General features: G+C 59.3%; 112 protein-coding genes and 1 tRNA gene (2 of these 113 only partly in view). 65 read left to right on the top strand and 48 right to left on the bottom strand.

Going from position 1 to position 114,229, the window contains the following annotated elements; genetic code table 11:
* Positions 1 to 1,296, bottom strand: the 5' portion of a protein-coding gene (locus L2D14_11645) for a hypothetical protein (GenBank protein ID WNJ98522.1). The gene continues 1,257 nt to the left of window position 1, outside the view; the window shows 1,296 of its 2,553 coding nt (coding positions 1-1,296); the start codon lies at positions 1,294 to 1,296; its stop codon lies beyond the left edge, outside the window.
* Between the two features lie 381 nt (positions 1,297 to 1,677).
* Here L2D14_11645 and secG point away from each other — a divergent pair, with 381 nt between their 5' ends.
* The 4 genes from secG (at position 1,678) to eno (ending at position 5,963) form a co-directional block, all read left to right on the top strand.
* Positions 1,678 to 2,022: a preprotein translocase subunit SecG gene (gene secG / locus L2D14_11650; protein ID WNJ98523.1), complete on the top strand. Its 345-nt coding sequence runs from the start codon at positions 1,678 to 1,680 to the stop codon at positions 2,020 to 2,022.
* A 109-nt stretch (positions 2,023 to 2,131) separates the two neighbouring features.
* Complete coding sequence (locus L2D14_11655) at positions 2,132 to 3,757, top strand: CTP synthase (GenBank protein WNJ98524.1); 1,626 nt, start codon at positions 2,132 to 2,134, stop codon at positions 3,755 to 3,757.
* Positions 3,758 to 3,805: 48 nt separating this feature from the next.
* Positions 3,806 to 4,669 carry a 3-deoxy-8-phosphooctulonate synthase gene (kdsA, locus tag L2D14_11660; GenBank protein WNJ98525.1) on the top strand — a complete coding sequence of 288 codons (864 nt, stop codon included), beginning with the start codon at positions 3,806 to 3,808 and terminating at the stop codon, positions 4,667 to 4,669.
* A gap of 19 nt (positions 4,670 to 4,688) precedes the next feature.
* Positions 4,689 to 5,963: a phosphopyruvate hydratase gene (eno, locus tag L2D14_11665; GenBank protein ID WNJ98526.1), complete on the top strand. Its 1,275-nt coding sequence runs from the start codon at positions 4,689 to 4,691 to the stop codon at positions 5,961 to 5,963.
* 193 nt (positions 5,964 to 6,156) lie between these two features.
* Here eno and rpmB read toward each other — a convergent pair whose 3' ends face one another.
* Complete coding sequence (rpmB, locus tag L2D14_11670; GenBank protein WNJ98527.1) at positions 6,157 to 6,453, bottom strand: 50S ribosomal protein L28; 297 nt, start codon at positions 6,451 to 6,453, stop codon at positions 6,157 to 6,159.
* A gap of 182 nt (positions 6,454 to 6,635) precedes the next feature.
* Positions 6,636 to 8,528 (bottom strand): adenylate/guanylate cyclase domain-containing protein, encoded by a 1,893-nt coding sequence (locus tag L2D14_11675; protein WNJ98528.1) that lies wholly within the window; start codon positions 8,526 to 8,528, stop codon positions 6,636 to 6,638.
* A 164-nt stretch (positions 8,529 to 8,692) separates the two neighbouring features.
* Here L2D14_11675 and L2D14_11680 point away from each other — a divergent pair, with 164 nt between their 5' ends.
* The 3 genes from L2D14_11680 (at position 8,693) to cobT (ending at position 12,362) form a co-directional block, all read left to right on the top strand.
* Complete coding sequence (locus L2D14_11680) at positions 8,693 to 9,286, top strand: DnaJ domain-containing protein (GenBank protein ID WNJ98529.1); 594 nt, start codon at positions 8,693 to 8,695, stop codon at positions 9,284 to 9,286.
* 210 nt (positions 9,287 to 9,496) lie between these two features.
* On the top strand, positions 9,497 to 10,492 hold the full coding sequence (gene cobS, locus L2D14_11685; protein ID WNJ98530.1) for a cobaltochelatase subunit CobS: 996 nt from the start codon (positions 9,497 to 9,499) through the stop codon (positions 10,490 to 10,492).
* 10 nt (positions 10,493 to 10,502) lie between these two features.
* On the top strand, positions 10,503 to 12,362 hold the full coding sequence (gene cobT, locus L2D14_11690; GenBank protein WNJ98531.1) for a cobaltochelatase subunit CobT: 1,860 nt from the start codon (positions 10,503 to 10,505) through the stop codon (positions 12,360 to 12,362).
* A 5-nt stretch (positions 12,363 to 12,367) separates the two neighbouring features.
* Here cobT and L2D14_11695 read toward each other — a convergent pair whose 3' ends face one another.
* The 6 genes from L2D14_11695 to L2D14_11720 all read right to left on the bottom strand — a co-directional run bounded on the left by L2D14_11695 (position 12,368) and on the right by L2D14_11720 (position 17,252).
* On the bottom strand, positions 12,368 to 13,192 hold the full coding sequence (locus tag L2D14_11695) for a hypothetical protein (protein WNJ98532.1): 825 nt from the start codon (positions 13,190 to 13,192) through the stop codon (positions 12,368 to 12,370).
* 178 nt (positions 13,193 to 13,370) lie between these two features.
* Positions 13,371 to 14,288, bottom strand: coding sequence for a VOC family protein (locus tag L2D14_11700; protein ID WNJ98533.1), 918 nt, complete (start codon positions 14,286 to 14,288; stop codon positions 13,371 to 13,373).
* Positions 14,289 to 14,321: 33 nt separating this feature from the next.
* The gene (locus L2D14_11705; protein WNJ98534.1) at positions 14,322 to 14,633 is read right to left on the bottom strand and encodes a DUF4387 domain-containing protein; all 312 of its coding nucleotides are present in this window, start codon (positions 14,631 to 14,633) and stop codon (positions 14,322 to 14,324) included.
* Complete coding sequence (locus L2D14_11710) at positions 14,633 to 16,009, bottom strand: acyclic terpene utilization AtuA family protein (GenBank protein ID WNJ98535.1); 1,377 nt, start codon at positions 16,007 to 16,009, stop codon at positions 14,633 to 14,635. Before L2D14_11710 ends, L2D14_11705 begins: the two co-directional genes overlap by 1 nt.
* 89 nt (positions 16,010 to 16,098) lie before the next feature.
* Entirely contained in the window at positions 16,099 to 16,371 is a 273-nt protein-coding gene (locus tag L2D14_11715) for a hypothetical protein (protein ID WNJ98536.1), read from the bottom strand.
* Positions 16,372 to 16,451: 80 nt separating this feature from the next.
* Complete coding sequence (locus L2D14_11720) at positions 16,452 to 17,252, bottom strand: phosphodiesterase (protein ID WNJ98537.1); 801 nt, start codon at positions 17,250 to 17,252, stop codon at positions 16,452 to 16,454.
* A 117-nt stretch (positions 17,253 to 17,369) separates the two neighbouring features.
* Here L2D14_11720 and L2D14_11725 point away from each other — a divergent pair, with 117 nt between their 5' ends.
* From L2D14_11725 to L2D14_11755, 7 genes are all read left to right on the top strand, one after another.
* A complete protein-coding gene (locus L2D14_11725; protein WNJ98538.1) occupies positions 17,370 to 18,335 on the top strand; it encodes an esterase-like activity of phytase family protein in 966 nt (321 codons plus the stop codon).
* Positions 18,336 to 18,359: 24 nt separating this feature from the next.
* Positions 18,360 to 19,565 carry a tetratricopeptide repeat protein gene (locus L2D14_11730; GenBank protein ID WNJ98539.1) on the top strand — a complete coding sequence of 402 codons (1,206 nt, stop codon included), beginning with the start codon at positions 18,360 to 18,362 and terminating at the stop codon, positions 19,563 to 19,565.
* 1 nt (position 19,566) lies between these two features.
* Positions 19,567 to 20,259: a TIGR02281 family clan AA aspartic protease gene (locus L2D14_11735; GenBank protein ID WNJ98540.1), complete on the top strand. Its 693-nt coding sequence runs from the start codon at positions 19,567 to 19,569 to the stop codon at positions 20,257 to 20,259.
* A 96-nt stretch (positions 20,260 to 20,355) separates the two neighbouring features.
* Positions 20,356 to 20,931, top strand: a complete 576-nt coding sequence (locus L2D14_11740) for a DUF2062 domain-containing protein (GenBank protein WNJ98541.1) — start codon at positions 20,356 to 20,358, stop codon at positions 20,929 to 20,931.
* A complete protein-coding gene (locus tag L2D14_11745) occupies positions 20,928 to 21,683 on the top strand; it encodes a pyridoxine 5'-phosphate synthase (protein WNJ98542.1) in 756 nt (251 codons plus the stop codon). Before L2D14_11740 ends, L2D14_11745 begins: the two co-directional genes overlap by 4 nt.
* A complete protein-coding gene (acpS, locus tag L2D14_11750) occupies positions 21,680 to 22,081 on the top strand; it encodes a holo-ACP synthase (protein WNJ98543.1) in 402 nt (133 codons plus the stop codon). Before L2D14_11745 ends, acpS begins: the two co-directional genes overlap by 4 nt.
* Positions 22,078 to 22,464, top strand: coding sequence for a cupin domain-containing protein (locus tag L2D14_11755; protein ID WNJ98544.1), 387 nt, complete (start codon positions 22,078 to 22,080; stop codon positions 22,462 to 22,464). The genes acpS and L2D14_11755 overlap by 4 nt, the downstream gene beginning before the upstream one ends.
* 13 nt (positions 22,465 to 22,477) lie before the next feature.
* On the opposite strand, the gene L2D14_11760 is transcribed toward L2D14_11755, so the two are convergent.
* Complete coding sequence (locus L2D14_11760; GenBank protein WNJ98545.1) at positions 22,478 to 23,602, bottom strand: PLP-dependent transferase; 1,125 nt, start codon at positions 23,600 to 23,602, stop codon at positions 22,478 to 22,480.
* 143 nt (positions 23,603 to 23,745) lie between these two features.
* Between L2D14_11760 and recO the strand changes: the two genes are divergently transcribed.
* The 3 genes from recO to L2D14_11775 all read left to right on the top strand — a co-directional run bounded on the left by recO (position 23,746) and on the right by L2D14_11775 (position 26,608).
* A complete protein-coding gene (gene recO / locus L2D14_11765; protein WNK01680.1) occupies positions 23,746 to 24,456 on the top strand; it encodes a DNA repair protein RecO in 711 nt (236 codons plus the stop codon).
* 77 nt (positions 24,457 to 24,533) lie between these two features.
* On the top strand, positions 24,534 to 25,748 hold the full coding sequence (locus tag L2D14_11770; GenBank protein ID WNJ98546.1) for a CaiB/BaiF CoA-transferase family protein: 1,215 nt from the start codon (positions 24,534 to 24,536) through the stop codon (positions 25,746 to 25,748).
* A gap of 2 nt (positions 25,749 to 25,750) precedes the next feature.
* Positions 25,751 to 26,608 (top strand): alpha/beta hydrolase, encoded by an 858-nt coding sequence (locus L2D14_11775; GenBank protein ID WNJ98547.1) that lies wholly within the window; start codon positions 25,751 to 25,753, stop codon positions 26,606 to 26,608.
* Between the two features lie 15 nt (positions 26,609 to 26,623).
* On the opposite strand, the gene L2D14_11780 is transcribed toward L2D14_11775, so the two are convergent.
* Both L2D14_11780 and hemB read right to left on the bottom strand, forming a co-directional pair.
* A complete protein-coding gene (locus L2D14_11780; protein WNJ98548.1) occupies positions 26,624 to 27,868 on the bottom strand; it encodes an MFS transporter in 1,245 nt (414 codons plus the stop codon).
* A gap of 103 nt (positions 27,869 to 27,971) precedes the next feature.
* Complete coding sequence (gene hemB, locus L2D14_11785; GenBank protein WNJ98549.1) at positions 27,972 to 28,964, bottom strand: porphobilinogen synthase; 993 nt, start codon at positions 28,962 to 28,964, stop codon at positions 27,972 to 27,974.
* A 111-nt stretch (positions 28,965 to 29,075) separates the two neighbouring features.
* On the opposite strand from hemB, the gene L2D14_11790 reads away from it, so the two are divergent.
* The 4 genes from L2D14_11790 (at position 29,076) to era (ending at position 32,127) form a co-directional block, all read left to right on the top strand.
* Complete coding sequence (locus L2D14_11790; protein WNJ98550.1) at positions 29,076 to 29,702, top strand: DsbA family protein; 627 nt, start codon at positions 29,076 to 29,078, stop codon at positions 29,700 to 29,702.
* Between the two features lie 105 nt (positions 29,703 to 29,807).
* Positions 29,808 to 30,521, top strand: coding sequence for a signal peptidase I (gene lepB, locus L2D14_11795; protein WNJ98551.1), 714 nt, complete (start codon positions 29,808 to 29,810; stop codon positions 30,519 to 30,521).
* A complete protein-coding gene (gene rnc / locus L2D14_11800) occupies positions 30,518 to 31,201 on the top strand; it encodes a ribonuclease III (protein ID WNJ98552.1) in 684 nt (227 codons plus the stop codon). The genes lepB and rnc overlap by 4 nt, the downstream gene beginning before the upstream one ends.
* A complete protein-coding gene (era, locus tag L2D14_11805; protein ID WNJ98553.1) occupies positions 31,198 to 32,127 on the top strand; it encodes a GTPase Era in 930 nt (309 codons plus the stop codon). The genes rnc and era overlap by 4 nt, the downstream gene beginning before the upstream one ends.
* 30 nt (positions 32,128 to 32,157) lie before the next feature.
* On the opposite strand, the gene L2D14_11810 is transcribed toward era, so the two are convergent.
* From L2D14_11810 to L2D14_11825, 4 genes are all read right to left on the bottom strand, one after another.
* Positions 32,158 to 32,439, bottom strand: coding sequence for a hypothetical protein (locus tag L2D14_11810; protein WNJ98554.1), 282 nt, complete (start codon positions 32,437 to 32,439; stop codon positions 32,158 to 32,160).
* 160 nt (positions 32,440 to 32,599) lie between these two features.
* Positions 32,600 to 33,889 (bottom strand): PLP-dependent transferase, encoded by a 1,290-nt coding sequence (locus L2D14_11815; protein ID WNJ98555.1) that lies wholly within the window; start codon positions 33,887 to 33,889, stop codon positions 32,600 to 32,602.
* Between the two features lie 99 nt (positions 33,890 to 33,988).
* Positions 33,989 to 35,056, bottom strand: a complete 1,068-nt coding sequence (locus tag L2D14_11820) for a D-cysteine desulfhydrase family protein (protein WNJ98556.1) — start codon at positions 35,054 to 35,056, stop codon at positions 33,989 to 33,991.
* 109 nt (positions 35,057 to 35,165) lie between these two features.
* Positions 35,166 to 36,143: a TAXI family TRAP transporter solute-binding subunit gene (locus tag L2D14_11825; protein ID WNJ98557.1), complete on the bottom strand. Its 978-nt coding sequence runs from the start codon at positions 36,141 to 36,143 to the stop codon at positions 35,166 to 35,168.
* 204 nt (positions 36,144 to 36,347) lie between these two features.
* Between L2D14_11825 and L2D14_11830 the strand changes: the two genes are divergently transcribed.
* On the top strand, positions 36,348 to 37,259 hold the full coding sequence (locus tag L2D14_11830) for a LysR substrate-binding domain-containing protein (GenBank protein ID WNJ98558.1): 912 nt from the start codon (positions 36,348 to 36,350) through the stop codon (positions 37,257 to 37,259).
* An 82-nt stretch (positions 37,260 to 37,341) separates the two neighbouring features.
* Here L2D14_11830 and L2D14_11835 read toward each other — a convergent pair whose 3' ends face one another.
* Positions 37,342 to 39,249, bottom strand: coding sequence for a methyltransferase domain-containing protein (locus L2D14_11835; protein WNJ98559.1), 1,908 nt, complete (start codon positions 39,247 to 39,249; stop codon positions 37,342 to 37,344).
* 413 nt (positions 39,250 to 39,662) lie between these two features.
* On the opposite strand from L2D14_11835, the gene L2D14_11840 reads away from it, so the two are divergent.
* Positions 39,663 to 42,947 (top strand): methylmalonyl-CoA mutase family protein, encoded by a 3,285-nt coding sequence (locus L2D14_11840; GenBank protein WNJ98560.1) that lies wholly within the window; start codon positions 39,663 to 39,665, stop codon positions 42,945 to 42,947.
* Positions 42,948 to 42,954: 7 nt separating this feature from the next.
* Here L2D14_11840 and L2D14_11845 read toward each other — a convergent pair whose 3' ends face one another.
* The gene (locus L2D14_11845; GenBank protein ID WNJ98561.1) at positions 42,955 to 44,007 is read right to left on the bottom strand and encodes an endonuclease/exonuclease/phosphatase family protein; all 1,053 of its coding nucleotides are present in this window, start codon (positions 44,005 to 44,007) and stop codon (positions 42,955 to 42,957) included.
* A gap of 201 nt (positions 44,008 to 44,208) precedes the next feature.
* Between L2D14_11845 and L2D14_11850 the strand changes: the two genes are divergently transcribed.
* The gene (locus L2D14_11850) at positions 44,209 to 44,433 is read left to right on the top strand and encodes a hypothetical protein (protein ID WNJ98562.1); all 225 of its coding nucleotides are present in this window, start codon (positions 44,209 to 44,211) and stop codon (positions 44,431 to 44,433) included.
* Between the two features lie 29 nt (positions 44,434 to 44,462).
* Positions 44,463 to 45,599, top strand: a complete 1,137-nt coding sequence (locus L2D14_11855) for an alcohol dehydrogenase catalytic domain-containing protein (GenBank protein ID WNJ98563.1) — start codon at positions 44,463 to 44,465, stop codon at positions 45,597 to 45,599.
* A gap of 54 nt (positions 45,600 to 45,653) precedes the next feature.
* Here L2D14_11855 and L2D14_11860 read toward each other — a convergent pair whose 3' ends face one another.
* Complete coding sequence (locus L2D14_11860; protein ID WNJ98564.1) at positions 45,654 to 46,598, bottom strand: DUF1849 family protein; 945 nt, start codon at positions 46,596 to 46,598, stop codon at positions 45,654 to 45,656.
* A 299-nt stretch (positions 46,599 to 46,897) separates the two neighbouring features.
* On the opposite strand from L2D14_11860, the gene L2D14_11865 reads away from it, so the two are divergent.
* The 12 genes from L2D14_11865 to L2D14_11920 all read left to right on the top strand — a co-directional run bounded on the left by L2D14_11865 (position 46,898) and on the right by L2D14_11920 (position 57,821).
* A complete protein-coding gene (locus tag L2D14_11865; GenBank protein WNJ98565.1) occupies positions 46,898 to 47,467 on the top strand; it encodes a hypothetical protein in 570 nt (189 codons plus the stop codon).
* Positions 47,468 to 47,623: 156 nt separating this feature from the next.
* Positions 47,624 to 48,070, top strand: a complete 447-nt coding sequence (gene rpiB, locus L2D14_11870) for a ribose 5-phosphate isomerase B (protein ID WNJ98566.1) — start codon at positions 47,624 to 47,626, stop codon at positions 48,068 to 48,070.
* Positions 48,071 to 48,097: 27 nt separating this feature from the next.
* Positions 48,098 to 49,411, top strand: coding sequence for a serine hydroxymethyltransferase (glyA, locus tag L2D14_11875; GenBank protein WNJ98567.1), 1,314 nt, complete (start codon positions 48,098 to 48,100; stop codon positions 49,409 to 49,411).
* Positions 49,412 to 49,441: 30 nt separating this feature from the next.
* The gene (gene nrdR, locus L2D14_11880; GenBank protein WNJ98568.1) at positions 49,442 to 49,903 is read left to right on the top strand and encodes a transcriptional regulator NrdR; all 462 of its coding nucleotides are present in this window, start codon (positions 49,442 to 49,444) and stop codon (positions 49,901 to 49,903) included.
* Entirely contained in the window at positions 49,869 to 51,044 is a 1,176-nt protein-coding gene (gene ribD / locus L2D14_11885; GenBank protein ID WNJ98569.1) for a bifunctional diaminohydroxyphosphoribosylaminopyrimidine deaminase/5-amino-6-(5-phosphoribosylamino)uracil reductase RibD, read from the top strand. Before nrdR ends, ribD begins: the two co-directional genes overlap by 35 nt.
* A gap of 6 nt (positions 51,045 to 51,050) precedes the next feature.
* Positions 51,051 to 51,641: a riboflavin synthase gene (locus L2D14_11890; GenBank protein ID WNJ98570.1), complete on the top strand. Its 591-nt coding sequence runs from the start codon at positions 51,051 to 51,053 to the stop codon at positions 51,639 to 51,641.
* 28 nt (positions 51,642 to 51,669) lie between these two features.
* On the top strand, positions 51,670 to 52,821 hold the full coding sequence (gene ribB / locus L2D14_11895) for a 3,4-dihydroxy-2-butanone-4-phosphate synthase (protein WNK01681.1): 1,152 nt from the start codon (positions 51,670 to 51,672) through the stop codon (positions 52,819 to 52,821).
* A 4-nt stretch (positions 52,822 to 52,825) separates the two neighbouring features.
* A complete protein-coding gene (gene ribH / locus L2D14_11900; protein ID WNJ98571.1) occupies positions 52,826 to 53,299 on the top strand; it encodes a 6,7-dimethyl-8-ribityllumazine synthase in 474 nt (157 codons plus the stop codon).
* Positions 53,289 to 53,783: a transcription antitermination factor NusB gene (locus tag L2D14_11905; protein ID WNJ98572.1), complete on the top strand. Its 495-nt coding sequence runs from the start codon at positions 53,289 to 53,291 to the stop codon at positions 53,781 to 53,783. The genes ribH and L2D14_11905 overlap by 11 nt, the downstream gene beginning before the upstream one ends.
* Positions 53,784 to 53,906: 123 nt before the next feature.
* Positions 53,907 to 54,881, top strand: a complete 975-nt coding sequence (gene thiL, locus L2D14_11910) for a thiamine-phosphate kinase (GenBank protein ID WNJ98573.1) — start codon at positions 53,907 to 53,909, stop codon at positions 54,879 to 54,881.
* A gap of 147 nt (positions 54,882 to 55,028) precedes the next feature.
* Positions 55,029 to 55,496 carry a hypothetical protein gene (locus L2D14_11915; GenBank protein WNJ98574.1) on the top strand — a complete coding sequence of 156 codons (468 nt, stop codon included), beginning with the start codon at positions 55,029 to 55,031 and terminating at the stop codon, positions 55,494 to 55,496.
* A 231-nt stretch (positions 55,497 to 55,727) separates the two neighbouring features.
* Positions 55,728 to 57,821, top strand: a complete 2,094-nt coding sequence (locus tag L2D14_11920; GenBank protein ID WNJ98575.1) for a sodium-translocating pyrophosphatase — start codon at positions 55,728 to 55,730, stop codon at positions 57,819 to 57,821.
* A 93-nt stretch (positions 57,822 to 57,914) separates the two neighbouring features.
* Here the strand turns inward: L2D14_11920 and bamE are convergent, their stop codons facing one another.
* Positions 57,915 to 58,376, bottom strand: coding sequence for an outer membrane protein assembly factor BamE (gene bamE, locus L2D14_11925; GenBank protein ID WNJ98576.1), 462 nt, complete (start codon positions 58,374 to 58,376; stop codon positions 57,915 to 57,917).
* A gap of 114 nt (positions 58,377 to 58,490) precedes the next feature.
* On the opposite strand from bamE, the gene L2D14_11930 reads away from it, so the two are divergent.
* The 9 genes from L2D14_11930 (at position 58,491) to L2D14_11970 (ending at position 65,172) form a co-directional block, all read left to right on the top strand.
* Positions 58,491 to 59,054 (top strand): ubiquinol-cytochrome C chaperone family protein, encoded by a 564-nt coding sequence (locus L2D14_11930; GenBank protein ID WNJ98577.1) that lies wholly within the window; start codon positions 58,491 to 58,493, stop codon positions 59,052 to 59,054.
* Positions 59,051 to 59,605: a DUF177 domain-containing protein gene (locus L2D14_11935; GenBank protein ID WNJ98578.1), complete on the top strand. Its 555-nt coding sequence runs from the start codon at positions 59,051 to 59,053 to the stop codon at positions 59,603 to 59,605. The genes L2D14_11930 and L2D14_11935 overlap by 4 nt, the downstream gene beginning before the upstream one ends.
* Before the next feature lie 121 nt (positions 59,606 to 59,726).
* Positions 59,727 to 59,912: a 50S ribosomal protein L32 gene (rpmF, locus tag L2D14_11940; GenBank protein WNJ98579.1), complete on the top strand. Its 186-nt coding sequence runs from the start codon at positions 59,727 to 59,729 to the stop codon at positions 59,910 to 59,912.
* 79 nt (positions 59,913 to 59,991) lie between these two features.
* Positions 59,992 to 61,074, top strand: coding sequence for a phosphate acyltransferase PlsX (gene plsX / locus L2D14_11945; GenBank protein ID WNJ98580.1), 1,083 nt, complete (start codon positions 59,992 to 59,994; stop codon positions 61,072 to 61,074).
* Between the two features lies 1 nt (position 61,075).
* Positions 61,076 to 62,074, top strand: coding sequence for a beta-ketoacyl-ACP synthase III (locus L2D14_11950; protein ID WNJ98581.1), 999 nt, complete (start codon positions 61,076 to 61,078; stop codon positions 62,072 to 62,074).
* Positions 62,075 to 62,255: 181 nt separating this feature from the next.
* A complete protein-coding gene (locus tag L2D14_11955) occupies positions 62,256 to 62,576 on the top strand; it encodes an integration host factor subunit alpha (GenBank protein WNJ98582.1) in 321 nt (106 codons plus the stop codon).
* Between the two features lie 11 nt (positions 62,577 to 62,587).
* Positions 62,588 to 63,070: a MerR family transcriptional regulator gene (locus L2D14_11960; GenBank protein WNJ98583.1), complete on the top strand. Its 483-nt coding sequence runs from the start codon at positions 62,588 to 62,590 to the stop codon at positions 63,068 to 63,070.
* Positions 63,071 to 63,173: 103 nt separating this feature from the next.
* Positions 63,174 to 63,250, top strand: a tRNA-Pro gene (locus tag L2D14_11965).
* 182 nt (positions 63,251 to 63,432) lie between these two features.
* A complete protein-coding gene (locus tag L2D14_11970) occupies positions 63,433 to 65,172 on the top strand; it encodes a calcium-binding protein (protein ID WNJ98584.1) in 1,740 nt (579 codons plus the stop codon).
* 21 nt (positions 65,173 to 65,193) lie between these two features.
* Here the strand turns inward: L2D14_11970 and L2D14_11975 are convergent, their stop codons facing one another.
* The 3 genes from L2D14_11975 to L2D14_11985 form a co-directional block, all read right to left on the bottom strand.
* Positions 65,194 to 65,718, bottom strand: a complete 525-nt coding sequence (locus L2D14_11975; GenBank protein WNJ98585.1) for a hypothetical protein — start codon at positions 65,716 to 65,718, stop codon at positions 65,194 to 65,196.
* 291 nt (positions 65,719 to 66,009) lie between these two features.
* The gene (locus L2D14_11980) at positions 66,010 to 66,351 is read right to left on the bottom strand and encodes a (2Fe-2S) ferredoxin domain-containing protein (protein ID WNJ98586.1); all 342 of its coding nucleotides are present in this window, start codon (positions 66,349 to 66,351) and stop codon (positions 66,010 to 66,012) included.
* Positions 66,352 to 66,371: 20 nt separating this feature from the next.
* Positions 66,372 to 66,695, bottom strand: a complete 324-nt coding sequence (locus tag L2D14_11985; protein ID WNJ98587.1) for a hypothetical protein — start codon at positions 66,693 to 66,695, stop codon at positions 66,372 to 66,374.
* A gap of 131 nt (positions 66,696 to 66,826) precedes the next feature.
* Between L2D14_11985 and cutA the strand changes: the two genes are divergently transcribed.
* On the top strand, positions 66,827 to 67,168 hold the full coding sequence (gene cutA, locus L2D14_11990) for a divalent-cation tolerance protein CutA (GenBank protein ID WNJ98588.1): 342 nt from the start codon (positions 66,827 to 66,829) through the stop codon (positions 67,166 to 67,168).
* Between the two features lie 14 nt (positions 67,169 to 67,182).
* Here cutA and L2D14_11995 read toward each other — a convergent pair whose 3' ends face one another.
* Both L2D14_11995 and L2D14_12000 read right to left on the bottom strand, forming a co-directional pair.
* The gene (locus tag L2D14_11995; protein WNJ98589.1) at positions 67,183 to 68,112 is read right to left on the bottom strand and encodes a response regulator; all 930 of its coding nucleotides are present in this window, start codon (positions 68,110 to 68,112) and stop codon (positions 67,183 to 67,185) included.
* Positions 68,113 to 68,214: 102 nt separating this feature from the next.
* Positions 68,215 to 69,396, bottom strand: a complete 1,182-nt coding sequence (locus L2D14_12000; protein WNJ98590.1) for a bifunctional 2-C-methyl-D-erythritol 4-phosphate cytidylyltransferase/2-C-methyl-D-erythritol 2,4-cyclodiphosphate synthase — start codon at positions 69,394 to 69,396, stop codon at positions 68,215 to 68,217.
* A 148-nt stretch (positions 69,397 to 69,544) separates the two neighbouring features.
* Between L2D14_12000 and ccsA the strand changes: the two genes are divergently transcribed.
* The 12 genes from ccsA (at position 69,545) to L2D14_12060 (ending at position 82,707) form a co-directional block, all read left to right on the top strand.
* On the top strand, positions 69,545 to 70,345 hold the full coding sequence (ccsA, locus tag L2D14_12005; protein WNJ98591.1) for a cytochrome c biogenesis protein CcsA: 801 nt from the start codon (positions 69,545 to 69,547) through the stop codon (positions 70,343 to 70,345).
* 72 nt (positions 70,346 to 70,417) lie between these two features.
* A complete protein-coding gene (dusB, locus tag L2D14_12010) occupies positions 70,418 to 71,416 on the top strand; it encodes a tRNA dihydrouridine synthase DusB (protein WNJ98592.1) in 999 nt (332 codons plus the stop codon).
* A gap of 1 nt (position 71,417) precedes the next feature.
* Positions 71,418 to 72,551 carry an ATP-binding protein gene (locus L2D14_12015; GenBank protein ID WNJ98593.1) on the top strand — a complete coding sequence of 378 codons (1,134 nt, stop codon included), beginning with the start codon at positions 71,418 to 71,420 and terminating at the stop codon, positions 72,549 to 72,551.
* Complete coding sequence (gene ntrC / locus L2D14_12020; GenBank protein WNJ98594.1) at positions 72,544 to 73,998, top strand: nitrogen regulation protein NR(I); 1,455 nt, start codon at positions 72,544 to 72,546, stop codon at positions 73,996 to 73,998. The genes L2D14_12015 and ntrC overlap by 8 nt, the downstream gene beginning before the upstream one ends.
* Positions 73,995 to 76,241, top strand: a complete 2,247-nt coding sequence (locus tag L2D14_12025; GenBank protein WNJ98595.1) for a PAS domain-containing sensor histidine kinase — start codon at positions 73,995 to 73,997, stop codon at positions 76,239 to 76,241. The genes ntrC and L2D14_12025 overlap by 4 nt, the downstream gene beginning before the upstream one ends.
* Before the next feature lie 33 nt (positions 76,242 to 76,274).
* Positions 76,275 to 77,654: a sigma-54 dependent transcriptional regulator gene (locus tag L2D14_12030; GenBank protein WNJ98596.1), complete on the top strand. Its 1,380-nt coding sequence runs from the start codon at positions 76,275 to 76,277 to the stop codon at positions 77,652 to 77,654.
* Positions 77,655 to 77,719: 65 nt separating this feature from the next.
* Positions 77,720 to 79,096, top strand: coding sequence for a Trk system potassium transporter TrkA (gene trkA / locus L2D14_12035; protein ID WNJ98597.1), 1,377 nt, complete (start codon positions 77,720 to 77,722; stop codon positions 79,094 to 79,096).
* Between the two features lie 16 nt (positions 79,097 to 79,112).
* Positions 79,113 to 79,763: an HAD family hydrolase gene (locus L2D14_12040; protein ID WNJ98598.1), complete on the top strand. Its 651-nt coding sequence runs from the start codon at positions 79,113 to 79,115 to the stop codon at positions 79,761 to 79,763.
* A 94-nt stretch (positions 79,764 to 79,857) separates the two neighbouring features.
* A complete protein-coding gene (gene hfq, locus L2D14_12045) occupies positions 79,858 to 80,115 on the top strand; it encodes an RNA chaperone Hfq (protein ID WNJ98599.1) in 258 nt (85 codons plus the stop codon).
* Between the two features lie 53 nt (positions 80,116 to 80,168).
* Positions 80,169 to 81,491: a GTPase HflX gene (hflX, locus tag L2D14_12050; protein WNK01682.1), complete on the top strand. Its 1,323-nt coding sequence runs from the start codon at positions 80,169 to 80,171 to the stop codon at positions 81,489 to 81,491.
* A 95-nt stretch (positions 81,492 to 81,586) separates the two neighbouring features.
* On the top strand, positions 81,587 to 81,856 hold the full coding sequence (locus L2D14_12055; protein ID WNJ98600.1) for a hypothetical protein: 270 nt from the start codon (positions 81,587 to 81,589) through the stop codon (positions 81,854 to 81,856).
* Positions 81,856 to 82,707, top strand: coding sequence for an inositol monophosphatase (locus L2D14_12060; GenBank protein WNJ98601.1), 852 nt, complete (start codon positions 81,856 to 81,858; stop codon positions 82,705 to 82,707). The genes L2D14_12055 and L2D14_12060 overlap by 1 nt, the downstream gene beginning before the upstream one ends.
* Here the strand turns inward: L2D14_12060 and L2D14_12065 are convergent.
* From L2D14_12065 to L2D14_12105, 9 genes are all read right to left on the bottom strand, one after another.
* Positions 82,704 to 83,660, bottom strand: coding sequence for a glycosyltransferase family 2 protein (locus tag L2D14_12065; GenBank protein WNJ98602.1), 957 nt, complete (start codon positions 83,658 to 83,660; stop codon positions 82,704 to 82,706). The genes L2D14_12060 and L2D14_12065 overlap by 4 nt on opposite strands.
* Before the next feature lie 72 nt (positions 83,661 to 83,732).
* Complete coding sequence (locus L2D14_12070) at positions 83,733 to 84,737, bottom strand: kinase (GenBank protein ID WNJ98603.1); 1,005 nt, start codon at positions 84,735 to 84,737, stop codon at positions 83,733 to 83,735.
* A complete protein-coding gene (locus L2D14_12075) occupies positions 84,734 to 85,474 on the bottom strand; it encodes a nucleotidyltransferase family protein (GenBank protein WNJ98604.1) in 741 nt (246 codons plus the stop codon). The genes L2D14_12070 and L2D14_12075 overlap by 4 nt, the downstream gene beginning before the upstream one ends.
* Positions 85,475 to 85,628: 154 nt before the next feature.
* The gene (locus tag L2D14_12080) at positions 85,629 to 87,131 is read right to left on the bottom strand and encodes a radical SAM protein (protein WNJ98605.1); all 1,503 of its coding nucleotides are present in this window, start codon (positions 87,129 to 87,131) and stop codon (positions 85,629 to 85,631) included.
* Between the two features lie 133 nt (positions 87,132 to 87,264).
* Complete coding sequence (locus L2D14_12085; GenBank protein WNJ98606.1) at positions 87,265 to 88,209, bottom strand: NAD(P)-dependent oxidoreductase; 945 nt, start codon at positions 88,207 to 88,209, stop codon at positions 87,265 to 87,267.
* 137 nt (positions 88,210 to 88,346) lie between these two features.
* Positions 88,347 to 89,522: a DegT/DnrJ/EryC1/StrS family aminotransferase gene (locus tag L2D14_12090; protein ID WNJ98607.1), complete on the bottom strand. Its 1,176-nt coding sequence runs from the start codon at positions 89,520 to 89,522 to the stop codon at positions 88,347 to 88,349.
* An 8-nt stretch (positions 89,523 to 89,530) separates the two neighbouring features.
* The gene (locus L2D14_12095; protein ID WNJ98608.1) at positions 89,531 to 91,420 is read right to left on the bottom strand and encodes a thiamine pyrophosphate-binding protein; all 1,890 of its coding nucleotides are present in this window, start codon (positions 91,418 to 91,420) and stop codon (positions 89,531 to 89,533) included.
* A 185-nt stretch (positions 91,421 to 91,605) separates the two neighbouring features.
* The gene (locus L2D14_12100; GenBank protein ID WNJ98609.1) at positions 91,606 to 93,084 is read right to left on the bottom strand and encodes a hypothetical protein; all 1,479 of its coding nucleotides are present in this window, start codon (positions 93,082 to 93,084) and stop codon (positions 91,606 to 91,608) included.
* A 4-nt stretch (positions 93,085 to 93,088) separates the two neighbouring features.
* A complete protein-coding gene (locus L2D14_12105) occupies positions 93,089 to 94,141 on the bottom strand; it encodes an FkbM family methyltransferase (protein WNJ98610.1) in 1,053 nt (350 codons plus the stop codon).
* A 162-nt stretch (positions 94,142 to 94,303) separates the two neighbouring features.
* Here L2D14_12105 and L2D14_12110 point away from each other — a divergent pair, with 162 nt between their 5' ends.
* Positions 94,304 to 94,987 (top strand): class I SAM-dependent methyltransferase, encoded by a 684-nt coding sequence (locus tag L2D14_12110; GenBank protein ID WNJ98611.1) that lies wholly within the window; start codon positions 94,304 to 94,306, stop codon positions 94,985 to 94,987.
* Positions 94,988 to 95,095: 108 nt separating this feature from the next.
* Complete coding sequence (locus L2D14_12115) at positions 95,096 to 95,962, top strand: NAD(P)-dependent oxidoreductase (protein ID WNJ98612.1); 867 nt, start codon at positions 95,096 to 95,098, stop codon at positions 95,960 to 95,962.
* A 59-nt stretch (positions 95,963 to 96,021) separates the two neighbouring features.
* Here L2D14_12115 and L2D14_12120 read toward each other — a convergent pair whose 3' ends face one another.
* The 3 genes from L2D14_12120 to L2D14_12130 all read right to left on the bottom strand — a co-directional run bounded on the left by L2D14_12120 (position 96,022) and on the right by L2D14_12130 (position 99,103).
* On the bottom strand, positions 96,022 to 96,729 hold the full coding sequence (locus L2D14_12120; protein WNJ98613.1) for a hypothetical protein: 708 nt from the start codon (positions 96,727 to 96,729) through the stop codon (positions 96,022 to 96,024).
* An 87-nt stretch (positions 96,730 to 96,816) separates the two neighbouring features.
* Complete coding sequence (locus L2D14_12125) at positions 96,817 to 98,232, bottom strand: multicopper oxidase family protein (GenBank protein ID WNJ98614.1); 1,416 nt, start codon at positions 98,230 to 98,232, stop codon at positions 96,817 to 96,819.
* A 166-nt stretch (positions 98,233 to 98,398) separates the two neighbouring features.
* Positions 98,399 to 99,103: an NAD(P)H-dependent oxidoreductase gene (locus L2D14_12130; protein ID WNJ98615.1), complete on the bottom strand. Its 705-nt coding sequence runs from the start codon at positions 99,101 to 99,103 to the stop codon at positions 98,399 to 98,401.
* Positions 99,104 to 99,226: 123 nt separating this feature from the next.
* Here L2D14_12130 and L2D14_12135 point away from each other — a divergent pair, with 123 nt between their 5' ends.
* From L2D14_12135 to L2D14_12145, 3 genes are read left to right on the top strand one after another with little or no spacing between them, the layout of a single operon-like run.
* On the top strand, positions 99,227 to 100,429 hold the full coding sequence (locus L2D14_12135) for a CoA transferase (GenBank protein WNJ98616.1): 1,203 nt from the start codon (positions 99,227 to 99,229) through the stop codon (positions 100,427 to 100,429).
* Between the two features lie 16 nt (positions 100,430 to 100,445).
* Positions 100,446 to 101,330, top strand: coding sequence for a CoA ester lyase (locus L2D14_12140; GenBank protein ID WNJ98617.1), 885 nt, complete (start codon positions 100,446 to 100,448; stop codon positions 101,328 to 101,330).
* Between the two features lie 13 nt (positions 101,331 to 101,343).
* Positions 101,344 to 102,897 carry a 4-hydroxyphenylacetate 3-hydroxylase N-terminal domain-containing protein gene (locus L2D14_12145; protein WNJ98618.1) on the top strand — a complete coding sequence of 518 codons (1,554 nt, stop codon included), beginning with the start codon at positions 101,344 to 101,346 and terminating at the stop codon, positions 102,895 to 102,897.
* A gap of 125 nt (positions 102,898 to 103,022) precedes the next feature.
* On the opposite strand, the gene tmpT is transcribed toward L2D14_12145, so the two are convergent.
* A complete protein-coding gene (gene tmpT, locus L2D14_12150) occupies positions 103,023 to 103,661 on the bottom strand; it encodes a thiopurine S-methyltransferase (protein ID WNJ98619.1) in 639 nt (212 codons plus the stop codon).
* A gap of 35 nt (positions 103,662 to 103,696) precedes the next feature.
* Positions 103,697 to 104,089: a cupin domain-containing protein gene (locus L2D14_12155; protein WNJ98620.1), complete on the bottom strand. Its 393-nt coding sequence runs from the start codon at positions 104,087 to 104,089 to the stop codon at positions 103,697 to 103,699.
* A 93-nt stretch (positions 104,090 to 104,182) separates the two neighbouring features.
* On the opposite strand from L2D14_12155, the gene L2D14_12160 reads away from it, so the two are divergent.
* Entirely contained in the window at positions 104,183 to 105,196 is a 1,014-nt protein-coding gene (locus tag L2D14_12160) for a serine protease (GenBank protein WNJ98621.1), read from the top strand.
* On the opposite strand, the gene L2D14_12165 is transcribed toward L2D14_12160, so the two are convergent.
* The 9 genes from L2D14_12165 to L2D14_12205 form a co-directional block, all read right to left on the bottom strand.
* Positions 105,141 to 106,016 carry an IS1595 family transposase gene (locus tag L2D14_12165; GenBank protein WNJ98622.1) on the bottom strand — a complete coding sequence of 292 codons (876 nt, stop codon included), beginning with the start codon at positions 106,014 to 106,016 and terminating at the stop codon, positions 105,141 to 105,143. The genes L2D14_12160 and L2D14_12165 overlap by 56 nt on opposite strands.
* A gap of 101 nt (positions 106,017 to 106,117) precedes the next feature.
* Positions 106,118 to 106,984 (bottom strand): nucleoside triphosphate pyrophosphohydrolase, encoded by an 867-nt coding sequence (mazG, locus tag L2D14_12170; protein ID WNJ98623.1) that lies wholly within the window; start codon positions 106,982 to 106,984, stop codon positions 106,118 to 106,120.
* A gap of 162 nt (positions 106,985 to 107,146) precedes the next feature.
* Positions 107,147 to 107,971, bottom strand: a complete 825-nt coding sequence (locus L2D14_12175; GenBank protein ID WNJ98624.1) for an MBL fold metallo-hydrolase — start codon at positions 107,969 to 107,971, stop codon at positions 107,147 to 107,149.
* Positions 107,972 to 107,975: 4 nt separating this feature from the next.
* Complete coding sequence (locus tag L2D14_12180) at positions 107,976 to 108,809, bottom strand: TatD family hydrolase (protein ID WNJ98625.1); 834 nt, start codon at positions 108,807 to 108,809, stop codon at positions 107,976 to 107,978.
* A 186-nt stretch (positions 108,810 to 108,995) separates the two neighbouring features.
* Complete coding sequence (gene metG, locus L2D14_12185) at positions 108,996 to 110,543, bottom strand: methionine--tRNA ligase (GenBank protein ID WNJ98626.1); 1,548 nt, start codon at positions 110,541 to 110,543, stop codon at positions 108,996 to 108,998.
* Positions 110,544 to 110,740: 197 nt separating this feature from the next.
* The gene (locus L2D14_12190; GenBank protein ID WNJ98627.1) at positions 110,741 to 111,862 is read right to left on the bottom strand and encodes a DNA polymerase III subunit delta'; all 1,122 of its coding nucleotides are present in this window, start codon (positions 111,860 to 111,862) and stop codon (positions 110,741 to 110,743) included.
* 17 nt (positions 111,863 to 111,879) lie between these two features.
* Positions 111,880 to 112,530, bottom strand: a complete 651-nt coding sequence (tmk, locus tag L2D14_12195; GenBank protein WNJ98628.1) for a dTMP kinase — start codon at positions 112,528 to 112,530, stop codon at positions 111,880 to 111,882.
* A 10-nt stretch (positions 112,531 to 112,540) separates the two neighbouring features.
* Positions 112,541 to 113,725, bottom strand: a complete 1,185-nt coding sequence (locus tag L2D14_12200; GenBank protein WNJ98629.1) for a D-alanyl-D-alanine carboxypeptidase family protein — start codon at positions 113,723 to 113,725, stop codon at positions 112,541 to 112,543.
* Positions 113,726 to 113,767: 42 nt separating this feature from the next.
* Positions 113,768 to 114,229, bottom strand: the end of a protein-coding gene (locus L2D14_12205) for a septal ring lytic transglycosylase RlpA family protein (protein WNJ98630.1). 507 nt of this gene lie beyond the right edge of the window; 462 of the gene's 969 nt are visible here — the last part of the coding sequence; the start codon falls outside the window, past its right edge — the gene reads right to left on this strand; the stop codon is at positions 113,768 to 113,770.

The following is a 114,229-nucleotide window of genomic DNA, read 5'->3' on the forward strand; positions in this document are numbered from 1 at the left end:
CAGCAAATCACGCTGTACATCGCCGGGCTTTTCCTGACCGGGACGGTGCAGCATGTCCCGCCGTGCGTCGTCGGGATTGTCCAGGTCTTCAAGCCGCAACACTTTCGTGCGACGGTCAGGGAGTGACCCGTCCATCGGCTGACCGGGCAGGCGGTCGGGCGGAAACTCGGAAATGACGCCGCCCCGGAGCAGCTCTTCGAGGCGGGTGCGGTCCTCGGCCCCGATGCCCTGGGCGGTGCGGCCGAACAGCTCTTGCGCCTGTTCGGGATCGCTCGCGTGCACCTGTTCGATCATGTCGGCGACCTCGTGCACCGCTTTCGTCCCATCCGTGTTGATCGCGTCCACGGTGAAGCGGGGGAGATCGCCGACCGTGGTGCGGCGTTTCAGCGCATCCGCCGTGCGCCGGTTGGCGGCAATGGCCGCGTCGGAGAGTGTGATGGTTTTTCCATCCGCTACGGCACCGTCATTCCGGCGAAAGCCGGGGTCCAGAGCATCCGGTGAAACTGGATTCCGGCCGGAGCCTGTCCCGGGCGCAGACCCGGGGCCGGAATGACGTGAAGAGGAATTCAACGCCTCGTCCAGCATCTTACCCGCCTGATGGACGATCTTGGTCAGGCCCGTGCTCACGGCCTGTCTGGCCTCGATGGCCTGTTTGCGTGCGTCGGTGCTGGCTTTTTGTTGCGCGGCGGCTTGCTGCTCGCGTTGGCGGCGGCGTTGCTCGGCTTCCTCGTGCCGGGCGCGGGCCTGGGCGCGTTCGGCGTCTTCGCGGGCCTTGTCCAGCCGATGACGGTCCTGCGCCTTGCGATAATCGGAGCGGGTCTCGTCGCTCAGGTCCGCTTTCACCCGGGCCTCGGCGGCGGCGACGGCATTCTGCTTGGCATCGGCACGAAGTTCGGCGTTCAGGACCGCGTCTCCGGTAGCCGGTCGCGCGGGCGTCGCGGGCTGCGCCGGTGCGGGCTTCACGAAGCCCTGACCGGCAAGACGCGAGAACGTCTGCTCCGTCGGTCCGCCCGGATTGACCAGTCCGTCGCGCTTGAGGGTGCCGTCCATGCGTTCCTGCGCACCGATGATCCCCTTGAAGAGGGTGGCGTCGGCGTGCGATTGCGGCGCTTCCATCAGGCCGTTGGCGGTCAGCGCGCTTGAGACCTTCATGACGTCGCCGGGCGCATTGGCGGCGCCCATGCCGACAGAGCCGATAAGATCGGACGTGACGGACTTGGTGGCGGATTTAGCCGTGGATTTAGATTGCAGGTTCTGCGTCGCTGCCTGCACAGCGGCATTGTCGGTGGTTCCCATCTGGAAACTCCTCTGATCAAAGTTGCTGAAATGAAAAAGGCCGCCCGGAAGGGGCGGCCTGGATCGGAAAGAGCGGACTTCGCAGTGTCCGGACAGATCCCGGACCGGGTCCGGGACGTACCCGAAGCGAGGCCCGGGATACAAAAAAGCCCCGGATTGCGGACACACTTGCCCCCGGGACTTGAATCACTTTTTAAATTAAACTTATCCGCGAGTCAACATGACAAATTCGTGCACATGGGCCATTTATGCACGACCAGGACCGTGTCGCCGGAACATTGCGGGAAGGGCCGAACGGACCCATATGAAATCCGGGCTGGTCAAAACCCGCTGGAGCCGTTAGAACACGCCCCGTTCAAAGGTTCAGGAGACGAACGCACTATGGAAACGGTTGTTCTCGTCATTCATCTGATTCTCGCCATCGCATTGGTGGCGGTGATCTTGATGCAACGCTCCGAAGGCGGCGCGCTCGGCATGGGCGGCAGCGGCGGAGGCGGCGGCGGTGGCTTCATGAGCGGCCGTGCGGCAGCGGATGTCCTGACCCGAACCACCGCCATCCTGGCGACCTGTTTCATCATCACCAGCATCACTTTGGCGATCATGGCGAGCCAGGGCCGCGAATCGGGATCGATTTTGGATCAGACTCCGCCCGCATCGTCGACCCCGGTGGCACCTTCGTCGACGCCGACGGTACCGCAGCCGACCGCACCGACACCGCAAAACTAATGCAAAATCAAAGCCTCAGACCCTCCGGCCCAGTTGAGCCGGGGGTGCCCCCATGCGCGTGTAATTTGAACGGTTGGCAGAGCGGCTTCTTGATGTATGGTGTCCGCCCATGACGCGATTCATTTTTATCACAGGCGGCGTGGTCTCCTCCCTCGGAAAAGGTCTAGCCTCCGCAGCCCTCGGCGCGCTTCTTCAAGCGCGTGGGTTCAAAGTCAGGCTCCGCAAACTGGATCCTTATCTCAACGTCGATCCGGGCACCATGAGCCCGTATCAGCATGGCGAGGTGTACGTCACCGATGACGGGGCGGAAACCGACCTCGACCTCGGCCATTACGAACGCTTCACCGGTGTCGGCGCGAAAAAGTCCGACAACGTGACGACCGGGCGCATCTATTCCGACGTCATCGCCAAGGAACGCCGCGGCGATTACCTGGGTGCGACGATCCAGGTCATTCCGCACGTCACCGACGCCATCAAGAATTTCGTGATCTCGGATCTCGAGGACGAGGATTTCATCCTCTGCGAGATCGGCGGCACGGTCGGCGATATCGAGGGACTACCGTTCCTCGAAGCGATCCGCCAGCTCGGCAACGATCTGGGGCGCGAACGGGCGATGTATCTGCACCTGACGCTGATCCCGTATATCGCCGCGGCCGGTGAGCTGAAGACCAAGCCGACGCAGCACTCGGTCAAGGAACTGCTGTCTTTGGGCATTCAGCCGGACATGCTGCTGTGCCGCTCCGAGCATGAACTGCCCGAAGGTGAAAAGCGCAAGATCGCGCTGTTCTGCAACGTCCGCGAGGATGCGGTCATTCAGGGCCTCGACGCCAAGAGCATTTACGAAGTGCCGATCCGCTACCACGAGGAAGGCATGGACGACGTTGTCTGCCGGCATTTCGGCATCAAGGCACCGCAGCCGGATCTCACCATCTGGAAAGACATCCATGTCCGCAAGACCAAGCCGGAAGGCGAGGTCTCGATAGCCGTCGTCGGCAAGTACACCGGCCTGCTGGACGCCTATAAATCGTTGTCGGAAGCGCTCGATCACGGCGGCATCGCCAACAATGTGAAGGTCAATTTCAACTGGATCGACAGCCAGATTTTCGAGGGCGACACGCCGCTTGAATACCTGGAAGACACGCACGGCATTCTGGTGCCGGGCGGCTTCGGCGAACGCGGCGCGGAAGGTAAGATCCTCGCCGCCAAGTTCGCGCGCGAGCGGGGCATTCCGTATTTCGGCATCTGCTTCGGCATGCAGATGGCGGTGATCGAAGCGGCCCGCAATCTCGCCGGGATTCCGAACGCCAGCTCAACCGAATTCGGCGCGACGGACGAGCCGGTGGTCGGTTTGATGACCGAATGGCTGAAGGGCAATGCTTTGGAAAAGCGCCAAAGCGACGGCGATCTCGGCGGCACCATGCGGCTCGGCGCCTATGCCTGCGAACTGGCGGAAAACAGCCGGGTTCGGAGCATTTACGGCAGCGAAATGATCTCCGAGCGGCACCGCCACCGCTATGAAGTGAACACCGATTACCGCGAACGGCTGGAAGCGGCCGGACTGCGCTTCTCGGGCATGTCGCCGGACGGCATTCTGCCGGAAATCGTCGAGTATCCGGACCATCCGTGGTTTATCGGCGTGCAGTTCCACCCGGAACTGAAATCCAAGCCGTTCGACGCGCACCCGCTGTTCACGTCATTCATTCGCGCCTCGGTCAATCAGTCCAGGCTGGTTTAGAGCAGCAAAACCCTTTCCCCAAGCGGCGTTAGGCGCTATCAGAAGCGCATGAGCGAACAACGTACCGTTAACGTCGGGCCCGTGAGCCTCAGCAATCAAAAGCCGCTCGGCATCATCGCCGGGCCGTGCCAGCTGGAAACGCGCGAGCACGCGCTTGAAATATCCAGCCAGCTCAAGACTTTAGGCGAAAAGCTCGGCATCGGCATCATCTACAAGACGTCCTATGACAAGGCCAACCGCACCAGCCTCAAGGGTCAGCGCGGCATCGGGCTTGAGGATGCACTGCCGATCTTCAGGGAAATCCGCGAGGTGACGGGATTGCCGGTGCTGACCGACGTGCACGAACCGGCGCACTGCGCCGCCGTCGCCGATGCCGTCGACATCCTGCAAATTCCTGCATTTTTATGCAGGCAGACCGATCTTTTGCTGGCCGCCGGTATCACAAATAAGCCGATTAACGTCAAAAAGGGGCAGTTCCTGGCACCTTGGGACATGAAGAACGTGGTCGACAAGATTCTCACCACCGGCAACGAGCAGGTCACCGTGACCGAGCGCGGCGCCAGCTTCGGCTACAACACCCTGGTTACCGATTTCCGCGGCCTCCCGACGATGAAGAACGACACCGGCTGCCCGGTGGTGTTCGACGCCACCCATTCGGTGCAGCAGCCGGGCGGGCAGGGATCGAGCAGCGGTGGACAGCGGGAATTCGCCCCGGTGCTGGCACGCTGCGCCGTATCGCTCGGCATCGCGGCGGTGTTCATGGAGACTCACCAGGATCCGGACAACGCCCCCTCCGATGGCCCGAACATGATTCCGATCAACCGCTTAGAGGGCGTTCTTAAGGATTTGATGGCATTCGATGCGCTGGCGAAATCAAGCCCGGCACCGGAAAGCCTCGCCAACAACGACTGATACACACAAAGGAAAAGACATGACTGCGATTATCGACATCACCGGCCGTGAAATTCTCGATTCCCGGGGCAACCCGACGGTCGAGGTCGACGTGCTTCTGGAAACCGGTGTCATGGGCCGTGCCGCCGTGCCGTCGGGCGCCTCGACCGGCAAGCACGAAGCCGTGGAACTGCGTGACGGCGACAAGAAGCGCTATGGCGGCAAGGGCGTGCTGAATGCGGTCGCCGCCGTCAACAACGACATTTTCGAAGCACTGGTCGGTGTCGACGTCGAGGAACAGGTGTTCATCGACAATGTGATGATCGAGCTGGACGGCACGGCGAACAAGAAACGCCTCGGCGCCAATTCGATCCTCGGTGTCTCGCTGGCCTGCGCCAAGGCCGCCGCCGAGGAATCCGGCCTGCCGCTGTACCGATCGATTGGCGGGGTTTACGCACACGTCCTGCCGGTGCCGATGATGAACATCGTCAACGGCGGTGCGCATGCCGACAATCCCATCGATATTCAGGAATTCATGATCATGCCGGTCGGTGCCGATACCTGCGCCGATGCCATCCGCATGGGCTCGGAAATCTTCCAGCGCCTGAAAAAGGACCTGGCGGACGCCGGTCATAACACCAATGTCGGCGACGAAGGCGGTTTCGCGCCGTCGCTGAAGTCGACCACCGAAGCGCTGGACTTCGTCATGAAGGCGATCAAGGGCGCGAAATACAAAGTCGGCGACGATGTCGTACTGGCCATCGACGCGGCCTCGACGGAATTCTACAAGAAGGGCAAATACGTCCTCGAAGGCGAGGGCAAGACGCTCGACGCCGCCGGGATGGTCAAATACTGGGCCGATCTGGTGAAGAAGTACCCGATTGCCTCGCTCGAAGACCCGATGGCCGAGGATGACTGGGCCGGCTGGAAGCTTTTGACCGATGAAATCGGCGACAAGGTACAGCTCGTCGGCGACGATCTGTTCGTCACCAATCCGCTGCGCCTGTCGGACGGTATCGAGCAGGGCGTCGCCAACTCGATCCTCATCAAGGTCAACCAGATCGGCACCCTGACGGAAACCCTGGAAGCCGTGACCATGGCGCACCGCGCCGGGTACACGACGGTGATCTCGCACCGCTCGGGCGAGACCGAGGACGCGACCATCGCCGATATCGCAGTGGCCACCAACGCCGGCCAGATCAAGACCGGCTCGCTCAGCCGCTCCGACCGGCTGGCGAAATACAATCAGTTGATCCGCATCGAAGAAGAACTCGGCCCGGTGTCAGTCTATCCGGGCGCCAACGCGCTTTATTAAAAACCGACAGCACACGTTTTGGCCGTCATCCCAAACTTGATTTGGGATCCATGATTAAACAAGAAAAACCCGGTCCTGCCGGGTTTTTTTGTGGGTCCTGAATCAAGTTCAGGACGACGAAAGGGTTACCCCCACAACGAAAAAAGCCCGCTCGTAAGCGGGCCTCTTCCATCAGGTTCTTTTCGCCGAAGCGTTAAGCGGCAGCGGCTTTCGCCTGCGCCTGCTTGATGCGGCGCTTTGCACGAACGGCTTTCGTGCTCAGCTTCTCATCGGCGGTTTTCAGAAGGTAGGCGTCAAGTCCGCCACCATGTTCAACCGTGCGGATACCATAGGCGGTGATACGGAAGCGAAGGTTTTCACCAAGCGTTTCCGACCACAGCGAAGTGGTCTGCAAGTTCGGCAGGAAACGGCGACGCGTCTTGTTCATCGCGTGGCTCACGTTGTTGCCGGTTTGAACGGTACGACCGGTCAGTTCACAGGTCTTGGACATTGTCTCGGTCCTCAATCTCGGGCGACTTGCGCCAAATTCGTCTAAATCAAAAAATTTGGACCGCCCCATGTAGTGCACCGGCACGATCCATTGGACGGTCTTTTAGGGGCTTCACCCCATGCCGTCAAGCGTTCCTTACAGCTTTCAGGGCCTGAAAAAGCACCGGAAACCGACAATCAGGCTTAATCCACAATGCGCCACGAGCCGCGCCACTCCTGCGGCGGCAGCCAGGTATCGCCCGACAGCCGTTTGGTGAGTGAATTCGCGGTTTCCTCGGTCACATCCTCGGGCACACGTTCGCGCAGGTGCGACACCGCTTTCTGCCAGAACGAATTAATGTCCTCGATACGTTTGATCAGGGTTTCCGTCGCCGCATCCGGGTCTTCGTCCGCATCGTTCAGTACCTTCCGGCCCACCAGCAGCGCTTCGCGTGCCTTGCTCCAATCCCCATCCAGATAAGCCTTAACCCCCTTGTCGAAGGCCATCAGGAAGGCCACCGGCATGGGCTGGATGTCGACCGTGTACAGGTTAAGCGGTTCCTTATGGCCAGGCATCAGAATACGGTCGATGCGGCGGCACAGAACTCTGCGATCGGCGCTCAGGCAATCGTAAAAAGCATCACTGACAAGAATTTGCGTGCCGTACATCGCATTCAGCGATTCCAGCCGGGACGCCAGATTGACGTTGTCCCCGATCAGCGTGGAATCAGCACGATCGTCGTCGCCGACCGGCCCGGCCACGACCAACCCCCAGTGCAGGCCGAAACGGGTGTCGAATCGCTTCCTGTTTTCCCAGCCGTCCTTGCCTTCGAAAAACTCTTCCCATACGCCGCCGGCGACTTCCAGCGCCTCGGAAAGCTTGCGCATCTCGACAGCGGCATCGAAAGCGGCGTTAGCGCTGGTGCGCGGATTCTCGTTGTTGTGAAAGTAGGCGAAGATGCCCTCGCCGAGAAACTTGTCGATATCGCCGCCGTGCCGGCTGACACCCCGGTTCATCTCGCCCAGATAAGTCTTGAGCACCGGCAGGATGTCTTTTTCCAGTTCATGCGTCATGGCCTGGAACCCGGCCACATCGGTGAACATCAATGCCACCGGCGAACGGGTAGGGATCACGCGCTCGCCCTTGGCTTCGAGAAACGCGCGACGGCTGATGAAGCGGCGCAGGTTGGAAATGATCATGCTGATGGCTTCGATCAGTGTATCGATTTCGTTCAGCTTGCGGCCTTCGCTTTCTGCTTCCTCGGCGCGGCGCTGGATGACCGCATCGGCGTCCTCGAGCCCCGGAATTTCGCGCATCTTGGCGAGTATGACCTGATTGGCCTCGTGCAGGCGGTCCATGAATATCTTGCCGACGCGCTCGACGTTGCGTTCCGCTTTCCACCGAACCGCATAGACCATCGCCGCATAAATGATGACTTCCAGCACCGGGTCGGTGATATGAACGTAACTGCCGATCGAAAAATCGCCGAGCATACTGATCAAAAGCAGGATACCGACCGCATACCATGCATCGTCACGGCCCATCGAGGTCAGCATTTCCGCACCCAGCACGGTTTCGCGGGTGCCGACTTTCTGCACCAGACCGACCTTGGCGACGGCGCGCACGGTCCTGAGAATCCGCAGCACCCGTGGGTTGGCGATGCCGGTATTGCCGGCCAGGAACGATGCGCCGGTGGCGCCGACGGCAAGGATGTTGATCCACGCTGCGGGGGTCTTGAAATATTTCATGCCGTAAGCCAGCGCGCCGACGCAAATATCGAACATGAAGAAAATGCCCATCAGGGCTTCGACCCAGCGCGCCGCCTCGACCGACCATATCAGTTCCGTCGTGCCGCTGAGCATTTCAAGGAATGCCGCGATGGGGGCGAAAAATACTGCCAGATAGGTGGCGGCGAGGTTCAGCCGCTCATACCCTTCGTTTTCGGCAAGCCGCAGCCAAAGGCCTTTGTCGGGTTCGGACTGCTCTGCGGCGGCGGCAATTTCATGGCTGAGCGGAATGCGGCCGAACAGCGCATCGTAGCGATCCTGATTCAATATCGATGACGGATCGTCGTCGTTGATGTTCTGTTCCGCCATCTTCCCCTCAACTCAATCCCACCGGTATCCACGATGCCCGGTTTTACCGTCTTTATACCCTCGAAATGCCCTGAAATCCTAGTCGCACGGCCGTCGCCTGTCACGGTATCAAAATCGTTTCCGTGAAGCTTGTATCTTTATCCGAAAGAGGCACATTATCGATCATGGCAAGACGCAAACAACTTCATCCGTCCCTGGTCATGCGCGACGATGTCGCCGAGGACATTCGCTTGTGCGAATGGCCCGATTGCCAGATGAAGGCGGATCATAAAGCACCACGCTCGCGCGAGCAGTTGCGCGAATACCGTTGGTTCTGTCTTGACCACGTCCGCGAATTCAACCGCCGCTGGAACTACTTCGAAGGCATGACCGATGATGAGGTCGAAGCCGATCTCAGGCGCGATACCGTCTGGCAGCGCCCGAGCTGGCCGCTTGGCGACCGCGAGGAAACCGCTCGGGGACCAAAGGCGGGCATGGGACCATTCGGCATCGACCCCGATTACTTCGTCGACGATTTCGGCCTGTTCAAAGAGAAAACCGCGGAAACGGGAGGCCCGCAGGCCGATGCCCCGACCCGCGTCGCACTTGCCGTTTTCGGTATGCAGTTGCCGGTTAGCGGGGACGAGTTGAAAAGCCGCTACAAGGAGCTGGTCAAGAAACACCACCCCGACACCAACGGCGGCACAAAAGCGGCAGAAGAGAAATTCAAGGAAATCCGCGAAGCCTATGAAACGCTCCGGCATTTTCTGGTGATATAGATGCCAGGGCCGGGATGACGGCGGGAGAGCTGTTTCGGCAATTGTTCCGGTATCAATTTTTACGCCATTTTGTGCCAAAAACGGCACAAATCCTTGACGCACCGGGGGATTGCCCCTAACACCAAGCGAACAGAATCCCTATATGGATGACGTCGAGACAATAACGCCGGTCTGCGAAAGTCGGCCGGACAGATCAACGGGAATGCGCGTATGACCACTAGTCACCAATCTCAGCCGCTTCTGATGCAAGAACCGGATATCAAACTTTCGGTCCGTCAGGTGTTCGGCATCGACAGCGATATGGAAGTGCCGGCTTTTTCCGAAGCCGACAGCCACGTTCCCGACATCGACGATGCCTACCGTTTTGACCGCGATACGACGATGGCGATTCTCGCAGGCTTTGCCTACAACCGCCGCGTCATGATCCAGGGCTACCACGGCACCGGGAAATCGACGCACATCGAACAGGTCGCCGCGCGCCTTAACTGGCCGTGTATCCGTATCAACCTGGACAGTCACATTTCGCGTATCGACCTTGTCGGTAAGGACGCCATCGTCCTGAAAGACGGCAAGCAGGTCACCGAGTTCCGCGAAGGCATCCTGCCGTGGGCGCTGCAGAATCCGACCGCCGTCGTGTTCGATGAATACGATGCAGGTCGTCCGGACGTGATGTTCGTGATCCAGCGCGTGCTAGAAGTCGAAGGCAAGCTGACGTTGCTCGATCAGAACCGCGTCATGCGCCCGCACAAGTATTTCCGCCTGTTCTCGACCACCAATACCATCGGTCTCGGCGATACCACCGGCCTCTATCACGGCACCCAGCAGATCAACCAGGGTCAGATGGACCGCTGGAACATCGTCGCCACGCTGAACTACCTGCCGCACGATTCCGAAGTCGATATCGCGCTCGCCAAGTGTGATTCCTACAATACCAAGGAAGGCCAGGATCAGATTTCAGCCATGGTCGAACTGGCAGATATGACCCGCGCCGGCTTTATGAACGGTGACATTTCCACCGTCATGTCGCCCAGGACCGTGATTACCTGGGCGCAGAACGCCGAAATCTTCAAGGATCTCGGTTATGCCTTCCGCGTCACCTTCCTGAACAAGTGCGACGAGTTGGAACGTCCGGTGGTCGCTGAATATTACCAGCGTGCAATGGGCGTGGAATTGCCGGAATCGGCTGCTAACGCGGTCCTGCAATAAGGTATAGACCTTGGGTAACGAACACCCGGCCGAGCTTTGGAAACGTGTCACCGCATCGACCTTGCGGGCCGTCGGGCATGCCAAGGATCTTGAGGTCCAGTTCGGTCAAAGCACGCCGGGACTGACGGCTGAGGCCGCCCACCTGCCGGCCCCGCAAGCCAATATGAGCCCTGAAGCCATGTCGCGTTTTCGCGGCATGTCTGACGCGCTGTCGCTCCGGCTTCGTCACCATGACGCCGATACCCATCGCGCCAACATGCCGGAAGGCGCCGATGCCCGGCGTGTTTACGAAACCGTCGAACAGGTCCGTTGCGAGGCCCTCGGCACGCAACGCCTGACCGGCGCCGGTGACAACCTGCAGGCGCTGCTCGAGGAGCGCTGCCGCGCCAAGGGTTATAACGGCATCAAGGAACGCGATGACGCGCTTTTGCCTGAGGTTGTTGGGCTTTTGGTGCGTGAGCATCTGTCCGGGCGCGAATTGCCGGAATCCGCCAAGGCATTCGTCAACTTGTACCGCGGCGATATCGAAAAGAAGATTTCCGGCGATCTCAACGACCTGGTGAAATCGGCGTCAAATCAGGAAGACTTCTCGAAAGCCGTCAACAAGATGCTCAAGACCCTCGATCTTCTTCGAGATGAGCCGCCCGACGATAATCCCGAAGACGACGAGCAGAGCGAGTCCGACGATAACGAACAGGGCAACCAGGACGCCGATGCGTCGGATTCCGATGTCGATTCCGACGGCTCCATGGCCGGCGAGACCGAAGACAGCGATTCCACCGAAGGCATGGACTTCGATCCGGAATTTTCCGATGACGACCTCAATCCGGGCGAGGGCGAGGAAGAACCGGCCGGTCCAAGCGAATACGACCCGGACTGGCGCCGCAACGATAGCGGCGACAATCAGCCGTACCGCGCCTTTACCACCGAATACGACGAAGTCACCGATGCCGCCGAACTTTGCGATCACGAGGAACTGACGCGGCTGCGCCATCAGCTAGACCAGCAGCTCTCGCACCTGCAGGGTGTTGTCGGCAAGCTCGCCAACCGGCTGCAACGCCGCTTGCTGGCCCAGCAGACACGGTCATGGGAATTCGATCTGGAAGAAGGCGTGCTCGATGCCGGCCGTCTGTCGCGTGTCGTCATCGACCCGGTGGCGCCGCTGTCGTTCAAATCTGAATCCGATACCGAATTCCGCGATACCGTGGTGACGCTGCTGATCGATAACTCCGGCTCGATGCGTGGCCGGCCGATCACGGTTGCCGCGATGAGCGCCGATATTCTGGCGCGTACACTGGAACGCTGCGGCGTGAAGGTCGAAATCCTCGGCTTTACGACGCGGTCCTGGAAGGGCGGCACGTCACGTGAAAAGTGGGTCGAGCAGGGCAAGCCGAAGAACCCGGGCCGCCTCAACGATCTGCGCCACATCGTCTACAAGTCCGCCGACATGCCGTGGCGCCGCGCCCGGCCGAGCCTGGGGCTGATGCTGCGCGAAGGCCTGCTCAAGGAAAACATCGACGGCGAGGCCCTGCTGTGGGCGCACAACCGTCTGCTGGGGCGCCCCGAGCAACGCCGCATCCTGATGGTGATTTCCGACGGTGCGCCGGTCGATGACGCGACCCTGTCGGCGAACCCCGGGAATTATCTGGAACGCCACCTGCGCGAAGTGATCAACTACATCGAAACCAAATCCGAGGTGGAACTGACCGCCATCGGTATCGGCCACGACGTGACGCGCTATTACCGCCGCGCTGTCACCATCGTCGACGCCGAGGAACTGGGCGGCACCATGATGACGCGCCTGGCCGAACTGTTCGATGAAAACGCCGGACAGGATGTGCGCAAAGCCGGTCGCCGGGCGGTCAACTGAGGCCCTCAAGCAACATCATGCTTATCGAACGCCCTGTCCAATTGCGCCAATAGCTTCTTCGTCCGCTCGTAAATTTCGTTCGAATTATAGGGCTTGTTGGACTCGTTCCCGGCTTTGAACCGCTCTATGGCGACTTGATACGAATATCCATCCTCGGCGAAAACGTTCCGCCACCCCGGGTCTCCCGGTTCGGTCTGGGTTGCCTTGCCATTTTCGTCGACGTGCAGATTGGCAGACATAAGCGAAAGCATGAACTTTCCTGAAAGCAGGAATTTGTCTGAATCGCTCAACCCATTGGTGGCACCGGCCCAGGCATCTTTAACATTCTGCGGCGCATTCGGGGGTGGGAACATAAACCCTTTGCCACCGTTCGCATTGGCAATCAGCCCATCATTATTGAGATCCACCTGACCACTATGCGGCAGGATCAAATTCAGCGCTTCTTCTTTGTTCAGGGAATCGACGTTAATGCTGGCACCGGCAGGCAGTGATTGCGCCTGCTTTAATAACGCAATGCCATCCGGGCTTAATTTGTTCAAAAAAGAAACGGGGTCGTTTCGGTTCTCCGGATCAGCATAAAAAGCATTCAGAATGTCTTTGTAACCCTCGACGCCACCTTGATCGACGCCGCGAAGCATCAACAATCGCAAATCATTGCTGGCCAGCAACGGCTTACCTGAAATGGGGGGTGGTGCAACGGACGCCTGATCCTGCGCCACGTTCGCTGTAACAGGATCGGCATCCGAACCGGAAGAATCAGGTTGAGCCAGTTGGTTTTGTGAGACGTAACCTGGTATAAAATATCTGGCGCTATCAACGGACAGTGACATAAAAACTCCCCCCCAATGGCAATCACTCACGTTTACCTTTGGCTAAGCAATTCCGGTGCCAGATCAGAGATTGTCTATTTTCAACAACCTACACGGGACAGGCGAAATCCGGGGGGAAAGATTTTACCGACAGGATCGATTTCCAGAGAAAATTTTGCCGGGTTTTGCGGCGCTTTATCTAGGATTGATACACCATCAACGCCGTGCCCAGCGCGTCTTCGGGCGCGACCACCAGCGCCGTGTCGGTTTCCGTCACCGCGACACCGGCCTCGGCCAAGAACGCCCGCGTCTTCGCCATATTCCCGCTCATGAAACCGATCGCCGCCGTATAGGGCAGGGTGGGCGGGTCGAATCCCGGCACATATGCGCCGAGACGCCGGCGCGTCACGAACCTGAGCCCGCCACGCTCGCTCATCACGTGTACTTCATCGGCATCGACGGCATGGACGGATTTTCCCAGAAACTTGGCCATCCGGCTTGCCGATATCGCCGGGTCCTGAACGCAGACAACGGCATCGACCAGCGCCTTAAGGGCATTATCGCGTGCGAGATAACGGTCCTGCCACATGAGGTCCGGGGTGTGGTGCGTCAAAACCTGGATGCGGCCTTCGGGAATTTCATCGAAGCTGGCGCGGATCACGCTGAACTGCACTTCGGCGTCTGAGCCGTCGGCTGCCTCAACGTCGCGCCTGAGGTGCACCATCGGCTGCAGTCTGAAACCGTCGGCTTTGATGCGTTCATATGCCGCGTCCGCGTCGGCATGGGAAAAAGCCAAAAGGTGCACACCGGTATAACGCCCAAGGCGCGCCCTGAGATCGTCGACAACCGGCGCATCGACGCCATCGACCTTGCACAACAGCTCGATATAACCGGTTTTCAGCATGGCGAGGCGATTGGCCGTCCCTTGTGGTATCCGCTGGCCCGTTTCCGGATCGCGATTGCCGTGCACGGAATAGTCGGTCAGACAAAAGCCGAGCTTTTCGAACACCGCGGAAGCCGCGTCCATATCCGGGACCATCCATGCCACATGATCGAAAAACACCTCGTCCGCTATGGGGCTCTGGCGGTCGTGAAAGGAATAGGGCAAATCCATCATGGTTCTGTACATCAAAAATTGAGTTGCTAGTTCTCAGTCGGGTATGTCGATTTTCATCAGCGGCACGTGCTGCTGTGCGCCGTAGACATCGGTATCGCCCGGAGAGCCCGAGCGGATGCGCCGCGGCACCGTGATCTTGATCGCCCGAGCCACGTCAAACGGGATGATCGCGACTTCATTGTCCGTCACGCCATAAAGCGGCGCAATCGTACGCGGCGAAAGCACGCCGCAATCCCTGACGCGGCGATAGGTTGCATCATCTTCGAACATGACGTCCAGCGTCAGTTGCAATGCGCCTGCGTTCTTGCCGCGCACGACCTTGGCAATATCCATCAGTTTTGCCATCACCGTGCCTCCTTGAAATCGTGCCATTCCATACGGACAGGTTCCATTGGGTCATCGCATTCCATGACATGCCAGATGTTGAATTCATACACAGGCCCGATGTGCATGTCTGATGGAGAAAAGGGGATCGCAAGGTTTCCGGAGATGCACATCCGCCCCGGAAAATCCGTGTGTAAAAATGCATAGCGGGATTTTGCCAGCACGGCCCGGCTGATGTCCTCGGTCCGGCCCAGCACATCGAGCAAAAGCCCAAGTTCGTGAACCGGGCTATCGGCTTCCGGTTCCAATGCTCCCATGACTGCATTCTTGCCGTAGAGATGTATCGATAGTGTGTAGTCTGCCGCTTCAATCCCCAGCGCACCGACATCGCGCTCGATCCGCTGGCGGCAGGATTTCACGAAATCATCAATCCCGTCGATCAGGATCGGGTCACGGATTCCGGCGATGAACACTGTACGATAGCCGATCTGACGGGCACCTTCGAGTTTCACCGTATAGGTATCCGATGGCTCGTAACGGCTGGCGGAAACTTTGACGATCCGTTCTTCCAGTTGTTCGAAACGGCATTCATCCGTAACCAGTGTCCCGTCCGGCTCCTTGAGGCGGTAGGGTTCCGGATTTTCGTAAAGCGTATGCGCGGAAACCCGCGTCACCGTGCAGCGGCGGTCGGGGTGTCCCGGCTCGACGGTGAAATGATCGTCATAGATCGTCCCGATAACGCAATCCTGACCCTCGCGGGGTTCAACCACCTGTGCCCCGCATTCGATGATTTTCGCCAGATGCCAAGATAGCCCCGCATCGGCGCCGCGCATCAGTGGTAGGGCGGCGAATAGTGCAGCATCGGTACTGCGCCCGGCAATCACCACCTCTGCGCCATCGGACAAGGCCTGCTGATAGGCTTCTGGCCCAACCATGGCGACGATCCGCGTTGCAGCATTGATGTCTTCGCCGGTCAGATCATCGATCGGGCCGAGCGGAGCGATTTTCCCGGCCGCCAGTTTCTTGTACAGCAGGTCTTTAGTCTGCTGGGTGCGGATCACACTGACTTTGGGGGCAATATCATGTTCGCGGCATATCTCATCGAGAATATCCAGTACCCAGTCGACCTGTGCATCCGATCCGCTGCCGCCGGCAGAACCGATCATCACCGGGATTTTATGCTCAAATCCTGCCGTAACCATCAGACCGAGATCGCGTTTTGCCGCGGCGCGTGACACAAAGGCCGTACCGCTGCCCAGATAATGCGGCCCGGGATCCGATGACCCCGCATCACAGGCTATAATATCCGGTTTCATGGCAATACCCGCGTGGAACGCTTCCTCGGTAAATCCGTAGCCGAGAATCCCCGTGGTCGCCATCAATCTGATGGGTGACATTGAAACTCCTGCGTCCTGCATATCCACCGAGTAACCGCCACCGGCAATCCTGAAGCGGATACCGACCTATGACAAGAACAGGGGAGGGTTTATTTGTCGCCGAACAGCCCGCCCAGCGGCTTTACTTTCCACATCAGGTGTTCCGGCACCAACGCCTGCTCGTGCTCCGCAAGCTTGCGGCAGGTAGCGCTTTTAATGCCGCCTGGCAGTTCGCTGCCATCCGGCAGAACCTGCATGAACGGCTTTTCGGAAAATTTCTCGATGGCGAACGTGCAATAACTCTCCTTCGAGAACCACATGCGGAATTCAACGTTGCCCGCATTCAAGGGCATGGAAAGCACGATACTCAACAGCCAGCCCATATCGACCTCTCGCGAATATTCAGGAGATCAAATCGCTAGCATATTGTGATGACGCTTTGGTGACGGGGCGCAGGTCTGCCTCAGGTGCGCCCGCTGTCGCGGTTGTACGAGAACTCGGTTTCTTCTTCCAGATACGAGATATCGTGTATGGCAACCTGATCGTCGGAAATCAGGACCACCGCATAGGCCGGCAGTTCCCGGCTGGTCGTCAGCGGCGCATCGGCATCGAAGATCGGCGCGACCTGATGCGAAGTCGCCTTGACGGTTGAAAACGGAATGCCGCGCCAACTGCCGTGAAAGGCCCGGTGCATGTGACCGAAGAACAGATGCCGCACCTTGCCGGGGTGCTTTTCCAGAACGGCGCCAAGATCGTCCGGGTTCATCAGCGGAATACGGTCCATGCCGTTGATCCCGGTTTTGACCGGCGGATGATGCATGAACAAGAATGCATCGCCGTCGGCAGACGATAATTCTTTATCCAGCCAGCCGAGTTGGCGTTCATCCAAAAGGCCCGCATGCGTCCCGTCCGTCAGGGTATCCAGCGCGATAAACGCGCCGGCACTGGTATCAATCCTGAAACACGCCCGGCCGGCATCGGCACTTCTGGCGTTCGGCAGGCCAGCGAAAAACGCCTCGGCAACATCATGATTGCCGATCAGCGGATACCATGGCATGGACAGGTCATTGAGGATATCGCATGCCCGCTTGTAGGCTCCAGGCTCGCCCCAGTGCGTGATGTCCCCGGTGAGCATCAGCAATTCGGCGTCGACATGGCGGCGGTTGATGGAAGCGACGGCATCGCGCAAACGCTGGTCGACGTCCAGTTCGAACAATTCGCCGCTTGCGGTCAGGTGCGGATCGGTCAGATGGATAAATTTCATGGCCGTCATGTTAGCTGAAAATCGACAGGCGTCACGCCCCGATCTCGCCCACCTTTATGAATTTCTTACGGCGCGGGATTACTTTCTGCCGCTACAAGGTCATGCTAAAACCAGCACATGAACAAGCTTCACATCATCATCCTAGCCGCAGCAATTTTGTTGCCTCTTGGCAACTCATACGCCGACAGCGTCGAAGTCACGGTTACGCCGATTCCGCTCGACAATGCCACGCCGCAGAAATCGAAAGCCGATACGTTGATTTATCGCGGCGGTCTGCACTTAAGCGCCATCGACCCCCGTTTCGGCGGATTTTCCGGCCTGGGCTTAAGCGCCGACGGCCTGCGCATGATCAGTGTTTCCGACGCCGCCGTCTCGTTCTCGGCCGAGCTTACTTACGATCAGGCGGGCAATCTTTCAGGCCTGAACAATCCCGATCTCGGCACGCTGGCCGATCTGGACGGCGCACCGCTGGCCGGCAAGCGCTGGGCCGATGCCGAAGCCATGAGCCCCGGCGTCGAGGGAGAGATCATCATCGCCTTCGAGCGTGACCACCGGCTTTGGCGCTACGATCCGGGCGCCACCGTGCCGCGTGTCCTGCGCCCGCCGCTGGAACTCGCCGACATGCCCGCCAATGACGGCATCGAAGCGCTGACGCTGTTGCATGACGGCAGGCTGCTGGCAATCTCGGAAGGCGCACCCGATGAGCGCGCCAGCGTTGCCTGGGTCAGCAATGCCGCAGGCTGGGACGTACTGACCTATGTCGCCGACAAGGGTTTTCGGCCGACCGGGGCGGCGACGCTGCCCGACGGCGACGTCGTGGTGCTGGAACGCTTTTACACGCCACGCGCCGGCGTGCGCATCAAGATCAAGCGCATCAGCGCGGCGGACATCGGCCCCGGTGCGGAAATCACGGGGAAACTGCTGGCCAGTCTGGCGCCGCCTATGAACGTCGACAATTTCGAAGGGATCGAAGCCGTTGCGGCGGCGGGCGGTAAGGCCCACATCTATGTTATCTCCGACGACAACTTCAACCGTGGTGAGCAGCGTACATTGCTGATGATGTTCGAACTGACGCCACACTGATCTTTTCCAGAGACCCGCGCACCGATGCACTTGCCGACAGCCCCGATTATCGCCCTGACTGCCGTTGTTTTTGCTGCAGCACCGCACATGGCGATAGCGGCTGCGGAAGACGGCACCGTTCAGTTCATGCATCGTGGCGTACAGATAGCCGGCAAACCGGCACCGCCGGGAAAATATTACGATATCGACATCGTGCCGCCGGCAATAGGGGCGGAAACCGTCAAGGCGGCGCTGGATATCCTGTATGAAGGCTCAGCCTACAACGCCAAAGCGATCGAGAAACTCAAGACAGCCGGCAATGTGGTCATCGTCTATGACCCGGCGTTTCCCGGGCGTGAACTGACCAAGGTCACCATCGCCGCGTTTCTGCCGGATTTCTATCAGGCATCGGGCAAAACCAGGGATTTCCTGACCGTCGTCGGCCGCTTCGGCGCAAAGTGGTCACCTCGCGACCTGGCACCGGTTCTGGCGCACGAGCTGACCGGACACGGCATGCAGCATCTGCGCGGGCGGCTGGAGCATGTGCGCGAGGTCGATCTGGAGTGCGAGGCGTATCTGTATCAGGAAAAAGCCTATCAGGACCTGGGCTTCGACAAGAACGAACGCGAAATGATCAAGTTCCGCCAGGTGCTCGAACGTCACTGGTGCGCCGACTTCCGGAACTGGCAGAAGAAGAACAGCCGAAAGGCGCTGGCGTCATGGGACAAACGGCATCCCGATATTCCGGCTATCCTTGACGATTATCTGGTCTATATCGACGCCTTGCGTGAAAGCGGGGTTGCAACCAGCGCCGTCTCCAAGGCGCGCAAGCAGCAGGGCATCGTCGCCCGCCAGCGGCTGGCGCGCCTGTCCGAAAGCACAAATCCCGAAGATCAATTCCAGTTGGGACTGATCCATGCCCGCGGCATCGGTGTCGCGGCCAATCCGCAAACCGCGCTGCACTGGTTCGAACGCGCCGCCGAAGCCGGTCATGCACAGGCCCAGTTCGAGCTGTCGCGGATGTATTGGCAGGGGGACGGTGTACCCGCCGACAAGGCGATTTCGGCGCAATGGGCAAAATCGGCGGCAGAAAACGGTGTCCCGGAAGCCGCTTATCTGTACGGCGCGATGCTGGTCAACGGCGACGGGGTTGCACGCGACCGCCGTCAGGGCCGCATGTGGATTGAAAAAGCCGCCGACGCCGGAGTCGATAAAGCCGTCGATGCCCTCAGGAAACTGCCGGCCAACTGATATGAACGCACGCGTCCTGATCCTCATTATCTGCTGCATCGGCGTCGCCGTGCTGATCTGGTTTCTGTCGAACGCGTTCCCCGGCGCGCTGGAAAGCGACGCCGAGCAGGCCAGCCTTGTCCGCGCCTTTGCCCTGATGGTGCTGATCGGCGCCGGGCTGGTCCTGTCACCGAAGCTCAATCTCAGGGGCGCGCTGAAAGCCGTCTTTATCTGGGGCATGATCGGTCTGGTGCTGGTTGTCGGCTATACCCTGCGCGACGATTTCAAAATCATCGCCCAGCGTCTGGGCGGTGCATTGGTGCCTTCGATCGCACAACAAACAGGGGCAGGGGAAATCACCCTGAACCGGGGCCGGGATGGCCACTTCCATGCCAGCGCGAAGGTCAACGGGACAACCGTGCAGTTTCTCGTCGATACCGGCGCCAGCGTCGTCACGCTGAGCCGGGATGATGCCGCGCGTGCCGGGCTGAACCCGGATGAGCTGACGTTTTCGCAAACTTTCCGTACCGCCAACGGCACAGCCTTCGGCGCACCGGTCAGGATCGCACGGCTATCGATCGGGGATATCGAACTCGCCGACGTGCGCGCCGCGGTCATGGACAGAGGGCTGACGGGATCGCTTCTCGGCATGAGCTTCCTCGAGCGCTTGTCATCGTATTCCGTCAAGGGCGATACCCTGTCGTTGAAGCGCTAGACCTCACAAAATCGTGCCCTTTCCAAGCGGGCGTTCAATCGCTACTTAATTGGTATGTTCAAACGCCGCGTTCCCTTACCCGTTCACCGCAAAGCCATGGCCAGCGTCTGGCCGGAAATGGGCTGGCGGCGCGCGACGCGGTATCTGATGTACCGTATCGGACGTTTGCCGGGCTCGGGGTATGCAATCGCCGGGGGATTTGCCTGGGGCGCGGCAATGTCGTTCACGCCGTTCATCGGTCTGCACATCGTCATGTCCGCATTCGGCGCATGGCTGTCCAGGTGCAGTATCGTCGCCGCCGTACTGGGAACCATCATCGGCAATCCGTGGACGTTCCCGTTCATCTGGATCTGGCTCTATAAATCCGGTGTCGCCATGGGCTTCGGACAGCGCGGCGTCAACGCCGAAGCCATGGATTTTTCCGCCCTGTTCGGATCGATCACCGAAGCCACGCTCAGGGGCGAGTGGTCCTTCATCGCCGAGCATGCCATGCCGGTCCTGACACCGATGCTGGCGTCAGCAATCCCGACGTCCGTAATTGTATGGGTAATATTCTTCCTGTTGCTGAAACCGGTTATCGAGCGTTACAAAAGTGCAGCACTGAAAAGACGTGCAGCACGCGCCGCCGAACTTATCGACGGCCTGGCGGGAGAACAGGGAGAGGTAGCATGAGCAAAGCACTTCGTCTTGGCGTCAACATCGATCACGTAGCAACCATTCGCAACGCCCGGGGCGGTGTACACCCCGATCCGGTTCATGCCGCCAAACTGGCGGAAAAAGCCGGCGCCGACGGCATCACCGCACACCTTCGCGAAGACCGCCGCCACATTTCCGACAGCGATATCGCACGGCTGATGGACGCCATCATCCTGCCGCTCAATCTTGAAATGGCGGCGACGGACGAGATGCTGCAGATTGCGCTCCGTCACGAACCGCACGCAGCGTGTATCGTCCCTGAAAAGCGCGAAGAACGGACCACCGAAGGCGGCCTTGACGTTGCCGGTGGCTTCAAGACGCTGGAGCCTGTAGTCGGCGCACTCCGCGATAAGGGTATCCGCGTTTCGCTGTTCATCGAACCAGATCCGAAGCAACTCGAAGCGGCGTCGAAACTGGGCGCGGACATCATCGAACTGCACACCGGCCGTTATTGCGAAGTCGAGGGCGAGGCCCGCGCACAGGAACTTCAGCGCATCGTCGATGCCGCGGCGGCGAGCGAGGACCTCGGCCTTGAATGCCATGCCGGACATGGGCTGACGTTCGATACCGTCGCCCCGATTGCCGCCATCGCGCAGGTCGTCGAACTGAACATCGGGCATTTCCTGATCGGCGAAGCGATCTTCTCCGGCCTCGACAGCGCCATTCGCCGCATGCGTTCGCTGATGGACAAGGCCCGCGCCGATATGCGGGGCGAACGCACGGCGTGATTATCGGCATCGGCACGGATTTATGTGACATCCGCCGTATCGAACGGACGCTCGGGCGTTTCGGTGACCGCTTTATCGCGCGGCTGTATGACGACTATGAAATCAAGAAAGCCATGCGCCGGGAAAATCCGGCGTCGAGCTTTGCACAAAGTTTCGCCGCCAAGGAAGCCTGCGCCAAGGCGCTCGGCACCGGCTTCCGCAAGGGTGTTTTCTGGCGCGACATGGTGGTGCAGAACCTGCCGACGGGGCAGCCGGTCATGCTGTTGAAGGGCGGGGCCAAGGCACGCCTGGACGAACTGACCCCTGCGGGCATGACGGCAAAAGTCGACGTCTCGCAGACCGACGAATACCCGATGGCGCATGCCATGGTGATCATTTCCGCGGACCCGCCATTATGACAGGCGCATCCGGCTTCGGCTCATTTCCCAAGCAACATCGCGAATTCTTCAACGCCCTGGACGAAGACGGCTGGGAAACAGTCGATGGTTTTGACGGCATCGAGAGCAAGGTGCTTTCCGGCCGCTTTGACGATGCATCGGGGGCCGTCACCCGCATCACACGCTGGGCCGCCGGCACGGTATCGCCGGATCTGTCGGTTCATGACTGGTGCGAGGAAGTCTTTATCGTTTCCGGCACGTTGATCATCGGCACGCCGGAAAATGAGGAAACGGTCCTGGCACCCGGCACTTACGCCGTGCGTCCACCGCACGTGCCGCACGGCCCGTTTTTCACGCGGGACGGCTGCGTCATGCTGGAATTTCTGTACTACCCGCCAGCGTAACCAAACCAGCGCCTTACTGCCCGATGGCCTGTTCCAGGTCGGCGATCAGATCGTCGGCGCTTTCCAGCCCCACCGACAGCCTGAGCAGGTCCTGCGGCGTCGGACTGTCCGGGCCTTCGACCGGACCGCGATGTTCGATCAGGCTTTCGGTCCCGCCGAGCGAGGTTGCGTTCGTGAACAGCTTCGTGCGCGTGACGGCACGAGCCGCCGCTTCTTCGCCGCCGTTCAGGCGGATCGACATCATGCCACCGAAGCCGCGCATCTGTTTCGCCGCGATTTCATGCCCCGGATGATCCGGCAATCCCGGATATAAAACGTGCGATATGGCGGGATTGGCCTGCATCGCCTGGGCGACCCTGAGCGCGTTCTCCGAATGCCGTTGCATGCGCACGTCGAGCGTCCTGAGACCGCGCAGCAACAACCACGATTCGAAAGCCCCGAGCGTCGAGCCGAAGCCGGCACGCGCGCTGTGTATCCTCTCCCATAGACCGTCCTTGCTGTTCGTGATCAGCGCGCCTGCCAGCACATCGGAATGACCGTTCAGGTACTTGGTCGCGGAATGCATGACGACATCCGCGCCGAAATCGAGCGAGCGGGTGATGCACGGTGGCGCCGCCGTGGAATCGATGAACAGTTTGGCATCAGCCTTGTGCGCGATGTAAGCGGCGGCGGCGATGTCGGTGATCGACCAGTCCGGATTGGCCGGGGTTTCGATCCACACGGCTTTCGTCGCGCCCGGCTCGATGGCGGCCTGCATCGCTGCCAGATCGCCGTTCGGATACAGCGTGACGCGCAGCCCGAACGCGGGCGCTTCCTTGAGCATCCAACTGCGCAGATACCAGTACATGGTCTCCGGCGCGATGACGTGCGCCCCGGGACCGAGCGCCGTCAGAAGACACGTTGCCGCCGCCATCCCGGATGCAAATACCATTGCCCCCTGACCGCCTTCGAGCCGCATCAGCACCTGCTCGACATCGACCATGCCGGGGCCGTCATCGCGATAGTACGCATAGCCGTATCCCTTGGCGTAGGTCGTTGCCGGTTTTATCTGCGGCGCAACATCGCCTGTGCCGGCATCGGATTTGCCGATCATTGCGGCGGCGATGGTCGCCGGATTTGTATAGTTATCGTCCGTCATATCGGTTCTCCCTTGCCTTCAGAGTGTGACCTGACGCCGGTTGCTTCAACGCGAAAATTGATTCGGTTACATTCAGGCCGGGTGCGGGGCCTTAATGATGTTTGCCGTGTTCATGGCTGTATCCACCGCATAAACTCATGTCCATGGACTGGCAGGACGACGGCATCATACTCAGCGTGCGCAAGCATGGCGAAAGCTCGGCCATCGTGAACGTTCTGACACGCGGACACGGGCGCCATGCCGGGCTTGTCCGCGGCGGCAGCGGCAAACGCCTGAACGGCATCCTGCAGCCGGGGAACAAGGTGCAAGCCAGATGGCATGCGCGTCTGCCTGAACACCTCGGCAACTACACCGTCGAGCCGATGAAAGCCTATGCGGCTGCCGCGCTTTCGGATGCCAGAAGACTGGCTGCGCTGACGTCGGCCTGTGCCCTGATCGAAGCGTCGCTGCCGGAGCGCGAACCGCATCCGGCGATTCTTGACGGCTTCGAGATTCTCCTGGGGGCACTCGAAGACGACAGTGTATGGCCGGTGATCTATGTGAAGTGGGAAATCGGCTTGCTGGCGGAACTGGGCTTCGGCCTCGATCTTGCGCATTGCGCCGCGACCGGCACCACCGAGGACCTGACCTATGTCTCGCCCCGCACAGGCCGCGCGGTTTCGACCGCTGCCGCCATGCCCTACAAGGAGCGGCTTCTGCCGTTGCCGGCGTTTCTGATCGACCGCAATGCCGAAGCAGACATCGCAAGCGGCCTGCAACTGACCGGATATTTCCTCGAAAATCATGTGTTTCAGCACCGCGATACAGAGTTACCGGCGGCGCGGCGACGTTTGGCTGAGCGTTTCCGCAAGTGATCTTGCGGCCGTGAGCCTTGATCGTCGCACCCTGCGTGCTAAGAACGTTGCGGCTAAAAACTAAGGAGACATCATTCATGCCCGGTCCGTTACAAGGTATCCGCGTTTTCGATCTGACCCGTATTCTCGCAGGGCCGAGCTGCACCCAGATGCTCGGTGACCTCGGTGCCGACGTCATCAAGATCGAGCGCGCCGGTGAAGGCGACGACACGCGCAAATTCGCACCGCCCTACATCAAAGGCGAAGACGGCGAGGATACCTCGGAAGCCGCATATTTCTGCGCCGCCAACCGCAACAAGCGTTCGGTCACACTGGACATCGCCAAGCCCGAAGGACAGGCGCTGGCGAAAAAGCTGATCGCTCAGTCGCATGTGCTGGTGGAAAACTTCAAGACCGGCGGGCTGGCGAAATACGGTCTCGGCTATGACGACCTGAAGGATGAATTCCCGGGCCTGATCTATTGCTCGATCACCGGTTTCGGTAACTCCGGCCCGTATGCGAAACGTCCGGGCTATGACGTACTGATCCAGGGCATGAGCGGCTTCATGAGCCTGACCGGCGAGCCCGATGGTGAGCCGATGAAAGCCGCCGTTCCCGTCGCCGACCTGATGGCCGGGATGTACGCCGCGGTGTCGATCAATGCCGCGCTGCGCCACCGTGAAGTGACGGGCGAAGGGCAGCACATCGACATCGGCATGCTCGACGTGATGGTCGCGTTTTCCACCATCATGGGCATGAACTACCTGGCGACCGGCAACAATCCGCCGCGCCTAGGCAACGCGCACCCGAACATCGTGCCGTATCAGGCGTTCGAAACATCGGACGGGGCGATCATTCTCGCGGTCGGCAACGACGGCCAGTTCCAGCGCTTCTGCAAGGTTGCCGAGTGCACGGAGCTTTGCGACGACCCGGCCTATGCGACCAACGGCGCGCGGCTCAAGAACCGCGACGCGCTGATCCCGGTGCTGCGCGACATCATCGCCAAAAAGCCGATGGATTTCTGGCTCAAGGAACTGGAAGCGAACTCGGTCAGTTGCGGGCCGATCTGGAAACTCGATCAGGTCTTCAACGACGAACATGTACTGGCCCGCAACATGCGGATCGAAATGGACCAGCCGGCGACCGGCGCCAAGGTGCCGCTGATCAACAGCCCGATCAAGATGTCCGGCACGCCGGTCAGCGCACGCCTCGCGCCGCCGACCATCGGCGAGCATACCGACAGCGTGCTGCACGATCTGCTCGGCATGGACGATGCCGAGATTGCCAAGTTGCGTGACGAGGGGATTGTCTGATCATGATCCCCGAACCACCCCGGGCCGGCAGCTTTCTCTCTCTCGCACCAAGTGGTTTTCACCGCATCGCCTTTACCGACTGGGGTGAACAAAGGGGCCGCAAAGCCACCGTCTGCGTGCATGGACTGACACGGTCCAGCCGTGACTTCGACGTGATCGCTTCGGCATTGTCGGAAACCGGAAGGGTTGTTTGCGCGGACGTCGCCGGGCGCGGCGCCAGCGACTGGCTTGTCAATCCGAAAGACTACTCGTACCCCAATTACATGAACGACATGTCGGGGCTGATGGCGCATATCGGCGCCGAGCGCGTCGACTGGATCGGCACGTCGATGGGCGGTCTGATCGGCATGATGCTGGCGGCAACGTCCGGCACACCGATCCGCAAGCTGGTCATCAACGATATCGGGCCGCTGCTGGCCAAGGAAGCGCTTGTGCGCATCTGCCACTATGTCGGCGCGGCGCCGTCGTTTCAGGACGTGGAGGCCATAGAGTCCTATCTGCGCGAAGTACACGCGCCGTTCGGCGACTTGAACGACGAGCAATGGCGGCACTTGGCCGTGACCTCATCGATCCCGGACGGGGAAGGGGGCATGCGTCTGCATTACGACCCGAACATCGCCAGCGCCTTCTGCGCCGGTCCGATCGAGGATGTCGAGCTGTGGTCCGTCTGGGACCGGATCACCTGTCCGGTGCTGGTGCTGCGCGGTGAAAATTCCGACCTGCTGAGCGTGGCGACGGCGGACGAAATGACGAAACGCGGTCCCAAGGCCGAGGTCGTCACCATCAAGGGCTGCGGCCATGCCCCGGCATTGATGGACCCGGATCAGATCGAAATTGTGAAAACCTGGCTGGCGTCGTAGCGCGTCGCAATCCGCTCAGGCCGGCGCGAGCAGGGTGCGCGGGGCTTCCTTGACCGGCAGGTGAATGATCGCTGAAAACGCCCCGGCGCCGACACCGACCCACCAGACCACGTTGTACGATCCGTACAGGTCATACATGTACCCGCCCAGCCATACGCCCATGAACGAACCCAGCTGATGCGAAAAGAACACGATACCGTACAGCGTTCCCATGAACCGGAGCCCGAAGATCTGCGCAACCAGCCCTGACGTCAGCGGCACCGTGGCCAGCCACAAGCCGCCCATGACTATCGAGAAAAGCACGACCGTCGCAGGTGTCATCGGCACCATGATGAAAGCAGCCGCGGCGATCGTTCGCCCGACATAGATCATCGAAAGCAAATACTTCTTCGACACGGAGCTACCAAGCGCGCCCGCCGTGATGGTGCCGACTATATTCATCATCCCGATCAGGGCCAATGAAAGCGCCCCCAGGCCCGTCGTCGAATTAACGCCCAGTGAACGGACCAGGCTGTCAGCCGGAATGGCCGAGCAGACCTCGGTTATGAACGCAGGAAAGTGCGCGGTGACGAAGGCAAGCTGAAAGCCGCAGGAAAAGAAGCCAAGGAAGATCATCGCGAACGACGGGTCGCGCATCGCGCGGCTGACAACCTCGCTCATCGTTTCATCGAGCTGGGCGGCATTCGTGACCTGTTTTGGCGAGCGTAGAAACGGCAGCGCGAACAGCGTCAGCAGGATAATCGCTGCGAATACGACGAAAACAGACGACCACGGCATGTGCTGAAGAAGCGCATTGGCGAGCGGCGGGCCGACGATCTGACCGGCGGAACCGGCCGCCGTGACGAGGCCAAGGGTCAGCGAGCGATTCTTGTCCGATGCGGCTCGACCGACGACAGCCAGAATCACACCGAAGCCGGTTCCGGCGATGCCGAAACCGACGAGGATTTCCAGAAACTGGTGTGCCTCCGGTGTTACCGCCTGACTGGAAAGCACGAGACCGAGGGAATAAGTGATCGCACCCAGCGCAATTGCCTTGCGATCGCCGAATTTCTCTCCCAAAGCTGCAAACAACGGCTGGCCGACACCCCACGCGAGATTCTGGATGGCGATCGCCAGCGAAAATTCCGAGCGCAACCAGTTGAATTCCTCGGCAATCGGTATCTGAAACAGTCCGAAACTTGCCCGCAGTGCGAAGCTGGTCAGAAGGATGAAGCCGCCGGCAATCAGAACCGGGGTAAAAAGGCGGGGTGATCCGGTCACACGAAAAATCCTTGCTCAATGACGGCGAAGGTAAAATCGGCACGAAATCGGATGAATTGTCAATTCACCCGAATGCAACTCAGATATGAAACCCCGGCATCAATCAACCGTTCAGGATTTTCGCCGCGTCGATGGCATGATAGGTCAGCACACCATCGGCGCCGGCGCGCTTGAAGCCGGTCAGCATTTCCATCATCACCGTTTCATAGTCGAGCCAGCCGGCATCGCCTGCGCCGCGCAGCATCGCGTACTCGCCGGAAACGTTGTAGGCGAAGGTCGGCATGCCGAAGGTCTGTTTAACGCGCTGCACGACATCCAGATACGGCAGGCCCGGCTTGACCATGACCATGTCGGCGCCTTCGGAAATATCCATTCTGACTTCGCGCATCGCCTCGTCGGTGTTGGCGGGGTCCATCTGATAGGTTTTCTTGTCGCCCTTGAGCGCACCGCCTGAGCCGACCGCATCGCGGAACGGGCCGTAAAAACCGGATGCATACTTGGCCGCGTAGGACATGATGGCGACGTGATCGAGACCGCTTTCATCGAGCCCGGCGCGGATCGCCGCAATGCGCCCGTCCATCATGTCGCTGGGCGCAATGACGTCACAACCGGCTTCGGCCTGGCAGATGCTTTGTTTAACCAGGGATTCAACTGTCTCGTCGTTGAGGATCACGTCGCCTTTGACGATGCCGTCGTGACCGTCGGAATTGAAAGGGTCGAGCGCAACGTCGCACATCACGCCGATGTCCGGGACCGTGTCCTTGATCGACTTGACGGCGCGGCAGACCAGATTGTCCGGGTTCCACGCTTCGCATGCATCCGGAGTTTTCAGCGACGGGTCGATATAGGGAAAAATCGCTACCATGGGGATGCCGAGCGATTTCGCATCCTTCACCGCACCGGCCAGCAGATCGCATGAAAGCCGTTCGACACCGGGCATCGATGTGACCTGCTCGCGCCGGCCTTCGCCTTCGATGACGAACACCGGCCAGATCAGATCGCCCGGCGTCAGCACGTTTTCGCGCACGAGATCGCGCAGCCACGGTGTCCGCCGGTTGCGGCGCATGCGGGTCGATGGAAAACGCGGTGTCGGCATCGTTTGGCTCACTCCCAGGGTAATTTCGGCGTAGTTTCGCGATGCCACCGCCCGAGGGCAAGGGTTTCATGCGTCCGGTATCGTACCTATCTTGGAATAAAGGAGCGCAAAATGGAAAGAACCCTGCTGTATTTCGCCGACCCGATGTGTTCGTGGTGCTGGGGTTTCGCCCCGGTGATGGAGAAGATTTGTGCAAAATCGGAAGGGCAGGCGGAACTGGTCGTCATGCTCGGCGGTCTTCGCCCGTTTACCGATCATGCCATGACCGACAAGGACAAGGCGTATGTCCGCAACCACTGGGAACACGTGGCGGAAGCGTCCGGACAATCGTTCGATTTCAGCTTTTTCGAGCGCCCCGATTTCACCTACGACACCGAACCCGCCTGCCGTGCGGTGGTTTCGGCACGGCGGCTCGGCCCGCAATTCGCCTATCCGATGCTGAACAGGCTGCACCGGGCATTCTATGCCGAAGGCCAGGACACCACCGATCCCGACACACTGGCCGATCTTGCCGCCGAGACCGGCATGCAACGCAATGATTTTCAGGCCGAATTCGAGAACGAGGACACCAGACAGGAGACCCTCGCCGATTTTCATTATGCACAACGCTCGCAGATCAGCGGGTTCCCGACCCTTGTCGGCATTGCCGAAGGTCAAACCCCGGCCGCACTGACGATCGGGTTCCGCCCCTGGAAAGATATGGAACCGGCAATCGCGCAGTGGCTTTCCGCCCAGTAATAGCCCTCATCCCTTGACAGCCGGGGCATCGGCGGGCCATATCCGGTCGCTGCACCGGTCCTGACGATTTACGCCAACTCTTGCCATCCCAATGGGGAGCGACAAATGAAAGAGACCTTACGCACGGTCATCTATGCTGTTCTGATTGCGCTCTCCATCCGTGTGATGGCGTTCGAGCCGTTTTCGATCCCGTCAGGCTCCATGATACCGACCCTGCTGGTCGGCGATTATCTGTTCGTGTCGAAATACGCCTACGGCTACAGCCGTTATTCACTGCCGTTCGGCCTGCCGTTGCTGCCCGCCGAGCGCGTGATGTTTACCGAGCCCGAGCGCGGCGACGTCGCCGTCTTCAAGCTGCCGCGCGACAATTCGACGGACTTCATCAAGCGCGTCATCGGCCTGCCGGGGGACCGCATTCAGGTGCGCGGCGGTATCCTGCACATCAACGGCCAGCCGGTTGAGCGCAAGAAGATCGCCGATCACATCTTTGAAGCCGCACCCGGGCAGTTTTCGCGGATTACGCAGTTCATCGAGACCTTGCCGAACGGGGTCGAACATCTGATCGTCGAAAAAAGCGACGACAACCTTGGCAGCGACAACACTTCCGTCTATACGGTGCCGGCCGATCATTACTTCATGATGGGCGACAACCGCGACAATTCGAACGACTCGCGTTTTTCCAGCGTCGGTTTCGTGCCGCGTGAAAACTTCGTCGGCCGTGCCGAATTCATCTTCTTCTCCATCGACGGATCGGCCTGGAAAATCTGGACCTGGCTCGACAAGCTCAGACCTTCACGGTTCTTCACGAGCATCGAATGAGCGCTGCGCTGGACACGCTGCAGGCCGCCATCGGCTATACATTCAGGGACATCGGCCTGTTGCGCCATGCGCTGGTTCATTCCAGCGCCGCGTCGGTGCGCCTGAAATCGAATGAGCGTATGGAATTCCTGGGCGACCGGGTGCTCGGTCTGGTGCTGGCGGATATGCTGCTCGATGCCTATCCCGACGAGGAAGAGGGCGAGATCAGCTATCGCTTCACGGCGCTGGCACAGCGTGACGCGTTGGCCAACGTTGCCGCCGAAATCGGCATCGCCGATCATCTTTCATTGTCGAACGGCGAGCACCTGACCGGCGGACGCGAAAACCCCGGCATGCTGGCCGATGCCACCGAAGCCGTGATCTGTGCGATCTATCAGGACGGCGGGCTGGAAGCGGCGCGCAAATTCATCCTCACGTTCTGGGCGCCGATGATGCGCGAAAACCGCCGTCCCCCGAAGGACCCGAAGACGACGCTGCAGGAATGGGCGCAGGGCCGGGGGCTCGGCCTGCCCACATATCGCATTACCGCACAGGAAGGCCCCGACCATCAGCCGGTGTTCACTGTGGAAGTCTCGCTGCAGGGACAGAAATCCGCCAATGGCGAGGGCGCCAACAAACGCGCCGCCGAACAGGCTGCCGCCGAAGCAATGCTGGCGGCCATTGAAAAGGACAATTCATGAGCGACGACAGCCAGCAACAGACCAGCGCCGGTTTCGTCGCCGTTCTGGGCGCACCGAACGCCGGCAAATCGACCTTCGTCAATCGGGCGGTCGGCGCCAAAGTCTCTATCGTCTCGCCGAAGGTGCAGACGACACGGACCCGCGTGCTCGGCATCGCCATAAAGGACGGGGCGCAGATCCTGTTCGTCGACACGCCCGGTATCTTTCAGCCGCGCCGCCGGCTCGACCGCGCCATGGTCGCCAGTGCCTGGGGCTCGGCCGGCGATGCCGACGTCATCATTTTGATGATCGACGCGGAACGTGGGCTGGACGCCAATTCGCGCGGCATTATCGAGGGCCTGCAGAAACGCAAGGCCGACAAGCCAAAGGCGCCGGCGCCGGTGCTGGTGCTGAACAAGGTCGATATCGCCAAAAAGCAGAACCTTCTGGTGCTGACGAAGGAACTGAACGATCTCGATCTGTTTTCCGATGTCTTCATGATCTCGGCATTAAGCGGGGACGGGGTCGATGACCTTGTCGGCTACTGCGCCGAACGCATGACGCCGGGGCCGTGGCTATTCCCCGAAGACCAGATTTCCGACATGCCGGCGCGCCTGTTGGCGGCCGAAGTGACGCGTGAAAAACTGTATCTGCAATTGCAGCAGGAACTGCCCTATGCGGCGACGGTGGAAACCGAAACGTGGACCGAACTCAAAGACGGTTCGATCCGGATCGAGCAGGTGATCTTCGTCGAACGCGACAGCCAGAAAGCCATTGTGCTCGGGAAAAAGGGCTCAAGGATCAAAGAGATCGGCGCCGCGTCCAGGAAGGAACTGGAAGAGATGTTCGGCGGCCGCGTGCACCTGTTCCTGTTCGTCAAGGTGCGCGAGAAATGGGGCGACGACCCCGAGCGCTACCGCGACTGGGGTCTCGACTTCAACGCTTAATAAAGCCGTCATCCCGGACGCGACGATTTTCTACTGAACACCAGCATTGTTAAGAATGAGGGTGAGAAATCCATACAAAATAAACAGCATCCCTGAATTGGCCAAAAACTTCGCCAGTCGGGCGAGAGAAACACCTTTCGGATTATAGTACGTTTCCGGGTCACGGAGACTTCGCCAAGAATAACCGACGACATCAAATACGCTGTACCCGGGTTTTCGGAAAAACACCGCGATGCCTACAAGTGCGATTGCAACCACATACTGCAAGAACACAAAAGCACCAATTCCCCCGCAAGCGCACCAATCGAACATCGTTTCTCACCCCGCCATCATCATCAAAAGTCTCAACATAGTTGCCCCCTCACTAGTTCTCTCCCCCATACATGGGGGAGAGAGACTCACGGACGACCACTACGCTTACCTTATCCCTCTCCCCCTTATAAGGGGGAGAGGTTAGGTGAGGGGAGCTTCCTCAGACCTTATCCAGCGCTTGGGCAATATCGGCGATGATGTCGTCGATGTGCTCGAGGCCGATAGACAGCCGCACGTAGCCCGGTGTGACACCTGCGCGCGCCTGATCTTCAGCGGATAGCTGCGAGTGCGTGGTCGAGGCCGGGTGAATGGCCAAAGAGCGCGCATCGCCGATGTTGGCGACGTGATACAGCAGCTCCAAGCTGTCGATGAACTTGCGCCCGGCATCCTTGCCGCTTTTCAGCTCGAACCCGACGAGCGCGCCATGCCCGCCGCTCAAGTACGCATCGCGGCGCTTCGCCGCTTCGCCTGTCTGCAGGGACGGATGAATGACGCTTTCAACCTTGTCATGGCCGTTCAGGAACGCCGCGACCTTGGCCGCGTTGTCACAGTGGCGCTGAATGCGTAGCGGCAGGGTTTCGATCCCCTGAATGAACTGGAAGGCGTTGAACGGGCTCATCGCCGAGCCCATGTCGCGGAGCAGGATGACCCGCGCACGGATGATGTAGGCAATCGGCCCCAGCGGCTTGACGGCTTCGGTCCAGACCGCGCCGTGATAGCTCGGATCCGGCTCATTCAGCGTCGGGAAGCGCGCACCGCCGGCTTCCCAGTCGAAGTTGCCGCCGTCGACCAGCATGCCGCCGATCGAGGTGCCGTGACCGCCCATGTACTTGGTCGTCGAATACAGCACCACCGCCGCGCCGTGCTGCAATGGTTTGCAGAGAATCGGCGCCGCCGTGTTGTCCATGATCAGCGGCACGCCCATCTCCCGGCCGATGTCGGCGACGTCCTTGATCGGGAACACCTCCAGCTTCGGGTTCGGCAGGGTTTCGGCGTAATAGCAGCGGGTCTTGTCATCGGTCGCGGCGCGGAAGTTTTCAGGATCGGACGGATCGACGAAGCGGCATTCGATGCCCAGGTCCTTCAGCGTGTTCGCAAACAGGTTCCACGTCCCGCCGTAGATATTCGTCGAGCAGACGAAGTTATCGCCGGCCTTGCAGAGGTTCAGAACCGCGAACGTCGATGCCGCCTGACCCGATGCCAGCGCCAGCCCGGCGACACCGCCCTCGAGCGCGGCAACGCGCTTTTCCATAACGTCGCAGGTCGGGTTCATGATGCGCGAATAGATGTTGCCCAGTTCCTTCAGCGCGAACAGGTTTTCCGCATGCTCTGTGCTGTCGAACTGATACGACGTGGTCATATGGATCGGCACGGCAACGGCGTTGGTGTCGTCCTTGCGATAACCGGCGTGCAGCGCCAGCGTTTCGGGATGCATCTTGCTTTCGTCCATGAGATTTCCTCCGCTCTGGGTTATGATTTGCGCGGATCATTCTCGGCAGGGACAGAGATGTCAATGTCAGGTATCCGGCAGCCCGCGCCGGGTGACGTATCAAGTGAAATATGAGCGATAGGCGAAAAGGGCGGGCACGCCGCCGGTGTGTACGAAGACCACATTGTCGGCAGGATCAAAAGTCCCGTCGCGTGCCATGGACATCAGACCCGCCATGGCCTTGCCGCTGTAAACCGGATCGAGCACGATCCCCTCGGTCGTAGCCAGAGCCGATACGGCTTCCTTCATGCCGTCGGTTGCCTGACCGTAACCGCCTCCGAGAAATTCATCGCGAATATACACATCCGCTTGGCTAACTGCCCCATCCGCGCCGATCAGCCGGGCCGTTTCCCGGGCTCTTTGCAAGACCCGTTCTTCCTGCGCAGCGCGGTGGCGTCGGACACAGATACCAATTACGCGCGCCGGATGGCCCAGCGCCTTCAATCCGGCCAGCATGCCGGCGTGGGTCGCGGCGCTACCACTCGGTAACACCACCGTATCGATGTCGAGACCGCTTGCGTCCGCCTGAGCGAGCAGTTCGTGCGCCGCGTCTACATACCCCAGCGCGCCAAGGTGCGGATTCTTCGGCCCCATACCAAGGACATAGGGTCGTTGCCCCGCAGCGCGGAATTCCGCGGCGCGAACTTCCAGCGCGGCATCAGCAGCTTCTTCATCTTCGCCGACCGGAAATTCGTGCACGCTGGCGCCGAACAGTTTCTGCAGAAACGCATTGCCGGTTTCGGCATAGCCGGGATCCGACGTTTGGACCCGGTTTTCGCGCTGGATATCGCACCTCAGCCCGAACTTCGCACAGGCTGCCGCAACGACGCGAAGGTGGTTCGATTGGACGGCGCTCGTGGTCAGGACCGTATCCACATCCTTACCCAGAATATCGCCGAAAACGTACTCCATCTGGCGGACCTTGTTGCCGCCAAGCGCAAAGCCTGTGTTGTCGTCGCGCTTGATGTAAATGTTGGGGCCGCCGATGTGCGCCGTCAGTCTCGGCAGATACTGGAGAGGTGTCGGCGTTTCGGCAAGTACGGCGCGTGCGAAACCGGCGGTCAGCGGACAGGCCCCTTCGCTCAGGCGGCGCGCTTGCGCGGTGGCGCTTATGACGTTGTCGTTCATCGTCGTCCAATCAGATAAGTAGAGAGTTGAAACCAGAAATTCGCGGCGATTGCCGCCGCCGCGCCGGAAGCCGGGAGTGGGGCGCAGGCACGGCGACGGCGGGTATCCCTTACATCAAGCCGTTTTCCTTGAAGTAACGAACAGCACCTTCGTGGAAAGGCGTCGCCTTGGCGTTTTCGATCATTTCTTCCTTTTTCAGCGTCGCCAGAGCAGGGTGCAGGCCTTTGAACGCATCGAAGTTTTCGAAAACTGCCTTGACCAGTTGATACACCGTGTCGGGCGACGATTTCGTCGAAGATATGAAGACAGCGCCGACGCCGAAGGATTTGACGTCGTTCGGCGTTCCCTTGTAGAGCCCGCCCGGAATCGTCGCATATCGGAAATAGGGTTTGCTTGCTACGAGTGCGTCAATCTTGGGACCACTCACTTCGGCCAGTACTGCACCACAGTTTGACGACGCTTCGATCATGCCCGCGAAAGGATGACCGGCGACCCAGTTGATGGCGTCGATCTTGTCGTCACACAGCGCGGCCGGGGTTTCCGCCGACTTCAGCTGCGCAGCCATTTTCAGATCGTCGTTGGAATGGCCGAGGGCCGGCCACATGGTTTCCCAAACGGCAAGGGTACCGGAACCGGGATCGCCGATATTGACGCGTTTTCCCACCAAATCGTCGACATGTTTAATATTGGCTTCTTTGCGCGCGATTATGGTCACTGCCTCCGGATGGACCGCGAAAATAGAGCGCAATTCCTTGAAAGGGCCGCTTTCCTTGAACTTGCCGACACCCTTGTAGGCGAGCCATTGAACGTCGGACTGGGCGATCGCCACGTCCATTTCGCCCGCGCGGATCGTATTCACGTTATATACCGAGCCGCCCGTGGACTCGACGGAGCAGCGAACGCCGTGAGTCTTGCGGTCTTTGTTGACCAGGCGGCAGATCGCGCCACCCACGCCATAATAGGCACCCGTGACACCACCAGTCCCCAACGTGATGAATTCGGCAGCCTTCACCGGCGACACGGCCGCAGCCGATGATATCGCCAGGAACATCGCTGCCCCCACAAAACTGAACTTCCTGAGTTGCATTTCAAAATCCTTTTTGCATGAGTTGCCAAAACACATTGCCAGATGTTCAGGACGTTTCATTCGCCCCCCTGATTCTTAATCTGTTGTTTGTTCTGTTACTTAACGGCAGTCTTTGAAATGCAATCAAATTATTTGTTAGCATAAGATTATAACTGAAACTTATGCTAATATTTGCCACGGGGTCGACTGGATCAGGATAAGCCGTTGAATTTCAGACAAATAGAGGCATTCCGCGCCGTCATGTTGAGCGGTACCGTCACCGGTGCCGGAAACGTCCTTTGCGTGACGCAACCGGCGGTATCGCGGCTTATCGCGGGGCTGGAAAGCGATGTCGGCTTCAAACTGTTCGAACGAAAACACAACAGGCTGGTCCCGACGGTCGAAGGCCGGCAGCTTTATCTCGAAGTCGAACGCTCGTTCACGGGTCTGGGTCAGATCGCGGACGCCGCAGACAGCATCCGCAATATGGAAAAGGGGCGGATCAATATCTTTGCCACGCCGATCATGACATACGGCACGCTGCCGCGGATCATCAAGACCTTCAAGGCCGACTATCCGGATATCTATATCGAACTTCTGTCCGGACCGCGTGACATCGTCACCGACCGCATCGCCTCGCAGCGCTACGATATGGCGATCGAAACACCGCCCATCAACGACCCGGCGATCGACGAACGGCCGTTATCGAGCATGGATGCAGTGTGCGTGCTGCACAAGGATCACCCGTTGGCGCAGGCTTCTGAAATTCATGCCCGGGATCTCGAAAACGAAATGTTCATATCGCTGCCGCTGGGCGCCGAGTTCCGCACCAACACAGACGACGTATTCCGGCGGCTCGATATCCAGCGCAACGTTACCGCCGAAACGGATACACAGCAGTCGATCTGTCAGCTTGTCGCCGCCGGGGTCGGTGTCGCCGTCGTCAGCCCCTATGTCGTAAAGGACATGACGTCACTGCCGCTGGTCTTCCTGCCGTTCCGACCCGCCATCAAGGTATCGTACGCGCTTCTGTTCCCGGCATTGCGGCCGATTTCTTCCGCCGTCGGCACCTTCACCCGCTATGTGGTCGAACATTTCGCACGGGAATTCGGCAGTACGGATCCGGGGGCTGTGTAGCTTACCTTTGGCGTTCGCTCGCCGCGTTCTGGTTACGCGGTTAAAACGCGCGCGGGGAAACATTATCAATATCAGCAAATAATTACCGATAAATGCCATATCGCTCGCACGCCGCGATCAGGATCCGCGACAAAAGCTGCGTGTAGGAATTCCCCTCGAAACCCGCCATCAGGTTGAACTTGCCGTCCCAGCACCAGCCCGGGTTCGGGTTCGCTTCCAGCAACTTGATGGTGCCGTCGGCGGCGGCACGGAAGTCGAAGCGTGCGTAATCACGACACCCCAGACGCTCGAACAACTTGAACGAGTAGCTGACGATTTCCTGTTCCGATGCCTCGTCCATGCTGGCCTGACGATACTGAATCTGCGTCCAGTAAGGGCTGTCCGGTAGCCACTTGGATTCGTAGCCGAGGATTTTCGGCAATTTCGGATCAAGGCGGGAGTAGTCGACTTCCAGCACCGGCAGCGCGCGCAGGCCCTGTTTCGGGTTACCGATGACGCCGACGCTGTATTCCGCGCCGGTCAGGTATTCCTGCACCAGAAGCGGCTTGCCGGCGAATTCCACCTGTAATCTTTCCAGATAGTCGAACAAAGCCATCTTGTCGTGCACGACCGCGTCCGCCGTGATGCCGATGCTGGAGTCGCCGAAGTTCGGCTTCAGCATCGCCGGGAACACGGCCGGCAGGGTCGCCGACTGATCACCCGCACGAATAAAGGTTTCCAGCGGCACCGGAATGTCGATGGACTGGGCGACGGCGCGCACCAGTGCCTTGTCGTAGCACATGGCAAGGCAGCCTGGCCCGGCACCGGTGTAGGGCAGGTCGTGCATTTCCAGCAACGCCGGCACGTGCAATTCCTTGAACGCATCATTGCGGTAGCCTTCGTCACACAGGTTGAAGACCAGTTGGCTCTCGCAGACCTCCAGATCGCGTTCCAGCGACTTGTGATTGTCCAGATAGGTGAACCGGAAACCTTCGGTATCGCTGAGCGCATCCTTCAGTTCGTTGATGGTCTCGAAGTCTTCCTCGTTGAACTGGCCGCCACGCTTGACCGTATCGGGCAGGCGCGGATCACCCATGACGACGGAGATATCGACAATCTTCCGGCCGCGCTTGACGGGACGATCGCGACGCGGCGCCTCGGCGGTCAGCAGCATGCGCTGCGCCATCATGCCCAGATCCTGATTGCGGTCGGACTTGGTCTCGACGGTTTCATGGCGCGCCACGTCGCGGAACCCGGCTTCGCGCAGGCTTTGGGAAATACGCTCGAAGCTGTACAGCCTTTCGGCATAGAACTGGTCGGCGATGACGCCGCTTTCATCGTTGCAGATGACCTCGCGCGAGATCAGCCGGTCACCATTGGACGACAGTGCACGTTCGCGGCAGACGAAATGGTGCTTGTCGACCCATTCCCATGATCGGGCTTCAAAATGCGTGCGGATCCACTCGCCGTCGGTGATGTCGAGCAAAAGGGTGCCGCCCGAACGCAGCGCCCGCGCGCAGGATTTCAGCACGCGCTGGTCGTCCTGATCGGACGAGAAATACCCAAACGCATTGCCCATGATCAGGATCGCGTCCTGACTGGCTTCGCTCAGGCGCGGCGTGCGCGCATCGCCCTCGCGGAACGCAGCCTTGCTGGCAAGTCCTGCCTGCTGGGTACGGCGACGGGCGAGGCGGATCAGGTAGCGCGAACGGTCGATGCCGGTCAGGTTGCTGTAGCCACGCGATGCCAGCTCGATCACGTGGCGGCCCTGACCGCAGCACAGATCTGTGATCGCATCACCCGGACGCAGGCCGGTGGCGGCAATGGCCGCGTCGATCTCGGCACGTGTGTTGTCCGCGTTCTCGACCACGTCACCGTCGGTTAGCAGATAAAGACCGTCGAAAAGGGTACTCCACCAGTCTTCGGGAAGGTGGGCTTCAAGATCGGAAATAGGGCCGAGCCGTGTCCCCACCTGGGCCCGCTTGATCCGTGCCGGCGCAGCAGTGTTCATTCTGTTTTCCAGTAGAAAGATCAACGGCTTCACCCGGTACTCGGTCGCCGTATCAAATTCGCTATTGCGCCCATTCCTAAAAAAAATCAATTGATATTTTTAGCACGGAAGGGGTGCGGTTTTTGCAACCTTTTGCATATCCGCTTCGCCGTCATCCTGAACTTGATTCAGGATCCATGGAGGTCCTTGAGTCACAAAAAAACATGGGCCCTGAATCAAGTTCAGGGCGCCGAATTGTATTGCGTGCACCAGACGCCTCATGCGGTAGCGCGTGAACAACACCCTTTGACCAAAACTATCCCCCGTGATAAGTTGACGTTAACGTAAAGGGAAAGCTAGGTAAGCGAGGAGAATCTCGTCTCGCCAACGATTTCCGGTTACAATCATACGGCAGTTTCTTGGGAGAGAACATCATGCCAGACGACGGCAAACAGACCGCCGGGCAGACATCGCCGGCGACAGCCGCAGACAAGCCTTATACGCCGAAAAATCCGGTCCGTTTCGTGACCGCGGCGAGCCTGTTCGACGGCCACGATGCCTCGATCAACATCATGCGCCGGATTTTGCAGGCGGGCGGGGCCGAGGTCATCCACCTGGGCCACAACCGCTCCGTCGCCGAAGTCGTCAACGCCGCCATCCAGGAAGACGCGCAGGGCATCGCGCTGTCGTCGTATCAGGGCGGGCATGTGGAATACTTCAAGTACATGGTCGACCTGCTGAAGGAAGCGGGCCGCGACGACATCAGGATCTTCGGCGGTGGCGGCGGCGTCATCGTGCCTGAGGAAATCCGTGACCTGCACAGCTATGGCGTGACGCGCATCTTCTCGCCCGAGGACGGCCAGCAGATGGGTCTGCAGGGCATGATCCGCTCGATGATCGAGACCGCCGATTTCGATCCGACCGACGATCTGCCGAAGGACCTGGGCAATCTCGCCAAGGCCGATCACAAGGATCTGGCGCGCGTGATCTCGGCGATCGAACTCGGCAAGCTGCCCGAAGCCGACCTTGAAAAGCTCAAGGAACTGGCGGCCAAAAACGACAAGGCCCCTGTGCTCGGCATCACCGGTACCGGCGGCGCCGGCAAGTCGTCGCTGACCGACGAGCTGATCCGCCGCTTCAGGCTGTATTCCGAAGAGCCAAACATCGCCGTCATCGCCATCGACCCGACGCGCCGCAAAACCAAGGGTGCGCTTCTGGGCGACCGCATCCGCATGAACGCCATCGACACGCCGAATGTGTATTTCCGTTCCGTCGCCACGCGCGGCTCCAAGACCGAAGTGCCGGACTACCTGCCGGACATCATCACCGCCGCCAAGGCCGCCGGTTTCGACATGGTCGTTGTCGAGACGCCGGGCATCGGACAGGGCGATGGTGCGATTGTCGATCTCGCCGACGTGTCGCTGTACGTCATGACACCGGAGTTCGGCGCGCAGAGCCAGCTCGAAAAAATCGACATGCTCGACTACGCCGATTGTGTCGCCATCAACAAGATGGACCGCAAGGGTGCGCTGGACGCGGTGCGCGATGTGCGCAAGCAGGTGCAGCGCAACCGCGAGGCCTTCGGCACGTCGCCCGAAGACATGCCGGTGTTCGGCTGCATGGCGTCCAAGTTCGCCGATCCGGGCGTCACAGCGCTTTATCAGGAATTGCTGACGGTCTTTGCCGACAAAGGTTTCAACGCGCCACCGTGCATCATCGAGCCGGTGACGACCAAAGTCTCCGAACCGGGTCAGACCATCGTCCCACCGGAGCGCGCGCGGTATCTGTCGGAAATCTCGGAAACCGTCCGCGGCTATCACAAGATCATCGACACGCAATCAAAGCTCGCGCGTGAACGCCAACAACTGCGCGAGACCAAGCGCATGCTGACGGATGCCGGCGCGTCCTCGCCGGACGACCTCGACCGCCTGATCAATGCCCGCGACGACGAAATGGACCCGCGCGCCAAGAAGCTGATCGAAATCTGGCCGACCGTGGTCGAGAGTTATTCCGGCGACGAGTACGTGGTGAAGATCCGCGACAAGGAAGTGCGCTACAACCTGAAGCGCTCGACACTTTCGGGCAACCGCATCTCGCGGGTCGCACTGCCGAAGTACGCCGACGAGGGCGAACTTTTGAAATTCCTGCTTAAGGAAAACCTGCCCGGCAGCTTCCCGTATACTGCAGGCGTATTCGCGTTCAAGCGCGAGGGCGAGGACCCGACCCGCATGTTCGCGGGCGAGGGCGATCCGTTCCGCACCAACGCCAGATTCAAGTTTCTGTCCAAGGATTCAGACGCCAAGCGCCTGTCGACCGCGTTCGACAGTGTGACGCTGTACGGCTTCGATCCCGACGAGCGCCCGGACATCTACGGCAAGGTCGGCAACTCGGGCGTGTCCATCGCCACGCTCGACGACATGAAAGCGCTGTATGACGGCTTCGATCTGTGCAACCCGGCGACGTCCGTATCGATGACCATCAATGGCCCGGCGCCGACCATCCTGGCGATGTTCATGAACACCGCCATCGATCAGCAGGTCGCCAAGTTCGAAGAAGACAACGGCCGCGCGCCGACCGACGAGGAAATCGAAAAGATCAAGGCGTGGACGCTGGAAACCGTGCGCGGCACCGTGCAGGCCGACATCCTGAAAGAAGATCAGGGACAGAACACCTGCATCTTCTCGACCGAGTTCGCGCTGAAACTGATGGCCGATATCCAGTCGTACTTCGTGCACCACAAGGTGCGGAATTTCTATTCCGTGTCGATCTCCGGCTACCACATCGCCGAGGCGGGCGCGAACCCGATTTCGCAATTGGCCTTTACGCTCGCCAACGGCTTTACGTTCGTCGAGGCGTATCTGGCGCGCGGCATGGACATAAATGACTTCGCGCCGAACCTCAGCTTCTTCTTCTCCAACGGCATGGACCCGGAATACACCGTCATGGGCCGGGTCGCCCGGCGCATCTGGGCCAGCGCCATGCGCTTCAAGTACGGTGCCAACGAGCGTTCGCAAAAGCTCAAGTACCACATTCAGACGTCGGGCCGTTCGCTGCACGCGCAGGAAATGGACTTCAACGATATCCGCACGACGCTGCAGGCGCTGATCGCGGTTTACGACAACTGCAACTCTTTGCACACCAATGCCTATGACGAGGCGATCACGACGCCGACCGAAGACTCACTCCGTCGCGCCATCGCCATTCAGATGATCATCAACAAGGAATGGGGCCTGTCGAAAAACGAAAACCCGACGCAGGGCGCATTCATCACCGACGAGCTGACCGACCTGGTCGAGGAAGCGGTGCTGATGGAGTTCGACCGCATCACCGAACGCGGCGGTGTGCTGGGCGCGATGGAAACCGGCTATCAGCGCGGCAAGATCCAGGAAGAGAGCATTCACTACGAAACGCTCAAACACACCGGCGAACTGCCGATCATCGGCGTGAATACGTACCGCAATCCAAACCCTGTCGAGGATCGCGAGATTGAATTGCGCCGCTCGACCGAGGAAGAAAAGCAGAGCCAGATCACGCGGCTCCGCGATTTCCAGAAACGCAACGAGGCGGCATGCGCCGACATGATCAAGCGCCTGCAACACGCAGCGATCAACGACGACAACGTGTTCGCCGTGCTGATGGACGCGGTCCGGGTGTGCTCACTCGGCCAGATCACCGACGCGCTGTTCGAAGCGGGCGGCAAATACCGGCGGAATATGTGAATCGAGTTTAATCGCCCAACAACTCTGCGAGATATTCGTTGGAAAAGTCTGTCTTCAGTTCCACCCACATTGGAAGATGATCGGACATCTGAAAAGTACGCCAAGTATTGGTATAGTATTTCTTCAAGCGCTTCGTGTCCTCATCGCTGCCATCTTGGGGCCAATCGATATTTTCAGCATTTATCAAAGAGCGATAAACCGGTGCATCGGCAGGTCTATATACGGACTTGAAAAAATCAAACACACCGCTTTTTCCAGGCCGTAACTCGCCTTCACGAATCTTGAAGGCAATTTGATCGTAATGTTTGTCCCGCCGCATATTGGCGGGAATGTCGGCAAGGCTGTCGATTACCTTGAAGCCGTTGTCCGTCAGGGCTTTCATCGTCTCGTGTTCCGGGCTGATGATGTTGAAATCACCAAGCAGGATGTAATTGCTGTCCTTGGAATCAGCACGCTTCGAAAGGAACTTTGCGACCCTTCGGATTTCAGCTTTCCGCCGTTCCAGCTTTTCACCGGAGTCCGCGCCGTAATAGATGTGGACGGTGCATAATTGGAACTTGAACCAGCCGCTTTGGAAAGCCACAAGTGACGGCGTACGTGCAAATTGCAGTGTGTCGAGAACCAGCCGGCTTTTGGGTAATACGATCTGTCCGGCAATGTTTCTGAAGATGACCTTTCTTTTATCGTACACGAAAGCCATTCGTTCCTTGTTTCCACCTGGCCCCTCGGTGACATCGGTAACAATATGATCCCATTGCGGCCCGAGAAGGCGCATAACGCGATCCAGCGCCTTGAGGTCATCGTTAACTTCCTGAAGTGCGACAACATCAAAAGATGAAATGACTTCGGCAATATAGTGGAATGATTCAGTAAGGCGCGGCCCATGTCCGAATTTATTAGAATCAAAGTCGCGGATATTCCATGTCGCGATCAGTACGGTGTCATTGACTGTCCTTGGCGGAATTTCATTACGCAACTGTTTGCGTAATCGCTGCAGTCCATCAACCGTTCGATGTCGTAGTTCTTTTTTGTAGCGTTTAATCCCGTAATACATGGCCATGGCATATTCTCCTCGGAAAACATCCAGTCTTGATACACACATATCAGACTATCACAGCATTATTACACTTTTAACGCGTTTTTTTATTGCGCCTGTATGCCCCGCAAATACACCCGCTGAAATTTTGAAATACGTGCGATAGAATCCTGTGTCGGAGATTGCGTTATTTCAAAGCCGGTATTTCCCCATATACTTGGGCACATGAATCCCGATGACGTTCAGCTGCACGAAGTGCTTTTCGAGTTCCACCGTGTGGGCAGTTACATACGTGTCGTTGCCGTCGATCCCCGCAGCAATGTCGAGATCACCATGGTCGGCGACCCGCAAGTCGGCGAGGCGGCCTTGAAAAGGGCGGCGATCCGCAAGCTGAAATACGTGATCGCCAAGAAATTCAACGAACGCGGCGACGGTTCCATCGTCGTCTGAACCACCCAGGATAAATAGGAAACGACCGAATGAAGATGCGCGGCGCCGTACTGTACGAACAGGGCCTTCCCAGGCCCTACAACCAGTCCAACCCGCTGAAGATCGAAATGCTCGATCTGGACGGTCCGCAGCAGAACGAGGTTCTGGTCGAAATCCGCGCCGCCGGCCTGTGTCATTCCGACATGTCGACGATCGAGGGGATCCGCGCACGGCCGATCCCGACAGTGCTCGGCCACGAAGCTGCCGGGATCGTCCGCGAGGTCGGCCCCGGCGTCACCGACCTGAAAGAGGGCGACCACGTGGTTTGTGTCTTCGTCATGAGCTGCGGTGCGTGCTACGAGTGCACGCACGGGATGCCGCATCTCTGCGGCGCCAGCTTCGACAGCAAGATGAAGGGCGAACTGGTCGGCGGCGGCAGGCGTCTCAGCCTCAACGGCAAGCCGATCAACCATGCCGCCGGCATTTCATGCTTTGCCGAATACGCGGTTCTCGATCGCGCCTCATTGGTGAAACTACCGGACGACATCACGTTCGAGGACGCGGCCCTGTTCGGGTGCGCGGTGATCACCGGCGTCGGCGCCGTCACCAACACGGCCAAGGCGCAACCGGGCCAGCCGGTCGCCGTGTTCGGCCTTGGCGGGGTCGGCCTTTCAGCCGTCATGGGCGCGGTGCTGGCGGGGGCGGAGCCGATTGTCGCCGTCGATCTGAACGAAGAGAAAATGGCGCTGGCCAAGACCTTGGGCGCACATTTCACCGTCAATGCCGGCGAAGGAACGGAACGCACGGCGCAGGCGATCAAGGACGTGACTGGCGGCGGCGTGATGCACGCCATCGAGCTTTCCGGCACCATCAAGGGCATGGAAGCCGCTTATGCATCGTTGCGGTCCGGCGGCACCGTTACCGTTGCCGGCCTGACCCCGGCGGATGCCGTGTTCGAGCTGAAGCCCTACATGCTGACGGCCAAGGAATTCAAGATACAAGGCTGCTATATGGGGTCGTGTTCGCCGCCCGTCGACATGCCGCGCTTCGTCGACTACTACCGCGACGGCAAATTGCCGGTCGACAAACTCAGAACCGGCGAACTGGGCCTGGAAGGAATCAACGAAGGGTTCGAGAACCTCGCCGCCGGCACGGCGATCCGACAAATCCTCAAACCGCACGGGTAGGGGACGGCCCCTCACCCGGCGCTGCGCATCTCCCTCTCCCCTGGGAGAGGGGCTTTAATTGCATTCCGCGCGCGGCAGAACTTCGATCCGGCTGGGGGTGAGGGTGAGCGTGAAATCGCCGAAATCCTGTATCATGCGCTCGGCGATGCCGTCTTCGCGGTAATCGACTTCCAGCTCGAACTCCGGAATATCGCTGTGTCCGTGAAACGGGAAATAGGCCATGCGCACACGCCAGATATTTTTGCTGGTATTTGTGCCGGCAGCGCCGGGCAGGGCTGACGAAGCCCCGACCAGAAGAGGGTTGTGTGGTTTTTTCGCCGTCTGCCGGTTATTGGCGACGGCAACCTGACCGTCCGTCACCGGACCGATGACGATGGCATTAACTTCATATGGGTTATCTGTATTCGCGCCATCGAACACAACCTGCCTGAAGGGACCGTCACCCAACCGTGCATGTTTCAGCAGACGAATCAAATGTTCGGCCGGGAACAGCGTGCCGGGCGGCAGATCGACGGCGGTGAATTCTTCGTCGCTGAAGGATGCCCCGCCGCCTGCACTGTCCTTGCCGGCTTCACCGGCAAAGACTTCTTCGATCAGGCCGTTGCGTTTGTGATCCACGGCATACGTAAAATCCATGCCGTCGTAACTTTCAAAGCTGGAAAACGTCCACGCGGTCTCGACCACTTCGGGGGCAGCGCCAATCATTCCGTAATGAAGGCTGAGGGCAACGCGGGATTCAACATCCCAGCCATCGCACTGCGGCTCGAAGCGATAATACATGGTGCCGCGGGCATCCACCACATCGGACCCCTGTGACGTTGAGCCCAATTCCATCTGATACAGCGCGCGGTGCGGTGTGAAGGCCATTTTCGAGGCCTGCAGGACCGTTGTCGCCATGCCGTCACCGGGACATACGAAAAAGGCCAGCGCCGCTGACAACAACAGCGCGGCGCCCGGATACCCCTTTGACAAATACAGCGGTACGTTATTTGCGGCCATATTCACGGCCTCCCAGGTGTCGATGCGGTCGTTGCCGCATCATTGCCGTCAAGCTTAGCGTGGTTTTCGGGGAACTGTCCATTCTGACCAGGATAAGCCCGCGACCCTTCACCGTGGGGGGCCCCGCTTTTCCGAGCATTTATCCGGACATTTACCCGGCAATCCGCGCCAGACCGGCAATTTTTGCCGGGTCGGAAACGGCCTGGAAAGCCGTTAACGTTTGATAAACCATTGATTTGGATAGCGCCTTAAAGTGGCACGGCGCTTGCTCCCATAAAACCAAACAAGGGAGCCCGTTCATGCGGATTGATCAGCCGCCGCTGCCACTTGATATCGCCCGTCTCAATGTCGGGCCGTCTCTGCGTGAGAAGAGCGCAGGTGAAAGCGCAGAGAAAAGCACTGCCGAAGGCCGGGGCAGGGCGCTCGTCGCCTATCGCGATCCGCCGGGCAGGGACCTTGTCGCGGACCGCAAACGCACGGACGCCATTGAAGATATCGTCGATACCGAACCGGCCAAAGAACTGCCGCCGCCCAAAGACGGCTATAAGGTACCGGATGTGCGCCACATGACGCCGCGCGAGATGCAGGACTACAGCCAGAACCTCTATGCGGCGGGAGTGATCACCTTCGAAGATTACGAGGCCCTGGCGTTTCAACCCGAACTTCACCCTGATTTTGCGCGCACCATCGGCGCACTTACCGGCGAAAAGGCGCAGCCGGACCGGCCGCGCGACTATATCCGGCAATGGAACGATCGCGTTGACTACACGCAACGCTACTATCCGCAGAATTCCGAGGAAGTGCGTCAGGCACACCGAATTCACGAAGCGCTCATGGCCTTTCCCAGACGCACCGATATTTTCGTCTAAACCTGCGCCTCCGCCGGCATATAAAAACACCGCACCGAAACGTAGCGAGAAGTTGGCACGCGCGCGCTAGATATGGTATGAACCCCTAGCTTCTGATGGACATCCGCCCGGATGTTACAGAATGGATGAATTTATTAGACTTGGAATGGCAAGCAGATGGCTGGACAAACAGTAGCAATTGCCTGTGATCACGCCGGATTCACGCTGAAATCTCTGCTCAAGGCCGACCTCGAAGCCGATGGCTATACGGTGCTGGATCTCGGCACCAATGGCCCGGAAAGTGTCGATTACCCTGATTTCGGGTTTGCCCTGGCCGATGCCATCGCAGCGGGCAAAGCGGAAAAAGGCGTCCTCGTCTGCGGTTCGGGGATCGGCATATCCATCGCCGCCAACCGCAATCCGGCCGTTCGCGCCGCCGTCGTGACCAATTCACTGACAGCCAGGCTGGCGCGCCAGCACAACGATGCCAACGTCGTCTGTTTCGGAGAACGATTGGTCGGTTCCGAAGTGGCGCGCGACGCGATGAGAGTATTTCTTGAAACCGAATTCGAGGGGGGACGTCACGCCAGACGCGTCGACAAGCTCGCCTCGCCGCAAACCTGACCCCATATCAAGAGAAAGCCGTTCCATATGAGCAATAACGCCGACGCCGACTATCCCAGCGATTTCCACCAGCGCTTTTTTAATCAGCCGCTTTCCGAGCGCGACCCGGACCTTTTCGCCTCGATCACCGACGAACTGGCGCGCCAGCAGGACCAGATCGAGCTGATCGCATCCGAAAACATCGTGTCCCGTGCCGTCATGGAAGCGCAGGGCAGCATCATGACCAACAAGTACGCCGAGGGTTATCCCGGACGGCGCTACTACGGCGGTTGTGAATTCGTCGATGTTGCCGAGAGCCTGGCCATCGAACGCGCCAAGAAGCTGTTCGGCTGCTCGTTTGTGAACGTTCAGCCGCATTCCGGCGCACAGGCCAACGGCGCCGTGTTCATGGCGCTGCTCAAGCCGGGCGACACCATCCTCGGCATGTCGCTGGCCGCCGGTGGACACCTGACGCACGGCGCACCGCCGGCGCAGTCGGGCAAGTGGTTTAACGCCATCCAGTACGGCGTGCGCCCCGACGATCATCTGGTCGACTTCGATCAGGTCGAAAAACTGGCCAAGGAACACAAGCCGAAACTGATCATCTGCGGCGGCTCGGCGTATCCGCGGACCCTTGATTTCAAGCGCTTCCGTGAGATCGCGGACAGCGTCGGCGCGCTTTTGATGGTCGATATGGCGCACTTCGCCGGCCTGGTCGCCGCTGGCGTTCATCCGTCGCCGCTGCCGATCGCCGACATCGTCACGACGACGACGCACAAGACGCTGCGCGGACCGCGTGGCGGCATGATCCTGAGCAACAACGAAGACATCGGCAAAAAGATCAATTCCGCCGTGTTCCCGGGGCTGCAGGGCGGGCCGCTGATGCATGTCATCGCTGCCAAGGCGGTGGCCTTCGGCGAAGCGCTGACGCCGGAATTCGTCAGCTATTCCAAATCGGTCGCCGAGAACGCCAAGGTATTGGCGGCGACACTGCTGGAACGCGGGTTCGATATCGTATCGGGCGGCACCGACACGCACCTGATGCTGGTCGATCTTCGGCCCAAGGGCGTGAAGGGCAACGAAGCGGAAGTCAGCCTCGAACACGCCACCATGACCTGCAACAAGAACGGCATCCCGTTCGATCCGGAAAAACCGATGGTGACGTCGGGCATTCGGCTCGGCACGCCGGCGGCAACGACGCGCGGCTTCGGTCCTGAGGAATTCCGCCAGGTCGGCAATCTGATCGGCGACGTGCTTGAGGCGCTGGCCAAATCCAATGGAGACAATTCAGCAGCGGAAGCTGTGGCGCGAGAGGAAGTGAAGGCACTGTGCCAGCGCTTCCCTATTTATACGGACGTCTGATCGACGGTTCATTAAGGGGGGTTAAAAATTATGCGGTGCCCGTTTTGCGGAAATGACGACTCTCAGGTCAAGGATTCACGCCCGACCGACGATAATGCGGCGATCCGCCGCCGGCGTTTCTGTCCCGCCTGCGGGGCGCGCTGGACGACGTTCGAGCGGGTGCAGCTCCGCGAATTGACCGTGGTCAAGAAAGACGGCGAGAAGTCGCCGTTCGACCGGGACAAACTGGCGCGCTCGCTGTCGATCGCACTGCGCAAGCGCCCGGTGCCGGAAGACCGCATCGATCGCATCGTCAACTCGATTCAGCGCCGTCTTGAGACTCTGGGCGAGTCCGAAATTCCGACCAAGGTGGTCGGCGAAATGGTCATGGAAAACCTGCGCGAGCTAGATCAGGTCGCCTATGTCCGCTTTGCTTCCGTTTACAGAAACTTCCGCGAAGCCAAGGACTTCGAGGAATTTGTTGAACAAATCGGTGACGGAAACGACGACTAAACCAGGCTTCTCTCTGATCGACCGGGGGCATATGCGCCGGGCGCTCGGGCTGGCGCGCCGGGGGCTGGGCCGTGTCGCACCGAACCCGGCGGTGGGGTGCGTCCTTGTACGCCCGGATCTCGGATCATCAAAAGACGGTCGCATTGTCGGCGTCGGCTGGACCCAACCCGGCGGGCGGCCGCATGCGGAAACCGAGGCCATTCAACAAGCCGGTGATCTTGGAAATGGCGCGCATGCCTATGTGACGCTGGAACCGTGCAACCATCAGGGACAGACCGGCCCCTGCAGCGAAGCGCTCATTGATGCAGGTGTTGCGGCTGTTACCATCGCCGTCGAGGATCCGGACCCGCGCGTCTCGGGCAGCGGTATTCAGCGTCTACAGGATGCCGGGATCGATGTGCGGACAGGGCTTTGCGCCGACGAGGCCCACCGCCTCAACGCCGGCTTTATCAGCCGCGTGACGCAAAATCGCCCCTGGGTCACGATGAAGACCGCGACCACGCTGGATGGCGCCATCGCGTCGCGAACCGGTAAAAGCCAATGGATCACGGGCCCCGAAGCCCGGGCGCGCGGACATCTGCTACGCGCCGAAAACGATGCCATCCTGAGCGGGATCGGTACGGTGCGCGAGGACGATCCCGAGCTGACCTGCCGCTTACCCGGCATGCTCAATCGCTCGCCGGTCCGCGTCATCGTCGATCCGCGTCTTGAAATCGATATCGCGGCAAAGCTGTTCGACAGCATTGAAACGGCGCCCCTGTGGCTGCTTGCCGGGACCGGCGCCGATCCTGAACGCGCAACGCTGCTCAGGGGGGCGGGGGCCAGGATCATCGATTTGGCACCGCTGACGGGCGGGCGGATATCGCCGCAGGTCATTCTCGAAGCGCTGGCCGGGCACGGCATCACACGTGTCCTGCTGGAAGCCGGGAGCGCGCTCAGTGCATCCTTCATCGACGCCGCGCTGGTCGATGAAATCGCCTGGTTCCGCGCCGCCAGCATCATGGGCGGCGACGGCATGCCGGCGATTGCGCCGATGGCCGTCAACAGCCCGGAAAGTGCACCTAAATTCCGGCACATATCGACATTGGACCTTGATGGAGACGTGCTGGAGCGCTACCTCCGCCTTGGAAAAGAGGAATAGGCGCACATGTTCACAGGAATCATCACCGACATCGGGACCGTAAAGGCAGTTACCCGGGCAGGCGACACACGCTTCGACATCGCCACGCGCTATGACATGGAGAGCGTCGATATCGGTGCCTCGATCGCGTGTTCCGGCGCCTGTCTGACGGTTATCGAAAAAGGGCCGGGCTGGTTTGCCGTCCAGGCTTCGGGCGAAACCCTCGACAAGACCACCGCCGGCGACTGGCTCGAAGGTACACCGCTAAATCTGGAACGCGCACTCAAGGTCGGCGACGAGCTTGGCGGACATATCGTCAGCGGTCACGTTGACGGCGTTGCCGAAGTCACCGCCACCGAAGCCGTCGGCGACTCCCTGAAGATCGATTTCAAGGCTCCGGACAGTCTCGCCAGGTATATTGCGCAGAAAGGATCCGTTACCATCGACGGCGTGTCACTGACGGTAAATGACGTCGATGGCCCGGTCTTTTCCGTAAATATCATCGCCCACACGCAAACCGAGACAACCCTAGGGAAACTAAAAGCCGGGCATCGTGTAAATCTGGAAATAGACGTGCTCGCGCGTTATGTTGCCCGCCTCAACGACATGAATGGATAACCTTTTGCCAAGCAACAGCAAACCGACGATCGTCTCGAAACAGCAGGTCGCCCGCGCCACTGCGGACCCCGAGAACTTCCTGTCACCCATCGAGGACATCATCGAAGACGCGCGGAACGGCCGCATGTTCATCATGGTCGATGACGAGGAACGTGAAAACGAAGGCGATCTGGTCATACCGGCGCAGATGGCGACACCGGACGTCATCAACTTCATGGCCAAGTACGGTCGCGGCCTGATCTGTCTGGCACTGACGCCAAATCGTGTCCGGGAACTGGAACTGCCGGCCATGTCCCGGCGCAACGGCTCGCGCCACCAGACCGCGTTCACGGTATCCATCGAAGCAAAGGAAGGGGTCACGACCGGCATTTCGGCATCGGACCGCGCGCGCACCATTGCCGTCGCCATCGACCCCACCAAGGCCGCGCAGGATATTGCATCCCCGGGGCACGTATTTCCGCTTGAAGCCCGCGACGGCGGATCATTGGTCCGTGCCGGTCATACAGAAGCAGCCGTGGATGTATCGCGGCTCGCCGGGTTGAACCCGTCGGGCGTGATCTGCGAAATCATGAACGAAGACGGCACCATGTCCCGGCTGCCCGACCTGATCACTTTCGCGCAGTTTCACGGCCTCAAGATCGGCACCATTGCCGATCTGATTGCCTACCGGCTGCGCCACGACCGGGTCGTCGAGAAAACCGCGGAAATGGATTTCAAAAGCCGTTTCGGCGGCGAGTGGAAAATGTGCGTCTATGTCAACAAGGTCGCCTATGCCGAGCATATCGCCCTGGTCAAAGGCGATGTCCAGACCGGCGAGCCGATCATGGTGCGTATGCATGCGCTGAATGTCCTCGACGATGTTCTTGGCGATGCCGCCAGCGGCAAAAGCGGCGAGCTGCAGCAGTCCATGCGTATGATCGAAGCCGAAGGCCGGGGCATCGTCGTGCTGATCCGCGAGCCATATCCCCGGTCCCTGTCTGACCGTGTCCGTGCCCGCTTGGGCGAACCGGCGGAAGGGCAGAAGGAACTCCGCGATTATGGCGTCGGCGCACAAATCCTCCTCGATCTGGGGGCACAGGACCTGATCCTGCTTTCGAACACGAAGCGCACGATCGTCAGCATTGACGGTTACGACCTCAATGTTATCGAGCAAAGACCCATTCCGCCTGTCGGAGAATAAGGCAATGACAACACACGCGAACGCGAACACGATCCTTGTGATCGAAGCCCGCTACTATGAGAAAATCACCGATGATATGGTCCTCGGTGCGGAACCTGTCTTTGCAGAAGCAGGCTTTGAGATCGAACGCATTCCCGTTACCGGGGTCTTCGAGGTCCCGGCGGCATGCGAAATGGCGATCAAGGCCGGTATCAAGGACCCGCACCTCAAGTATGCCGGGATCATGGCCCTCGGCTGCGTCATTCGCGGCGAGACGGACCATTACGATCATATCTGCCGCGAGGCCAGCCGCGCGCTCATGGATATCACCATGAACCATCTGTTTCCGCTCGGCTTTGCGATCCTGACCTGCGAGAACATGCAGCAGGCCGAGGTCCGCGCCGACCCCGCACAAAAGAACAAGGGCGCGGAAGCCGCCAAGGCCGTGCTGCGAATGATTGAATTGCGCCGCCATTTCCGGGGGCGCGATGATGACTAAATCCTATGACCCGCGACCGGCTGCGACCCGGCTGGCCGCGGTCCAGGCCGTATATGAACTGGACATGATCAAGGGCCCGGTGGACGAGGTTCTTGCTTCGTTCGCCGCCGAACGCTGGAAAACGGCGGATGAGGATAACGTCGAGGAACTGGCACGACCGAAGCCGGAGTTACTTAAAGAACTGGTTCAGGGCACGATGACCCGGCTTGATGAGATCGAAACCGCCCTGCAGCCGGCCATGACCAAGAACCGGGCCGTCGACGGCATGGAAAGTGTCATGAAGGCGATCCTGCGCACCGCGACCTATGAACTTCTGGCCAGAACGAATGTACCGGCACGCACCGTCATCGGCGCCTATACAGGACTTGCTGACGCTTTCTTCGATGAAGACAGCCAACAGGTGAAACTCGTTGCCGGAATCCTCAATACCGTCGCCAGAAACCTGCGCACAGAAGAATTCACGCCTCCCGGCGAAACAGCCTGAGGCATACCGGTTCCCGTCACCCCGGCGAAAACCGGGGTCCAGCAAGCCTAACTCCGTTCTGGATTTCGGCCTTCACCGGAATGACAATACGGGCAGTGTGAGCCAGGGAGCGAACTAACCGGCATGACTGACGAATTCGACATCATTCATCGCTTCTTTGCGCCGTTAACGCGCGGAAACGCAAACGCACTCGGCCTGACGGACGATGCCGCCCGGCTGCCGCCGCGTGCCGGTTTCGAGCACATCATCACCACGGATGCCATCGTCGCCGGGGTGCATTTTCTGGAAGACGAAACCCCCGCCAACGTTGCCGCCAGACTTTGTGCCAGCAACCTGTCCGATCTCGCCGCCATGGGAGCCGCGCCGGTCGGTTTCACACTGGCCGCCGCATGGACCAAGGGAACCGAAGAATCATATATCGAGGCATTCGCCGCCGGTATCGGTGAATGGGTCGATGAATACGATTTTCCGCTTCTTGGTGGCGATACGGTATCGACGCCTGGTCCAATGATGTTTTCACTGACGGCCATCGGTGAAGTCGAGGCGGGCAGGGCGCTCAAACGCAGTGGCGCCAGACCCGGCGATACCGTCTATGTGAGCGGCACGATTGGCGATGGCGGCCTCGGATTACTGGCGGCGAAAGGTGAACTCCAGGGGCTCGGCAAAGAACACAACGCGTTTCTGAGCGGGCGCTTTCGCCGACCGACGCCGCGTATATCTTTGGGGCGGTCGCTCACCGGGGTGGCCAGTGCGTGTATCGATATCTCGGACGGGCTGGTACAGGACCTGGGCCACATCTGCCAAACTTCCGGCGTGTCGATGCGGATCGAGGCGTCGGCGGTGCCGTTGTCGGACGCGGCGCTGGCGGCGCTGCAAACGGACAGCAACCTGCTGGACCTTATCCTTTCGGGCGGGGACGACTATGAACTCGCATTCACTACCGATAAGACACCGCATCACGCAGACACGGAGCTGACGGCGATTGGCGTTGTTACGGCTGATGTTGAGTCGAAAGGCATGGATGGCGTCAGTCTCATCGATACCGACGGAAATCCGTTGGATGTGGCGCGTGGCGGGTACAATCATTTTGCGGAGTAATACTGCAAACAGCTAGCGGGCGCACCACGGGGCTTGAAGCAAGGACGGTGCGGTCTGTAGATTGTCGAGTGCACCGAAGAACCCCGGTTTTGCGAATCTGCACATGTAGCTCCGGTTAGTGCCGAGCCGTTTTCAGGGAAAGTCCGAATGAAAAAACTCTTCATCATTTTCGCTCTGGTGCTACTGGTCGCAGGCATAACCATTGGCGCCATGAAGTGGTTCGGCCTTGGCCCCTTCGAAAAACCGGAGATGGCCGTTGAAATGGATAAAGCCAGGGCAATCGAAGCCCCGACGGCGTTGTTCGTCGATGTCGAGCCGCTGCTGGTCAATGTTCTCCAGGCAGGTACTGTTGCGACTACGATTCAACTTGAAGTCAAGCTGGAGACGGCAGGGAACGAAAACATCATTAGAATCAAAAGGATGTTACCGACATACAAGGATGCGTTCCTGAAGGATTTACATGCTTTCATCCCCCGGATGCTGAGCGAGCTTGGCCGCATCGACCTGCCGACACTGAAGCAGCGGCTGCAACTCGTCGCCGACCGCGTTGCCGGTGAAAAGGGTATCGTCAACGGCGTGCTGATCCAGTCCGTACTCGATACGCCACAACAATAATCAGCGTAATATCAAGCTCCCAAAAGAACGCTCTGGCGGTATCGGAACGGCGCAGTTTCCGGGCATTTTATGCCTGTAAAACCGCTTGTTGCTTTATCGGGGGCGTTCTGGCATTTTCCCCGCGCTTTTTGTACCGGTGCATTCTCTGATTATTTGGACCGGTAGTCCGGCGGGCCTTCGGCACGGTGTCGATGCGTCCATGTCCGGCGCTTATTTTACGAGGGGGAGGGGATGTCTTCCATTTACTATCTGGTTCTCGTCTGCGGTGCGTTGGCTCTGATTTACGGTGCCTATGCAGTCCGCTCGGTACTTTCGGCACCTGCCGGTAACGAACGCATGCAGGAAATCGCCGCCGCCATTCAAGAAGGTGCGGCTGCTTATCTTAATCGCCAGTATCTGACGATCGGTATCGTCGGTGTGGTTGTCTGTGTTCTGCTTGGCATTTTGCTCGGCGTTCCGGTGGCAATCGGCTTCCTTATCGGCGCGATCCTGTCGGGTGTTGCCGGTTACATCGGCATGAACGTGTCGGTGCGCGCCAACGTGCGGACAACGGAAGCTGCCCGTACCAAGGGTCTTGAGGGCGGTCTCGACATCGCATTCAAATCCGGTGCTGTAACGGGTATGCTGGTGGTCGGCCTGGCCCTGCTGGGCGTTGCCGGTTACTACATGGTGCTGCGCGGCATGTACGATCCGACCGATCCTACGCAGATGCGTCACATCCTCGAAGCGCTCATCGCGCTTGGTTTCGGTGCCTCTCTGATCTCCATCTTCGCCCGTCTCGGCGGCGGTATCTTCACCAAGGGTGCGGACGTCGGTTCCGACCTTGTCGGCAAGATCGAAGCCGGCATCCCCGAAGACGATCCCCGCAACGCCGGTGTCATCGCCGATAACGTCGGCGACAACGTCGGCGACTGCGCCGGCATGGCGGCTGACTTGTTCGAAACCTATGCGGTAACGGTCGTTGCGACCATGCTGCTCGGCGCCATTTTCTTCACCGGTGCGGTGCAGGAAACCATGATGCTGTTCCCGCTCGTCATCGGCGGTGTCTGCATCATCGGCTCTGTTGCGGCGACCTGGTTTGTCAAACTTGGTGCGAACAACTCCATCATGGGTGCGCTCTACAAAGGCTTCATCGCATCTGCGGTGATTTCCGCAATCCTCATCGGCGGCACGGTCTCCATGCTGCTCGGCTGGGACACGGAATTCGCCATGAACGGCAAAACTATCACCGGTACCGATCTCTTCGTCTGCGCCATTGTCGGTCTTGCCGTCACTGGCCTGATCGTCTGGATCACCGAATACTACACCGGTGTCGATTACCGTCCGGTGAAGTCGGTTGCTGCCGCGTCTGAAACCGGTCATGGCACGAACATCATTCAGGGCCTTGCCGTTTCCATGGAAGCGACGGCGCTGCCGGTGATCGTGATCTCGGCCGGCATCATCGTGTCGTTCCTGTATGCCGGTCTGTTCGGCATTTCCATCGCCGCGACGACGATGCTGGCGCTGGCCGGTATGGTTGTGGCTCTGGACGCATTCGGTCCGGTGACCGATAACGCCGGTGGTATCGCCGAAATGGCCGACCTGCCGGAAGACGTGCGTAAAACCACCGACGCACTCGATGCTGTCGGCAACACCACGAAAGCCGTTACCAAGGGCTACGCGATCGGTTCCGCCGGTCTCGCTGCACTGGTGCTGTTCGCGGCCTTTACCTACGATCTGAAGTACTACTTCCCGGACGTCGATGTGACTTTCAGCCTGAAAGATCCGTATGTGGTGATCGGTCTGTTCATCGGCGGCATGCTGCCGTACCTGTTCGGTTCCATGGGCATGATGGCCGTCGGCCGTGCCGGTGGCGCCGTCGTCGTCGAAGTACGCCGTCAGTTCAAGGAAATCCCGGGCATCATGGAAGGCACGGCGAAGCCGGAATACGGCAAGTGCGTCGACATTCTGACGAAAGCCGCGATCAAGGAAATGATCCTGCCGTCGCTGCTGCCGTTGCTGGCGCCGTTCGTGATGTATTTCGTCATCAATGCCGTCGGCGGCCAGTCGTCGGCGTTCTCGGCCCTTGGCGCAATGCTTCTGGGTACCATTGTTACCGGTTTGTTCGTGGCACTGTCCATGACCGCCGGTGGTGGTGCTTGGGATAACGCCAAGAAGTATATCGAAGACGGCCACCATGGCGGTAAGGGCTCCGATGCCCACCATGCCGCGGTGACCGGTGACACGGTCGGCGATCCGTACAAGGATACCGCCGGTCCGGCCGTCAACCCGATGATCAAGATCATCAACATCGTTGCGATCCTGCTGCTGGCCATTCTCGCCTAAGCTATCGCGATCGAAATGACGAAGGCCCCGGGGAAACCCGGGGCCTTTTTCTTTTGCGGATAATGCCTGAGCGGCAGCCGGGACGCTAAAGCGTCACTTTTCCTGGCCGATCTTGCCGAAACGGTTGATGTTCCCCATCAATTGCTCAAGCACCGTGATGCTTTTGCCGACCGTCGGCGTTGTACGCTCGACCGGGACAATATTGCGGGATTCGTCCAAACCGTGAGATTCCACGTCTTCGACGACCCCTTTGTCATTGAAGCGAACCAGCAAAACACTGCGTTCGTTGACCTTGTGCTCAAGGAAAGCGAGCGTTTCCGTCGTCTCACCGATATACATCCATGTTTCTTCGCCGAACATATTGATACTGGAGGGCGAGCCGAGGCTGCGCTCAACCTGTTCCTTGGTGGTCTTGTTGGGAATGATGGCAGCGATCGCATCAACGTCGGGCATGGCGCCACGCTGTGCGACCCTGGGGGAGCACGCAGACAGGCCGGCAATGCCGACAATGGCAACAGCAGCAATAAAAGACCTTGTGATGACGGTGCCTCGCATCCTACATCATGCTCCCAAGGGCGTTGCGGATTAGCGCTTGGCCCGGCTGGCCGGGCGGTGGTGACAGTGCCGCCGCGACCGGAAAATGTCAATGGAAGGAAGGATTTGTAATCCGTGTTTTCGCTCAGATCGCTTTTCGGAACGAACCCGGATACGGAAACGGCGCGCGCTCTGTACGCCGAAACTATCGTTGCTGCGCGCCGGCCCGAATTTTACACCGCCATGGATGTGCCGGACACGCCCGAGGGCCGTTTCGAGATTCTTGCCCTGATGGCTTTTCTTGTGCTGCGGCGCCTGAAGAACGAAGCCGACGCCAGGAAAATTTCACAGGCCTTTTTCGATGTCATGTTCGATGATATCGATTCCAACCTGCGTGAACTGGGTGTCGGCGATATCAGCGTCGGCAAGAAAGTCAAAAAACTGGCGGAAAGCTTCTACGGCCGCATAAAGGCATATGAGGAAGCGCTGGCCGACGATGACGATGCACGGTTGTGCCAGACGCTGGCCCGCCATCCGTACCGCAAAACCCACCCCGCAGAGCGTCATATCGCACGCCTGGCCAAACATGTCCGCGCCGAGGACAGGCACCTTGCCGAGCAGGATGTGGCGGATTTGCTGTCGGCACGAATCGGTTTCGCACAGATAGCTGAAAAACCCACGGGAGGGGGCGACACATGAGCGATACACCGGAAATGCATCATCCTGTCAGGGTCGACGAACTGTCGTCGAAGGGGCTTGTCATCAAACTGCGGCCGACGGCGCCGGAACTCCAGGCCATTGGCGAAAGGCTGGGAGTCGTCCGGATCAACCGCTTCGAGGCGGATTTGAAGCTGCAGCCCGAGATCGGCCGGCAGATTTCGCTTCGTGGACCGATTCGCGCGGAAATCGTCCAAAACTGCGTCATTACGGGAGAACCGCTGACGCAAACCCTGGAATTCGAAACAGATCGGTTTTTTGCCGAAGACGCCGATCCGCTACAGGGATTGACCCATGACGACGATGAAAGCCTGACCGATCCGGAAATTGACGAACCTGAGCCGATTCTCGATGGTAAAATAGACGTCGCGGAGCAGGCGATCGAAGAACTGGCGCTGAATATTCCGCCGTATCCCAGGGCGCCGGACGCTGTTTTTGAGGACATTCACGCCGATCCTGCACCCGATGAAGCGCGCCCAAACCCGTTTGCAGCTCTTGCAGCCCTGAAAGATCAAATAAATTCAAAAGATTAAGCCATTTTTGCGAACTTCAAAGATATAAAAGATATTTACGTCTCACGACTTGCAGCGGCGGGCCAAATCCTCTAAGAAAGCGCGCTCGTTCGGATACGAGTAAACAAAGAGGATTTGAGAGATGGCCGTACCTAAGAAAAAGGTTTCCAAGTCGAAGCGCAACATGCGTCGTGCGCATCATGCGCTTGATGCGACCAATCTCGTCGAGTGCACGAACTGCGGCGAGCTTTCTCGCCCGCACCACGTATGCCAGTCTTGCGGCTCGTACAGCGGTCGCGAAGTTTCTGCCGTCGAAGAGCTGGCCTAACTGCCTTTTAAGCGGGCCGCTGGGCCCGTATGATGCGGTCCTGTGAGATAATCCAGGATTCCGCTTTCGGGACGAGGCATTGACCACAAGCTTGACCTTATCAATCGACGCCATGGGGGGCGACAACGCCCCTGAAATGGTTATCGACGGTGTTGAAGCAGCCGCACGGCAGAATCCGGAACTCCGGTTCTTGCTGTTCGGAGACGAAGTGCGCCTGAGCGAGATGCTCGCGAACTATCCGGCTGCCAAAAAGGCTTCCGAAGTCCGCCATGCGCCCGATGTGATCGGTAGTGGCGACAAGGTTGCCATTGCCTTGCGTGCTGGCCGGCAGTCGAGCATGCGCCTGGCGATAAATGCCGTCGGCGATGGCGAAGCGGATGCCGTCATCTCGGCGGGCAACACCGGCGCGCTGATGGCCATGGCCAAGTTCGTGTTGAAGACGCTGCCGGGCATCGACCGCCCGGCCATCGCCACGTATTTTCCGACCATGCGCAGCCAGACGGTGATGCTCGATCTCGGTGCCAATGTCGAATGCGATGCGGATAACCTGTTGCAGTTCGCCGTGATGGGCGAGGTTTTCGCACGTAACGTGCTTGGTTGCGAGCATCCTTCCGTCGGCATTCTCAATGTCGGCGCCGAGGATCTGAAGGGGAACCATGAAGTCCGCGGCGCCGCGGAACTGCTGCAGCAGACGCATTTGCCGATCCATTTCCACGGCTTCGTCGAAGGCGACGATATCGCCAAGGGTACGGTCGACGTCATCGTTACCGACGGTTTCACCGGGAATGTCGCATTGAAGACCGCCGAGGGTATGGCCTCGATGTTCGGTTTTTTCCTGCGCAGCGCGCTGACGTCGTCACTACTCGGCAAACTCGGCGCCCTGATCGCCCGCCCGGCGTTGTTACAGTTCAAGAAGAAATTCGACCCCAGGCTCTATAATGGCGCGATGTTTGTCGGTCTGAACGGCATCTGCGTCAAAAGCCACGGTGGCACGGACGGCATCGGCTTCGCCAATGCCATCGGCGTTGCCGTTAATCTGGTCCGTAACAATTTCAACGAAGGCATCAAGGAAGACTGCGCCCAGCTTCTGGAAGACCGCGATGCGGCCGTTCTCAGCGACGACGCCTCCGATGTCGATAAATCAGAGGCTGCTGCAAGTTAATATGAACATTCGATCAGAAATTCTCGGCTGCGGCTCATACCTGCCGGAACGCTGTGTCAGCAATGATGAACTCGCAAAGACCGTCGACACTTCCGACGAGTGGATCAGGTCGCGAAGCGGAATCGGCCAGCGCTACATTGCTGCAGAAGGTGAATTCACCTCCGATTTGGCATTCCATGCCGCCACGCGTGCCCTGGAACATGCCGGGGTAGATGCCTCGGAACTTGATCTGGTGATCGTCGCCACGACGACGCCCGACAACACTTTCCCGTCGACGGCGGCAAAGGTGCAGCACAAGCTCGGCATGACCAACGGTGCTGCATTCGATGTACAGGCAGTGTGCTCCGGTTTCGTTTACGGCCTGGCGGTTGCCGACAACTTCATCCGTGTCGGGCAGGCCAAAACGGTACTGCTGATCGGCGCCGAGACGTTTTCACGCATTCTCGACTGGAATGACCGCTCGACCTGCGTTTTGTTCGGCGACGGGGCAGGGGCTGTTGTCATGCGCGCGTCAGAGGAAGAAGTAACCAAGGGTGGCAACGGCAAAGGCCACAATTCGGGACGCGGCGTGTTGTCGACGCATATTCACTCCGACGGTTCTAACTATGACATTCTTTATGTCGACGGCGGTCCGTCGACGACACAGACCGTCGGTCATGTGCGGATGAACGGCCGTGAAGTTTTCCGCCACGCGGTGACCAATCTTGCTTCGATCGTTGACGAAGCCCTCGCGGCAAACGGACTTGACCGCTCGGACATCGATTGGCTCGTCCCACACCAGGCCAACAAGCGGATTATCGATTCGACCGCCAAGAAACTCGGCATGAGCCTCGACCATGTTGTTCTTACGGTCGAAAAACACGCCAACACCTCGGCCGCCTCGATACCGCTGGCGCTGGATACCGCCGTCAAGGACGGGCGCATCAAACGCGGCGATCTGATTTTGCTCGAAGCCATGGGCGGTGGACTGACCTGGGGGGCGGGTCTGGTTCGCTGGTAAGCGCACGCAGCTAAATTTTTTTTACCGCGCTGGTGCTGGGATTTGGCATCCCACGCTATTTCTAGTGTCTTATTGATGCAAAAACTACTATCGCCGAAAATCGGCCATCCCTTTGATATTGACGGATTTCCCGCTCAAGGATACGCTTCCGGCAATGACAACAAGGGGGAGCTGCGTTGCTATGACGGGCAAGACCGTAACGCGAGCTGATCTGGGCGAAGCCGTCTATCAGGAAATCGGGTTATCCCGCAACGAGTCCGCCGACCTTTTGGAAAGCGTCCTGGAATATATGGCGGATGCTTTGATCAAAGGGGAGACCGTGAAGGTATCATCTTTCGGGAGTTTCTCGGTGCGTGAAAAAGGCCAGCGCATTGGCCGCAATCCGAAAACAGGCGAAGAGGTGCCGATCCTGCCCCGCAAGGTGCTGGTGTTCCGTCCCTCTCAGGTTCTCAAAAGCCGGATTAACGAAATCCGCAAGCCAAGTGAATCATCTGAAATTTAAGAAGATACTTCATGAGCGACAGCTCACCTGACGACCGCAACGCGGACAAACCGGAAAAATCGGCAAGCGCCTTTCGTACTATCAGCGAGGTGGCCGATGAGCTTGATTTGCCGCAACATGTCCTGCGGTTCTGGGAAACGAAATTCCCTCAGGTCCGGCCGATGAAGCGTGGTGGCGGGCGGCGTTATTACCGCCCCGATGATATGCAACTTCTGCGGCGCATCCGAGACCTTCTCTATGTCGATGGTTACACTATCAAGGGTGTTCAGAAACTGCTGCGTCAAAGCGGTAGTGTCAGGAATTTCGTTTCCGATACGGAAGCGAAAATTCCGTTGGGCGAGGGGGCTCAGGGTGAGCCTCAGACCTCGCTGCCGGCAAAGCACGCAGCCGGGGAAACTGCCGTTCAGGTTGAAGGCAGCCTGCAAGAGGAACTCCGCGGGATAGTTGCCGACCTCAAGGGTTTGCATGCCCAACTCCTGCAAAGCGCTTCTTGAATATCCTTCCGTTTTAAACGTCGCTTTTTGTTGTGCCATGCAGGGGTGGAGATTATAGTCCGCCCGCGCCGCACCCCCATTTTGACCTGTGGCGCAAACCGGTCGGGAAGTAGCTCAGCCTGGTAGAGCACTGTGCTGGGGGCGCAGGGGTCGCAGGTTCGAATCCTGTCTTCCCGACCATTTCCATTTCCCGAAATAGACTTTCCCGCAGAAATTGCCGTAAACAGGTTGTCGCATGCACGGCATGAGTCACTAAATACCCCAATCGCGCGATGACACAGATCATGACGCTGCCGTCTGCATTGTCATATAATAACTAATGGTGTCGTTGCAGGCATAAATTGACAGGACTCTGGAAGGCAATGGCAGACAACCGGGGTAAACCGGCAGACGATGATACGAAACGGTCTTCGCCATCGAGCGCTGCGAAAACGCTTGATGATTTGACCGTACTGAACGATCTCGGCAAGCCTGCGGATGCGGATGCTATTCAGCAGGAACATATCGCCGAATACAATCCGGATGCCGGCAGCGAAAGCGGCTATGACAGCATTCACTTGGGCTCTTATCTGACCGACAATGATGTAAACGCAGGACTTGTTCCCGGTGATGCGCCAACTAATCCGGACGAACCCCGTACTGCCCCGGGCCATGTCCCGGAGGGCATAGCGCACAACGTTCCCAGGAATATCATCGAGAGATATCTGCCGAATGCCGATGAGGTTGCCGTCAGCAACGAAAGCGGGGGCTATGAATTGGTGGCGGATGAACAGGCCCCCAACCTTGAAGAGGCCGACGGCACTTTTGCAACACCATCATTCACCGGTAAGGCTTCGGACCTGACACCTGAGCCCGATGATCTGTCGCACCTTGCAGGATCGTTGGAGCCGTCTTCTCAGCTCGAAGCAGAAGTCGAAGAAGAGCTGCTGACCGAGCCGACGTCGCCGACATCGCCAACCGAGCCGACATCGCCGACCGAGCCGACATCGCCGACCGAGCCGACAGAACCGACATCGCCGACATCGCCGACCGAGCCGACATCGCCGACCGAGCCGACATCGCCGACAGAACCGACATCGCCGACCGAGCCGACATCGCCGACCGAGCCGACATCGCCGACCGAGCCGACAGAACCGACAGAACCGACATCACCGACCGAGCCGACATCGCCGACAGAACCGACATACCCGACAGAACCGAGCGCGCCGACGTCACCGGAAGAAGTTTCGCCCCCCGAACAACCAGGCAGCACTTCCGTCTACGAAGGAAGTGACGGCGACGACCGCCTTCGCACCTCGAAAAACGATGATGTCGTGCTCGGCTATGCGGGTGATGACTCGATCGATGCCCGCCAGGGCAGCGACTGGATCGATGCCGGCGACGGGTTTGATGACGTCACGGCCGGCAAGGGAGACGATGTAGTGATCGCTGGTGCCGGCGATGATGTGGTCAGCGGCGACGACGGGTTCGACCAGCTTTTCGGTGGCGAAGGTGCAGACGAGATTGACGGCGGGAAAGGCGACGATCTGATCTCGGGCGGCGCCGGTGACGATTTTTTAACAGGCGGAAGCGGCGACAATACGATGTGGGGCGGGCTTGGCGACGATGTTCTGGAAGGCGGCAACGATCAGGATGTGCTGATGGGCGGCGAAGGTGCGGACCAAATTGCAGGGGGGGGCGATAACGACTTGATCTGGGGCGATGCCGGTGCCGACAATTTGCAGGGCGATGCGGGCAACGACGAGATTTATGGCGGCGCGGGCGATGACTTGATTTCCGGCGGCACCGGAGATGACGTACTGATGGGCGGGGCAGGGAACGACGACATATCCGGCGACGCCGGAAATGACTTGTTTATCTTCGGTTTCGATAGCGGCAGCGACACCGTATCGGGGGGAACGGGATGGTCCGATACCATTCAGCTGGAGGGCATTAATGTCGGCCCGGATGAAGGCTTGTGGACCCTTGAAGTGGAAAACGGCGTCGATTGGAATTACACCGAGGCGGGGATCGAATTCGATGGCGACGCAAGTGGACGCATAGAACTCGCCGACGGTTCCGAATTGATCTTCGAGGACATCAACCGGATCGATTACGGCTAGGCCTCGGCCCCGTTGTCATCGTCATTCGGACCTGCGGTGCCACGTCAGATAATATCGCTGCAAGAACTGATATACATCATCCAGCGACAGGACGACCGTGGCCTCATAGTTCGTATCCAGAAACGGCAAGCGGATTTTATCGACCTGTGTATTTGTCCCGTTCTCCAACACAACCTGTACGCTGGATTTAAATGGCTTTAGATGCGTCAACGCCTCGCTCAGTTCTTCGCGCACAAGATCGTTATATATCGCCGGCTTAAGTTCGGACAGCGGCTTGCCGGTGTAGTTGTACTTCATCATTTCCGTTCTGCCGCTACCCCAAAACAAAAACCGGAAATCGTTCAAGGACGGGTCCCAGATCATGACATTGGCATAGGGAATAAGCTCGGACGGGAATTGCAGCAAATGATCGATCACCCAGACCGGCGCATCCTCATCTTGTTTTTTCAGGCGCTGCCAGACCTCGATGGATGAACGGAATATATCCGAGATCTCCGTTTCGGGAGTGATCTCTTCGCTGTGTTTGCTGGCTTCAAGAATCCGCATATCGGTTTTTCATATGCTGTTTCATCTTGGGAAGTGCAAATCACTTTCACGGGCTTGACCATGACCTGCACATGCAATCCCGGTCCGCTCTCAAACTTAATACACCTGAGATCGTTACCAAAAAGAGAATGGCCGGACCTTGGGAGGTCCGGCCAGAGTTTGTGCTCTTGAGGGAAGGGAGGATTCTGTGAAGAAATCCATCCTTACAATCGAAACTATGACAGTTCGGTAATCATGCGCCTGTGACACACATCACAGCACTTTGCATTTTTTAAAATTTTTCCGATTAATTTAAGAACCGAGCAGATGGACGGGCGGTCCCGTATCTTCATCCCTGAGTCCGCATTCGCGTTCAAGCTCATCCAGCAACGCCGGAATATCCTCGTGTTTAGTCCCCAGATTGAAACGCCCACCGGGTGAAAACCGTACCGTCGGCCCCTTCGTGCACTGGGCCAGGCACTTGATGCGCTCGACCTGCACGTTGATTTTTCGCGCGGCGACACCGGCTTCGATGGCATCGGCAAGCGCTATCGATCCGCGTTGTGCACATGACGGCTGATCGCCATGAAAGCGCCGGTTGATGCAGATAAGAACGGATTTGATGACGGGCGTGTCGGTATCGTGTTCGGTCATGAAAAGCTGACAGCCGTTGTTCAGTCTTCGTCGGCCAGCATCGGCGCATCGGCGGCGACCGTTCTGCCGCTTTCCGTCAGGCGGCACACCAGCCAGTCAGGCTTGATCGGGTTGTTGAACCAGGGCTCGGCCCAGCCGTGGCGGATGCAACTGCGGACCGTCTGTTCACTGACTTTCTGGCCGATGCGGTCAAACAGCGGCAACTTGCCGCCTGGCTGCTCCAGACCGCGCTGCAACCACCTGAGCTGCGTTTCGTTCGGTTGTTGCGCACGCTTGGCATTTTCCTTACCGGCCCCCGCTTCGGGGTCGACGGAAACCGCCGCGCTGTTGTCCGCGTTACTCATCTCTCCACCTCCTGGCCCAAGTGCGGCGAATTGTTAAGCTCCACCGTTCGCTTGGTCAGACCGATATGGTACGTTAGTTTTCGCTCAGGTCAAAGCTATCGTCACACATAACGTCACACATGGAGATACAAATGGCGGACCCGGTCATCCTGTACATCACCGTCCCGACGCGCGAGGAGGGCCTGGCCATCGGCCGGACACTGATCGAGGAAAACCTCTGTGCCTGCGCCAATGTCATTGACGGCCTGACATCGATTTTCCGCTGGGAAGGCAGCGTGCAGGAAGAGCGCGAGACCCTGCTGATCGTCAAGACGGATCGGACGCTGATCGACGCCGCAACGGATATGGTGAAGATGGAGCACTCATACGACTGCCCGTGCGTGGTCGCGATACCGATCGTCGGCGGCAATCAGCAGTTTATCGACTGGATCGCGCAGGAAACATCGGAACAGGAAATATCGGAAGCGGATTGATTTACACGAACGGATTAATCGTATTTGACGCCGATGCGCTGAACGATCTGCCGCGCCGCATCTCCTGAATTAATACCGCCGGCAAATCCTGCCTGAATGGCCTGTGAAAGCGGCTTCAAGAGCCGCACCTGGGTCTGATCGGGCGGTTCGGCAGCTCTTTTGCAAAGCCGTTGCGCGACGGCCACCATGGCTTTGCACAGTTCCGAGACATGATCGTACTTGCTGCCGCTGAGTCGGCCAATCAAATCGCCGTTCATTTCAATCAGCATCTGCAAACCACCCAGCGCCGTATCGCTGACCTTCGGTTTGCTGTCGAGCATCGGCACCACACGGCCGACGAGTGCGGCGATTTCCGGCCCCATGTTTTCAAGCCGGCGGTTACGGACTTCCATCAATGCATTATCGATGGCCCGCTCGACTTCGTGAAAGCGAACCTGGCCACCGGTGGCTTTTGCATGCAGGGGGTTCGGCGGATCAATGGCGCGCGAAACATCGTCACCCTTGCGCGCAGGCCCCAGATATTCCTCGTTCACGATATAGGGCTTGCGCTTGTGCACCTGCAGATAAATGCGATCGAGCAGCGCTTTCGTCGATACCGGTTTCATCACGACATCGTCGGCGCCGGCACTCATGATATCGGCCACCAGGGCCGGGGTCGGTTCGCCCAGAAGAATAATGATCGGCATGAACGGATTGTTGCCGATGCGGTTCAGGCGGATATCTCGGATCAGGTCGGTGATCTTGCCGTCGGGGAATTCGGTGCCACACAGAAGCAGATCGGGCATGCGTGTGGTGACGGCCTCCCTGACGCGGGCCAGGTCGGTCCCCAGCGTGACGCCGGAAAATCCATTATTCGACAAGATCGTGCGCACGCCCTGACGGGCGTTGAGATCGGTATCGATCAGCAACACATCAACCTGGTCAAAAGTATTTCTTTGTATCATTCGACGCACATTTCCCCAGGCGCCTTGGCCTCTAGGACTTTATTCCACCCCTGATCGTAAAAATGTAAACGATCCGGCGATAGGGTCAACGCAGCATAGGTATCAATTTCCCGAAATCAACAAGACAACCGCTTCGCAGGCAATACCTTCACCCCGTCCGGTAAAGCCGAGTTTCTCGGTGGTCGTCGCCTTCACGGAAACTCGCAATGGCTCAATCCCGGCGATTTCAGCCACCCGTGCGCGCATTTGCTCACGGTGCGGGCCGATTTTAGGGCGTTCGCAAATCACCGTCAGATCGATATTTTCAATCTCATAGGCTTGTGCACGCATCCTTGCGCAGGCATGGGTCAGGAACTTGTCCGACGCCGCACCGCGCCACTGTTCATCGCTCGGCGGGAAATGACTGCCGATATCGCCATCGCCGAGAGCGCCGAAAATGGCGTCACACAGGGCATGTAGCGCCACATCCGCATCGGAATGGCCGATCAGGGACTGATCGTGCGCGATCTCGACGCCGCATAACGTCACATGATCACCGGGGCCGAGCTTGTGGACGTCATACCCGCTGCCGATCCTGAATGCCGGGCGAGGGGGTATGCCCGCCCCGGAAACGTCATCCGCCATGATCCGCTCCATTCGTTCAATATCCTCAGGCGCCGTCACCTTGAGATTGCCTTCATCGCCGGGAACCACGGTTACGGCATGTCCGGATGCTTCCATCACGGCGGCATCGTCGGTCAGTGCCTCGCCGCGCACGGCCTGATGCGCTGCCAGCAGCAGCTCGAAATCAAACCCTTGCGGGGTTTGCGCACGCCAAAGCGCATCGCGCGATACGGTGCCCACGACGACCCCGTCGGCATCCGTGCGCTTCAAGGTGTCGACGACCTGCAGGGCAGGAATGGCGCCGGCATGCGAATTCAGCGCCGCAAGCACATCATCGATCAAGCGGTGCGTCACCCACGGCCGCGCGGCATCATGCACCAGAACCTTGTCCGGGCGCAGGGTTGCCAACGCCTCAAGGCCGTTGCGCACGGAATCCTGCCGTTCGGCGCCACCGGCAACGGCGGGCAGGACATCCAGTCCCTGCAACGCGTCTGCGACGATTTCGGCATCGTCTGGGTGGATGACCGGCAGTACCGCGTCAATGTCCGGGTGCAACAGAAATGCCAGGGCGGCATGGCGGATCAGCGGCTTTTCGTGCACCTGCACGAACTGCTTCGGCATTTCCGTGCCGAACCTGTGACCACGTCCGGCCGCGACTATGATAACCGCCGTCCCCGGCATGCCGTGCTCCCCGTAATATCAGTGTCTTTTCAGGGTGATGAGCTTTACCCGCCAAGGCCCGTATTGCCAAGCGTGGTGTTCAGGCTCCCCCCAAGCTCCCCCCCAAGCTCCCCCTTGCCAAACGCGGGGTCCGGCGCGATGGTGCAGCATGCAAAACGGGATCATATTCGGACTGTCCGCAATTGCCGCGCTGGTGCCTGCCTTGGCATTGACATGGCGCACGCAATTTCAGCGCAATGCGGCGTTCTGGTCCGTAATCGCACTGGCCTGCATCGGCCCCGCAAGTGCCGTCATCGCCCGCTCGCATGAATCCTGGCAGGCCGATTTCTCGACCTCGATATGGGTCACCATTGCCGCCACGATGGCCCTGTTCATGATTTTCTCGGCACTGGTGCGAAGCGTCTGGCGTCTGGCGCCGTTGCTGAGCGGTTACATGCTGGTGCTGTCGCTGATCGGCTTCGCCTGGCAGCACGGCCCGACCGAGCCGCTGACGCGGGCCGAAAACGAAGGACTGCTGATCCTGCACATTGCCTTCGCCGTGACGACATACGGGCTGGCGACTCTCGCCGCCGTCGCGGCATGGGCGGCTTTCCTCCAGGAACGCGCCCTGAAACGCAAGGAAAGGGCACCGCTGGGCGGCGTCCTGCCGTCAATCACCGATTGCGACCGGCTGGTGATCCGCTTCCTCGGCATCGGCGAGGCGGTGCTCGGGCTTGGTCTGCTGACGGGGATCGTCCTCAATGTCATTAACGGATCGGCAGCCCTGACCCCGGACCACAAAACCATCTTCACACTTGCCAGTTTCGTCATCATCGGCGTGCTGCTTTTCGCCCAGGCAAAACATGGCCTGCGCGGCCGCAAAGCGGCGCGTATGGTGCTTTTGGCCTATTTGCTGCTCACCCTTGGCTATCCCGGCGTAAAATTCGTCACCGATGTCCTGATCGGCTGACGCAAACGCTTAAAAAACATTGCATCTTGAGGGATTTTGCCTAATTTGTGTGCAAATTCGGAGAGGTGCTCTGTGGCTCAATTAAAACCTATCGAGATCGGCCCGGTACAACTGGACGGGCAGGTCGTTCTGGCCCCCATGTCGGGTGTCACCGACATGCCGTTCCGGCGTCTGGTCAAGCGCTGGGGCGTCGGTCTGGTTGTGTCCGAGATGATCGCCTCGAAGGCGATGATCCACGCCGCCAAGAAAACCATGAAAATGGCCACCCACTGCGCCGATGAGCATCCGATGTCGGTTCAGCTTGCGGGTTGCGAACCGGACGTAATGGCCGAAGCCGCACGCCTGAATGAAGCCCGCGGCGCGGCGCTGATCGACATCAACATGGGCTGCCCGGTCAAGAAAGTCACCAACGGCGATGCAGGCTCGGCGCTGATGCGCGATCTGGTGCATGCCGGCAGGCTTCTGGAAGCCACGGTCAAGGCCGTGGACATCCCGGTGACGCTGAAAATGCGCACCGGCTGGGACGACAATTCACGCAACGCCCCCGAGCTGGCCCGGATTGCCGAGGAAAGCGGGATCAAGGCGCTTGCCGTGCATGGCCGCACACGTTGCCAGTTTTACAAGGGACACGCCGACTGGGGCTTCATTCGCGGTGTCAAGGAAGCGGTCAGTCTGCCGGTCTTCTGCAATGGCGATATCAATACCGTAGAAGACGCCGAACAGGCGCTGGCGCAGTCCGGGGCCGACGGGGTTCTGATCGGCCGCGGCACGTACGGGCGTCCGTGGTTCCCCGCACAGGTCCAGCATTATCTGGAAAACAGGGGCGAACTGGCGGAACCGCCGCTCGACGAGCAGTTGCATACCGTTCTCACACATTATGACGATATCCTGGAACATTACGGCATCAATGCCGGGGTGCGCATCGCCAGGAAGCATATCGGCTGGTATTCCAAGGGCTTGCGGGATTCCGCTGATTTCCGGGCGCAAATAAATCAAATGACCGAACCGGATGCCGTCCGTAGCCGTATCCGCGATTTCTATCATTCTAATCTTGACCAGCTTGCCGCGTAATATGGCAGAACAAACTACTGCGCTTGCCAAAAAAGTACCTCGCGGCAGCATTGATGCCGATGCGGTTCTGAACTCTTTGGCGAGTACCGTCATCGTCGTCGACGCCGAGAATAACATCTGCCGCGTCAACCAGGCGGCAGAGCAGCTTTTCCGGGGCAGCGCCACGTACCTGCAGGGCCAATCCATCGATAACATGATACCTGCTGACAGCCCGATTTTGGCGTTGGTCAATCAGGCGCGGCGGTTCCGCAGTGTCGTTGCCGAATACGACGTGACCCTGGAAAGCCCAAGGATCGGTTCGCACGCCGTCGATGTGCAGGTTTCATGCATCCTCGAAGATCCGGGCGCTGTCGCCATCGTCATTCAGCTCCGTTCCATCGCCGAAAAGATCAATCACCAACTCAATCATATGGGGGCCGCGCGCTCCGTCACCGCCATGGCGGCCATGCTGGCGCATGAGGTAAAAAACCCGCTCAGCGGTATCCGTGGCGCCGCGCAGCTGCTTGAGCAATCCGCCGACGAGGAAGATAAAAAGCTGACGACCCTGATTTGTGACGAAGCGGACCGCATCGTCGGACTGGTCGATCGCATGGAGGTTTTCTCGGACCGCGTGCCGCTGCAACGCGAGGCCGTCAACATTCATAAGGTTCTGGACCGCGTCCAGCGCCTCGCGGAAACGGGTTTCGGCAAGCATGTGCGTTTTCACAATCAGTTCGACCCATCCCTGCCGCCGGTCTGGGGCAATCACGACCAGCTCGTGCAGGTATTCCTCAATCTCGTCAAGAATGCCGCCGAAGCCGTCGGCAGTGTCGGCGGCGAAATCACCCTCGGTTCCGCTTACAGCCAGGGCGTACGGTTTGCATTGCCGGGACTGGAAAACAGGGTACATCTGCCGCTGACGGTCTGGGTCCGCGATAACGGCCCCGGCATCCCCGATGACATGAAACGCTATATGTTCGATGCTTTTGTCACCACGAAGCCGAAAGGCAGCGGTCTGGGGCTTGCACTGGTTGCCAAGATTATTGGCGATCACGGCGGGGTAATCGAATTCGACAGCATTCCGGGGCGGACCGTTTTCAGGATCATGCTGCCGATGTTCAAAGCAGAGAGTAAGGATGAGGAAGTAGATGTCTGAGAACGCAACGATCCTCGTCGCCGATGATGACGACAGCATCCGCACAGTGGTGACGCAGGCGCTGTCACGTGCCGGGTATGAAGTCCGCTCGACGGGCAATGCCTCGACACTTTGGCAATGGGTTGAAAACGGGGATGGTGATCTGGTCATCACGGATGTCGTGATGCCGGACGAAAACGGCCTGGATCTGGTTCCGAAAATCCGGCGCATCCGGCCGAACCTGCGCATCGTTGTCATGAGCGCGCAAAACACCCTGCTGACCGCCGTCAAAGCCACCGAACGCGGCGCTTTCGAATACCTGCCCAAGCCTTTCGATCTCAAGGAACTGGTATCCGTCGTGCGGCGCGGCCTTGAGGCGCGCTCCAAGGACCACGGCCTCAGTAGCAGCCGGGCAACGCAAGCAGAAGTGGAAGAAGCCCTGCCGTTGATCGGGCGCTCACCGGCAATGCAGGAAATCTATCGCACGCTGGCGCGGCTGATGCCGACCGACCTGACAGTGATGATCACAGGCGAGTCCGGCACCGGCAAGGAACTCGTCGCCCGCGCCTTGCATGACTACGGCAAGCGCAAGGGCAAACCGTTCGTCGCCGTCAATGTCGCCGCGATACCGCGCGATCTGATCGAAAGTGAGCTTTTCGGCCATGAAAAAGGCTCGTTCACCGGCGCCGTCAACCGCTCAACAGGGCGCTTCGAGCAGGCCAACGGCGGGACCCTGTTTCTCGATGAAATCGGCGACATGCCGATGGAAGCGCAAACCCGGCTTTTACGCGTACTGCAGGAAGGTGAATACACCACTGTCGGCGGGCGCACCGCAATCAAGTCGAATGTTCGCGTCGTCGCCGCCACGCACCACGACCTCAAGCGCCTGATCCGCCGCGGACTGTTCCGCGAAGATCTGTACTTCAGGCTGAACGTCGTGCCGATCCGTCTGCCGCCGCTGCGCGAGCGGGCCGAGGATATTCCCGAACTGGTCAGGCATTTCCTTGGACGTGCCGCCAACGAGGGATTGCCGTGGAAAATCATCGAGCCCGATGCGCTTGAGCTTCTGCAGCAGCACGCTTGGCCCGGCAACGTCCGCGAGCTGGAAAACATGATGCAGCGCCTTGCTGCACTGTATTCGGAAGAAGTAATCGACGCCGAAATTATCAACACCGAACTGCATGACGGGCAGGGGCAGACGGAAAAAACCGTTACCCAAAGCGGAGGTCTCGCCGATGCGGTCGATGCGCACATGAAAAATTACTTCAGTGCCCATGACGGTGTCTTGCCGGCAGCCGGGCTTTATGGCCGGGTCCTCAGGGAAGTCGAACGCCCGCTGATCATGCAGACCTTGCAGGTGACACGCGGCAATCAGGTCAAGGCATCGGAAGTGCTGGGGCTGAACCGAAACACACTGCGCAAGAAAATCCGCGAACTGGGTATTCCAATCATCAAGGGGTCCGAATGAGCGGGGCTGAAACCAGCAGAATACGCGGCTGGCTTTCGAACAGCAGCCTGCAACGCCGGTTTGCGTTTCTTCTGGCCATCGCCGCCGTTGCTTCCGGAATTGCGACGGTTGCCCTGATGACCGATACCGCTGCCGTGCGCGAACGTGTCGAGGAACTGCGCTGGCTTCTGACCATCGACGGTATCCTGCTTCTGCTTTTGAGCATTGTCGTCGGCAAGCGGGTCATCACGTTATGGGTTGCGCGCCACCGCGGCCGCGCCGGGGCAGGGCTTCAGGGCCGGCTTGTCATGCTGTTCGCGCTGATTGCCGTGACACCGGCGTTGCTTGTCGCCGTTTTTTCATACCTGTTTTTGAATTTCGGTCTCGAGGCGTGGTTCAATGACCGCGTGTCGGGGGCGCTCAGGGAATCCGTCGGTGTCACCGATGCCTACCTGAAAGAGCACCGCGAAAATATTGCCAATCAGGCTTACAGCGTCGCCTATGTCCTCAATCAGAATGCACCGACGCTGATCCGCAATCCCTGGGAATTCAACCGCGTCCTGACCGCAAACGCGACACTTCGTGAACTTCCCGAGGCTGTCGTCATTGACCGGCTCGGCAATGCCATGGCGCGGTCCGACTTCGCATTGTCGACGGTGATCGAGGAAATTCCGCCTGGCGCATTCGAGAAGGCCGACAAGGGCGAGGTCACGCTCTTGGGTTCCGAAAAGGTCGACAAGGTGCGGGCGCTGGTAAAGCTCAACCGCTTCGTCGATGCCTATCTTCTGGTCGAGCGCTTTGTCGACCCGCGAGTCTTGCAGCACATCTCAGCCATCCGCCAGGCATTTGATGAATACAAGCAGTTGGAAGCCACGCGTAGCGGCGTACAAATCAGTTTCGTGCTGATTTATACCATTGCCGTGTTCATTCTTATTCTGTCCGCGATATGGACCGGCATGACGGTTTCCGCGCAGCTCGCCGAGCCGATCACCGATCTGATCGATGCCGCCGACAAGGTATCGAAGGGGGACCTGTCCGCACGCGTCAATGCAACCGACGCCAAGGATGAAATCGCCGTGCTCAGTCACGCCTTCAACAACATGACGGGGCGGATAGATTCCCAGCAACAGGGCTTGATCGCCGCCAACATTGAACTCGATGAACGCCGTCATTTTACCGAAACCGTGCTTGCGGGGGTTTCCGCCGGCGTTGTCGGCCTGGACGCCGACACACGGATAAACCTTCCGAACCGGTCCGCGTCCAATCTGCTGGGAATGAATCTGGATGATCATATCGGTCAGAAACTGGCCGATGTGATTCCCGAACTGAACGATCTCGTGTTGCTGTCGAAGGCCCGCACGGACCGGCTGCAACAGGCGGAAATCACCATCAGGCAGGGAAGCGAGCACAAAACGTTTCTGGTCCGCGTTGCTGCCGAACGCCTCGAAGGGAGCGTCGTCGGCTATGTCGTGACCTTCGATGACGTCACCGAACTGTTATCGGCGCAACGCAAGGCGGCCTGGGCCGATGTCGCGCGGCGTATCGCCCACGAAATCAAGAACCCCCTGACACCGATCCAGCTTTCAGCGGAACGGTTGAACCGCAAATACCTGAAGGAAATCACCAGCGACAAGGAAACCTTCCAGAAGTGCACCGAAACGATCATCCGTCAGGTTGCCGACATCGGCCGCATGGTCGACGAGTTTTCGTCGTTCGCCCGGATGCCGCAGCCGGACATTAAAATGGAAAACCTGTCGGAGCTTTGCCGTCAGGCCGTGTTCCTGGAACGAAACCGCGACAACAATATCCGTTTCGATCTTCATCTCCCGGACGAGGATGTCAGGGTCCCCTGTGATTCCCGTCAGGTTGCGCGTGTGCTTACCAATGTGCTCAAGAACAGCGCCGAATCAATCCAGGGTGCACGTGAAGAAGGCGCCGAGGGTGTCGAGGGACTGGTAACCCTCAGTGTTGAGGCGGATAACGACGATCGCATGGTTGTCGTGAAGGTAAGCGATGATGGCCGTGGGCTTCCGGCGGAAGACCGCGACCGCCTGACGGAACCCTATGTCACGACCCGCGAGAAGGGGACTGGACTTGGCCTCGCCATCGTGAAAAAAATCATGGAAGAGCATGGGGGTTCGCTTAACCTGACGGATCGCTCACCACGCGGCGCTGAAGTGTCCTTGAGTTTCCCCAGGCAGGATTCCGGGACCGATACCGAGAGCCAATCAACCGCCGGCACGTCATCCGTACCGGCAAGTTAAAATAATTACAGGACCGGCAAGCAACATAGTCCGATGGCTAAAGAAATTCTTATCGTCGACGACGAACGCGATATCCGCACGCTTACCTCGGAGATTCTTCGTGACGAAGGCTTCGAAACTCGTGAAGCACGGGACTCGACATCTGCGCTGGAGGCGGTCAAGAACCGTGAGCCGGGTTTGGTGCTGCTTGATATCTGGCTGCAGGGCAGCCAACTCGACGGTATCGGCATCCTGAAGGAAATCAAAAGCCAGCACCCCGAAGTGCCGGTGTTGATGATGAGCGGACACGGCACGGTCGAAACTGCCGTGCAGGCCATCAAGTACGGTGCCTACGATTTTATCGAGAAGCCCTTTACCGCCGACCGGCTTTTGTTGCTGATCGAACGGGCCACCGAAGCCGCGCAGCTTCGCCGTGAAAACGCGGAACTCAGAATGCGGGCCGGGACCTCGCTTGATCTGCTTGGAAATTCCAGTGCCATCAAGGATGTGCGCCAGGCAGTCGACCGCGCCGCACCGACCAATTCCCGGATTATCATTTCCGGCCCACCGGGTGCCGGCAAGGAAGTCATCGCGCGTATGGTTCATGCACAATCGCGCCGTGCCGAAGGACCGTTTTGTGTCGTCAATTGCGCGGCGATGCATCCCGACCGCATGGAAACGGAACTGTTCGGCACCGAAGGGGATGCAGGCACCAGCCGCAAGATCGGCATGTTCGAGCGTGCGCACCAGGGCACGCTTTTACTGGATGAAATCGGCGACATGCCGCTCGAAACGCAGGGCAAGATCATTCGCGTCCTGCAGGAACAGATTTTCGAACGCGTTGGCGGCAACTCGCAGGTTCAGGTCGATGTCCGGGTTATCGCTTCGACCACCAAGGATCTGACGGCTGAAATCAACGCAGGCAATTTGCGCGAAGATCTTTACTACCGGCTCAACGTCGTGCCGATCTACATACCGGCACTGCTCGAAAGGCGCGACGATATCCCCGTTTTGGCCCGGCATTTCATGAACAATGCGGCAAATGCCTCCGGACAGACGGCGCGCGGGTTCACGGATGATGCTCTGGCGGCATTGCAGACCTATGGCTGGCCCGGCAACGTGCGCGAACTCAGGAACGTCGTTGAACGCTTGCTGATCATGGCGCCGGGCGATGCAGCGCAGCCGATCTCGGGGGCTATGCTGCCGCCCGAAATCATGGGCAACGCGCCCTCCGTCGATGTCGAACGCAATGCCGAAATCATGTCCTTGCCGTTACGCGATGCACGGGAAATGTTCGAACGCGAGTATCTGCTTGCCCAGGTGGAGCGGTTTGGGGGTAACATCTCGCAGACCGCGCAATTCGTCGGCATGGAACGTTCGGCCTTGCACCGGAAATTGAAATCTCTCGGTGTCCGCGGTCAGGATAAGCAGTAAGCTATTAGCAGTAAATTCGATCCAATGACGTATATTCGCAATTCAACGCAAGTTCAGGTTCGACCATGAAAATCATCGTATGCGGCGCAGGCAAGGTCGGCTCGAATATCGCCCGGCATCTGGCTCTGGAAAACCATGACGTGACCATCGTCGATCAATCGGAAAATCTGGTGCGCCAGATTTCCGATGCGCATGACGTCAACGGCGTTGTCGGACACGGCTCGCATCCGGACGTGCTGGAACGCGCAGGAATCGCCGACGCCGACCTTATCATCGCCGTCACGCTGGCCGATGAAACCAACATGGTCGCCTGTCAGGTGGCGCATTCACTGTTCGGCGTGCCGACCAAGATCGCGCGCATCCGCCACCAAAGTTATCTGCAGCCGATGTGGGCGAACATGTTCTCGCGCGACCACATGCCGATCGACGTCATCATTTCACCGGAGATAGAGGTGGCGCGCGCCGTGACCAGGCGCCTGGAAGTACCCGGCGCTTTCGAGATGATTCCGCTCGTCGACAACAAGGTGAAACTGCTCGGCGTGCGCTGCAAGGAAGATTGCCCGCTGGTCAACACACCGCTCAGACAGCTTTCCAAGCTGTTCCCTGACCTCAATATCGTGATTGTCGGGCTGATCCGCGACGGCAAGCCGGTCGTCCCCAAAGGCGAAGACCAGATGCATGCCGGTGACGAAGTCTATTTCGTCGTCGACAGCGACCAGATCGACCGCGCCATGGCGGCCTTCGGTCACGAAGAGCGTGAGGCACGCTCGTTGCTGATTTTCGGCGGCGGCAATATCGGCATGTTCCTGGCCAAGGAACTTGAAGAAAACCACGACTGGGTTCGCGCCAAAATCATCGAATCCAACAAGGAACGCGCCGAGGCGATTGCCGGCGAATTGCAGAAAACCATTGTCATTCATGGCAGCGTCATCGATCAGGATATCCTGGAGGAGGCCAACGTCGGCGGCACGGAGACCGTTGTCGCCGTGACCAACGACGATGAGACCAATATTCTCTCGAGCCTGCTGGCCAAAAAGTTTGGCTGCCGCCGCGTCCTGACGCTGGTCAACAATACGAGCTACGAGGATCTCGTCGGCTCGATCGGCATCGACGTCACGGTCAGTCCCCGCAACATCACGGTATCGAAAATCCTGCAACACGTCCGGCGTGGGCGTATTCACTCCGTGCACACGCTCCGCGCGGACTTCGGCGAACTGATCGAGGCCGAAGCCCTGCAGACTTCGGAACTGGTCGGCACGCCACTGCGCGATGCCAAACTGCCGCAAGGCGTTCTGATCGGTGCCATCGTGCGTGACGGTGCGACGATCTACCCAAGTGGCGATACGGTGATCGAAGCCGGTGACCGCGTCGTGCTGTTCGCCGCCGCCGACGTCATCCGCAAGGTTGAGAAAATGTTTTCGGTACAGCTTGAGTACTTCTGATTGGACTCAGGCCGCAATGACCACCAAACCCACAGCCATAATCTTTGATTGGGACAACACGCTGGTCGACAGCTGGCCGGTGATCCATGACGCGCTGAACACCACGTACCGTACGTTCGGGCTACCGGAATGGACGATTGAGCAAACCCGCACCAATGTCCGGGAATCCCTCCGCGACAGGTTCCCCAAAATTTTTGGCGACGAATGGGAAGCCGCTGCGGACGTGTTCTACAAACGCTATGACGAAATTCACGTCGACGCCATCAAACCGGCTGCCGGAGCCGTCGAAATGCTCGATATGCTACGCGACGCCGGGTTCTATCTGGGCGTCGTTTCCAATAAGCGGGGAGACTATCTGCGTGCCGAAGCCGAACATCTCGACTGGAACGGGCATTTTTCCGCGATTGTCGGCGCCACCGACGCCGAACGCGACAAACCCGACTCGGCCCCGGTGCACATGGCCCTCGCACCCGGCGATCATGCACCCGGACCGCACGTCTGGTTTGTCGGCGATGCCGATATCGATCTGACATGCGCCGTCAATACCGGTTGCGTGCCGGTCCTGATCCGCGAAAACCCGCCCGGGAAGGACGAATTCCCGATCCACCCGCCGGTCCATTATTTCGCGAGTTGCCAACAGCTTTGCAATTTTCTGCAGACGATGTAAGCTCCTTCGCTTGTCTGAAATAATTCGCGCCTTATGGCCGAAAACAACCTAAAATCCGCCGTTTTTGGCGGCTAAAAACAGGGGGAATAAAAGAATGTCCGCGGATAAACCCCAAAATGTGCAGGACGTTTTTCTTAACTTCATTCGCAAGAACAAGACGCCAGTCACCGTTTTTCTGGTCAATGGCGTCAAGCTTCAGGGCATCGTCACCTGGTTCGACAACTTCTCGGTTCTGTTGAGAAGGGACGGACATACGCAGCTTGTCTACAAGCATGCGATTTCGACGATCATGCCATCGACGCCCGTTCAGTTGTTCGAGCCGGAAAAGGACGACGCTGCCGAGGATGCGTGAGTAAGCAAGGCGCAGGCGGCGGTATCGATCGGCGTCCGCATCGCGAACGCTGCATCGTCGTGCATCCGGAAGTCGGCGCCGACGAACCGGATGGCAGGGAACGCGAGGCCCGGCTTGAAGAAGCCGTCGGTCTTGCCATGGCCATTGACCTCGACATCGCGCACGCCGAAGCCTTCACGATCAAGCGGCCGAAGCCGTCGACACTGATCGGCGGCGGTGTCGTCGAGCGGATCAGTGACGTTCTGGATGAGCTTCATCACGCCGACGAGGAAGCACCGAAACCGGTGATTATCGTCGATGCGCAACTGACTCCGGTACAGCAACGCAACCTTGAACGCGCCTGGGAGGCCAAGGTACTCGACCGTACCGGGCTGATCCTGGAAATTTTCGGCGCGCGTGCGCGAACGCGTGAAGGCCGACTTCAGGTCGATCTGGCACAGCTAACCTACCAACTGGGGCGGCTGGTGCGGTCGTGGACCCACCTGGAGCGCCAGCGCGGCGGTGTCGGCTTCATGGGTGGCCCCGGCGAAACCCAGATCGAGACCGACCGGCGATTGATCCGCCAGCGCATCGACAAGCTCAAGAAGGATCTTGCCGACGTATCGCGAACCCGTGACCTGCATCGTTCGGCAAGGCGGCGCGTGCCGCATCCGGTGATCGCACTGGTGGGCTATACCAACGCCGGTAAGTCGACGCTTTTCAACAGGCTGACCGAAGCCGATGTAGTCGCGAAAGACCAGCTTTTCGCAACCTTGGATCCGACCATGCGCGGCCTGAAACTGCCAAGCGGCCGCGACGCCATCATTTCCGATACCGTCGGTTTCGTGTCGAACCTGCCGCATGAACTTGTGCAGGCCTTTCACGCCACGCTGGAAGAGGTCATCGAAGCCGATGTCATCGTCCACGTCCGCGATGTCGCCCACCCCGACACCGAAGCGCAGAAGGCCGATGTTTTAAAGGTCATGGCCGAGCTGCACGTGGTGCCTGCCGGCCCGGCCGCCAACGATGACGACGCGACGACGGCCAAACCGGTGCTCGAAGCGCTCAACAAGATCGATCTGCTGGACGACGAGCAGCGTGAATACGTTACCAACCGGGCGCGCTTCGGCAATCAGGCGGCCGTGCCGATCTCGGCCTGGACCGGGCAGGGGTGTGCGCAACTGCTGGATGTCGTCGACGATATTCTGACCCGCCACTACCTGAGCCGCCACATCGCGCTGCCGTTCGAGAACGGCGCGGCACTGGCGTGGCTGTATGAGCGCGCCGAGGTGCTGTCCAGGGAAGATGACGAAGACGGTGTGCATCTGGAATTGCGTATCGCCCCGGATGTTGCCGCCAGATTCGAGCAAAAGTTCGATACACCGCTGCAGCCGTGATGACGGCGCGGGCACATGCACACTTGTCAATTTTTGCCGTGACCCGACCGCCCCGGCACCATACAAGGATGCCTCTACTAGTAGAGGAGGGGCAAATGGCGACACGTGAAGCCCAGCACAAATGGCGGCTGACCAATCGCTATGTGAAGCGCCAGCTCAATGTCATGGCGCGCGAGCACATTCACCGCAGGCTCGACGAGTTTGCCGCAAAATTCAGCCTGCGCGGCAAGGGCGAGGCCGTGACATTTTCAACGTTCGTGACCCACGCCCTGATGCAACGCAGCGAATTTTCCGACGAGGCGCGCAAGATTCTCGAAGACGCCGCCGCCGCCTATCACCGCGACAGGGACTTGTATATCAACTGATGAAACGTGTTCTCGACCAACCTGAGAAAGTCCTCGATATCATGCGCGGGGTTGCCGACGCGGAAATCATGCCGCGCTTCAAGACCCTTGAGGCGCATGAAATTTCCGAGAAAAAACCCGGCGATCTTGTAACCATTGCCGACAAGGAATCCGAAGCCGCCCTGACCCGGTATCTGCAGAGCCTGCTGCCCGGCAGTGTCGTGATCGGCGAGGAGGGGCATCATGCCGACCCGGCGACGTTGAACGCGCTTGGCGACCCGGGGCCGGTGTGGATCGTCGACCCGGTCGACGGCACCTATAATTTCGCGCACGGCAAATCGCCGTTTACGGTGATCGTCGCACTGGCCGAAGACGGTGAAACAAAAGCCGGCTGGATTATCGATCCGGTACGTGGCGATGCGGTTTGGGCCATTCCGGGCAGCGGTGCCATGCAACAGGACGCTGCGGGAAAATCCACGGTAATTCACCGGCCGGAACGGACCTACGAAGCATCGACCATGACCAGCGGCCCGAAGCTGCGCTCCCGGCTGGCACGTGCCGCCGCCGAGCTGAGGACACCGTTACCCAACCTGATAGACCGTTACCGCTGTGCCGGGCGTGAATACATGGACATCATCACCGGAAAGATCGATCTGACGCGATACGGCGGCATCCTGAAACCCTGGGACCATGCCGCGGGAGCGATGATCGTCGGCGAGGCCGGGGGGCAGGCCCGGGGCATACTCAGCAACGAGCCTTACCGATTGACGGCATCGCTCGGCACGCAGTCGATCGGCGTCGTCGGCGACGGCGCGAACTGGGCGGCATTCCGCAATCTCGTCAAACGTGCCGACGAACTGGCAAATCTCTAATCGAGATTGACGGTGTCTTTGATGATGTAGTGCGGCCGGCCGCGGACATCGCGGTAAATGCGTGCGATATACAGCCCGAGAATCCCCATCCCACACATCAGACCGCCCCAGAGCGTCAGGATAAAAAAGACCCAGCCGGCGACGCTGCACGCCCAGCCGAAAAGCGCTGCCAGTCCCGTCAGGACAAGGCCGCCCAGCCCCAGTGCCGCTCCGGCCAGACCGGCATAAAGGACCAAATAAAGCGGATACATCGAAAACGACGTCAGGCCGTCGACGAATGCCTTCACCGGTCCGCGCGAAAACACACCCGGGAAATGCGATTCTCCGGCCGCACGCGGAGCGCGCCGGTAACGGACTTCGGCGCGCTCGAAGCCGACCCACTGCGTCAGACCGCGCAGATACGGCTGCGCTTCGGGTAGTTTCAGCAACTCATCCACCGCGCGGCGCGATAACAGGCGGAAATCCCCGGCCTCGATCGGCATATCGATTTCCGACAGGGAATTGATAATCCGGTATGCAACACCCGTCGCCCACAAACGGAACGCCGTTTCACCATCTCGGCTCAGACGGCGCGTATAAACCAGATCCGCGCCTTCGCGCCATTTTTCGATCAGCTCCGGAATGACTTCGGGCGGATCCTGAAGATCCGTATCCATATAAACGACAGCGTCGCCGGTGCTGTGCTTCATCCCTGCCAGCACGCACTCACCGACACCGAAATTGCGCGACATGTTGATGATTTTGATGGCTTTATCCGATTTCGCCCGTGCCATCAGGATATCCAGCGAGGAATCCAGCGAGTTGTCGTTGACGAAAATCATTTCATACGGGCAGCCCACGCCCTTGAACATAGCCGAGACACGGTCGATCAGTTCTTCAAGCACTTCGGCTTCGTTACGAAACGAAAAGACGACGGATATTTTGCTTTTATTGCCGCGCGCGTCAGTAGCCATGGGTCCCCCGGAAAATGTTGGCCCAATATCCGCCTGAAAAGCAAAGTGTCAAGGGTTGCAGCGCAGGTGCGATCAGGCGAATTCCAGGCCGTCCGGCTCATAAACGACGATCTTGGAGCCGACATTATCGATGGCGATCTTGACGGATACCAGATCCTTGAGCGCTTCGCGCACCGCCGGCTGCTTGCCGGGCTCGACGATAAACAGCATGAAGCCGCCGCCACCGGCGCCAAGCAGCTTGCCGCCCGATGCACCGGCACCGACCGCGGCGTCAAATATCTCGTCGACAAGCGGCGTCGAGACGCCATCCGCAAGCTCGCGTTTCAACTGCCAGGACTGCTGCAAAAGATCACCGAGATCGCGGATCGGGCGGTTAGCGTCCTGCAGGATCGCCTGCGCCTCATCGACCATCTGCATCATGGTCGAGAGCTGCTTTTCCCTGGCATCGATATTCTGAATCTGTTTTTCCGCCATCACGGGCGCAAGCCGCGACAGGCCGGTAAACACAAGCATCAGATGGTCTTGCAGGTCATCGCGGCGCTCGCGTCTGACCATCGCCGGCTGCACATCAAACTCGCCGGTTTTCAGGAAATCAATTCGGTTCAGCCCACCATAGGCCGCCCAGATCTGATCCTGACAGCCGACCTGTTCCTTGATGACATCATGCTCGATGCGGATCGCTTCGCGGGCCAGATACCGCTTCGAGAGCATTTTGCCGTCAAACGCCGCGAGCGCATTGGTCAGGCCGACCGTGAACGACGAGCTCGAACCCAGGCCGGAACGCGCCGGCAGATCGCCATCGTGGTGGATTTCGACACCTTCGCCGGGCTGATGCTCGCTAAGCACGCCCTTGACCGCCGGATGCTTGATCTCATCGATGGTCTTTACGTTCTCAACGACCGAATAGACGATCCGGTGCTTGTGCTCGAAAAACGGCGGCAGACGGCGGACAGATATGTAGCAGTACTTGTCGATGGCGAAACCGAGCACGGCACCGCCATGCTTTTCGTACCATTTGGGGTAGTCCGTGCCGCCGCCGAAAAGCGACACCCGGAACGGCGTACGGCTGATGATCATATTTTCCCCTCGTCGGTGGCACTTTCACCGATAACTTTGGCCGCCTGCAGCAGGCTTTCGGGCGTGCCGATATCGATAAAAGGTACGTTACCGGCATCATAAGCGGCAAGCGTTGAGGCGGGAAGTGACTGAAATACATCGCGTTCCAGCGACGGACCGTCCGTGTTTGCAACGATTTCCCACATATCGCGGGCGAACGCATACACGCCCGCATTGATCAGCCCCGGTCCGGCATCGGGATTTTTTTCCTGGAAGCTGCGAATCCTTCCCTGGCCGTCGACCTCGATCTGCCCGAAACGTCCGGCATCGTCGACGCGAACGCAGAGCAGGGAGGCGGGAGCGTGCGCGTCCACATGTGCCTGCACAAAAGCACCGAGATCGGCACCAATCCAGCTATCGCCATTCATCACAATAGACGTATCCGACTTCACCTGCGGACGGACCAGCCGAAGCGCTCCGGCAGTGCCGAGCGGCTTGTCCTCGATGACGCTCTCGACGGCAAGGCCGGTGCGGGGGTGCGCACGGACATAATCGACAATGCGCGCGGCCTGATGCCCGAGGCTCAGGATGATGCGCGTGGCCCCGAAACCCTGCAGCCAGTCCAACAGATAATCGAGGTAGGTGCGCGTGCCGATCGGCGCCAGCAGCTTCGGCACATCGCCCAGCACCGGCTGGATGCGTGTGCCGAGACCGCCGGCGAGGACGACGATGTCAGTGTTGGAGAGGGCGTCAGACATCAAACTCACTCGTCATCCCGGGCGACGCCGGACGTTTTCCGGGGGAGATCCGGGACCCATTTCGCCGCGAGCGTCATTTCGCGTCCATGGTCGTGTTGCCGGTGTTTCGATGGGTCCCGGCTCAAGGCCGGGATGACGAGAGTGGGCACAAACCTCACTCCGCGGCCTCCAGTTCCTCGACCAAACGGCGTTTCAGGCGGTGTTCGGCCATTTCCTCGATATGTTTGCGGGTATCCCAGCCGAACTGCTGCGTCACCATATCGAGGTAACGCTTGCCTTCGAAATAGTCGTGAAACGCCAGATCGCGGAAGCGCAGCACTTCAGCCGCCGAGACTTTCTCGGTCGGCAACGGGCGGCAGTCATAGCTGTGCTGCGAATAACCGGCCCAGCTTTCCGGCAAAGGCCAGTCGTTCTGGATCGCCATCGCGTACAACGGCGAACCGGGGTAAGCCATCGCCGAATAGAAATTGGCATATTCGCAATTGAGTTCGAGCGCCAGATCCAGCGTCGCCTGCATGCTTTCCATGTCGTCATCGGGCAGACCGAAGATGAAATTGCCCGCCACCTTGATGCCGGCGCTCTGGATCATCCGCACGATGCCTTTGATTTCGTCCTGATCGAAGGCCTTGTCAGCGCCGTCTCGCACCAGATCGGAGCCGGATTCGATGCCCAGCGCCAGCCACTGGAATCCAGCCTTGCGCAGCTTTTCAAGCATCTGCGGCTTGACGGTATCGACACGCGCGTAAGCCCAGATATTCAGATCGTCGATGCCGCGCTCGATAATGCCGTCGCACACCGCCATCACGTGGCGTTCGTTGAGCACGAACATCTCATCGATGATCTTGAAGGTTTTGACGCCGTATTTTTCCCGCAGCATGGCGATTTCCTCGACCACCTTCTCGGGTTTGCGCATGCGGTAGCGGTTGATATCGAACGGCGCATTGATGCAGCAGAACACACACTTGAACGGACAGCCGAGCGAGGTATAGATCGACGCATACGGCATGCGGTTTTCCAGCTCGCCGAAGCATTGCCAGTTGTGCGCCCGGTATTTGTCCATCGGCAGCAGGTCCCAGACATCGCCGTGCAATTCGGTGTCCAGGTCCTTGATCAGCGGCGCCGGCGGATTGATTGTGAATTCACCGTCCTTCATCCAGACCAGACCCGGCACGTCCGAAAGGGCTTCCGGTGTCGATCCGGCGTCGATGGCGGCCAGAAGACCGGTCACCGTTTCCGGCCCTTCACCCTTGCAGGCATATTCCGCCGCTTCCTCGTTCAGCGTCTGTTCGGGCAGCGCCGAGACATGCCCGCCGACAAAGATAACCGGAATATCCGGGGTTATGTCCTTGATCGCGCGCGTGGTCTCGCCGGCGGCGACCATCTGCTGCGTCGATGCCGACGGCTGATGGCCGAACACAATCATCGCCACCAGCTTCGGGTTCAGCTCGGCGATGCGCCCGGCAACGCTTTCCGTGCCCATGCCTTCGGCTTCGGAATCCAGGATGACGATTTCGTGGCCCTTGTCGCGCACATAGCCACCGATCAGGCGGCACCACAGCGGCGGTTCGATCGCCGTCAGTTCGTTACCGAGCTGCTGGTAGATTCGCTCACGCCCACCGGGATTGACGAGCACCAGATCGGGTCGGGTCGTTGTCATGCGTTTTCCGTTTAAGTTAGTGATTCTGCGCGTTTATAGCACTTAACGTCATCCCCGCGAAAGCGGGGACCCAGTTGGGCATCACCGGGACTTACCAGGTTCCCGCTTTCGCGGGAATGACGAAGTTTGTTTTTCAGACGTTCCCGTACAGGCTGTTGCGGATCATGCGGTAGCCCTTGATCAGTTCCTTGATCCCGTCGTCGAGCGAATACGCGGGCATGAAGCCGGTCTTCTCTATTTTCTCGTTCGATACGATGTAATCGCGTTTGTCCGGGTCTTCGCCGATCGGCGCTTCCATGAACACGAAGCTGGGAATGTGCTCGTGGATTTTCTCGCACAACTCGCGTTTCGACAGGTTGGCGTCCGACAGGCCGACGTTATAAGGCTCGTTCTTCATGCTCTCGAAATTCTCAAGCCCATGCAGGAACGCACGCGCGACATCGCGGATATGGATATAGTTGCGCTTGAAGTCGGCTTCGAACAGGACAACGGCGCGGTCGTGAACGGCGCGGTAGACGAAATCATTGACCAGCAGGTCAAGCCGGAAGCGGGGCGCCATACCGAACACGGTGGCAAGGCGGAAGCTGATTGCGTTGCCGCGTTCGAGCGCCGCCGCCTCGGCCTCGACCTTGGTCGTGCCGTACAGTGATATCGGCCGGAGCGGAGTCTCTTCCGTGCAGAATTTTCCTTTTTCACCAATGCCATAACCGGAATTGGTAATCGGCATAAGGATACGCTGATCCTTCGACAGCAGCTTCAGCATCATGATCACCGCGTCGCGGTTGATGGTCTCGGTACCGATCTGATCGTTATTGCAGAGCGGGGCCCCGACCAGCGCCGCCAGCGGGATCACCACGTCGGCGTCCTTGACCAAACCCTTGATCAGGCCTTCGTCGCGGGCATCGCCGCGCACCACGTCGAAATCCGGGTTGGCGCAGACATGGGCGAGGGGGTTCTGCTTGAACATGAAATTATCGAGCACCGTGACCTTGTGCCCCGCGTCCAGAAACGCCGGCACCATGATGGAACCCAGATATCCGGCGCCGCCGGTGACCACGATGTGCAGTTTTTCGCTCATGCTTTCGTCTCTCTCCCATCGTCATCCTGAACAAGGCCCATCGGACCGTGATACAGGATCCATAAATTCACACGCCGGCACTTGCCCCGATATAGGCCCTGAATCGCGTTCAGGGCGACGGTGATGTTTTTCTCCGCTTAAGCCGGCTGCGCGGCTTCGTCCAATACCTCATGGAGCTTTCTGATTTGCGGCGTCAGATCGTGCGGGTGGTTGCCGCAGAAAAAGCCGTTGTCATGTGCGATATTGGCATTGGCGACCTCGCCAACGGTTTCATAGTCGTAAAACTCGGTCACATCGTGGCGCAGAATGCAGCCGCCGGTAATGATTCGATACCCGATATCCGCAGCCTCAAGCGCCCTGAACACGCGTTCGCGGTCAATATTCATCGCCGGATTGAGAATGATCGGGAAGCAAAAACTGGAATGAACGCCGTTTTCACGCTGGATAATGAAACGCTCGTCCGGCCCAAGGAGTTCGGTCAAAAGCGCCAGGTTCTTGCGGCGTTGCGCCGTAAATCCGGGCATTTTCTTGAGCTGCTCGCGGCCAATGGCGCCTGACATTTCCGTCGGCCGCACGTTGTAGCCCGGCAGAATGAAGCGGTAAGCCTCGAAGAAGTCATCGCTGCGGCCTTCAAAGACCGGAGAATCCTTGGGCAGATCACGCGTCCAGCCGTGCGCCCGAAGTGCCCGCATCAGATGATACGTTTCCAGGTCGTTCGTCAGGATCATGCCGCCTTCCATCGTCGCGATATGGTGCGAGAAGAAGAAGCTGAACGTGTTCACATCGCCGAACGTGCCTGCTTTTTTGCCGTTCAACTCGGCATCCAGGCTCTCGCAATTGTCTTCCATGAAGACAAGGCCGTGTTTATCGCAAAACGCACGCATCACATCCAGATCGCAGGGATTGCCGAGGATGGACACAGCAACCAGCATTTTCGTGTTCGGCGTGAGCGCGTCTTCGAGCTGCGCGACATCCATGTTGAGGGTATCAAGATCGATATCGACGATCTTCATCTTGAGACCGTACTGCTGCAGCGGATGATAGGTCGTGGCCCACGAAACGGCCGGAACAATCACTTCATCTCCGCGCTTTAACTTATTGTTTTTCTTAAAAAACTGCGCAGCAACGGCAATCAGGTTCGCGCTCGACCCCGAGTTCACCATGACGCCGTAATTCATGCCGTGATAGGCGGCGAACTCTTCCTCGAACGCCTGAACATTGGCGCCCATGGTGTACATATCGCCATCGATCACACGCTGGATCGCGGCAATTTCCTCATCGGCCCAGCTCGACGCCGCCAGCGGATAGAACATAGGGGCGTTTACTCCATGGTCCGGGTGCCTTCGGTACCCGGCTTGTCCGAATTCGGGTTGACGATGTCCGGCATGGCCGGGGTTTCCCAGCCTTCGATCGGCTCGATGAACATGTTGGCGCGGAATTCATCGCGCGGCAGGTACGGATACATGTCCTCGACCGGTGTCGACCAGCCGAAGATGCGCGGCTCATAGGTGTGATATTCGTGCATGTTGACATCGCATACGGCCGGGCCGTCAAACGCCATCACCGTATCGATCATTGTGTCGATTTCGGCATTCCTGGAGATTTCGAAGGTCTGCACATCGAACCCCTTGGCGACATTGACGAAGTTCGGCGGGTTATAACCGACCGGACCGCAAGCTTCGCAGCGGCCCTGGAAGTTGGTTTCCTGGAACGCCTTGGTGATGCCGTAGATATGGTTGTTGAGGATGAACGTCTTCACTTTCATCCCGTAGTTTTTCATGGTCTGCAGTTCCTGAATGTTCAGGATCATACCGCCGTCACCGATGATGGCGATGACGTTGCGGTCCGGGTCTGCCATCCACGCGCCCATGGCGCCGCACATGGAAAAGCCCATCGGTGCATTGCCGTTGTTGGTCAGGTACTGCTCGCCGAACTTGGTCTCGAAGGCATGCGCGACGACCACGGACGTGCCGCCCAAATCGCACACCAGAATGTCGTTGCCGCCCATTTTTTCGGACAGGCGGCGCATGAAGGCATAGGGATGCACATATTCCTGGCCCTCGAACTGGTAAGCACCGTCCTTGAACATTTCCGGGCGCACCGGATCGTACTTGATACGCCATTCACGGCACTGCGCATTCCACTTTTCGTGGGTCGGCAGGTTGCCGGCGGCGCGCTCTTCCTTGAGACGCTTCAAAAGCCGCTGGCAGAAATCCCGTACATCGCAAAGGATGTTCACATCGAACGGCACCTGTTGCAGACGCGGCTGCAGCAAAGCCTTGTCCAGATCGACGACGTATTTTTTCGCCTCGCGGGCAAAGGTGTGGATGTTGCCGCCGGTGATACGCCCGGAAATCCTGGATCCGATCCCCATCAGAAGATCCGAGTTCTGAATGCCGAAATTGCGTCCGGCACCGCCGTAAGTCCCGATCCGCCCGCCGTAATACTCGAAATCGGAGGTGATGATATCCAGCCCGTTCCACGTGGGGTAGGCGGGGACCATCGCCACTTCGGCGATTTCACGAACCAGATCGACCGCATTGCCGATCCGCGCGCCGCCGCCGACGATAAACGTCGGGCGCTCGGCCTTTTTCAGGTCTTCGATATACTGCTCGACCTGCTGGTCGACGACATCGGTGGCATAATGCACCCGCGCCGCGTCGGCATCGAAACCGAACAGTTCGTCGGGATTGATCTCGGCTTTCTGGATATCGATCGGAATATCGATCACACACGGCCCCGGACGGCCTTCCTCGGCCATGAAGAAGGCTTTCTCCATTTCGAAACGGATGTCCTTGGGATCGGTAATCATCACCGCATGCTTGGTAATCGTCTCGACGATCGACACCACATCGGTTTCCTGGAAACCGACCTGACGCACCGACGGGTCGGGACGCATGAACTGCGAATTGATGTTGCCGGTGATGAAGATACACGGCACCGATTCGTAGAAACAGTTGGCTATCGGGTTGAGCAGGTTGAGCGCACCCGGCCCGCTGGTGGCGATGGCTGCGCCCGGCACACCTTTTACGCGGCCGTAGCACTCGGCGGCAAAACCGGCGCCCTGCTCGTGCATGGTCGCCACATATTCGGTTTTTTCGGCGCGGGTAAAGGCGTCGATCAGGTGGCCATTGGCCGATCCGTAAAGAACGAAAACCTTGTCGATCCCGCGATCGCCCAGAAAATCGATGACGTAGTCAGCTAGCTTCATAAACCGTCGTCCCCATTATTGGATTTCGCTTACGGCTCATGCTCGGTCTTCGATCATTGCACGCATGCGGAAATGTACCTTCAGGATTGCCGGGGCGTATACAACATTCACCCCTTCTGGCCAAGGTCTAATCGCCTTCTAAGTCGCGGAAATGCTCAACTTGAGGCCTGTATTGCCGTTCGCGTTCAGCTTCTTTTGCGGCAGCGGTAAATATCGAAGTATTCGCGGCTTTCCGTTTTCTCAAAGGCTGCGTTAAACGAATCACGGAACGGCTGTCCATAGACGTCTTTGCCGTAATAACCGATCCAGGCATATGGCTGTTCTCCTGCGGGGATAAGCCAAATATCCGTCGCGCATCTCTCGATCATATCCAGCGTTGCCTGTGTGATCTCGATCCCCCAGACAGTGGTGTCAATGAGGATCGAGGTATCGAGGGAATAAGGATGCCCGCCGAAAACCAGCCGCGTCCGTTGAAAGGTGCGGCGATAACTCTCGTTGCTATCACCGATGCCGATTTCGATCGTTTTGTCCGCATAGGCTGCGGCGATGCTTTCGATTTCAGCGCTGACCGCGCCAGCCTCATCCCAGTTCAGGTTGCGCACAAACCGCTTTTCCGCGGGCAGGGCAATCACACTCAAAACCACACAGACGATCACAGCCGTCACCATGGCGGACGGCTTGGCAGAAAGGTGGTGCAGCCCACGCGCGGCAAGATCGAAAGCCACAGCGGCAAACGGCAGCAAATAATACATCCCGGCACCGGGCTTTTGAGCTGGGTACAACACCGCTGTCAGCGCCAGCAAGAACCCGGTCAGCAAAATGACCGTATCACGACGCTCGCCGGCGGGCAGTCCGCGCCATGCCCATCCGACAAAGAGCAAAGCCGGCAACACGTAGAATCCTGCATATCGAAGAACCTTGATCAGCCCGTCCATTGAGTTCGGCTTGTCCGCCATCAGGCCGACCAGATCGAGCATGTACTGCAGTTCGAATGCCGGAGTCAGAAAAGGCAGCGCAGTTATGCAGATCGCAACAACGACACTCACGATGCAGGCCATAATCCCGTCGCGGAACAGCATCAACAGACCGAAAGGCAGGAAGTAGATTGCTGCGAAGACCTTGAGGCCCATGGCAATGCCGATCATCACGCCGAACCCGACGGCCCGGATCCAACGCCCACGAACAGACGCATTATTGAGCCACGTCCCCAGTGCCACACAGAGCATCATGAACGTCTCCGGGCGATCCCAGATACTGGCCGGCAGGTTCACAACAACAATCGCAGCCATACAGGCGATCGTGAACGCCGCGACAGCAAGGCCACGGCGTGCCTGCGCCACGCCACTGACGGCAATGGTGAAGATCAGCGCGACAATCCCCGATGCCTTGCCGATGGCGACGGAGGCGCCAAGTACTGAAAACACTGCCGCATGGATCAGATAAAGGTAGGGCCCGTATAGGTTTGTGATCCGCGCGGCATCATTGATCGGCAGGTATATCGGGTGCCCGTCCAGCAAGCGCCATGCAAGTGCAACGATATTCGGCTCACCCGTGTCGACATATCCCGGATAAAGCAGATACGCCGTTCCAAGCGCGAGAATGTTCAGTGCGGCAAAAAGACCGACGGCAATCAGTGCATACTGGGCGGCGCGGCTTACCATCACTGTCTTAACCGGCTTCCAGGACCGTAAAACGATCCTCCTTGAGATCGGCGACGCGATCTTTATGACAGGCAAATACATTCATCTGTTGCGACAGCATGAAGCGCTGTTCGCTGGCAAACGGGACGATGGCAAGGCGGCAGTTGGCATCCGGTGTTTTTGTGCCGATATCGGGGAACACCACCGGCCCCTCGTCGGTCATAACCCGCCAGCAGGGCTGATAGAGGGCATACCCGGCATCTTCGAGAAACTTAAGGGCCCGTAGTGTACGCATCGGTTTGGCGGGGGTCAGCCAGCTTTCAACGATGATGAAGGGTTTGCTCTCCGACAGCATACGCGATGCGCCTGAAAGCGCTTCATACTCATGATCCTCGACATCCATCTTGATGACGTCGGGCCGTGCATCCAGATCGTCCAGGCGCTGCATCGGAACCTCAATACGTCCGGCGCCTTCGCGCCCGACGCCGCTGCCGGCAATACGATTAAGCCCTGTTTCCTTGTCGTGGATCGCCATCTCGGCGGTGCCGACTTGCGATGACAGCGCGATGCCGTGCACGGTGATACGGTCCTGCAGACCGAAACCGCCGATCAGCCCCTCAAGATCGGCGCGGGTCACCGGCGCCGGCTCAAAGCTGTGTATCGCGCCTTCATAGCCCGCCAGCGCAGCGGCATAGAAAGTGAAGTATCCCCAGTTGGCGCCGATATCGAAGAACGTCCGCTTGCCCCGCAACAGCGAGGAGAGCAGGGCAGAGACATCCGGCTCGTAACCCGAGGCTTCATTTTCGAAATAGAGACTGCCGAAATGCGGGTGGCGGGCATCGAAGCGGGCCTGTCGCTCACCCGATGCGGTCGACAATGACACCACCCCCTGACCACCCAGTTTCAGGACATCCTGCGCGAAATCATAAGCGAGCCGCACCGGCTTTTTGCACAATCGCTTGTTCCAGCGCTTGGCATAGGTGTGATGCGCGGCGCGGGCCAGTTTCGCGATCAAGGGCAACTCGGATGCCTTGAAGGGCTTCGCCGGCAATGCCGGGGCAATCAGGGTTTCTGTTTCCATAAGGGTTTGTCCAACATCGGCATTCACCAATCAAGCCTTACCGTCGCATTGTGCTTCTTGTTGTGTTGCTCGTTGTCTTGCTTGGGCTTTCCTGCTTTCCGCGTGTATGGTTCACTCGAATTTCAAAAGCCGTGCCGGACAGGCACAACCGGGACCTATGTCATGTCGGTTTTTTACGAATCTTACGGCGCCGCCAAGAACTACACGACGCCAACGCTCAACCGGAAGCACATCGCGCGCTTCGACGCCGAGGTCTGGCAACCGGCCAGCCTGAAACCCGACATGCGCTGTTTGGAAATCGGCTGCGGCACAGGGCATTTTCTCAGTTACCTGCACCACAAGGGGATTGATGATCTGAAGGCCATCGATCTCGATCAATCGCTGTCGGACGTCATTCCAGGCACCGTGCGCGACAAGTTCGAGGCCGTGGACGTCTGGGCATATCTTGAGAAAGCCGACGACAGGCAAATGTTCGAGCGCATCTTCCTGTTCGACGTGCTTGAACATTTCGTGCCGGAAGACGGCTACAGGCTTTTGACCGGCCTGTCCGGACGGCTCACTCCCGGCGGCGCGATTATCCTCAAGATGCCGAACGCGTCGTCCCCCTGGGGCTTGCAGTTCCAGTACGGCGATCTGACGCATCTGGCGGCTTATACACCGGACAGCATCCGCCAGATGGCGGTTGCCTGCGGTCTTGCGTGCAGCGCCTGCTGGCCGCACCTTCTCGGCAGCCGCAGCCGGCAAAGGCTCGACCGTATGCTGCAGGCGCTCTTGAACCGGGTTTGTGCGACGCCGCCGGAAATCTGGGAAGGCAACTTCTATGCCCGGCTCGATAAGCCTGCATAATCGCAATGGTCCTTGGCGGATCAGAGGGGTTGGCAGGGCAAGGGGGCAATCCCTATATTCCCCCTAATAAATCATCATTTTTCACACATTTTCCGGGGGATTTAAAAAATGGCAAAAGCAGCATTTATCGGTCTTGGCGTCATGGGTTATCCGATGGCCGGCCACTTGCAGAAAAACGGCCATGACGTCACTGTTTACAACCGTACCGCCGCGAAGGCCAAAAAGTGGGCCAAGGAATACGGCGGCAAGGCGGCCAAGACCCCGGCCGAGGCCGCCAAGGGCGCTGATTTCGTGTTCTCGTGTGTCGGGAATGACGACGACCTGCGATCGGTCGTTTACGGTAAGGACGGTATTCTCGCGGGCATGAAAAAGGGCGCGACCTATTGCGACCACACGACGGCGTCCGCGATCGTTGCCCGTGAAATCGACGCCGAGTGTAAAAAGAAGGGCATTCAGTTCCTCGATGGCCCGGTGTCGGGCGGCCAGGCCGGCGCCGAGAACGGCAAACTCACGGTCATGGTCGGCGGCATGAAGAAAACCTTCACCGCCGCCAAACCGGTCATCGACAGCTACGCCGTCGCCGTCACGCTGATGGGCAAGGCCGGTTCCGGCCAGATCACCAAGATGGTCAATCAGGTCTGCATCGCCGGTCTGCTGCAGGGCCTGTCCGAGGGTCTCGCTTTTGCGCAGAAGTCGGGCCTCGATGCCAAACTGGTCGTCGACTGTATCTCCAAGGGTGCCGCAGGTTCGTGGCAGATGGAAAATCGCGGCTACACCATGGCCGATGACAAGTTCGATTTCGGTTTCGCCGTCGAATGGATGCGCAAGGATCTCGGCATTGCGCTCGAAGAATCCAAGAACAACGGTGCGTCGCTGCCGGTTACGGCGCTGGTCGACCAGTTCTATGGCGAAGTCGTCGAGATGGGTGGCAAGCGCTGGGATACGTCGAGCCTGCTGCGCCGCCTGACGAAGTAACCGCCTGATACCCCCCACGCAAGACCTCTCTCCCTTGAAAGGGGGAGAGGGGACGCGTCTCAGGACTGCGGCGGGTGCGCCTGAATCTTGAGGAGCGGCGTCGGCGCCAGCAGGTTCGGAATTTTCCAGGTATAGAGCTTGTAGTTCGGCCCCTTGGAACTGAACGGCTTGACCGTGGTCGCGTTATGGCTGATGACGCGGGCATCCGTAAACACCCGCAGTTCGCCCGAACTGTCCAGTCCGGAAGCGCGCAGCCGGTCCTTGATATCGCGTTTCAAAGACTTGCCGAGCATGGCGATCTGCCCGGTGTTCTTGTTGTAGCTGAGGCCGAGGATGTATTCGTTGCGGCGGAAGAACGTCATCGTCTTCGCCTGCAGCAAATCGCCCGCGCGCTTATACGTGATATGGAAGTGGCCCTTTTCGTAGTACTTGAACTCCGATACCGCCGAATCCCGGGTGAAATCATCCTTGATCTGCGAAACCTGAACCAGTTCCTCCTCGCGGTCGATCTTGTTGTCTTTCAGGTCCTGATAAAGCTCAACCTTGGCCAGGTAACCGTCGAAGATGAAATCGTAATAGCCGGTCCGGCTGATATCGATCTCGGCGTCGAAACGGATCGGCATGTAGCAACTGCTCAGCACGAACACCATGGCGCAGGCGGCGAGAGCCTTAAGCGGGCGGCGGATGGTATTTTTCGAGAATCTGTTCATGCGCGGATGATAGATCGCCATCCCAACCCCGTCACCCCAAACCTGACTGGGGTCCATGCTTCGAGACGCTACGCTCCTCAGCATGAGGTATAGCATTCCTCATCCTGAGGAGGCCTGTAAGGCCGTCTCGAAGGATGCGAGACCTTATGCAACATCAATCCACGTCCCCATCCCGGCCATATGATGTTCCAGCATATGGCAGTGAAACAGCCATTTACCCGGATTATCGGCGACGAAGGCGAACCGCACTTTCTCGCCAACCTCGACGATCTCCGTATCGCGCCAGGGTGCACCGCTGACAGGCTTGCCGTTGCGCTCGATCACCTTGAAATGATGACCATGCAGGTGCATCGCATGCGGCCAGCGGGTGTCGTTGATCATGTTGACGCTCAGCGTTCTGCCCTTGGCGACGCGAACCAGCGGCGTATCCGTCCGCCCGGCGACACCGTTCAAGGCCCAGCCCTGACCTTTTTCAAGCGCCAGGGTGCGCATGTCGAACATCTGCCCCTGATAGCGCGCGCCGGTCATGGCGCCCATGGCGCCGCCTTCCATCAGCAGTTCGGCATGTTGCGCGTTGGCGATGTCCGGCGTTTGTGCGGCGAGGGGATTGGCCGGCAGGACCAGCGGCCCGGAAAGCGGCTGTTCGCGCACCGCAGCCCCTTGAATGACGAAGCCGGCCGCAATGATCGGCTCGCCGACAGAAACCTCGAGAATATCCAGCGTCGTTCCCGGCGCCGTCGGGATATCGACGATCAGGTCTGCGCGTTGCGCCGGCCCCAGTTCCAGGGCTTCCTTGAGCGGCTCAGGGTCTTCCAGCGGCTGCCCGTCAACGGCTACGACCCAGGGATTGAGGCCCGGAAACGCAAACGCCATGATCCGCGCGTTGGCGGCGGAAATCAGCCGCAGCCGGACCCGCGCACCGGGGCGGACGGTAAATGACGGTTTGGTGTCGCCGTTGACGGTCAACCAGTTACCGAGCCGGCCGCCATGCATGGCGTCATGCAGATTGCCGAAGTTCTCAATAATTGCGCCGTTCTCATCGAGACGCCAGTCATCGGCCAGGAAGACAAGATCGTGATCGATGGCGAGCGGCTCGTCCTCCTCGACGATCAGCGCGCCATACAGACCGCGCCCGACCTGTTCCCACGACTTGTGGTGCGAATGATACCAATACGTGCCGGCATCCGGCGATGTGAAGCGGTAATCGAAGCTTTCGCCCGGACCGACAGGGGACTGGGTGAAGCCTGAAACACCGTCCATGGCATTTTCAATACGGATACCGTGCCAGTGCACCGATGTCGGCTCCGCAAGGCCGTTCTCGAGCCGCAGATGCACCGGCTTTGCGCGCGGAATTCGGATCAGCGGCCCGGGGCTTTGCCCGCCGAAGCTCCAGACCGGCGTCGCCGGTTTGTCCGCACCCATCAGTTTCGCCTGCGCCGGGGCGGCCTTCAGGATATGCCCGGGTGCGTCTTCGGCGCGCAGCACGGACGGCAACAGGGGGGCCACCAGCGGCGACAGGGCGAGGGCGCCCGTCAGGCCAAGGAAATCGCGTCTTTGCATGGGATGTCCGCTCCGTTCATTTCTCGGCACTTTGAAGCTGCCAGTCACTGGAAGGTCAAGAATTACCGGATTCGCCTCTACCTGTCCCTCTCCCAAGGGAGAGGGAACTCACGGACCAATCCCCCTCTCCCTCGGGAGAGGGTGGCGCTAAGCGCCGGGAGAGGGGTCATTTAATCGGCTGAAACCGGTCGTCGAAATCGTTCAGGTCCGGCATTTCCAGCAGCGGCTGCGTCTCCAGATTGCGGACATAGTCCGCCAGGTCCGTCAGCATCCGGTTGCGCGCCTCGTCGGATACATACGGCACATGCCAGGCAATGAACGGCTGGTGCACGTCCAGGCCCACATAACCCAGCGACCCCTGAAAGAAATGCTTCATCATCCCATCGACCAGCGGGCCGTGGATCGCACCGGGACCGAACATGTGCTCGCGCCCGCCAAGGCCGAACGCGGCGAACGCACGCTTCCCCTTGAGCCCGCCTTCGGCGTAGATGCGCTTGCCGCCATAGAACGGGCCGGAAACGAAGACCCGCTCGATCCAGCCCTTGAGGATCGCCGGCGTGCCGAACCACTGCAGCGGGAATGTGAAGGCCAGCACATCGGCGGCCATGACGCGGCTGATTTCCTCGGCGATATCCGGGGCGAGGGTGCCTTGCTGCCAGTTATGCCGCTGTTCCAGCGCATAGGTCAGATGATCCGGGTCGCGGCGCTCGGTAAAATCGTCGGCCGACAGCACCGGATTGAAGTTCATCGCATAAAGATCGGAAAGGGTGACGGTGTGCCCCTCGGCGATGCACGTCTCCATGATGGTGTCGCGCATGGCGGCAGTGAAGGATTTCGGTTCCGGATGCGCGTGGACGAGATGGAGATGCATGCCAACGACTAAGCGCGACAGTCAGCCAGCGGTCAAGTCTTGAAAGGCCGGGAAGTTTTGCCGTGATGACCTTGATTAGCCCCGGATTATCCGCACAAATGACGGACGGAGGAAAAACGTTCAATGCCTGAAGTCAAGAAACCGCTCAGCGGTGTCCGCGTACTGGACATCGCCAGTTTTATCGCCGCGCCGTTCGCCGCCACCATCATGAGCGAATTCGGCGCCGAGGTGATCAAGATCGAACAACCCGGGCAAGGCGACCCGTGGCGGCGCTATGGCACCAAGACGGCGCTCGACGACTGCACGCTGGCGTGGCTGACCGAGGCCCGCAACAAACGCTCCATCTCGCTCAATCTCCGTGAGCCGCGGGGTGGCGAACTGTTAAAGCAGCTCGTCAAGGACGCCGACGTGGTGTGCGAGAACTTCCGTCCCGGCACGCTGGAAAAGTGGGGGCTGGGCTGGGACGTATTGCGCGAAATCAATCCCGGCCTCGTTTTGCTGCGCGTGTCCGGCTACGGCCAGACCGGGCCTTACAGGGACCGCCCCGGGTTCGCGCGCATCGCGCACGCTTATGGCGGGCTGACGTATCTGTCCGGCCTGCCCGGCGAAACGCCGGTGACGCCCGGCTCGACGTCGCTCGGCGATTATATGACCGGCATGTACGGCTGTATCGGCATCATGATGGCGCTCCGGCATCGCGACGCCACGGGCCAGGGCCAGGTGGTCGACTGCGCGCTTTACGAAAGTATCTTCCGTGCGCTGGACGAAATCGCGCCGCGCTACGCCGTCGACGGCTTCGTCCGCGAGGCCGAAGGCACCGGCACCGTGAACGCCTGTCCGCATGGCCATTTCCCGGCCGGCGACGGCAAGTTCCTGGCCATCGCGTGCACCACCAGCAAGATGTTCGAGCGTCTGACGATCGCCATGCAACGACCTGATTTGTTTGAGAGATTTGGCGATCAGGCTAAGCGTCTCGAGGACCGAAAGATTGTCTTGGCCGAGGTCGAGGCATGGACCAGATCCATGCCCCGCGACGAGGTCATTCGCGTCTGCACGGAAAACGACGTCCCGGCGGGAGCCATCAATTCCATCGCCGATATCTTCGCCGACCCGCATTTCAAGGAACGCGGCACGCTGATGAGCGTCGAGGTGCCGGGCGTCGGCCCCGTCGTCGTGCCAGCCGCGCTGCCCCGGCTGTCGGAAACGCCGGGCGAAGTGAAAACGCTCGGCCCCACCCTCGGCGAAGCCAACGATATGGTCTACGGCGAATGGCTGGGCCTCAGCGACGTCGAAATTGCACAACTGACAAAGGACGGCGTCATCTGACGGCGATACGAAATTCATGAGAGAACACGCGCACCGCACCTATCTGTTCACCCCCGGCAACCACCCGAGACGCGTCGAAAAGGCGCTCGGACTGGATACCGATGTCGTGATACTCGATCTGGAAGACGCCGTTGCCGTCGCCGAAAAGGTGAAAACCCGCGACATCGTTCGCGAAACCCTGACCCAGCCCCGCGACGTCGCCGCCTTTGTGCGCGTCAACGCCTATGACACGCCGTTCTGCTATGGCGATATCTGCGCCGTCGTCTGCCCGGAACTGGACGGTATCATGCTGCCGAAGCTGGAAAGCGTCGAAGACCTGAAATCCGTCGAATGGCTGATCGAAAACCTTGAGCGCGAACAGGGCATGCAGCCCGGCGCCATCGACCTGTTGCCGATCATCGAAACCGCGAAGGGCGCGGCCAACCTGCGCGAGATCGTGCTTTGCGGCTCCCGCGTCAAACGCCTTGCGTTCGGCGCCGGGGACTATACCCGCGATCTCGGCATGGACTGGACGATGACCGAGGAAGAGTTGCTGCCGATCCGTTCGGAAATGGTGCTGGCGTCGCGCCTCGGCGGACTGGAGCCGCCCATCGACACCGTCTACATCCACATCAAGGAACAAGACCTGTTCGCCCAATCGTGCGAAACCGTCCGCGCGCTCGGCTTTCAGGGCAAGATGTGCATCCACCCCGACCAGATCGGCCCGGCCAACACGGCCTTCGCACCGACCGCCGAAAGCATCGCGTGGTCGGAAAAGATCGTTGCCGCCTTTGCCGAGGCCGAGGCCGCTGGCGTCGCCTCGATCCAGGTCGACGGCTATTTTGTCGACTACCCGATTGTCGAAAAGGCACAGCGCACCGTCGATCTGGCGGACACGCTGCGCAAACTCGGAAAAATCTGAGAGGAACCGTCCCATGATCAGCTCGCTCGCCGAATACCGTGACAGCCTGCGCCCGTTCAAGCCGCGCGTCTTCCTTGACGGCCGCCGGATTGACAGCGTCGCCGACGAGCCGCTTTTGCAGCCCGGCATCAACGCCATCGGCGTGACGTACGATATGGCGTCCGATCCCGAACTGGCGCCCTTGATGAAGGCGGTCGAGCAGGAAACAGGCAAGACCGTCGACCGCATGACGCAGATCGACCGCACACCGGACGATCTTTTAGCGAAGCTGGAAGCGGTCCGCATCATGTGCCGGGAATCCGGCTGTTCGCAACGTTACCTGGTGCACGACGCCTTCAACGGCCTGTATCAGGCGACAAAGAAATGCGATGCGACACAGGGAACGAACTATTTCGAGCGCTTCCGCGACTTCATGATCGAAACCCAGGAAAACGGCTACAACTACGCCATCGCCATGACCGATGCGAAGGGCGACCGTTCGAAAAAACCGCACCAGCAGGCCAACGCCGACACCTATGTCCACGTGGTCGAGGAACTCGCCGACGGCATCGTCATTTCCGGCACCAAGGCGATTGTCACCTCCGCGCCCTATGTGCACGGCTTCATGGTCATGCCGTGCCGCGCCATGACGCCCGAAGACAAGGCCTTTGCCGTCTGCGGTATCGTGCCGGTCGATGCCGAGGGCGTCACCATCGTCTGCCGCCCGTCGGGCCGCCCCGGCGAGGATGCGGCGGTGTTTTCCAAGCGCTATGGGCAGACCACGGGCGTCGTCATCTTCGACAAAGTCTTCATCCCGCATGATCGCGTGTTCCTGAACGGCGAGACGGCGCATTCCGAGGACATCACCAAGAACTACGCGACGCACCACCGCCAGTCGTGCATCGCGGCGCGCGCCGGGTTCGGCGATCTGCTGATCGGGGCAGGCGCCTTGATGATCGAGGCCAACGGCCTTGATCCCGAACGTCACAGCCATTTGCGCGACGACATGGTGGAACTGATCAAGATCGTCGAAGGGTTCTTCGCGACCGGCGTCGCGGCCTCGATCTATGGCCAAAAGGACGGGTCCGGCAACATCATGCCGGAGCCGGTATTTTCCAACATCGGAAAGCTTCTGATGGCGACGCAGATCTATGACATGCACCGCCTGGCGCACACCGTGTCTGGCGGGCTTATCGTCGCGCTGCCGGGCCCGGACGAGGATCATAACCCTGAGACCGCCGGCACGCTCTCTGAAGTCCTACAGGCCAACCCGAACATCCCCGCCAGCCAGCGGCTGCAGACGGCGCGGCTGATCGAGGATCTGACGGCGACACATCAGGGCGGCTGGTATTCGGTGATCTCGCTGCACGGCGGCGGCTCGCCGGAAGCCATGAAGCGCGAAATCTGGCGCAACTATCCGATCGGCGAAAAGAAAGAGATCGTCCAGCAACTGATGGACCGCGACCTGGCCGAACGCACGGATGGAAAAGCCCCGGGCCGCCAGCCCGGGCGCTGCTGCACCATCGGCTGCCGGGTCCCGGATTTCCTTTTGGACGGCGAGATCACGAAGAAATCGGCGGCGGAGTAGGGACACCCCGCTCCCGGCGCTGCGCGCCACCCTCTCCCCAGGGAGAGGGGGATCACCGCATACTTACCCTCTCCCTGGGGAGAGGGAGGGACCCGTGAGCGATAGCGAACGGGAGGGAGAGGGGTCTATTTCCCCCGCAACAACCAAACCGTTTCATGCGCCGCGACCTCACCCTTGAGGCCCTGCGGGATGACCTTGCGGCGCACCAGTTCGATCTCGTAGTCGGCGGCGTAATGCGCGCGGACCTCGTCCTCGTGCACGTTGAACGGCGGGCCGTCCATGTCCGACTGGTCGTATTCGAAGGTGATCAGCATCTGCCGGGCGTGTCGGGTGATCGCCGCCAGGTGCGCTGTGTAGCGCGTGCGCATGTCGGCCGGGAAGGCAACCAGCGCGGCGCGGTCATAGACGGCATCGACGGGGCCGAGAATATCCTGCGTCAGCGCGAAGAAATCGCCGACGTAGATATCGATATCCGGCGCGCTGTAGTGCTTGAAGGGACCGGCGTCGTTAACGTCGGGGGCCACGCCCAGTTCCTCGAACAGCTGGATGATGGCCTTTTCCACCAGCTCGACGCCGACGACGCGGTAGCCCTTGATCAATAGCCGCGCGATATCGCCGGTCTTGCCGCACAGCGGCAGGAAATAACGCGAACCTTCCGCAAGCTCGATGGCATCGAAATGCCGCGCCAGCAGCTTGTTGCCGTCCTTTTCATGAAAGCCGATCTGATCGTTTTTCCAGCGATCAAGCCAGAAGTCGTGTTCCATGTAATATCACCCTGTTATCTACTCGTAGAAACCCGTCAATCCATCGGCTTCGGCGTGAAGTCGGGGGCGGCCTGATCGCCGATCGGCAGGTAGTCGTAGGCGCCCGGTCCCTGAATATTGAGAAAACGTATCACGGCATCGGTCGGATTGTGCACCAGATGCGCGCGACGGGCAGGGACGGTATGCGTCTCGCCGACGCCGATCCGCGTCACCGTTTCCGGCATCTTTTCATGAATGTCGATGCTACCGGCGATGGGATAGAAGATATCGGCGTTTTCAGGGTGCGCATGCCACGGCACGCATTCACCGGGCTTCAGCGTCAGCTCGATGACGCGCAGCGCCGGCGTTTCCGCCACCACGTCGACATTGGCGACCTCGAACTTGTTCTGCCATGGACGAATGTCGGGTTGCTTATCAAGGTCTGTCATCTGAATGCCTTTGTCTGTGCCAGAGGCTGTTATCTACAGGGGCTGTTATCCGGGTTTATCCCCTAGAAACAAGTATAGACTTGGATGATCTAGATGTACTACGGTCTTAATACAGTGCGATACGAAATATTTGGGGATGTTCCGTTGCGCCTAAATGAAGACCTGCGAAATGCTGTCGCCTTTTTGGGCTACGTGACTTATGAGTCAGACAAACAAACGGTCTTCCATCCGGGCGGGACTGGCTTTTTCCTATGGTATGACAATGTCACGTATCTGGTGACAGCTCGCCATGTTGCCGAGTCAATTGAGCCGCCATTTGCTTTGCGCGCAAGTGATCGAGATGGAAATCCAATCCTAATTAACGATATTGATCATGCTGGCTGGTTTTACCATACAGACCCAAATGTGGATTTGGCAGTGGTTGTTGGTGTTCCTGACGGAGCGATGAGTATTTCTGGCGATACCCTGCTAACAAGAGCTTTGGCAGTAGAGCGAAACGTTGGGGTGGGTGATGAGGCGTATATCGTCGGCCTATACAGGCTGTTGCGCGGGAAAAACAGAAATCGCCCTATTGTTCATTCTGGTGCTGTCGCAATGATGCCGAATGATGAGCCAATTCCTCAGAGAGACCGCCGTACAGGCAAGGTTAAGGATGTTCATTGCTATTTAATTGAGGCCCAAACCCTTGAGGGGTTAAGTGGGTCTCCCGTCTTTATTCGCCATGTTTGGAAGATGCCCGAAGCCGGGAATAGACAAACTGGTATGTTGCTTGGGGATGCGTTTTTAGCAGGAGTGTGGTCTGGGGCTTGGGACGCCCCTCCAGGCGAGGTATTAAGCTTAGAGCGGCCAGAGGCTAAGCGGGTACCGGTTGGGATGGGTCTCGCTGTTTCATCTTTTCATTTAATTGAGTTATTGGAGCAGCCGGAAGTGATCGAACACCGAAAACGAAGATTGGCGGAGGGTCTTACGGCAAATCAGGACGTTGATATTCAGCGTCCCGAGCGACAGGAACCTCGTACCAAGGCCGATAACCCACAACACAAAGAGGATTTCAATCGTCTGCTAAACGCGGCAGCGTCAGACCGTAAAGAAGGCTCTGAAACATAAGCTCTGGTTCTTTCCGCAGGTTATAGCGGAAGGAAAACTCGGAAATGTATTTCCACATATGTTTGCGGCTGACGTGAATATGGGTGCCCTTAATCCCCCGTTTGATCTGGCCCCAGAAGTTCTCAATCGTGTTTGTGTGATGCTCACCTTTAACCCACTGCTTAGCTGAGTGGTTCACCGATCCGTGACGATAGCCGAGTTCCTTTAGGGAATCATAAGCGCGCCATTTATCGGTGCTGACCGTGCTACCGCGCACCACGTTCATGCAGATATGTGGATGGAGGGTGCCTTGGGCGGCATTGGGCACGGGTCCAGCGCGTACGCTGCCGTCACGTTGGACCATACCAAATACGGTGGTTTTATTGGTAGGCCCGGCGAATTTGCCGCGCTTCTGTTTGCCGCCGACAAATGTTTCGTCCATCTCGATGTGACCGGAAAGTGGCTCGTGATCGTCGGATTGAGCCATAAGCTTGCGGAGTTCGTGAGCCATGCGCCATGCGGTTTTGTATGTCACACCTAACTGGCGCTGCAATTCCTTGGCGGCAACACCGTTACGGCTGGCAGTAAACAGATACATGGCGAAAAACCACTTCTGTAGCGATGTGCGGGACTTCTCAAACGGGGTACCCGCGCACGGATAGATGTGATGCCCGCAAGACTGACAAGCATACGCGCGGCGCTTGGTGATCCGATGAAACTTGGTAGCCTTCTCACAGTTCGGGCAAATGGACTCGTGACCGTGGCGAAGCTCCATGATCCTATCGAGACAGGCTTCATCGGTCGGGTATTCTGTGACGAAGTCTTGAAACGTGTAACGCATCGGTTTATCCCCTTACTTGCTACTAGGGAAAGTATGCCATAATGCGTACTTGCTGTAAAGGGATAAACCCGGCTGTTATCTACTAATAGATAACAGAAGGGCTATTTCGGGGCAGGGTCGGTGGCCTTGGCCTTGACCCACAGTGCTTCGAGCTGATCGATATCCATGTCCTTGAGGGAGGCACCGTCACGCGCCGCGGTGGCCTCGACGACGCGGAAGCGGCGTTCGAACTTGGAGATTGTGCGCCGGAGCGCAGTTTCCGGGTCGGCGCCCAGCTTGCGGGCGAGGTTGACACAGGTGAACAGCAGATCGCCCAGTTCATCCTCGAGCCGGTCCGCGACCTTGGCAGGATCGCCGCCGTCGTCCAGCACCTCGCGAACCTCGTCCAGTTCCTCGCGCACCTTGTCGAATACGGGTGCCGGGGTCGGCCAGTCGAAGCCGACCCGGGCCGCGCGCTTTTGCAGTTTCTCGGCCCGCATCAGGGCAGGGAGGCCGCGTGCCACATCGTCCAGCACCGAGGGGATGCGTCCCTCGGCTTCGGCCTTATCCGCACGCTCGGCGGCTTTCTGATCCTCCCAGGCTTTTGTCTGCGCATCGGCATCGGCAACGGAGGCACCGGCGAACACATGCGGGTGGCGCACGACCATCTTTTCCGAGATCCCGTGCACCACATCGGCATAGTCGAAGTGACCGGCCTCGGCCGCCATTTGCGCATGAAAAACGACCTGTAAAAGCAGATCGCCGAGCTCGCCCTTGAGGGCTTGCATGTCGCCTTGTTCGATGGCGTCGGCAACCTCGTAGGCTTCCTCGATGGTGTACGGCGCGATCGAGGCGAAGTTCTGTTCGACGTCCCACGGGCAACCGCCATCCGGATCGCGAAGCTTCGCCATGATGCGCAGCAGGTCGTCGGTGGTATCGGTCGGCCAGGTGCTTTTCGGCTTCGTCATCGTGTCGTCCAACTCGTTCAATTCAGCTTCAATCCGGGGGGAGCCCCCATATTCGTATCCATAAAAGTCGCATAATGTATATTATGGAAAATTATGATAGTTATATATATAACAATGACTTAGTAGATTTACGCATAACGTTATCGAGCATGGATAAAAATAAAAAATCGTTGCTGATGCGCCTCAGTCGGAGATCGAAACCTCTCCCCCGCGCGCGGCAACATCGAGCGTCATACCATCGAAAGCCGGCACGACATGATCGGGCAAATAGCGTTTCAATTCATCGTAATCGATATCCGGACTGAGGTGCGTCAGGATCGCCCTTTTCGGTTTCACACGTGAAATCCACTCCAATGCCAGATCGACATGCGCATGCGTCCAATGCTTTTCCCATCGAAATACGCCGATAATCCAGACGTCCAAATGCGCCGCCGCGAGACGCTCCAGCACGTCGTCGGACAGTGCCTTCACATCGGTCGAATAAACGCAGCCGTCGAACTTAAACCCGACCGTCCTGGAATATCCGTGATCCTGTAGAAACGTTCCGACCGGCACACCCAATACGTCCAGATCGTCGCCCGGCACGAATTCCGTCATGTCGAGCACCGGACGGATATAGACACCGTTGAAATCGTCCGGCAGCGGTTTCAGCGTGTATCCGAAACACTGCTTTATATGGGCGTGCGTCTCCATATTGGCGAACACAGGCAACGGACGCCTGATCGCCTTGTTGACGCCCCTGAGGTCGTCGATGCCGTTCAAATGGTCCGCATGCGCGTGCGTGAACAGCACCGCATCGATGTCGCTGACGCCGACGCGCAGCAATTGCTGGCGCAGATCGGGCGACGTATCCACCAACACCCGCTTGCCGGACGTTTCCACAAGGATCGACTGCCTGAGCCGGTTATTCTTCGGGTTATCAGGGTTACAGCGGCCCCAGCCGATGCCGATCCCAGGAACGCCGCTGGAGGAGCCGGAGCCGAGAAAGCTGATCTTCGTCGCCGTCATACGCTCATGCCGCCCGGGCGTCGATGGCGGCGCCGGCCTTGGCGAACAGGCGCTTGAAATTGGCGGTCGTCGTGGCGGCGATCTCGGCCGCGTTGATACCCCGTATTTCGGCGATTTTCTGCGCCGTGAAGGCGGTAAAGGCCGGTTCGTTACGCTTGCCGCGCCTGGGCACCGGCGCCAGATAGGGGCTGTCGGTTTCAACCAGGATACGATCGGCGGGCACGGTTTTGGCGACGTCGCGCAGCGCGTCGGCTTTCTTGAACGTTACGATGCCGGAAAACGAGATATACAGCCCGATTGCGACCATCCGTTCGGCCAGCTCCTGACTGGCGCTGAAGCAGTGTATCAGGCCCGGAAAAGCCCCTTTCGCGTGCTCTTCCTCGAGAATCCGGATGGTATCGGTGTCGGCGTCGCGGGTGTGCACGATCAGCGGCAGGCCGGTTTCACGGGCCGCCGCGATGTGTGTGCGGAACTGCCGCTCCTGCACGTCTCTGGGGCTGTGCTCGTAATAGAAATCCAGCCCGGTTTCGCCGATACCGACGACCTTCTGGTGCTGCGCCAGTTCGACCAGCTCGGCGGTCGAGACTTCGGCTTCGGTACCGGCCTCGTGCGGGTGGATGCCGACCGTGCAAAAGACGTTCTCGAAGCGCTCGGCAACGGCGAGGACGCGCGGAAACCGGCTCAGGTGCGTCGAGATCGTCACCATGTGCGAAATGCCGGCACGCCCGGCACGCGCCACCACGTCATCCAGCTCATCGCCGAAATCCGGAAAATCCAGATGGCAGTGGCTGTCGATCAGCGGCGCATCGAAAACGGGTGGTTGCCTGGACTCTGTCATGCGTTCTCCTTGGGCGGACATGTTGGCCAAGCAGGTCATGGAGTCAAGGAAACCAGCGTCACCCCGGCGCAGGCCGGGGTCCAGAAACGTGGATATGATGCGATGCGGCGTGAAATCCCGCTTTGCGGCGCTGGATTCCGGCTTTCGCCTGAACGACGGGCTTTAAGAAGCAGCAGACGTTGAGAGCTACTCTTCGTCGACGAAGCGGGGGAAAACCCCTTCCGGCTTGGGCAGGGTCGAACCGGGGACGAGCGCCCCGCCCTCGCCCAGTGCGGCAAATGTGCGGGCATCGGCGGCAACGCCAAGTTGATCGAGCATCCTCGACATGGTGTCCGGCATCACCGGCTGGCACAGGATCGCCAGATGCCGGATCGTTTCAACCAGCACGTAGAGCACGGTGGCCATGCGCGCAGGGTCTTCCTTGCGCAGCTTCCACGGCGCCTGACGGTCGACATAGCCGTTGGCGGCGCGGATCACGGTCCAGATCGCCTCCAGCGCATGATTGAAGCCCTGGCGGTCTATCTGCGCACGGACCACCTCAAGAAGCCCCCTGGCGGCGCCGAGAAGCTCCATATCGTCGGCGTCGAAGGCACCGGGTTCCGGCACCTGTGCGTCGCAGTTCTTGGCCACCATCGACAGCACGCGTTGCGCCAGATTGCCGAAATCGTTGGCCAGCTCGCCGTTCATGCGGTTGACCATGGCCTGGTGCGAGAAATCGCCGTCGTTGCCGAACGGCACCTCGCGCAGCATGAAATAGCGCACCTGATCCAGGCCGTACTTGTTGGCCAGATCGATCGGATCGATGACGTTGCCGAGCGACTTCGAGATCTTCTGGCCTTCGTTGGTCCACCAGCCGTGCGCGAAGACGCGTTTCGGCGGCGCGAGACCGGCAGCCATCAGGAACGCCGGCCAGTAGACGGCATGAAAGCGCAGGATGTCCTTGCCGACCATGTGCAGGTCGGCGGGCCAGTATTTCGCGTAATCGCCGGTTTCCGTTTCCGGATAGCCGACGGCGGTGATGTAGTTGGTCAGCGCATCGAGCCACACATACATGATATGTGCCTCGTCGCCCGGCACCGGCACGCCCCAGTTGAACGTGGTGCGCGAGATCGACAGATCGTTGAGGCCGCCCTTGACGAAGCTCATGACCTCATTGCGGCGGCTTTCCGGCAGAATGAAATCGGGGTTGGCTTCGTACAGAGCCAAAAGCCGGTCGCCCCACGCCGACAGCTTGAAGAAATAGCTGGGCTCCTCGACCCACTCGACCTCGGCGCCCGAGGGTGCGATGCGTTTGCCGTCAGCGTTCTTGGTCAGCTCGTCCTCGGCGTAGAACGCCTCGTCACGGACCGCGTACCAGCCGCCGTAGTTGTCGAGATAGATATCCCCCGCCTCTTCCAGCTTCTTCCAGATCGCCTGACACGACTTGATGTGCCGGTCCTCGGTGGTGCGGATGAAGTCGTCGTTGCTGAAGTTCATGAAGGCCGCCAGATCGCGGAAATTCTGCGACACCTTGTCGGTGAAGGCCTGCGGATCGATACCCGCCGCCTGCGCCGATTTTTCGACCTTCTGGCCGTGCTCGTCGGTGCCGGTCAGGAACCGTACGTCAAAGCCGTCCAGCCGCTTGAAGCGCGCCAGCACGTCGCACGCCAGCGTCGTATACGCATGGCCGATGTGCGGCGCATCGTTGACGTAATAGATCGGCGTCGTGACGTAATAGGTCGGCTTCTCGGACATCGGGTTTCCTTCAAGAAATTCGCGCCATTAGGTACGGCGCGGGGCGCGGTGGGTCAAGGAATACGGATGACCAACCGCCATCGTCACCCCGGCGCAGGCCGGGGCCCAGGGCAGCAGGCAGAATATTACCCTGTAAAACTCTGACTTGCGCTCTGGATTCCGGCATGCGCCGGAATGACGGCGATATGGATTGGGTACTAAGCCAGCGACAGGAACAGCGACAGGATGACCTGCTTGCGGTCGAGGTTCAGCGGATCGGCGCTGCGGATCATGCTTTCCGCCTGGTCGAGACGCGCCAGCCAGACCGGCAGGATCGACGTTGCCGCCGCACGCTCGGCAATTTCACGCTCTTCGGCGCTCAGGCTGTCATCGCCCTCGGCGCCACGCGACGACGCCAGCACGACTCTGGAAAGCCACCAACGGAACAGCTCGATTCCGGAATAATAGGCATCGTCATCGCCGGATTTGGACAGCTTCGTGGCCAACGCCTGCACCGCGGCACCATCCAGATTGGGGAGTGACGCGAAGATATTAACCACATCCCGGTAAATTTCCAGCCCGCCGCCCGCCGCCAGCGACATGGCGCGGCCGATACTGCCTTCCGCCAGCCGTGCCAGTTCGTGCGCGTCGGCGGCATTTACTTCCGGCATGTGCCGGGTCATCAGCTCGCCGACCTGTTCCGCCGACAACGGTTTCATGGCCAGCGTGCGGCAGCGCGACCGCGTCGTCGGCAGCAGCCTGCCCGGGTTATGGCTGATCATGATGATGACGCAGTGTGCCGGCGGTTCTTCGAGGATTTTCAGAAACGCGTTCTCGGACGAGCGGTTCATCAGCTCGGCGCCGTCGACGATGATCACCTTGTAGCCACCTTCGCTGGACGTCAGGTGCGCGAAATCGATGGCGGCGCGCACATCCTCGACCCTGATCTGCGTCGACAGCTTGCCCTTGTCGTTGAGCTTGCGTTCGACGGTCATCAGATCGCCGTGACCGCCGGCGGCGACACGGTGAAAGATCGGCCGCGCCGGATCGACATACAGGCTTTGAGGCAACTCAGCCGGGATGTCGTCGTCGGCGAACAGCCCGCCCGCCGCCGATGCGGCATTCGGTTGGTGCGTGAACAGATAGCGGGCAAAACGGAACGCCAGTGTCGCCTTGCCGATGCCCTTCGGGCCCGTGAGCAGCCACGCATGCGGCAGCCTGCCCCCGGATGCGGCGTCCAGCAGGACATGCTCGGCATCCTCGTGACCGATCAGGTCCGCGGTATGACGCGGCCCCTCCTCGATGTCGGTGTCCAGAACCGGCGCAGCCTTGGCATTCATGGCAGCGATACCCCCAATTAAACGCCCAACGACAAACCGAACTTTTCCGCGACGGCGGTACGGATATTCGCGGCAACGATATCGATGTCCGTCGCCGCATCGATCACCCGGCAGCGTAGCGGTTCGGCCGCGGCTATTTCAAGAAACCCTTCGCGAAGCCGGTGGTGAAATTCCAGATCCATGCGCTCGTAGCGATCCTCGGCGCTGTCCTGCTCGCTCAGACGCTTTCCTGAACGTTTCAGCCCCTGTTCCGTTTCAAGATCGAGCACCAGTGTCAGGTCGGGCTTGAAATCGCCCAGCACCGCCGCATGCACGGCGGCAATCCGCGCCGGATCGATACCGCCGCCATATCCCTGATAGGCCATGGTGGAGTCCGAAAAACGGTCCGATATCACCCAATCGCCGCGTTCAAGCGCGGGGCGGATAACCTGAGTGACGTGCATGTCGCGCGCGGCGTAATTCAACAGCACTTCCGCCATCGGCGTCCAACGCTCGACCGCACCGGAAACGAGAAGATTGCGGATTTCCTCGGCGGCCGGCGCACCGCCCGGCTCACGGGTCGTGATGACGTTAATTCCCGATGCCCTGAGCGCATCTGCGAGCATCGACACCTGGGTCGACTTGCCGCCCCCTTCGCCCCCCTCGAAGGTGATGAAACTGCCCGTCATCGAAGTGCACTCAACCGCTCTCACCCCATAGCAGGAATTCCAGTGCCGCCCCGAGGCGACCGAACATGCCGAGTTGCCCGACATCCTGCCCGGCCAGAAGCGGCGCTTCGATGGTTTCGAAATCGGGGGCCTCGACCGTCAGCGTGCCGATTTTCTGGCCCGCCGCGATCGGTGCCGGGATCGGCGACGAATAACGCACCGTCACCTTCATGGCGCGGCGCGCTTTCTTGGTCATGGTGATGTGAATATCGCGGTCGATCTTCATTTCGACGCTCGGCAGCGTGCCCAGCCAGAGCGGTGCGATCTCGACGGTATCGCCGGCCCGGAACAGGGCGTAATTGCCGAATTCGCGAAAGCCCCAATCCAAAAGCCTGGCGGTTTCCGTGGCCCGGTCCCTGTTGCTTTCCAATCCGTTGACGACGGTAATCAGACGCCGCTCACCCTGCTTCGCCGTGCCGGTCAGGCCATACCCGGCAACCGATGTATGCCCGGTTTTCATACCGTCCGCGCCGGCATAGCCATACAGCAGCGGATTGCGATTGGACTGGCGGATTTCGTTATAGGTGAATTCACGTTCCGAATAGTAATGAAAGAATTCGGGGAAATCGTTGATCGTGCGTTTTGCCAGGATCGCCAGATCGTGTGCCGTGGTGCGGTGTTCGGGATTCGGCCAGCCGGTTGCATTGGCGAAATTCGAATTCATCATGCCGATTTCGTGCGCCTTGTCGGTCATGCGCCGCGCGAAGGCTTCCTCGGAACCGGCGAGATTTTCGGCAACGACGATGCAGGCGTCGTTACCCGACTGCACGATGATGCCGCGGATCAGGTCTTCGACCTTCACTTCCGAATTGGGTGGCAGAAACATCGTCGAGGAGCCGCTCTTGGCGCCACCGGTACGCCACGCGTTCTCGGATACACGGAACTTGTCCTCGAGCGAAACACGACCGTCCTTGATGCTCTCGAACAGCATGTAGACGGTCATCATCTTGCTCATTGAGGCCGGCGGCATGCTGACGTCGGCATTCTTGTTGAGAAGTACCGTATCGGTCTGCGGGTCGAGAACGATCGCTTCGCGGGCTTTGGTTTCAATGCTTTCGGCGAGAAGGTCGCCGGGGATTGCCGTAACCGTTGCGGCGGCGGCGAACAGCGCAAGAGCCGCGATCGCCTTTCGGGTATTGTATTTTAAAATCTGCATGTCTCCATACTAGGCGTCGAATTTTGTCGATTTCGTGACGGATCAATCAACGATGATGCGGGCATCCGGATAGCCCGTGCCGATGACCTGCGCCAACGTCGCATCGGCCTGATGCACATCGCTCAAGGGGCCGATCCTGACACGGTAAAGGTCGCGTCCGTTGATCAGAACCTGATCAAGGAACACCTTGCCGAGCGGGCTTAAGCGCGCGCGTACCTTGTTGGCATTGTCAAACAAGCCGAAAGCCCCGGCCTGGACATAGATCGATGTCGGTCTGACCGGCTCTTGGCGGAGTGCGGCATCCGGGTTCGAATTCAGCGCTGCCGTTTCCGATGGTGCCGTGGTGTTCGGGATCGTACCGGTCGGGTTCAGCGGATCGTTCGAGGCGACCAGAACCGGCTGCGGTTGCGCGGTCACGCTGGGTGAGGCTTCGGCGCCGGACGGTGCAGGCAGGGCTTCCGCACTGACACTCGCTTTCGGCATTTTATCGACGGTAATCGGCGA

It is taken from the genome of Thalassospiraceae bacterium LMO-JJ14 (assembly GCA_021555105.2).
Classification (GTDB): domain Bacteria; phylum Pseudomonadota; class Alphaproteobacteria; order Rhodospirillales; family Casp-alpha2; genus UBA4479.

Excerpts from the sequence above, each read along its gene's own strand:
- secG (WNJ98523.1), top strand. The coding sequence starts at position 1,678 with ATGGAAACGGTTGTTCTCGTCATTCATCTGATTCTCGCCATCGCATTG.
- L2D14_11655 (WNJ98524.1), top strand. The coding sequence starts at position 2,132 with ATGACGCGATTCATTTTTATCACAGGCGGCGTGGTCTCCTCCCTCGGA.
- kdsA (WNJ98525.1), top strand. The coding sequence starts at position 3,806 with ATGAGCGAACAACGTACCGTTAACGTCGGGCCCGTGAGCCTCAGCAAT.
- eno (WNJ98526.1), top strand. The coding sequence starts at position 4,689 with ATGACTGCGATTATCGACATCACCGGCCGTGAAATTCTCGATTCCCGG.
- rpmB (WNJ98527.1), bottom strand. The coding sequence starts at position 6,453 with ATGTCCAAGACCTGTGAACTGACCGGTCGTACCGTTCAAACCGGCAAC.
- L2D14_11675 (WNJ98528.1), bottom strand. The coding sequence starts at position 8,528 with ATGGCGGAACAGAACATCAACGACGACGATCCGTCATCGATATTGAAT.
- L2D14_11680 (WNJ98529.1), top strand. The coding sequence starts at position 8,693 with ATGGCAAGACGCAAACAACTTCATCCGTCCCTGGTCATGCGCGACGAT.
- cobS (WNJ98530.1), top strand. The coding sequence starts at position 9,497 with ATGACCACTAGTCACCAATCTCAGCCGCTTCTGATGCAAGAACCGGAT.
- L2D14_11695 (WNJ98532.1), bottom strand. The coding sequence starts at position 13,192 with ATGTCACTGTCCGTTGATAGCGCCAGATATTTTATACCAGGTTACGTC.
- L2D14_11700 (WNJ98533.1), bottom strand. The coding sequence starts at position 14,288 with ATGATGGATTTGCCCTATTCCTTTCACGACCGCCAGAGCCCCATAGCG.
- L2D14_11705 (WNJ98534.1), bottom strand. The coding sequence starts at position 14,633 with ATGGCAAAACTGATGGATATTGCCAAGGTCGTGCGCGGCAAGAACGCA.
- L2D14_11710 (WNJ98535.1), bottom strand. The coding sequence starts at position 16,009 with ATGTCACCCATCAGATTGATGGCGACCACGGGGATTCTCGGCTACGGA.
- L2D14_11715 (WNJ98536.1), bottom strand. The coding sequence starts at position 16,371 with ATGGGCTGGCTGTTGAGTATCGTGCTTTCCATGCCCTTGAATGCGGGC.
- L2D14_11720 (WNJ98537.1), bottom strand. The coding sequence starts at position 17,252 with ATGAAATTTATCCATCTGACCGATCCGCACCTGACCGCAAGCGGCGAA.
- L2D14_11725 (WNJ98538.1), top strand. The coding sequence starts at position 17,370 with ATGAACAAGCTTCACATCATCATCCTAGCCGCAGCAATTTTGTTGCCT.
- L2D14_11730 (WNJ98539.1), top strand. The coding sequence starts at position 18,360 with ATGCACTTGCCGACAGCCCCGATTATCGCCCTGACTGCCGTTGTTTTT.
- L2D14_11735 (WNJ98540.1), top strand. The coding sequence starts at position 19,567 with ATGAACGCACGCGTCCTGATCCTCATTATCTGCTGCATCGGCGTCGCC.
- L2D14_11740 (WNJ98541.1), top strand. The coding sequence starts at position 20,356 with ATGGCCAGCGTCTGGCCGGAAATGGGCTGGCGGCGCGCGACGCGGTAT.
- L2D14_11745 (WNJ98542.1), top strand. The coding sequence starts at position 20,928 with ATGAGCAAAGCACTTCGTCTTGGCGTCAACATCGATCACGTAGCAACC.
- L2D14_11755 (WNJ98544.1), top strand. The coding sequence starts at position 22,078 with ATGACAGGCGCATCCGGCTTCGGCTCATTTCCCAAGCAACATCGCGAA.
- L2D14_11760 (WNJ98545.1), bottom strand. The coding sequence starts at position 23,602 with ATGACGGACGATAACTATACAAATCCGGCGACCATCGCCGCCGCAATG.
- recO (WNK01680.1), top strand. The coding sequence starts at position 23,746 with ATGGACTGGCAGGACGACGGCATCATACTCAGCGTGCGCAAGCATGGC.
- L2D14_11770 (WNJ98546.1), top strand. The coding sequence starts at position 24,534 with ATGCCCGGTCCGTTACAAGGTATCCGCGTTTTCGATCTGACCCGTATT.
- L2D14_11775 (WNJ98547.1), top strand. The coding sequence starts at position 25,751 with ATGATCCCCGAACCACCCCGGGCCGGCAGCTTTCTCTCTCTCGCACCA.
- hemB (WNJ98549.1), bottom strand. The coding sequence starts at position 28,964 with ATGCCGACACCGCGTTTTCCATCGACCCGCATGCGCCGCAACCGGCGG.
- L2D14_11790 (WNJ98550.1), top strand. The coding sequence starts at position 29,076 with ATGGAAAGAACCCTGCTGTATTTCGCCGACCCGATGTGTTCGTGGTGC.
- lepB (WNJ98551.1), top strand. The coding sequence starts at position 29,808 with ATGAAAGAGACCTTACGCACGGTCATCTATGCTGTTCTGATTGCGCTC.
- rnc (WNJ98552.1), top strand. The coding sequence starts at position 30,518 with ATGAGCGCTGCGCTGGACACGCTGCAGGCCGCCATCGGCTATACATTC.
- era (WNJ98553.1), top strand. The coding sequence starts at position 31,198 with ATGAGCGACGACAGCCAGCAACAGACCAGCGCCGGTTTCGTCGCCGTT.
- L2D14_11810 (WNJ98554.1), bottom strand. The coding sequence starts at position 32,439 with ATGTTCGATTGGTGCGCTTGCGGGGGAATTGGTGCTTTTGTGTTCTTG.
- L2D14_11815 (WNJ98555.1), bottom strand. The coding sequence starts at position 33,889 with ATGGACGAAAGCAAGATGCATCCCGAAACGCTGGCGCTGCACGCCGGT.
- L2D14_11820 (WNJ98556.1), bottom strand. The coding sequence starts at position 35,056 with ATGAACGACAACGTCATAAGCGCCACCGCGCAAGCGCGCCGCCTGAGC.
- L2D14_11825 (WNJ98557.1), bottom strand. The coding sequence starts at position 36,143 with ATGCAACTCAGGAAGTTCAGTTTTGTGGGGGCAGCGATGTTCCTGGCG.
- L2D14_11835 (WNJ98559.1), bottom strand. The coding sequence starts at position 39,249 with ATGAACACTGCTGCGCCGGCACGGATCAAGCGGGCCCAGGTGGGGACA.
- L2D14_11840 (WNJ98560.1), top strand. The coding sequence starts at position 39,663 with ATGCCAGACGACGGCAAACAGACCGCCGGGCAGACATCGCCGGCGACA.
- L2D14_11845 (WNJ98561.1), bottom strand. The coding sequence starts at position 44,007 with ATGGCCATGTATTACGGGATTAAACGCTACAAAAAAGAACTACGACAT.
- L2D14_11850 (WNJ98562.1), top strand. The coding sequence starts at position 44,209 with ATGAATCCCGATGACGTTCAGCTGCACGAAGTGCTTTTCGAGTTCCAC.
- L2D14_11855 (WNJ98563.1), top strand. The coding sequence starts at position 44,463 with ATGAAGATGCGCGGCGCCGTACTGTACGAACAGGGCCTTCCCAGGCCC.
- L2D14_11860 (WNJ98564.1), bottom strand. The coding sequence starts at position 46,598 with ATGGCCGCAAATAACGTACCGCTGTATTTGTCAAAGGGGTATCCGGGC.
- L2D14_11865 (WNJ98565.1), top strand. The coding sequence starts at position 46,898 with ATGCGGATTGATCAGCCGCCGCTGCCACTTGATATCGCCCGTCTCAAT.
- rpiB (WNJ98566.1), top strand. The coding sequence starts at position 47,624 with ATGGCTGGACAAACAGTAGCAATTGCCTGTGATCACGCCGGATTCACG.
- glyA (WNJ98567.1), top strand. The coding sequence starts at position 48,098 with ATGAGCAATAACGCCGACGCCGACTATCCCAGCGATTTCCACCAGCGC.
- nrdR (WNJ98568.1), top strand. The coding sequence starts at position 49,442 with ATGCGGTGCCCGTTTTGCGGAAATGACGACTCTCAGGTCAAGGATTCA.
- L2D14_11890 (WNJ98570.1), top strand. The coding sequence starts at position 51,051 with ATGTTCACAGGAATCATCACCGACATCGGGACCGTAAAGGCAGTTACC.
- ribH (WNJ98571.1), top strand. The coding sequence starts at position 52,826 with ATGACAACACACGCGAACGCGAACACGATCCTTGTGATCGAAGCCCGC.
- L2D14_11905 (WNJ98572.1), top strand. The coding sequence starts at position 53,289 with ATGATGACTAAATCCTATGACCCGCGACCGGCTGCGACCCGGCTGGCC.
- thiL (WNJ98573.1), top strand. The coding sequence starts at position 53,907 with ATGACTGACGAATTCGACATCATTCATCGCTTCTTTGCGCCGTTAACG.
- L2D14_11915 (WNJ98574.1), top strand. The coding sequence starts at position 55,029 with ATGAAAAAACTCTTCATCATTTTCGCTCTGGTGCTACTGGTCGCAGGC.
- L2D14_11920 (WNJ98575.1), top strand. The coding sequence starts at position 55,728 with ATGTCTTCCATTTACTATCTGGTTCTCGTCTGCGGTGCGTTGGCTCTG.
- bamE (WNJ98576.1), bottom strand. The coding sequence starts at position 58,376 with ATGCGAGGCACCGTCATCACAAGGTCTTTTATTGCTGCTGTTGCCATT.
- L2D14_11935 (WNJ98578.1), top strand. The coding sequence starts at position 59,051 with ATGAGCGATACACCGGAAATGCATCATCCTGTCAGGGTCGACGAACTG.
- rpmF (WNJ98579.1), top strand. The coding sequence starts at position 59,727 with ATGGCCGTACCTAAGAAAAAGGTTTCCAAGTCGAAGCGCAACATGCGT.
- L2D14_11950 (WNJ98581.1), top strand. The coding sequence starts at position 61,076 with ATGAACATTCGATCAGAAATTCTCGGCTGCGGCTCATACCTGCCGGAA.
- L2D14_11955 (WNJ98582.1), top strand. The coding sequence starts at position 62,256 with ATGACGGGCAAGACCGTAACGCGAGCTGATCTGGGCGAAGCCGTCTAT.
- L2D14_11960 (WNJ98583.1), top strand. The coding sequence starts at position 62,588 with ATGAGCGACAGCTCACCTGACGACCGCAACGCGGACAAACCGGAAAAA.
- L2D14_11970 (WNJ98584.1), top strand. The coding sequence starts at position 63,433 with ATGGCAGACAACCGGGGTAAACCGGCAGACGATGATACGAAACGGTCT.
- L2D14_11975 (WNJ98585.1), bottom strand. The coding sequence starts at position 65,718 with ATGCGGATTCTTGAAGCCAGCAAACACAGCGAAGAGATCACTCCCGAA.
- L2D14_11980 (WNJ98586.1), bottom strand. The coding sequence starts at position 66,351 with ATGACCGAACACGATACCGACACGCCCGTCATCAAATCCGTTCTTATC.
- L2D14_11985 (WNJ98587.1), bottom strand. The coding sequence starts at position 66,695 with ATGAGTAACGCGGACAACAGCGCGGCGGTTTCCGTCGACCCCGAAGCG.
- cutA (WNJ98588.1), top strand. The coding sequence starts at position 66,827 with ATGGCGGACCCGGTCATCCTGTACATCACCGTCCCGACGCGCGAGGAG.
- L2D14_11995 (WNJ98589.1), bottom strand. The coding sequence starts at position 68,112 with ATGATACAAAGAAATACTTTTGACCAGGTTGATGTGTTGCTGATCGAT.
- L2D14_12000 (WNJ98590.1), bottom strand. The coding sequence starts at position 69,396 with ATGCCGGGGACGGCGGTTATCATAGTCGCGGCCGGACGTGGTCACAGG.
- ccsA (WNJ98591.1), top strand. The coding sequence starts at position 69,545 with ATGCAAAACGGGATCATATTCGGACTGTCCGCAATTGCCGCGCTGGTG.
- L2D14_12015 (WNJ98593.1), top strand. The coding sequence starts at position 71,418 with ATGGCAGAACAAACTACTGCGCTTGCCAAAAAAGTACCTCGCGGCAGC.
- ntrC (WNJ98594.1), top strand. The coding sequence starts at position 72,544 with ATGTCTGAGAACGCAACGATCCTCGTCGCCGATGATGACGACAGCATC.
- L2D14_12025 (WNJ98595.1), top strand. The coding sequence starts at position 73,995 with ATGAGCGGGGCTGAAACCAGCAGAATACGCGGCTGGCTTTCGAACAGC.
- L2D14_12030 (WNJ98596.1), top strand. The coding sequence starts at position 76,275 with ATGGCTAAAGAAATTCTTATCGTCGACGACGAACGCGATATCCGCACG.
- trkA (WNJ98597.1), top strand. The coding sequence starts at position 77,720 with ATGAAAATCATCGTATGCGGCGCAGGCAAGGTCGGCTCGAATATCGCC.
- L2D14_12040 (WNJ98598.1), top strand. The coding sequence starts at position 79,113 with ATGACCACCAAACCCACAGCCATAATCTTTGATTGGGACAACACGCTG.
- hfq (WNJ98599.1), top strand. The coding sequence starts at position 79,858 with ATGTCCGCGGATAAACCCCAAAATGTGCAGGACGTTTTTCTTAACTTC.
- L2D14_12055 (WNJ98600.1), top strand. The coding sequence starts at position 81,587 with ATGGCGACACGTGAAGCCCAGCACAAATGGCGGCTGACCAATCGCTAT.
- L2D14_12060 (WNJ98601.1), top strand. The coding sequence starts at position 81,856 with ATGAAACGTGTTCTCGACCAACCTGAGAAAGTCCTCGATATCATGCGC.
- L2D14_12065 (WNJ98602.1), bottom strand. The coding sequence starts at position 83,660 with ATGGCTACTGACGCGCGCGGCAATAAAAGCAAAATATCCGTCGTCTTT.
- L2D14_12070 (WNJ98603.1), bottom strand. The coding sequence starts at position 84,737 with ATGATCATCAGCCGTACGCCGTTCCGGGTGTCGCTTTTCGGCGGCGGC.
- L2D14_12075 (WNJ98604.1), bottom strand. The coding sequence starts at position 85,474 with ATGTCTGACGCCCTCTCCAACACTGACATCGTCGTCCTCGCCGGCGGT.
- L2D14_12080 (WNJ98605.1), bottom strand. The coding sequence starts at position 87,131 with ATGACAACGACCCGACCCGATCTGGTGCTCGTCAATCCCGGTGGGCGT.
- L2D14_12085 (WNJ98606.1), bottom strand. The coding sequence starts at position 88,209 with ATGAGCGAAAAACTGCACATCGTGGTCACCGGCGGCGCCGGATATCTG.
- L2D14_12090 (WNJ98607.1), bottom strand. The coding sequence starts at position 89,522 with ATGTTCTATCCGCTGGCGGCGTCGAGCTGGGCCGATGAGGAAATTGCC.
- L2D14_12095 (WNJ98608.1), bottom strand. The coding sequence starts at position 91,420 with ATGAAGCTAGCTGACTACGTCATCGATTTTCTGGGCGATCGCGGGATC.
- L2D14_12105 (WNJ98610.1), bottom strand. The coding sequence starts at position 94,141 with ATGGAAACAGAAACCCTGATTGCCCCGGCATTGCCGGCGAAGCCCTTC.
- L2D14_12110 (WNJ98611.1), top strand. The coding sequence starts at position 94,304 with ATGTCGGTTTTTTACGAATCTTACGGCGCCGCCAAGAACTACACGACG.
- L2D14_12115 (WNJ98612.1), top strand. The coding sequence starts at position 95,096 with ATGGCAAAAGCAGCATTTATCGGTCTTGGCGTCATGGGTTATCCGATG.
- L2D14_12120 (WNJ98613.1), bottom strand. The coding sequence starts at position 96,729 with ATGGACCCCAGTCAGGTTTGGGGTGACGGGGTTGGGATGGCGATCTAT.
- L2D14_12125 (WNJ98614.1), bottom strand. The coding sequence starts at position 98,232 with ATGCAAAGACGCGATTTCCTTGGCCTGACGGGCGCCCTCGCCCTGTCG.
- L2D14_12130 (WNJ98615.1), bottom strand. The coding sequence starts at position 99,103 with ATGCATCTCCATCTCGTCCACGCGCATCCGGAACCGAAATCCTTCACT.
- L2D14_12135 (WNJ98616.1), top strand. The coding sequence starts at position 99,227 with ATGCCTGAAGTCAAGAAACCGCTCAGCGGTGTCCGCGTACTGGACATC.
- L2D14_12140 (WNJ98617.1), top strand. The coding sequence starts at position 100,446 with ATGAGAGAACACGCGCACCGCACCTATCTGTTCACCCCCGGCAACCAC.
- L2D14_12145 (WNJ98618.1), top strand. The coding sequence starts at position 101,344 with ATGATCAGCTCGCTCGCCGAATACCGTGACAGCCTGCGCCCGTTCAAG.
- tmpT (WNJ98619.1), bottom strand. The coding sequence starts at position 103,661 with ATGGAACACGACTTCTGGCTTGATCGCTGGAAAAACGATCAGATCGGC.
- L2D14_12155 (WNJ98620.1), bottom strand. The coding sequence starts at position 104,089 with ATGACAGACCTTGATAAGCAACCCGACATTCGTCCATGGCAGAACAAG.
- L2D14_12160 (WNJ98621.1), top strand. The coding sequence starts at position 104,183 with ATGTACTACGGTCTTAATACAGTGCGATACGAAATATTTGGGGATGTT.
- L2D14_12165 (WNJ98622.1), bottom strand. The coding sequence starts at position 106,016 with ATGCGTTACACGTTTCAAGACTTCGTCACAGAATACCCGACCGATGAA.
- L2D14_12175 (WNJ98624.1), bottom strand. The coding sequence starts at position 107,971 with ATGACGGCGACGAAGATCAGCTTTCTCGGCTCCGGCTCCTCCAGCGGC.
- L2D14_12180 (WNJ98625.1), bottom strand. The coding sequence starts at position 108,809 with ATGACAGAGTCCAGGCAACCACCCGTTTTCGATGCGCCGCTGATCGAC.
- metG (WNJ98626.1), bottom strand. The coding sequence starts at position 110,543 with ATGTCCGAGAAGCCGACCTATTACGTCACGACGCCGATCTATTACGTC.
- L2D14_12190 (WNJ98627.1), bottom strand. The coding sequence starts at position 111,862 with ATGAATGCCAAGGCTGCGCCGGTTCTGGACACCGACATCGAGGAGGGG.
- tmk (WNJ98628.1), bottom strand. The coding sequence starts at position 112,530 with ATGACGGGCAGTTTCATCACCTTCGAGGGGGGCGAAGGGGGCGGCAAG.
- L2D14_12200 (WNJ98629.1), bottom strand. The coding sequence starts at position 113,725 with ATGCAGATTTTAAAATACAATACCCGAAAGGCGATCGCGGCTCTTGCG.